The sequence below is a fragment of the Streptomyces sp. NPDC088745 genome, assembly GCF_044751045.1.
GTDB lineage: Bacteria > Actinomycetota > Actinomycetes > Streptomycetales > Streptomycetaceae > Streptomyces > Streptomyces cremeus.
On the sequence record NZ_JBIVLB010000011.1, the window covers coordinates 180205 to 294793 of the forward strand.

General features: G+C 72.8%; 91 protein-coding genes, 3 pseudogenes and 1 riboswitch (1 of these 95 cut by a window edge). Of the genes and pseudogenes, 64 read left to right on the forward strand and 30 right to left on the reverse strand.

Features of this window, described 5'->3' with window-relative positions:
* From lepB (ACIP93_RS26465) to ACIP93_RS26510, 10 genes are all read left to right on the forward strand, one after another.
* Positions 1 to 990, forward strand: partial view of a signal peptidase I gene (gene lepB, locus ACIP93_RS26465; RefSeq protein WP_401762245.1) — the 3' portion only. The gene continues 120 nt to the left of window position 1, outside the view; the window shows 990 of its 1110 coding nt (coding positions 121–1110); its start codon lies beyond the left edge, outside the window; the stop codon is at positions 988 to 990.
* Positions 983 to 1813 carry a signal peptidase I gene (gene lepB, locus ACIP93_RS26470; RefSeq protein WP_345228091.1) on the forward strand — a complete coding sequence of 277 codons (831 nt, stop codon included), beginning with the start codon at positions 983 to 985 and terminating at the stop codon, positions 1811 to 1813. The genes lepB (ACIP93_RS26465) and lepB (ACIP93_RS26470) overlap by 8 nt, the downstream gene beginning before the upstream one ends.
* A gap of 47 nt (positions 1814 to 1860) precedes the next feature.
* A complete protein-coding gene (gene lepB / locus ACIP93_RS26475; protein ID WP_401762248.1) occupies positions 1861 to 2589 on the forward strand; it encodes a signal peptidase I in 729 nt (242 codons plus the stop codon).
* Complete coding sequence (locus tag ACIP93_RS26480; protein WP_401762251.1) at positions 2586 to 3107, forward strand: NUDIX hydrolase; 522 nt, start codon at positions 2586 to 2588, stop codon at positions 3105 to 3107. Before lepB (ACIP93_RS26475) ends, ACIP93_RS26480 begins: the two co-directional genes overlap by 4 nt.
* Before the next feature lie 55 nt (positions 3108 to 3162).
* Positions 3163 to 3471: a DUF2469 domain-containing protein gene (locus ACIP93_RS26485; RefSeq protein WP_185034425.1), complete on the forward strand. Its 309-nt coding sequence runs from the start codon at positions 3163 to 3165 to the stop codon at positions 3469 to 3471.
* 114 nt (positions 3472 to 3585) lie between these two features.
* Entirely contained in the window at positions 3586 to 3972 is a 387-nt protein-coding gene (locus ACIP93_RS26490) for a YraN family protein (RefSeq protein WP_345228083.1), read from the forward strand.
* Positions 3972 to 5612, forward strand: coding sequence for a YifB family Mg chelatase-like AAA ATPase (locus tag ACIP93_RS26495; RefSeq protein WP_345228081.1), 1641 nt, complete (start codon positions 3972 to 3974; stop codon positions 5610 to 5612). Before ACIP93_RS26490 ends, ACIP93_RS26495 begins: the two co-directional genes overlap by 1 nt.
* Positions 5609 to 6784, forward strand: a complete 1176-nt coding sequence (gene dprA, locus ACIP93_RS26500; RefSeq protein ID WP_401762255.1) for a DNA-processing protein DprA — start codon at positions 5609 to 5611, stop codon at positions 6782 to 6784. The genes ACIP93_RS26495 and dprA overlap by 4 nt, the downstream gene beginning before the upstream one ends.
* A 256-nt stretch (positions 6785 to 7040) precedes the next feature.
* A complete protein-coding gene (gene whiG, locus ACIP93_RS26505; RefSeq protein ID WP_401762258.1) occupies positions 7041 to 7877 on the forward strand; it encodes an RNA polymerase sigma factor WhiG in 837 nt (278 codons plus the stop codon).
* Positions 7878 to 7987: 110 nt separating this feature from the next.
* Positions 7988 to 8548 (forward strand): helix-turn-helix domain-containing protein, encoded by a 561-nt coding sequence (locus ACIP93_RS26510; RefSeq protein ID WP_345229122.1) that lies wholly within the window; start codon positions 7988 to 7990, stop codon positions 8546 to 8548.
* Positions 8549 to 8721: 173 nt separating this feature from the next.
* On the opposite strand, the pseudogene ACIP93_RS26515 reads toward ACIP93_RS26510, so the two are convergent.
* A pseudogene (locus tag ACIP93_RS26515) lies at positions 8722 to 9237 on the reverse strand (peptidoglycan DD-metalloendopeptidase family protein); the annotation flags it as partial.
* Positions 9238 to 9559: 322 nt separating this feature from the next.
* Here ACIP93_RS26515 and rpsB point away from each other — a divergent pair.
* The 9 genes from rpsB to ACIP93_RS26560 all read left to right on the forward strand — a co-directional run bounded on the left by rpsB (position 9560) and on the right by ACIP93_RS26560 (position 19891).
* Positions 9560 to 10477 (forward strand): 30S ribosomal protein S2, encoded by a 918-nt coding sequence (gene rpsB, locus ACIP93_RS26520; RefSeq protein WP_401762260.1) that lies wholly within the window; start codon positions 9560 to 9562, stop codon positions 10475 to 10477.
* A gap of 182 nt (positions 10478 to 10659) precedes the next feature.
* A complete protein-coding gene (gene tsf, locus ACIP93_RS26525) occupies positions 10660 to 11496 on the forward strand; it encodes a translation elongation factor Ts (RefSeq protein WP_345228071.1) in 837 nt (278 codons plus the stop codon).
* A 183-nt stretch (positions 11497 to 11679) separates the two neighbouring features.
* Complete coding sequence (pyrH, locus tag ACIP93_RS26530; RefSeq protein WP_345228069.1) at positions 11680 to 12432, forward strand: UMP kinase; 753 nt, start codon at positions 11680 to 11682, stop codon at positions 12430 to 12432.
* 211 nt (positions 12433 to 12643) lie between these two features.
* On the forward strand, positions 12644 to 13201 hold the full coding sequence (gene frr / locus ACIP93_RS26535) for a ribosome recycling factor (protein WP_401762263.1): 558 nt from the start codon (positions 12644 to 12646) through the stop codon (positions 13199 to 13201).
* Entirely contained in the window at positions 13201 to 14454 is a 1254-nt protein-coding gene (locus ACIP93_RS26540) for a phosphatidate cytidylyltransferase (protein WP_401762266.1), read from the forward strand. The genes frr and ACIP93_RS26540 overlap by 1 nt, the downstream gene beginning before the upstream one ends.
* Positions 14455 to 14659: 205 nt before the next feature.
* Positions 14660 to 15766 (forward strand): 23S rRNA (adenine(2503)-C(2))-methyltransferase RlmN, encoded by a 1107-nt coding sequence (gene rlmN / locus ACIP93_RS26545; RefSeq protein WP_345228061.1) that lies wholly within the window; start codon positions 14660 to 14662, stop codon positions 15764 to 15766.
* 38 nt (positions 15767 to 15804) lie between these two features.
* Positions 15805 to 15929: riboswitch (TPP riboswitch) on the forward strand.
* Positions 15930 to 16007: 78 nt separating this feature from the next.
* Positions 16008 to 17102, forward strand: coding sequence for a thiamine ABC transporter substrate binding subunit (locus tag ACIP93_RS26550; protein WP_401762268.1), 1095 nt, complete (start codon positions 16008 to 16010; stop codon positions 17100 to 17102).
* A 110-nt stretch (positions 17103 to 17212) separates the two neighbouring features.
* Complete coding sequence (locus ACIP93_RS26555) at positions 17213 to 18832, forward strand: ABC transporter permease (protein ID WP_401762271.1); 1620 nt, start codon at positions 17213 to 17215, stop codon at positions 18830 to 18832.
* Between the two features lie 18 nt (positions 18833 to 18850).
* Positions 18851 to 19891 (forward strand): ABC transporter ATP-binding protein, encoded by a 1041-nt coding sequence (locus ACIP93_RS26560; RefSeq protein ID WP_401762274.1) that lies wholly within the window; start codon positions 18851 to 18853, stop codon positions 19889 to 19891.
* Positions 19892 to 19958: 67 nt separating this feature from the next.
* Here ACIP93_RS26560 and ACIP93_RS26565 read toward each other — a convergent pair whose 3' ends face one another.
* The 9 genes and pseudogenes from ACIP93_RS26565 to ACIP93_RS26605 all read right to left on the reverse strand — a co-directional run bounded on the left by ACIP93_RS26565 (position 19959) and on the right by ACIP93_RS26605 (position 30675).
* Positions 19959 to 20660, reverse strand: a complete 702-nt coding sequence (locus tag ACIP93_RS26565) for a response regulator (RefSeq protein WP_401762277.1) — start codon at positions 20658 to 20660, stop codon at positions 19959 to 19961.
* Entirely contained in the window at positions 20654 to 21847 is a 1194-nt protein-coding gene (locus ACIP93_RS26570; RefSeq protein ID WP_401762280.1) for a sensor histidine kinase, read from the reverse strand. The genes ACIP93_RS26565 and ACIP93_RS26570 overlap by 7 nt, the downstream gene beginning before the upstream one ends.
* A gap of 1300 nt (positions 21848 to 23147) precedes the next feature.
* Positions 23148 to 24074 (reverse strand): hypothetical protein, encoded by a 927-nt coding sequence (locus ACIP93_RS26575; protein ID WP_401762282.1) that lies wholly within the window; start codon positions 24072 to 24074, stop codon positions 23148 to 23150.
* A 135-nt stretch (positions 24075 to 24209) separates the two neighbouring features.
* A pseudogene (locus ACIP93_RS26580) lies at positions 24210 to 24578 on the reverse strand (VOC family protein); the annotation flags it as partial.
* A 54-nt stretch (positions 24579 to 24632) separates the two neighbouring features.
* Complete coding sequence (locus tag ACIP93_RS26585; RefSeq protein ID WP_401762285.1) at positions 24633 to 25757, reverse strand: LOG family protein; 1125 nt, start codon at positions 25755 to 25757, stop codon at positions 24633 to 24635.
* A gap of 1529 nt (positions 25758 to 27286) precedes the next feature.
* A pseudogene (locus ACIP93_RS26590) lies at positions 27287 to 27850 on the reverse strand (hypothetical protein); the annotation flags it as partial.
* The gene (locus tag ACIP93_RS26595) at positions 27832 to 28584 is read right to left on the reverse strand and encodes an ABC transporter ATP-binding protein (protein WP_401762288.1); all 753 of its coding nucleotides are present in this window, start codon (positions 28582 to 28584) and stop codon (positions 27832 to 27834) included. The gene ACIP93_RS26595 and the pseudogene ACIP93_RS26590, both read right to left, overlap by 19 nt.
* 211 nt (positions 28585 to 28795) lie before the next feature.
* Positions 28796 to 30199, reverse strand: a complete 1404-nt coding sequence (locus tag ACIP93_RS26600; RefSeq protein WP_345220094.1) for an aspartate aminotransferase family protein — start codon at positions 30197 to 30199, stop codon at positions 28796 to 28798.
* Positions 30184 to 30675: an Lrp/AsnC family transcriptional regulator gene (locus tag ACIP93_RS26605; protein WP_345220095.1), complete on the reverse strand. Its 492-nt coding sequence runs from the start codon at positions 30673 to 30675 to the stop codon at positions 30184 to 30186. The genes ACIP93_RS26600 and ACIP93_RS26605 overlap by 16 nt, the downstream gene beginning before the upstream one ends.
* On the opposite strand from ACIP93_RS26605, the gene ACIP93_RS26610 reads away from it, so the two are divergent.
* From ACIP93_RS26610 to ACIP93_RS26625, 4 genes are all read left to right on the forward strand, one after another.
* Positions 30599 to 30754 carry a hypothetical protein gene (locus tag ACIP93_RS26610; RefSeq protein ID WP_345220156.1) on the forward strand — a complete coding sequence of 52 codons (156 nt, stop codon included), beginning with the start codon at positions 30599 to 30601 and terminating at the stop codon, positions 30752 to 30754. The two genes, ACIP93_RS26605 and ACIP93_RS26610, sit on opposite strands and share 77 nt — an antisense overlap.
* Positions 30755 to 30853: 99 nt before the next feature.
* On the forward strand, positions 30854 to 32293 hold the full coding sequence (locus ACIP93_RS26615) for a gamma-aminobutyraldehyde dehydrogenase (protein ID WP_345220096.1): 1440 nt from the start codon (positions 30854 to 30856) through the stop codon (positions 32291 to 32293).
* A 100-nt stretch (positions 32294 to 32393) separates the two neighbouring features.
* A complete protein-coding gene (locus ACIP93_RS26620; protein WP_345220097.1) occupies positions 32394 to 33599 on the forward strand; it encodes a spermidine/putrescine ABC transporter substrate-binding protein in 1206 nt (401 codons plus the stop codon).
* Positions 33600 to 33752: 153 nt separating this feature from the next.
* A complete protein-coding gene (locus ACIP93_RS26625; RefSeq protein WP_401762293.1) occupies positions 33753 to 34286 on the forward strand; it encodes a hypothetical protein in 534 nt (177 codons plus the stop codon).
* A 52-nt stretch (positions 34287 to 34338) separates the two neighbouring features.
* Here ACIP93_RS26625 and ACIP93_RS26630 read toward each other — a convergent pair whose 3' ends face one another.
* The 3 genes from ACIP93_RS26630 to ACIP93_RS26640 all read right to left on the reverse strand — a co-directional run bounded on the left by ACIP93_RS26630 (position 34339) and on the right by ACIP93_RS26640 (position 36972).
* Positions 34339 to 35112: an SAM-dependent methyltransferase gene (locus ACIP93_RS26630; protein WP_401762296.1), complete on the reverse strand. Its 774-nt coding sequence runs from the start codon at positions 35110 to 35112 to the stop codon at positions 34339 to 34341.
* 55 nt (positions 35113 to 35167) lie between these two features.
* Positions 35168 to 35881, reverse strand: coding sequence for a glycerophosphodiester phosphodiesterase (locus tag ACIP93_RS26635; RefSeq protein ID WP_345220100.1), 714 nt, complete (start codon positions 35879 to 35881; stop codon positions 35168 to 35170).
* A 62-nt stretch (positions 35882 to 35943) separates the two neighbouring features.
* On the reverse strand, positions 35944 to 36972 hold the full coding sequence (locus tag ACIP93_RS26640; RefSeq protein WP_401762299.1) for an adenosine deaminase: 1029 nt from the start codon (positions 36970 to 36972) through the stop codon (positions 35944 to 35946).
* Between the two features lie 177 nt (positions 36973 to 37149).
* Between ACIP93_RS26640 and ACIP93_RS26645 the strand changes: the two genes are divergently transcribed.
* Entirely contained in the window at positions 37150 to 37809 is a 660-nt protein-coding gene (locus tag ACIP93_RS26645) for a DUF4190 domain-containing protein (RefSeq protein ID WP_401762302.1), read from the forward strand.
* Positions 37810 to 38183: 374 nt separating this feature from the next.
* On the opposite strand, the gene ACIP93_RS26650 is transcribed toward ACIP93_RS26645, so the two are convergent.
* A complete protein-coding gene (locus ACIP93_RS26650) occupies positions 38184 to 38729 on the reverse strand; it encodes an NADAR family protein (protein WP_401762304.1) in 546 nt (181 codons plus the stop codon).
* 206 nt (positions 38730 to 38935) lie between these two features.
* Between ACIP93_RS26650 and ACIP93_RS26655 the strand changes: the two genes are divergently transcribed.
* From ACIP93_RS26655 to ACIP93_RS26685, 7 genes are all read left to right on the forward strand, one after another.
* Complete coding sequence (locus ACIP93_RS26655; protein WP_401762307.1) at positions 38936 to 40450, forward strand: gamma-aminobutyraldehyde dehydrogenase; 1515 nt, start codon at positions 38936 to 38938, stop codon at positions 40448 to 40450.
* 139 nt (positions 40451 to 40589) lie between these two features.
* Positions 40590 to 41792, forward strand: a complete 1203-nt coding sequence (locus tag ACIP93_RS26660; RefSeq protein WP_401762310.1) for a PotD/PotF family extracellular solute-binding protein — start codon at positions 40590 to 40592, stop codon at positions 41790 to 41792.
* 108 nt (positions 41793 to 41900) lie between these two features.
* Positions 41901 to 43052, forward strand: coding sequence for an ABC transporter ATP-binding protein (locus ACIP93_RS26665; RefSeq protein WP_345220105.1), 1152 nt, complete (start codon positions 41901 to 41903; stop codon positions 43050 to 43052).
* Positions 43049 to 43969, forward strand: a complete 921-nt coding sequence (locus ACIP93_RS26670; RefSeq protein WP_345220106.1) for an ABC transporter permease — start codon at positions 43049 to 43051, stop codon at positions 43967 to 43969. The genes ACIP93_RS26665 and ACIP93_RS26670 overlap by 4 nt, the downstream gene beginning before the upstream one ends.
* Positions 43969 to 44775: an ABC transporter permease gene (locus tag ACIP93_RS26675; protein ID WP_345220107.1), complete on the forward strand. Its 807-nt coding sequence runs from the start codon at positions 43969 to 43971 to the stop codon at positions 44773 to 44775. Before ACIP93_RS26670 ends, ACIP93_RS26675 begins: the two co-directional genes overlap by 1 nt.
* Positions 44776 to 44808: 33 nt before the next feature.
* Positions 44809 to 46227, forward strand: coding sequence for an NAD(P)/FAD-dependent oxidoreductase (locus tag ACIP93_RS26680; RefSeq protein ID WP_401762313.1), 1419 nt, complete (start codon positions 44809 to 44811; stop codon positions 46225 to 46227).
* Positions 46228 to 46406: 179 nt separating this feature from the next.
* Positions 46407 to 46907 (forward strand): hypothetical protein, encoded by a 501-nt coding sequence (locus tag ACIP93_RS26685; RefSeq protein ID WP_401762316.1) that lies wholly within the window; start codon positions 46407 to 46409, stop codon positions 46905 to 46907.
* Here the strand turns inward: ACIP93_RS26685 and ACIP93_RS26690 are convergent.
* Entirely contained in the window at positions 46876 to 47451 is a 576-nt protein-coding gene (locus ACIP93_RS26690) for a phosphatase PAP2 family protein (RefSeq protein ID WP_401762319.1), read from the reverse strand. The two genes, ACIP93_RS26685 and ACIP93_RS26690, sit on opposite strands and share 32 nt — an antisense overlap.
* 328 nt (positions 47452 to 47779) lie before the next feature.
* The gene (gene gabT, locus ACIP93_RS26695; protein ID WP_345220111.1) at positions 47780 to 49123 is read right to left on the reverse strand and encodes a 4-aminobutyrate--2-oxoglutarate transaminase; all 1344 of its coding nucleotides are present in this window, start codon (positions 49121 to 49123) and stop codon (positions 47780 to 47782) included.
* A 229-nt stretch (positions 49124 to 49352) separates the two neighbouring features.
* On the opposite strand from gabT, the gene ACIP93_RS26700 reads away from it, so the two are divergent.
* The 12 genes from ACIP93_RS26700 (at position 49353) to ACIP93_RS26755 (ending at position 67040) form a co-directional block, all read left to right on the forward strand.
* Positions 49353 to 51743 carry an ATP/GTP-binding protein gene (locus tag ACIP93_RS26700; RefSeq protein ID WP_401762322.1) on the forward strand — a complete coding sequence of 797 codons (2391 nt, stop codon included), beginning with the start codon at positions 49353 to 49355 and terminating at the stop codon, positions 51741 to 51743.
* 108 nt (positions 51744 to 51851) lie between these two features.
* Positions 51852 to 53441: a PucR family transcriptional regulator gene (locus ACIP93_RS26705; RefSeq protein WP_401762325.1), complete on the forward strand. Its 1590-nt coding sequence runs from the start codon at positions 51852 to 51854 to the stop codon at positions 53439 to 53441.
* Between the two features lie 236 nt (positions 53442 to 53677).
* Positions 53678 to 55123: an aldehyde dehydrogenase family protein gene (locus tag ACIP93_RS26710; RefSeq protein ID WP_345220114.1), complete on the forward strand. Its 1446-nt coding sequence runs from the start codon at positions 53678 to 53680 to the stop codon at positions 55121 to 55123.
* Positions 55124 to 55366: 243 nt separating this feature from the next.
* The gene (locus ACIP93_RS26715) at positions 55367 to 56392 is read left to right on the forward strand and encodes a helix-turn-helix domain-containing protein (protein ID WP_345220115.1); all 1026 of its coding nucleotides are present in this window, start codon (positions 55367 to 55369) and stop codon (positions 56390 to 56392) included.
* Between the two features lie 571 nt (positions 56393 to 56963).
* Complete coding sequence (locus ACIP93_RS26720; RefSeq protein ID WP_401762328.1) at positions 56964 to 58910, forward strand: acyl-CoA dehydrogenase family protein; 1947 nt, start codon at positions 56964 to 56966, stop codon at positions 58908 to 58910.
* Positions 58911 to 58966: 56 nt separating this feature from the next.
* Positions 58967 to 59683, forward strand: a complete 717-nt coding sequence (locus tag ACIP93_RS26725) for a hypothetical protein (RefSeq protein WP_401762331.1) — start codon at positions 58967 to 58969, stop codon at positions 59681 to 59683.
* Positions 59684 to 59834: 151 nt separating this feature from the next.
* On the forward strand, positions 59835 to 61106 hold the full coding sequence (gene dxr, locus ACIP93_RS26730) for a 1-deoxy-D-xylulose-5-phosphate reductoisomerase (protein WP_401762333.1): 1272 nt from the start codon (positions 59835 to 59837) through the stop codon (positions 61104 to 61106).
* Complete coding sequence (locus ACIP93_RS26735; protein ID WP_345220119.1) at positions 61103 to 62404, forward strand: site-2 protease family protein; 1302 nt, start codon at positions 61103 to 61105, stop codon at positions 62402 to 62404. Before dxr ends, ACIP93_RS26735 begins: the two co-directional genes overlap by 4 nt.
* Positions 62405 to 62575: 171 nt before the next feature.
* A complete protein-coding gene (ispG, locus tag ACIP93_RS26740) occupies positions 62576 to 63730 on the forward strand; it encodes a flavodoxin-dependent (E)-4-hydroxy-3-methylbut-2-enyl-diphosphate synthase (protein ID WP_345220120.1) in 1155 nt (384 codons plus the stop codon).
* Positions 63731 to 63861: 131 nt separating this feature from the next.
* On the forward strand, positions 63862 to 64707 hold the full coding sequence (locus tag ACIP93_RS26745) for a GNAT family N-acetyltransferase (RefSeq protein ID WP_345220153.1): 846 nt from the start codon (positions 63862 to 63864) through the stop codon (positions 64705 to 64707).
* Positions 64708 to 64741: 34 nt separating this feature from the next.
* Positions 64742 to 65278 carry a GNAT family N-acetyltransferase gene (locus tag ACIP93_RS26750; RefSeq protein ID WP_345220121.1) on the forward strand — a complete coding sequence of 179 codons (537 nt, stop codon included), beginning with the start codon at positions 64742 to 64744 and terminating at the stop codon, positions 65276 to 65278.
* A 67-nt stretch (positions 65279 to 65345) separates the two neighbouring features.
* Positions 65346 to 67040: a proline--tRNA ligase gene (locus tag ACIP93_RS26755; RefSeq protein WP_401762337.1), complete on the forward strand. Its 1695-nt coding sequence runs from the start codon at positions 65346 to 65348 to the stop codon at positions 67038 to 67040.
* 145 nt (positions 67041 to 67185) lie between these two features.
* Here ACIP93_RS26755 and ACIP93_RS26760 read toward each other — a convergent pair whose 3' ends face one another.
* Genes ACIP93_RS26760 through ACIP93_RS26770 form a run of 3 tightly spaced genes read right to left on the reverse strand, consistent with a single transcriptional unit; the run spans position 67186 to position 69057 of the window.
* Complete coding sequence (locus ACIP93_RS26760; RefSeq protein ID WP_401762340.1) at positions 67186 to 68082, reverse strand: aminoglycoside phosphotransferase family protein; 897 nt, start codon at positions 68080 to 68082, stop codon at positions 67186 to 67188.
* A 31-nt stretch (positions 68083 to 68113) separates the two neighbouring features.
* Positions 68114 to 68542 carry a ferritin-like domain-containing protein gene (locus ACIP93_RS26765; RefSeq protein ID WP_345220154.1) on the reverse strand — a complete coding sequence of 143 codons (429 nt, stop codon included), beginning with the start codon at positions 68540 to 68542 and terminating at the stop codon, positions 68114 to 68116.
* Between the two features lie 11 nt (positions 68543 to 68553).
* Entirely contained in the window at positions 68554 to 69057 is a 504-nt protein-coding gene (locus tag ACIP93_RS26770) for a hypothetical protein (protein WP_345220124.1), read from the reverse strand.
* Positions 69058 to 69211: 154 nt separating this feature from the next.
* On the opposite strand from ACIP93_RS26770, the gene rimP reads away from it, so the two are divergent.
* From rimP to ACIP93_RS26815, 9 genes are all read left to right on the forward strand, one after another.
* Entirely contained in the window at positions 69212 to 69715 is a 504-nt protein-coding gene (rimP, locus tag ACIP93_RS26775; RefSeq protein ID WP_345220125.1) for a ribosome maturation factor RimP, read from the forward strand.
* A 2-nt stretch (positions 69716 to 69717) separates the two neighbouring features.
* Positions 69718 to 70770 carry a transcription termination factor NusA gene (gene nusA, locus ACIP93_RS26780; RefSeq protein ID WP_345220126.1) on the forward strand — a complete coding sequence of 351 codons (1053 nt, stop codon included), beginning with the start codon at positions 69718 to 69720 and terminating at the stop codon, positions 70768 to 70770.
* Between the two features lie 131 nt (positions 70771 to 70901).
* Positions 70902 to 71192 (forward strand): YlxR family protein, encoded by a 291-nt coding sequence (locus ACIP93_RS26785; protein ID WP_345220127.1) that lies wholly within the window; start codon positions 70902 to 70904, stop codon positions 71190 to 71192.
* Between the two features lie 155 nt (positions 71193 to 71347).
* On the forward strand, positions 71348 to 74485 hold the full coding sequence (gene infB, locus ACIP93_RS26790) for a translation initiation factor IF-2 (protein WP_380837812.1): 3138 nt from the start codon (positions 71348 to 71350) through the stop codon (positions 74483 to 74485).
* A gap of 158 nt (positions 74486 to 74643) precedes the next feature.
* Positions 74644 to 74937 carry a DUF503 domain-containing protein gene (locus ACIP93_RS26795; RefSeq protein ID WP_345220155.1) on the forward strand — a complete coding sequence of 98 codons (294 nt, stop codon included), beginning with the start codon at positions 74644 to 74646 and terminating at the stop codon, positions 74935 to 74937.
* 26 nt (positions 74938 to 74963) lie between these two features.
* The gene (rbfA, locus tag ACIP93_RS26800) at positions 74964 to 75413 is read left to right on the forward strand and encodes a 30S ribosome-binding factor RbfA (RefSeq protein ID WP_345220128.1); all 450 of its coding nucleotides are present in this window, start codon (positions 74964 to 74966) and stop codon (positions 75411 to 75413) included.
* Positions 75410 to 76312: a tRNA pseudouridine(55) synthase TruB gene (truB, locus tag ACIP93_RS26805; RefSeq protein WP_345220129.1), complete on the forward strand. Its 903-nt coding sequence runs from the start codon at positions 75410 to 75412 to the stop codon at positions 76310 to 76312. The genes rbfA and truB overlap by 4 nt, the downstream gene beginning before the upstream one ends.
* A gap of 230 nt (positions 76313 to 76542) precedes the next feature.
* Positions 76543 to 80187, forward strand: coding sequence for a serine protease (locus ACIP93_RS26810; RefSeq protein ID WP_401762349.1), 3645 nt, complete (start codon positions 76543 to 76545; stop codon positions 80185 to 80187).
* 188 nt (positions 80188 to 80375) lie between these two features.
* Positions 80376 to 81323: a bifunctional riboflavin kinase/FAD synthetase gene (locus ACIP93_RS26815; protein ID WP_345220131.1), complete on the forward strand. Its 948-nt coding sequence runs from the start codon at positions 80376 to 80378 to the stop codon at positions 81321 to 81323.
* A gap of 63 nt (positions 81324 to 81386) precedes the next feature.
* Here ACIP93_RS26815 and ACIP93_RS26820 read toward each other — a convergent pair whose 3' ends face one another.
* The gene (locus tag ACIP93_RS26820; protein WP_401762351.1) at positions 81387 to 83294 is read right to left on the reverse strand and encodes a flavin monoamine oxidase family protein; all 1908 of its coding nucleotides are present in this window, start codon (positions 83292 to 83294) and stop codon (positions 81387 to 81389) included.
* Between the two features lie 172 nt (positions 83295 to 83466).
* Between ACIP93_RS26820 and ACIP93_RS26825 the strand changes: the two genes are divergently transcribed.
* The 3 genes from ACIP93_RS26825 (at position 83467) to ACIP93_RS26835 (ending at position 87413) form a co-directional block, all read left to right on the forward strand.
* Positions 83467 to 83670: a CsbD family protein gene (locus ACIP93_RS26825; protein WP_345220133.1), complete on the forward strand. Its 204-nt coding sequence runs from the start codon at positions 83467 to 83469 to the stop codon at positions 83668 to 83670.
* Positions 83671 to 83811: 141 nt separating this feature from the next.
* Positions 83812 to 85911: a hypothetical protein gene (locus ACIP93_RS26830; protein ID WP_401762354.1), complete on the forward strand. Its 2100-nt coding sequence runs from the start codon at positions 83812 to 83814 to the stop codon at positions 85909 to 85911.
* The gene (locus tag ACIP93_RS26835) at positions 85905 to 87413 is read left to right on the forward strand and encodes an ABC transporter substrate-binding protein (RefSeq protein WP_401762356.1); all 1509 of its coding nucleotides are present in this window, start codon (positions 85905 to 85907) and stop codon (positions 87411 to 87413) included. Before ACIP93_RS26830 ends, ACIP93_RS26835 begins: the two co-directional genes overlap by 7 nt.
* Before the next feature lie 43 nt (positions 87414 to 87456).
* On the opposite strand, the gene ACIP93_RS26840 is transcribed toward ACIP93_RS26835, so the two are convergent.
* The 9 genes from ACIP93_RS26840 to eccE all read right to left on the reverse strand — a co-directional run bounded on the left by ACIP93_RS26840 (position 87457) and on the right by eccE (position 99630).
* On the reverse strand, positions 87457 to 88470 hold the full coding sequence (locus ACIP93_RS26840) for an oligopeptide/dipeptide ABC transporter ATP-binding protein (RefSeq protein ID WP_401762359.1): 1014 nt from the start codon (positions 88468 to 88470) through the stop codon (positions 87457 to 87459).
* Positions 88467 to 89456: an ABC transporter ATP-binding protein gene (locus tag ACIP93_RS26845; protein ID WP_401762362.1), complete on the reverse strand. Its 990-nt coding sequence runs from the start codon at positions 89454 to 89456 to the stop codon at positions 88467 to 88469. The genes ACIP93_RS26840 and ACIP93_RS26845 overlap by 4 nt, the downstream gene beginning before the upstream one ends.
* Positions 89453 to 90364, reverse strand: coding sequence for an ABC transporter permease (locus ACIP93_RS26850; protein ID WP_345220138.1), 912 nt, complete (start codon positions 90362 to 90364; stop codon positions 89453 to 89455). Before ACIP93_RS26850 ends, ACIP93_RS26845 begins: the two co-directional genes overlap by 4 nt.
* Complete coding sequence (locus tag ACIP93_RS26855) at positions 90361 to 91440, reverse strand: ABC transporter permease (protein WP_401762364.1); 1080 nt, start codon at positions 91438 to 91440, stop codon at positions 90361 to 90363. The genes ACIP93_RS26850 and ACIP93_RS26855 overlap by 4 nt, the downstream gene beginning before the upstream one ends.
* A 77-nt stretch (positions 91441 to 91517) precedes the next feature.
* Positions 91518 to 93419, reverse strand: a complete 1902-nt coding sequence (locus ACIP93_RS26860; RefSeq protein WP_401762367.1) for an ABC transporter substrate-binding protein — start codon at positions 93417 to 93419, stop codon at positions 91518 to 91520.
* Between the two features lie 240 nt (positions 93420 to 93659).
* The gene (locus tag ACIP93_RS26865) at positions 93660 to 96950 is read right to left on the reverse strand and encodes an SCO5717 family growth-regulating ATPase (RefSeq protein WP_401762369.1); all 3291 of its coding nucleotides are present in this window, start codon (positions 96948 to 96950) and stop codon (positions 93660 to 93662) included.
* A gap of 508 nt (positions 96951 to 97458) precedes the next feature.
* Positions 97459 to 97692 carry a DUF397 domain-containing protein gene (locus ACIP93_RS26870; RefSeq protein WP_345220142.1) on the reverse strand — a complete coding sequence of 78 codons (234 nt, stop codon included), beginning with the start codon at positions 97690 to 97692 and terminating at the stop codon, positions 97459 to 97461.
* A 31-nt stretch (positions 97693 to 97723) separates the two neighbouring features.
* Complete coding sequence (locus tag ACIP93_RS26875; RefSeq protein WP_401762372.1) at positions 97724 to 98485, reverse strand: hypothetical protein; 762 nt, start codon at positions 98483 to 98485, stop codon at positions 97724 to 97726.
* A complete protein-coding gene (gene eccE / locus ACIP93_RS26880) occupies positions 98482 to 99630 on the reverse strand; it encodes a type VII secretion protein EccE (protein ID WP_401762374.1) in 1149 nt (382 codons plus the stop codon). Before eccE ends, ACIP93_RS26875 begins: the two co-directional genes overlap by 4 nt.
* A gap of 153 nt (positions 99631 to 99783) precedes the next feature.
* Here eccE and eccB point away from each other — a divergent pair, with 153 nt between their 5' ends.
* The 6 genes from eccB to ACIP93_RS26910 all read left to right on the forward strand — a co-directional run bounded on the left by eccB (position 99784) and on the right by ACIP93_RS26910 (position 105167).
* Complete coding sequence (gene eccB / locus ACIP93_RS26885; protein ID WP_401762377.1) at positions 99784 to 101289, forward strand: type VII secretion protein EccB; 1506 nt, start codon at positions 99784 to 99786, stop codon at positions 101287 to 101289.
* Complete coding sequence (mycP, locus tag ACIP93_RS26890; RefSeq protein ID WP_401762380.1) at positions 101286 to 102521, forward strand: type VII secretion-associated serine protease mycosin; 1236 nt, start codon at positions 101286 to 101288, stop codon at positions 102519 to 102521. Before eccB ends, mycP begins: the two co-directional genes overlap by 4 nt.
* Positions 102522 to 102692: 171 nt before the next feature.
* Entirely contained in the window at positions 102693 to 103133 is a 441-nt protein-coding gene (locus tag ACIP93_RS26895; RefSeq protein WP_401762383.1) for a hypothetical protein, read from the forward strand.
* On the forward strand, positions 103130 to 104443 hold the full coding sequence (locus ACIP93_RS26900; RefSeq protein WP_401762386.1) for a hypothetical protein: 1314 nt from the start codon (positions 103130 to 103132) through the stop codon (positions 104441 to 104443). Before ACIP93_RS26895 ends, ACIP93_RS26900 begins: the two co-directional genes overlap by 4 nt.
* 16 nt (positions 104444 to 104459) lie before the next feature.
* Positions 104460 to 104822 (forward strand): WXG100 family type VII secretion target, encoded by a 363-nt coding sequence (locus ACIP93_RS26905; protein WP_345220149.1) that lies wholly within the window; start codon positions 104460 to 104462, stop codon positions 104820 to 104822.
* Positions 104823 to 104867: 45 nt separating this feature from the next.
* Entirely contained in the window at positions 104868 to 105167 is a 300-nt protein-coding gene (locus ACIP93_RS26910; protein ID WP_345220150.1) for a WXG100 family type VII secretion target, read from the forward strand.
* Between the two features lie 66 nt (positions 105168 to 105233).
* On the opposite strand, the gene eccCa is transcribed toward ACIP93_RS26910, so the two are convergent.
* Entirely contained in the window at positions 105234 to 109334 is a 4101-nt protein-coding gene (gene eccCa / locus ACIP93_RS26915) for a type VII secretion protein EccCa (protein ID WP_401762391.1), read from the reverse strand.
* Between the two features lie 505 nt (positions 109335 to 109839).
* Between eccCa and eccD the strand changes: the two genes are divergently transcribed.
* The 3 genes from eccD to ACIP93_RS26930 all read left to right on the forward strand — a co-directional run bounded on the left by eccD (position 109840) and on the right by ACIP93_RS26930 (position 114461).
* Positions 109840 to 111399, forward strand: coding sequence for a type VII secretion integral membrane protein EccD (gene eccD / locus ACIP93_RS26920; protein ID WP_401762394.1), 1560 nt, complete (start codon positions 109840 to 109842; stop codon positions 111397 to 111399).
* A 188-nt stretch (positions 111400 to 111587) separates the two neighbouring features.
* Positions 111588 to 111878, forward strand: a complete 291-nt coding sequence (gene rpsO, locus ACIP93_RS26925; protein ID WP_185034549.1) for a 30S ribosomal protein S15 — start codon at positions 111588 to 111590, stop codon at positions 111876 to 111878.
* 369 nt (positions 111879 to 112247) lie between these two features.
* On the forward strand, positions 112248 to 114461 hold the full coding sequence (locus ACIP93_RS26930) for a polyribonucleotide nucleotidyltransferase (protein WP_380837817.1): 2214 nt from the start codon (positions 112248 to 112250) through the stop codon (positions 114459 to 114461).
* The last annotated feature ends 128 nt before the right edge of the window (positions 114462 to 114589 follow it).

Sequence of the window (114589 nt, forward strand, 5' to 3'; positions counted from 1 at the left end):
CTGGCGCGGAAGGTGAAGCGGCGGCGGCGCAGGTCCGCGGTCAAGGAGATACCCGTCCTCGTCGTCGTGGCGCTGTTCATCGCGCTGGTGCTGAAGACGTTCCTGGTGCAGGCCTTCGTGATTCCGTCGGGCTCGATGGAGCAGACGATCCGGATCGGTGACCGGGTGCTGGTCGACAAACTGACCCCGTGGTTCGGGTCGCGTCCCGAGCGGGGCGAGGTCGTGGTCTTCAAGGATCCGGGCGGCTGGCTGGAACAGGAGAAGAAGCCGGCGCAGGAGGACCCGGTCGGCGTCAGACAGGTCAAGGAGGGGCTGACCTGGATAGGGCTGCTGCCGTCCGCGGACGAGCAGGACCTCATCAAGCGGGTGGTCGCGGTCGGCGGCGACACCGTGAAGTGCTGTGACAGCAATGGTCAGGTCACCGTCAACGGCGTGCCGCTCAGTGAACCCTATGTGTTTCCGAACGACCGGCCCTCGACGACCGCCTTCGAGGTCGAGGTGCCCCGGGGGCGGGTCTTCGTGCTCGGCGACCACCGGTCGAACTCGGCCGATTCGCGTTTCCACCTGAACGAGAAGTACCAGGGAACGGTCTCGGAGGAGGACGTTCTGGGCCGTGCCTTCGTGATCGGCTGGCCGGTCGGGCACTGGCGGAAGCTGGAGATCCCCGACACCTACTCCCGCGTGCCCGATCCGCGCGCCGGGACGGCGGCTGCGGGACGAGGGTCGAATAGGGTGGCGTCCCAGGATCGTCAGGTCCTACTCCCGAGCCCAGGGGAACTCCCGCTCGTTATGGGAGTGGTGGGCCTGCGCCTCATCGGGCGCGGGCGGTGGCACGGAGTGAGGAGTGGTTGTGGGGGATGTGGCGGTCGGTGCCAGGTCCGGACACGAGGGACCCGAGGAGCGGCCCGAGCCCGAGCGGCGTGCCGATGCGCCCCCGCCCGTGACCGGCCCTCCGGCGACGGAGCAGCGGAGCGGTGGAACGGTGAGTGACGCGCAGGACGGCCGGAACGACGGCGGCAGCAGCGAGAACGAGGGCGCGAAGAAGCAGCGTTCCTTCTGGAAGGAGCTGCCGCTCCTCATCGGCATCGCGCTGCTTCTGGCGCTGCTGATCAAGACCTTCCTGGTGCAGGCCTTCTCGATTCCCTCGGAGTCGATGCAGGAGACCCTCCAGAAGGGCGACCGGGTGCTGGTCGACAAACTGACCCCGTGGTTCGGCGCGGAGCCGGAGCGCGGCGAGGTCGTGGTCTTCCACGACCCGGGCGGCTGGCTCAACGACACCGCGGTGGTCGAGCCCAACGCCGTGCAGAAGGTGCTCAGCTTCATCGGACTGATGCCGTCCGCCGAGGACAAGGACCTGATCAAGCGGGTCGTCGCGGTCGGCGGCGACACCGTGGAGTGCAAGACCGGCGGTTCGGTCCACGTCAACGGCAAGGCGCTCGACGACAGGTCGTACATCTCGCCGCAGGGCACCCCGTGCGACGACCAGCCCTTCGGCCCGCTGAAGGTGCCGGAGGGCAAGATCTGGGTGATGGGCGACAACCGGAAGAACTCGCTCGACTCGCGCTACCACCGCAACCTCCCCACCAAGGGCTTCGTGGACACCGACGAGGTCGTCGGGCGGGCCGTCGTGGTGGCCTGGCCGATCAGCCGCTGGGCGACGCTGCCGGTGCCGGACACCTTCGAGACGTCGGGTCTGGCGAGCGCGACCACCGCGGCGGTCTCGGTGGCGCCCGGCGCGCTGGGCCTGGCGGGTGCCCTCCCGCTGGTGCTCTGGCGACGGAAGAGGCTGTCCGGGACTCGTACCGGCCGGTAGGGTGCCGTCCCGGATCGTTGGTCTCCGAAAGCAGGGGGAGCGCTGGGATGGGCGGAACAGGACGCAAGGAAGACGGCCGCGGCCGCCTCGGCAATGTGCTGTCGGGGCTGGCCGTGGCCGTCGGCTGTGTGCTCTTCCTCGGCGGGTTCGCCTGGGGGGCGCTGGTCTACAAGCCCTACACCGTGCCGTCGGACTCGATGACCCCGACGATCAACACCGGGGACCGGGTGCTCGCGCAGCGTCTGGCGGGCGAGGAGGTGCGGCGCGGGGACGTGGTGGTCTTCACCGACGAGGTGTGGGGCGCGATGCCGATGGTGAAGCGGGTGGTCGGCGTCGGCGGCGACAAGGTCGTCTGCTGCGACAAGCAGAACCGGCTCCAGCTCAACGGCAAGGCGCTCGACGAAACGTATCTGCCGGCCGCGTCCCGACAGGGGGACGCCGTCACCTCGTTCAGCGCGACGGTGCCCGAGGGGGAGCTGTTCCTCCTCGGCGACGAGCGGAGGACCTCGGTGGACTCCCGCGGCCACCTCGGGGACTCTACCCGGGGCACGGTCCCGCTGGCCAAGGTCGACGCCCGGGTGGACGCCGTCGCCTGGCCCGTCGGCGGCGTGGTGGAGCGGCCGCGCGCCTTCGCGGAGCTGCCGGGCGGGGTGTCCGCGCCGGGGCCGGTCAGGCTCCTGGTGGCGGCGGTCGTCGCCGGCGCGGTGCTGATCCTCGGCGGGGCGGCGTACGGACCGCTCGCCGCCGCGGCCCGACGACGGAAGGCGCGTACATGACGACCGGGGCGACGGGCACGGACAACGTGCTGGGCAGGCCGCTGCGGAAGGCCGCGCGGGTCGTCCTGCTCGACCCCGAGGACCGGGTGCTGCTGATGCACGGCTTCGAACCCGCGGAGCCGGACCGCAGGTGGTGGTTCACCCCGGGCGGCGGCCTGGAGGGCGAGGAGACCCCCGCCGAGGCGGCGCTGCGCGAGGTCGCGGAGGAGACGGGGATCACCGACGTGGAGCTGGGGCCCGTGCTGTGGCGGCGGGTCTGCTCCTTCGTGTTCGACGGGCGGCGCTGGGACCAGGAGGAATGGTTCTTCCTCGCCCGTACCCGGCAGACCCGGACGGTTCTGACCGGCCTCACCGAGCTGGAACGGCGCAGCACGGCGGGGCTGCGGTGGTGGTCCTCCGCCGCGCTGTCGGCGACGCGTGAGACGGTGTACCCGACCAGGCTCGCCGAGCTGCTGCGCACGCTGCTCGACGAGGGTCCTCCGAGTACGCCGATCGTCCTGGCCCCGGAAATCGCATAGGGGCGTACGGGGCTGGCGCACAATAGGGGGACGCACGGCTGAAGGGGAACATGCCATGAGCGCCGAGGACCTCGAGAAGTACGAGACCGAGATGGAGCTGAAGCTCTACCGGGAGTACCGCGATGTCGTCGGTCTGTTCAAATATGTGATCGAGACCGAACGGCGCTTCTACCTCACCAACGACTACGAGATGCAGGTGCACTCGGTCCAGGGCGAGGTGTTTTTCGAAGTATCCATGGCGGACGCCTGGGTCTGGGACATGTACCGGCCCGCCCGGTTCGTCAAGCAGGTGCGGGTGCTCACGTTCAAGGACGTGAACGTGGAGGAGCTCAACAAGAGCGATCTGGAGCTGCCGGGAGGCTGAATGCCCAGCGGTCCCTCGGACGGGTGACGGAGTTTTCCACATCCGTCCGGTTGTCCACCAAGATCCACAGGTTTGCGGTGCATGCGTCACATTCGGTTCCGGAGGTGGAACCGAATGAACGCACAGAACGCACACGCCCCGAAGACCGCGCGCGGAGCCCTCGGCCGGTACGGCGAGGACCTCGCCGCCCGCCGGCTCGCCGAAGCCGGTATGACCGTCCTGGAGCGCAACTGGCGCTGCCGGGCCGGTGAGATCGACATCGTGGCCCGCGACGGCGACGCGCTCGTCGTCTGCGAGGTCAAGACCCGGCGGGCCGGCGCCTTCCAGCAACCCGCGGAAGGCGTCACCGCCGAGAAGGCCCGACGCCTGCACACCCTCGCCGAGCTCTATCTGCACGAGTACGGCGCCGTCCCGCCCGGCGGGGCCCGGATCGACCTCGTGGGCGTCACCCTGCCCCGGCGCGGGGCCCCCGTCGTGGAACACGTGCGGGGGGTGGCCTGATGGGGTTCGCGCGTACGTGTTCGGTGGCGCTGGTCGGCGTCGAGGGCGTGGTCGTCGAGGTACAGGCCGACCTGGAGCCGGGGGTGGCGGCCTTCGCCCTGGTGGGGCTCCCCGACAAGAGCCTGGTGGAGAGCAAGGACCGGGTGCGGGCGGCCGTCGTCAACTCCGGGGTCCAGTGGCCGCAGAAGAAGCTGACGGTGGGGCTGAGCCCCGCCTCGGTGCCCAAGTCCGGCAGCGGCTTCGACCTGGCCGTGGCGGTGGCCGTGCTGAGCGCCGCCGAGCGGATCGACCCCCGGGAGATCGCCGACCTGGTGGTCATCGGCGAGCTGGGGCTCGACGGCCGGGTCAGACCGGTGCGGGGCATCCTCCCGGCGGTGCTCGCCGCGGCGGAGGCCGGCTACCGGCAGGTGGTGGTGCCCGAACAGTGCGCGGCGGAGGCCGCCCTGGTGCCGGGCGTCTCCGTCCTCGGCGTACGCAGCCTGCGCCAGCTCATCGCGGTCCTCGCCGGGGAGGAGGTGCCCGACGAGGAGCCCGCCGACGAGGGGCGGCCCGACGCCATGCTGGCCGGGCTGATGGTGCCCGGCGCGGGGGCGGGCACCGGACTGACCGCCGGCGGGGACGAGGTGGCCGACCTCGCGGACGTCGGGGGCCAGGAGACCGCCCGCTTCGCCCTGGAGATCGCCGCGGCCGGCGGGCACCACCTGCTGCTCCACGGGCCGCCGGGCGCGGGCAAGACCATGCTCGCGGAGCGGCTGCGCGGCCTGCTGCCCCCGCTCACCCGGCGGGAGTCCCTCGAAGTCACCGCCGTGCACTCGGTGGCGGGCATCCTGCCGCCCGGCGAGCCCCTGGTGACCCGGGCCCCGTACTGCGCGCCCCACCACTCGGCGACCATGCAGTCGCTGATCGGCGGCGGCAACGGACTGCCCCGCCCGGGGGCGGTCTCCCTCGCCCACCGGGGAATCCTCTTCATGGACGAGGCCCCGGAGTTCACGGCCAAGGCGCTCGATTCGCTGCGGCAGCCGCTGGAGTCCGGGCACGTGGTGGTGGCCCGCAGCGCCGGAGTGGTGCGCCTGCCCGCCCGTTTCCAGATGGTGCTGGCCGCGAATCCGTGCCCCTGCGGACGGTTCGGGCAGAAGGAAGCGGTGTGCGACTGCGGTTCGGCGGTGGTCCGGCGCTATCAGGGGCGGCTGTCCGGCCCGCTCATCGACCGGGTCGACCTGCGGGTCGGGGTCGCGGCCGTGACCCGGGCCGACCTGATGGACGCCGGCGGCCGCGGGGAGTCGACCGAGGCCGTCGCCGGGCGGGTGCGGGCCGCCAGGCAGCGGGCCGCGGCCCGCCTGGAGGGCACGCCCTGGACGAACAACAGCGAAGTGCCCGGGCACGAACTGCGCACCCGCTGGGCGTCGGCCCCCGAGGCGCTGGGCGCCGCCGAACGGGACATGGAGCGGGGCCTGCTCACCGCTCGCGGCTTCGACCGGGTGCTGCGCGTGGCCTGGACCGTCGCCGACCTGCACGGCCACGACCGGCCCGACCGCAACGACCTGGAACTCGCCCTCCAGATGCGCACCGGCGTCGACCGCGGAGCCGTCCGCCCCTCCCGCCCGGAACCGGCGGTCCTGGTGGGCGGGGGAGTGTCATGACACCGGACGACGGGCCGGCCGCGGCGGCGCGGGCGGCCCGGGCCGCCCTCACCGGGATCATCGAGCCGGGCGACGAGACGGGCGGCCGGTGGCTGCGCGAGCACGGGCCCGTCGAGGTGCTGCGACGCCTGACCGTTCCCGCGCCCGGACCCGGCGACACGCTCACCGGCGCCAGTGCGAAACGGCTCGACGGCTACCGCAGCCGGGCCGCCGCGGCCGATGCGGACCGGTACCGGGCGGCGGCGGCCTCCGTCGGCGCGCGGCTGATCTGCCCCGGCGAGGAGGAGTGGCCCGGACAGCTCGACGACCTCGGGGACGCCCGGCCGGTCGCCCTGTGGGTCAGGGGGCGGGCGAACCTGCGGTTGTGGGCCCTGCGCTCCGTCGCCGTGGTCGGGGCCCGCGCCTGCACCCCGTACGGGGCGCACATGGCGACCACCCTCGCCGCCGGCCTCGCCGAGCGCGGCTGGGTGGTGGTCTCCGGAGCCGCCTTCGGTATCGACGGCGCGGCGCACCGCGGGGCGCTGGGCACGGACGGGGCCACCGTGGCGGTGCTGGCCTGCGGGACCGACGTCGTCTACCCGCGCGGGCACGCCGAGTTGATCGGGCGCGTCGCCGGCCAGGGACTCGTCGTGAGCGAGTTGCCGCCCGGCAGCCATCCGACCCCCAGCCGTTTCGTGCTGCGCAACCGGGTCATCGCGGCCCTCACCCGCGGCACCGTCGTCGTGGAGGCCGAGTACCGCAGCGGTTCGCTCGCCACCGCCCGCTGCGCCCAGCGCCTGGGCCGCTTCACCATGGGCGTGCCGGGGCCCGCCACCAGCGGACTCTCGGCCGGAGTCCACGAACTGCTGCGCGGCGAGGGCGTACTGGTGACCGACGCCGACGAAGTCGCCGAACTCGTCGGCGAGATCGGCGACCTCGCCCCCGCCCGGCGCGGACCCGTCCTGCCCAAGGACCTCCTGGACCCCGTCACCGCCCGGGTGCTGGAGGCGCTGCCCGCCCGGCGCGCCGCCGACGCGCGCGACGTCGCCCGCGAAGCGGCGACCACCCGGGACGAGGCGCTCGCCCGGCTGTACGAACTGCACTCCCTGGGGTTCGTCGAACGCCGGGGCGACGGCTGGCAGTTGGCGTCAAGCGCGGTACGCGCCGCGTGTGACCGGCGAGGCGGTGCTTGACCAGGGGCTCCGGAGTGAAAAGGTAACGAGATGACCGTGGCACCAGGCGTCCGACCTCGTCGGGAGCAGCCGCGCGCGACGGCGGTTCCGGTGGCCGGACGCGGTCCGCGGCCGTCAACCGGACGATCCGGCTCCATGTCCTTCGCGCACCGCGACGCCTCTGTCACGCTACGCTCGCAAAGATTTCGCCCCGCTCAGGCACCACACACGGCACCAAGTCCCCCTCACGTCACACCAGAACGGCTCAAGGCAACGCATGCCCCAGCACACCTCCGGGTCTGACCGCGCGGCAGCGCCCCCGGCTGCCCGCGGTGCCGTACGGCCCCCGGCGCCCTCGTCCGTGGACGAGTTGTGGCGGTCGTACAAGACCACGGGCGACGAGCGGCTCCGGGAGCAGCTGATCCTGCACTACTCGCCGCTGGTGAAGTACGTCGCGGGCCGGGTCAGCGTGGGCCTGCCCGCCAACGTCGAGCAGGCCGACTTCGTGTCCTCCGGCGTCTTCGGGCTGATCGACGCCATCGAGAAGTTCGACATCGAGCGCTCCATCAAGTTCGAGACGTACGCCATCACCCGCATCCGCGGCGCGATGATCGACGAGCTGCGTGCCCTGGACTGGATCCCGCGCTCCGTGCGGCAGAAGGCCAAGGCCGTCGAGCGGGCCTACGCCACCCTGGAGGCCAAGCTCCGGCGCACCCCCTCCGAGGGCGAGGTCGCCGGCGAGATGGGCATCGCGGTCGAGGAACTGCACACGGTCTTCAGCCAGCTGTCGCTCGCCAACGTGGTCGCCCTCGAAGAGCTGCTGCACGCGGGCGGCGAGGGCGGCGACCGCCTCAGCCTGATGGAGACGCTGGAGGACACCAGCGCCGACAACCCCGTCGAGGTCGCCGAGGACCGCGAGCTGCGCAGACTCCTCGCCCGGTCCATCAACACCCTGCCCGACCGGGAGAAGACCGTGATCACCCTCTACTACTACGAGGGGCTTACCCTGGCCGAGATCGGCAATGTGCTCGGCGTCACGGAGAGCCGGGTCAGCCAGATCCACACCAAGTCGGTCCTGCAGCTCAGGGCCAAGCTCGCCGACGCCGGACGCTGACCGGGCGAACACCGCGCATCGCGCTGAATCGTCCCTGCCGGGTGTACCCCGTCGTCATCTCGACCCGGCATCCGTAGAGTGGAGGCGTGCCAAGGATTCGAGCGGCCTCCGTGGCCGAGCACCGGACGATGCAGCGCAGCGCCCTTCTGGACGCTGCCCGCTCCCTCCTGTCCGAAGGCGGTACGGAGGCTCTGACCTTCCCCGCCCTCGCCGAGCGCACGGGCCTGGCCCGCTCCTCGGTCTACGAGTACTTCCGCTCCCGGGGAGCGGTCGTCGAGGAGCTGTGCGCCGTCGACTTCCCCGTCTGGGCGGCCGAGGTCGAGGACGCCATGGCGGCGGCCGGCACCGCCGAGGGCAAGGTCGAGGCCTACGTGCGGCAGCAACTGACGCTGGTCGGCGACCGCCGTCACCGGGCCGTCGTCGCGATCTCCGCGAGCGAGCTGGACGCCGGCGCGCGGGAGAAGATCCGCGCCGCGCACGGCGGTCTCGTCACGATGATCGGCGACGCCCTGCGCGACCTGGGCCACGAGCAGCCCCGGCTGGCGGCCATGATGCTCCAGGGCGTCGTGGACGCCGCCGTCCGCCGCCTGGAGCTGGGCGGCGCCGCCGAGGACCCGGCCGTCATCACCGAGGCCGCCGTCTCGATGGCCCTGCGCGGCGTCCGGGGCTGACGCCCCAGCCACCACACCGGGCACACGAGCACCGCCCCGGGCGGCACCCCGTCCCGTCCCACCGCCAGCCGGGTCCGGCCCCGTAGCCCTGCGGGAAGCGCCCGGGGCCCTGCCCCTGCCGGAAGCGCCCGGCTCCGTACGCCTGCGGGAAGTGTCCGGGCCTGTGCGGCGGCGGGAAGGGGAACCCCGAAGACCGGCAGCAGCCGGGGCGGGCCGCGGTGCAGCAGGGCGGGCGGGAGCAGGGAGAGCGGGTCCAGGTAGTCCGGGCCCCGCAGCAGGCCCCAGTGCAGACAGCCGCCCACCGGGCAGTGGTGCGCACCGGCCTCCAGCACCGCCACCACCTTGCCCGCCGCCACCTCGTCGCCCTCCGCGACCAGCGCGCGCACCGGCTCGTACGTCGTGCGCAGGGGCGGGTCGCCGGTGCCGGGCAGCGTGACCGACAGCACTCCGCGCCCCGCCACCCGGCCCGCGAACGACACCTCCCCCGCGGCCGCCGCCCGCACCGGTGCGCCCGGCGGGGCCGCCAGGTCCACGCCGCGGTGCCCGGCCGCGTACCGCGAGGGGGGCGGCTCCCAGCCCCGTACGACATCGGGACGTACGCCCACCGGCCAGAAACGGTCCGGGTCCGGGGCGGCGTGCGCCGGTGCGGCCTGCCAGAGCCAGAGGAGGACGGCGAGGGTCAGCGTCATCAGTCGGTACATGCCGAGAACGCTCCCGCAACGGGCGATTTCGCGGGGATCATGGACCGTTCCTGTGGACAGCCGGGCGGTTGTGGACAACGCCGTCACCCGGCACGGTGCGGGTCCCGTACACTTCTTGTGGCGATCCGGGTCACCGGATCGACTTCGCACGTCCCGCCATCACCCTCGTCGCAGCGGTCAGTGGCAGCGCTGCTCGGTCCTCGGAGTCTCCGACCGCACGGTCCGGACCCTCATGGGCACAGCGCGTGGGACGTCAGGCGCGACCGCCGTCCGGCGGAAGCGGTAACCGAGTACCTCAAGGAGTACGGCCATGGCCGTCGTCACGATGCGGGAGCTGCTGGAAAGCGGCGTCCACTTCGGTCACCAGACCCGTCGTTGGAACCCGAAGATGAAGCGTTTCATCTTCACGGAGCGCAACGGCATCTACATCATCGACCTCCTGCAGTCGCTGTCGTACATCGACCGCGCCTACGAGTTCGTGAAGGAGACCGTCGCCCACGGCGGTTCCATCATGTTCGTCGGTACGAAGAAGCAGGCCCAGGAGGCCATCGCGGAGCAGGCGACCCGCGTGGGCATGCCCTACGTGAACCAGCGCTGGCTCGGCGGCATGCTGACCAACTTCTCCACCGTCTACAAGCGCCTCCAGCGCCTGAAGGAGCTGGAGCTCATCGACTTCGAGGACGTGGCCGCGTCGGGCCTCACCAAGAAGGAGCTCCTGGTCCTCTCGCGTGAGAAGGCCAAGCTGGAGAAGACCCTCGGCGGTATCCGCGAGATGTCGAAGGTTCCCTCCGCGGTGTGGATCGTCGACACCAAGAAGGAGCACATCGCCGTCGGCGAGGCGCGCAAGCTGCGCATCCCGGTCGTCGCGATCCTCGACACCAACTGCGACCCCGACGAGGTCGACTACAAGATCCCCGGCAACGACGACGCGATCCGCTCCGTCACGCTGCTCACCCGCGTGATCGCCGACGCCGTCGCCGAGGGCCTCATCGCCCGTTCCGGTGCCGCCACGGGCGACTCCAAGCCGGGCGAGAAGGCCGCCGGCGAGCCCCTCGCCGAGTGGGAGCGCGACCTGCTCGAGGGTGACAAGAAGGCCGACGAGGCTCCGGCCGCCGACGCCGCTGCCGCCGAGGCCGCTCCGGCCGCCGAGGCCGCTCCGGCCGCCGAGGCCGAGAAGCCGGCCGAGGCCGCTGCCGAGGCTCCGGCCGCGGACGCCGACAAGGCCTGAACCAGCCCGTAACGGCTGACTGACGGCGGGGGAGGGAGCGCACCGCGTGCGCTCCGCCCCCGCCGTCCACCCGTAGATCGCGTCGATCCGGGACGCCCGTGAACCGGGCAGCCCGTGGATCACGTCGATCTGGCGGATCACGACTCGTAGATCACGACTTCCGAGAAGAGATTCACAGACTCATGGCGAACTACACCGCCGCTGACGTCAAGAAGCTCCGCGAGCTCACCGGCGCCGGCATGATGGACTGCAAGAAGGCCCTCGACGAGGCCGACGGCAACGTCGACAAGGCTGTCGAAGCCCTGCGCATCAAGGGCCAGAAGGGCGTCGCCAAGCGCGAGGGCCGTTCGGCCGAGAACGGCGCCGTCGTCTCCCTGATCGCCGACGACAACACCTCCGGTGTCATCGTCGAGCTCAAGTGCGAGACGGACTTCGTTGCCAAGGGCGAGAAGTTCCAGGCCGTCGCCAACCAGCTCGCCGCGCACGTCGCCGCCACCAAGCCGGCCGACATCGCCGCGCTGCTCGCCTCCGAGATCGAGGCCGGCAAGACGGTCCAGGCGTTCGTCGACGAGGCCAACGCCAACCTCGGCGAGAAGATCGTCCTGGAGCGCTTCGCCCAGTACGAGGGCGCCTACGTCACCGCGTACATGCACCGCACCATGCCCGACCTGCCCCCGCAGATCGGTGTTCTGGTCGAGCTGGACAAGGCCGACGCCGAGCTGGCCCGTGGCATCGCCCAGCACATCGCCGCCTTCGCGCCGAAGTACCTCGACAAGGGCGACGTCCCGGCCGAGGTCGTCGAGGCCGAGCGCCGCGTCGCCGAGGAGACCACGCGCGCCGAGGGCAAGCCCGAGGCCGCCCTCCCGAAGATCGTCGAGGGTCGCGTGAACGGCTTCTTCAAGGAGGCCACCCTCCTGGGCCAGCCGTACGCGCTGGACAACAAGAAGTCCGTCCAGAAGGTCCTGGACGAGGCCGGCGTCACCCTGAAGCGCTTCGCGCGCATCAAGGTCGGCATCTGAGTCCGTACGTCCGACCCTGTCGACGTAACGCGAACATCGCCAGGCCCGACTAGGGTCTGAGGCAGCCGCCCGGAGTACGCGCCGGACGGCCGCGGATCTGACGAGGAGGCCATTGCCGCAGAGGGAACCGCAAGGATCCACCGGCAATGGCCTTCTTCGTATGTGCACGAGGAGAATTCCCCCATGAATCAGGCGAATCAGGACAGCGGCAAGAGGACCGGGCGCTTCATGCTGAAGCTCTCGGGCGAGGCGTTCGCCGGTGGCGGTGCTCTCGGTGTCGACCCCGACGTCGTCCACGCCATCGCGCGTGAGATCGCCGCGGTCGTACGCGACGGCGCGGAGATCGCGGTCGTCATCGGCGGCGGCAACTTCTTCCGCGGCGCCGAACTCCAGCAGCGCGGCATGGACCGGGCCCGCTCGGACTACATGGGCATGCTCGGCACCGTCATGAACTGCCTCGCGCTCCAGGACTTCCTGGAGAAGGAGGGCATCGACTCCCGCGTCCAGACCGCCATCACCATGGGTCAGGTCGCGGAGCCGTACATTCCGCTGCGCGCCGTGCGTCACCTGGAGAAGGGGCGCGTCGTGATCTTCGGCGCGGGCATGGGCATGCCGTACTTCTCCACCGACACCACCGCTGCCCAGCGCGCGCTGGAGATCGACGCGGAAGCCCTGCTGATGGGCAAGAACGGGGTCGACGGCGTCTACGACTCCGACCCCAAGAAGAACCCCGAAGCGGTCAAGTTCGACGCGCTGGAGTACAGCGAGGTGCTGGCCCGCGACCTCAAGGTCGCCGACGCCACCGCCATCACGCTGTGCCGCGACAACGACCTGCCGATCCTGGTCTTCGAGCTGCTGGCCGAGGGCAATATCGCCCGCGCGGTCAAGGGTGAGAAGATCGGCACGCTCGTCAACGCCCGGGGCACTCGGGGCTGACAGGTGGGTGGTCCGTCCCCCTGGCCCCGCCGGGGGATGGACAATGTCCTGCCGGTCGGACACCGTGCAGGAGACGACGCACGCAGCAGCAGATGTACGCAGCGGCAGGTGCGGGCGGTGACAGCAGCAGTGGTACGCAACAGGTGTACGCAGCAGGTGTACGCAGCAGTCCAAGTCATGCAGCGCAGTTCAAGACATGCAGGAGTACGTGGTGATTGAAGAAATTCTTCTTGAGGCCGAGGAGAAAATGGAGAAGGCCGTCGTGGTCGCCAAGGAGGACTTCGCCGCGATCCGCACCGGCCGTGCGCACCCGGCGATGTTCAACAAGATCGTGGCCGACTACTACGGCGCTCTGACCCCCATCAACCAGCTGGCGTCGTTCTCGGTCCCCGAGCCCCGCATGGCCGTGGTGACCCCCTTCGACGCGAGCGCCCTGCGCAACATCGAGCAGGCCATCCGCGACTCCGACCTCGGCGTCAACCCGAGCAACGACGGCCGCATCATCCGAGTGACGTTCCCCCAGCTGACGGAGGAGCGCCGCAAGGACTACATCAAGGTCGCGCGCAACAAGGCCGAGGACTCCCGGATCTCGATCCGCTCCGTGCGCCGCAAGGCCAAGGACACCCTCGACAAGCTGGTCAAGGACAAGGAAGCCGGCGAGGACGAGGTCCGCCGTGCCGAGAAGGAGCTCGACGACACCACCGCGAAGTACGTGGCGCAGGTGGACGAGCTGCTGAAGCACAAGGAAGCCGAGCTGCTCGAGGTCTGATGAACGACTCTTCCTGGGGAGCCCGGCCGAGGGCGGGCTATGCCGGTGAATGGACCGCCCCCGACCAGGGGCCCCTCCCGGCGGGTCCCGCGTACGATGCGTATGACGCCCAGCACACTCGGCCCATGCCCATCGTGCCCGAGACAGGCAGAGACGCCGACGACCGCGACGACCGGAACCGGGGGACCGCTCCTGCGAGGCGGAGCGGTCCCCCGTTCGGCGACGACATGCCGCAGGGCGGTTCTCCGTTCCGCGAAGAGATGCCGCAGGAGCTCATGTCCACCCCGCCCCCGGCGCCGCAGCAGCCTCAGGCGCAGCAGCCGCCCCCGCCCCCTCAGGCTGCTCAGCCTCTGGCGCCCGAGCCGCCTCCGGCTTCCCAGGCTCCGCACGTTCCTCAGGTCTCCCAGGCTCCACAGGTCCCTCAGGTTCCTCAGAAGAAGCGGGCGGGCCGTGATCTGCGGGCCGCCATAGGGGTGGGTCTCGGTCTCGGCGCCGTGATCTTCGCCTCCCTGTTCATCTGGCCGCCCGCCTTCATCGGTGTCATAGCGGTCGCCGTGGTCGTCGGGCTGTGGGAACTGACCTCCCGCCTCGAGGAGCGCAAGGGGATCAAGGCGCCGCTGGTGCCGCTCGCGGTCGGCGGTGCGGCGATGGTCGTCGCCGGTTACGTGCGCGGGCCCGAGGGCGCGTGGGTCGCGATGGCCCTCACCGCGCTGGCGGTGCTGGTCTGGCGGATGACCGAACCCCCCGAGGGGTACCTCAAGGACGTCACCGCGGGGGTCTTCGCCGCGTTCTACGTCCCGTTCCTGGCCACCTTCGTCGCGCTGATGCTCACCGCCGACGACGGGCCGCAGCGGGTGCTCACCTTCCTGCTGCTGACCGTGGTCAGCGACACCGGTGCGTACGCGGTGGGCTGGCGCTTCGGCAGGCACAAGCTGGCGCCGAGCATCAGCCCGGGCAAGACCCGGGAAGGGCTGCTCGGGGCGATCGCCTTCGCGATGGCGGCGGGCGTGCTGTGCATGACACTGCTGGTCGACGGCGGCACGTGGTGGCAGGGCATGCTGCTGGGCCTCGCGGTCGCGGCGAGTGCCACGCTGGGCGACCTGGGCGAGTCCATGATCAAGAGGGATCTCGGGATCAAGGACATGGGCACGCTGCTGCCCGGCCACGGCGGCATCATGGACCGGCTGGACTCGCTGCTGCCGACGGCTCCGGTGGTGTGGCTGATGCTGGTGATCTTCGTGGGGTCCGCGTGATCCCGGGTCCCGCGGTCGCCTGACCGGCGCTCGACCTGCTGCTGTACGGATGAGGGGCCCGCTGTCCACAGGACGGCGGGTCCCTCGTCTGCTTCTCACGGCTGAGCCGCCGTCGCTCTCACGGTGGTGGCCGGCCGCGGCGGTCCCGGGCGCGCAATGGCCGCTTTCGGTGGGTGCTCGCGATGTCTGCGACACTGGAGAGACCATGCCTGTACCCGGAGAACTCACTTTCGTCGCGCCCCGCGGAGCCAAGAAGCCCCCGCGGCACCTCGCCGACCTCACGCCCGCCGAGCGCAAGGAAGCGGTTGCCGAGATCGGCGAGAAGCCGTTCCGCGCCAAGCAGCTGTCCCAGCACTACTTCGCCCGGTACGCCCACGACCCGGCGGAGTGGACCGACATCCCCGCCGGTTCGCGCGACAAGCTGCGGGACGCGCTGCTGCCCGAACTGATGACCGTCGTACGGCACCTGTCGACCGACCAGGACACCACGCGCAAGACGCTGTGGAAGATGCACGACGGGACGCTGGTGGAGTCCGTGCTCATGCGGTACCCGGACCGGGTGACCATGTGCATCTCCTCACAGGCGGGCTGCGGCATGAACTGCCCGTTCTGCGCCACCGGGCAGGCCGGTCTCGACCGGAACCTGTCGACGGCGGAGATCGTGCACCAGATCGTCGACGGCATGCGCGCGCTGCGCGACGGCGAGGTCCCGGGCGGACCGGCGCGGCTGTCGAACATCGTCTTCATGGGGATGGGCGAGCCGCTGGCCAACTACAAGCGCGTCGTCGGCGCCATCCGCCGGCTGACCGACCCCGAGCCGGACGGGCTCGGGCTGTCGCAGCGTGGCATCACGGTCTCCACCGTGGGTCTGGTGCCCGCGATGCTGCGGTTCGCGGACGAGGGCTTCAAGTGCCGTCTCGCCGTGTCGCTGCACGCGCCGGACGACGAGCTGCGCGACACCCTGGTGCCGGTGAACACGCGCTGGAAGGTGCGGGAGGTGCTGGACGCCGCGTGGGAGTACGCGGAGAAGTCCGGCCGCCGCATCTCGATCGAGTACGCGCTGATCCGGGACATCAACGACCAGGCCTGGCGGGGCGACCTGCTGGGCCGGCTGCTGAAGAACAAGCGGGTGCACGTCAACCTCATCCCGCTGAACCCGACGCCGGGCTCCAAGTGGACCGCTTCGCGGCCCGAGGACGAGAAGGCCTTCGTCGAGGCCATCGCGTCGCACGGGGTGCCGGTGACCGTGCGGGACACCCGGGGCCAGGAGATCGACGGGGCCTGCGGGCAGCTGGCGGCGTCCGAGCGCTAGTTCGACGGAGCCCCTGTAGGCTGGGCTGCACATTTACATATTTCCGACAGGGGAGCGCCACAGCGCTGAGAGTGCGGCACCGTTCGTTGCGTACGGACAAGGCCGCAGACCCTCTGAACCTTGCCCAGGTCATTCTGGGTAGGAAGTTCGGTCGTTACTCAAGCTGTTGCGCCCTGCCCGCACCCCTTCTTCGGGGGCGGGCAGGGCCGCGTCTCTTCCTGGTCATGCCCAGGAGGATGTTTTGAGCACCATCAAGAGGTACGCCGCCACGGCACTGGCCGCAGCCGTCGGCGTCAGCGCGCTCGCCGCCTGCGGGGGCTCCGACAGTGACTCCGCCCGGAGCGGCGGGGCCGCCTCGAAGACCGTCACGCTGGTCAGTCACGACTCGTTCGACGTGTCGCCCGCCGTGCTGAAGGCGTTCACACAGCAGACCGGTTTCACGGTGAAGGTCCTCAAGAGCGGGGACGCCGGCGCCGCGCTCAACCAGGAGATCCTCACCAAGGGCTCGCCGCGCGGCGACGTCTTCTTCGGCGTCGACAACACCCTCCTCTCGCGCGCGCTCGACAACGGGCTGTTCCAGTCGTACGAGGCCAAGGGCCTGGAGCGAATACCGGCGGACCTCCAGCTGGACAGGGCCGAGCACCGGGTGACCCCCGTCGACACCGGCGACATCTGCGTCAACTACGACAAGAAGTACTTCGCCGACAAGAAGCTGGCACCGCCGAAGACCCTCGACGACCTGGTCAAGCCCGCGTACAAGGACCTGCTCGTCGTGGAGGACGCCGCGAACTCCTCGCCGGGCCTCGGCTTCCTCCTCGCCACCGCCGGTCAGTACGGCGACGACGGCTGGCAGGGCTACTGGCAGAAGCTCAAGGACAACGGCGTCAAGGTCGTCGACGGCTGGGAGCAGGCGTACAACGAGGAGTTCTCCGGGTCCGCCGGCGGCAAGAAGGCCAAGGCGGACCGGCCGCTGGTGGTCTCCTACGCCTCCAGCCCGCCGGTCGAGGTGCTCTACGCCGAGCCGCGTCCGGCCGAGGCCCCGACCGGTGTCGCCACCGGGACCTGCTTCCGGCAGATCGAGTTCGCCGGGCTGCTGGACGGCGCGAAGAACGAAGCGGGCGGCAAGGCGCTCCTCGACTTCCTCATCGGCAAGCAGTTCCAGGAGGACCTGCCGCTGAAGATGTTCGTGAACCCGGCGGTCAAGGGCACCGCACTGCCCGAGGTCTACACGAAGTTCGGTGAGACCGTCGACAAGCCGCTGACCGTCGAGCCCAAGAAGATCACCGACAACCGTGAGCAGTGGGTCAAGACGTGGTCCTCGCTGGTGAAGAAGTAGCCGAGACCCGGCCGGGCGGCCGTCGAGGGCCTGACAGGGGCTCCCGTGGCGGCGCCGGGCCGGCCGGGCGGCGGGGCGCGTGGCGCGGGAGCGCGGTGCGCTGCGGGCTGATGGCCGTGCCGCTCGCCTTCTTCGCGCTGTTCTTCGCCTACCCGGTCGTCGCGATCGTGGGGCGGGGGCTGAGGTCCGGCGGCAGCTGGCAGTTCGGGCGGATCGGAGAGGTGCTCGGCGACCCCGACATCGGTGGAGTGCTGTGGTTTACGACCTGGCAGGCGCTCGCCTCCACCGCGCTCACTCTGGTACTGGCCCTGCCGGCGGCCTATGTCTTCGCCCGGTTCGACTTCCCCGGCAAGCAGTTGCTGCGGGCCGTGGTCACCGTACCGTTCGTCCTGCCCACGGTCGTGGTGGGCACCGCCTTCCTGGCCGTGCTGGGACGGGGAGGGCTGCTGGCGGAGCTGTGGGGGGTGCGGCTGGACACCAGTGTGTGGGCGATCCTGCTGGCGCACGTCTTCTTCAACTACGCGGTGGTCGTACGGACCGTGGGCGGCCTGTGGTCGCAGCTCGATCCCCGTCAGGAAGAGGCGGCGCGCGTCCTGGGCGCGGGGCGCTTCGCCGCCTGGTGGCGGGTGACCCTGCCCGCGCTGGCGCCGGCGGTGGCGGCGGCCGCGCTGATGGTCTTCCTCTTCACCTTCACCTCCTTCGGAGTGGTGCAGATCCTGGGCGGGCCGTCCTTCTCCACCCTGGAGGTGGAGATCTACCGCCAGACAGCGCAGTTCCTCGACCTCCCGACGGCGGCCGTGCTCACCCTCGTCCAGTTCGCGGCGGTGGGGGCGATCCTCGCCGTCCACGCCTGGACCGTGCGGCGCAGGGAGAGCGCGCTGAGGCTCGTCGACCCGTCCCGTACGGCGCGACGGCCCCGCGGGGTGGGACAGTGGGCGCTGCTCGGCGGGGTGCTGGCCACCGTGCTCGTGCTGATCCTGCTGCCGCTCGCGGTGCTGGTCGAACGCTCCTTCGACGGCCCGGACGGATACGGCTTCCGCTACTACCGGGCACTGCAGTCGGCCGACGGGGGCGGTGGAACCTTCCTCGTCCCCCCGCTGGAAGCGGTCGGCAACTCCCTTCAGTACGCCGTCGTGGCGACGCTCATCGCCCTGGTGGTGGGGGGTCTGGCCGCTGCCGCGCTCACCCGGCGTGCGGGACGGCTCGTGCGGGGCTTCGACGCGCTGTTGATGCTGCCGCTGGGGGTGTCCGCGGTGACGGTCGGCTTCGGCTTCCTGATCACCCTCCACCAGCCGCCGCTGGACCTGCGGACCTCGTGGATCCTGGTGCCGTTGGCGCAGGCGCTGGTAGGAGTGCCGTTCGTCGTACGGACCATGCTTCCGGTGCTCCGCGCGGTGGACGGGCGGCTGCGTGAGGCCGCCGCCGTCCTCGGGGCGTCGCCGCTGCGGGCGTGGCGGGAGGTCGACCTGCCGATGGTGCGGCGGGCACTGCTCGTCGCGGCCGGGTTCGCCTTCGCCGTCTCGCTGGGAGAGTTCGGCGCGACCGTCTTCATCGCCCGGCCGGACAACCCGACGCTTCCGGTGGCCGTGGCCCGGCTGCTCGGGCGGGCCGGGGACCTCAACTACGGGCAGGCGATGGCCCTCAGCACGATCCTGATGGTCGTGTGCGCGGTGTCGCTGCTGGTGCTGGAACGCATCCGGCCCGACCGATCCACATCCGGGGAGTTCTGAATGACCGGGGAGTCCCGCATGACCGAGGCCGCTGCGCCCCTGCTGGATCTGGAGGCCGCGACGGTGCGCTTCGGTGCGCGGACGGCGCTCGACGCGGTCGATCTGCGGGTGGCCGCGCGCGAGATCGTGTGCGTGCTCGGGCCGAGCGGCAGCGGCAAGTCGACGCTGCTGCGCGCGGTGGCCGGGCTCCAGCCGCTGGACTCCGGACGGGTGCTCCTGGAGGGGGCCGACCGGACCGACACCCCTGTGCACCGGCGCGGGGTGGGCCTGATGTTCCAGGACCATCAGCTCTTTCCGCAGCGTGACGTCGGCGGCAACGTCGCGTTCGGACTGCGGATGCGCGGTGCACGGCGGGCCGAACAGACAGCCCGCGTCGAGGAACTCCTCGAACTCGTCGGCCTGCCCGGCGCCCAGGGCCGGTCCGTCGCCACCCTCTCCGGCGGGGAACAGCAACGCGTCGCTCTCGCCCGCGCGCTGGCGCCCCGGCCCGCGCTGCTGATGCTCGACGAACCGCTGGGGCAGCTTGACCGCAGCCTGCGCGAACGCCTCGTCGTGGAGCTGCGCCAGCTCTTCGGACAACTGGGCACCACGGTCCTCGCCGTGACCCACGACCAGGGCGAGGCCTTCGCTCTCGCCGACCGGGTCGTCGTGATGCGGGACGGCCGGATCGCGCAGTCCGGCACCCCGCTGGAGGTGTGGCAGCGGCCCGCCTCGGAGTTCGTCGCCCGTTTCCTCGGCTTCGACAACGTGGTCGAGGCGACGATCACCGGTGAGGCCGCCGACACGGTCTGGGGCAAGGTCCCCGTTGCTCCGGGGGCCCGGCAGGGCCCGGCGCGGCTGCTCGTACGCCCGGCCGGTGTGCGGCTGGTGCCGGCCGCTGAGGGGCTGCCCTGCACCGTGGTCTCCCGCACCTTCCGCGGCCACCACGTCGCGGTACGGCTCCGCCCGGCGGGGGGCCCGTTGCTGGAGGCCGAGTGCCCACTGCGCGAAGCGCCGGAGGTGGGCACGGAGGCCGGGGCGGTGTTCGCGGCGGACGAGGTCGTACTGCTGGAGGGATGAGGGGGCGCCTCCCGGCAGGGGCACCGGGCGGGGCCCCTGCGGGATGCGTGCGGTCCGCGGGGCCATGTCAGCCGCCTCCTCGGGCCGGCTGCGGGCTGTCCGTGCGGGCAGCGCCCGCCACGACCAGACCCAGCTCGTAGGCCAGGATCACCGCCTGCGCCCGGCCGGTCAGGCCCATCTTGGCGAAGAGCCGGTTGATGTGAGTCTTCACGGTGTGGTCGCTGATGCACAGCCGGGCGGCGATGTCGGCGTTGGAGAGGCCCTGCCCGATGAGGACCAGCACGTCCACCTCGCGGCCCGTCAGCCCCTCGACCTCGTGGACGCCGGCCTGCGGGCGGGCCCCTCGACGGCCGAACTCCGCGATCAGCCGCTTGGTGACCGACGGGGCCAGGAGCGCCTCTCCTGCCGCCACCACCCGTACGGCCTGGAGCAGTTCGGGGAAGGTGGCGTCCTTGAGGAGGAAACCGCTGGCTCCCGCTTCCAACGCGGCGTAGACGTACTCGTCGAGGCTGAAGGTGGTCAGCATCAGCGTTTTCGTGGCTCCCCTGGACGCGGAGACGATCTCCCGTGCGGCCTCGATGCCGTTCTTGTGCGGCATGCGGATGTCGAGCAGCGCCACATCCGGGCGGTACCGGGTGGCCAACTGCACCGCCTGGGCGCCGTCCTCCGCCTCTCCGACCACCTCGATGTCGTCCTGGGTATTGAGGAGGTTGCTGAACGCGGTCCGCAGGATCGCCTGGTCGTCGGCCACGATTGCTTTGATCACCACGGGAGTTCCGCCTCTACGAGAAAGCCGCCGGCCGGGCCCCGGCCTGCGGTGAGCGTTCCGCCGAGCAGCGCCGCCCGTTCGTGCATGCCGACCAGTCCGTGCCCGGTCCCGTTCGCCGGCCCGGAGACGGGGCCGGGGCCGTCGTCGCTGATCTGGATGGCCAGCGCGTCCGGTTGGTAGTGGAGTTGCACATGGGCGAGCGCGCCGGGCGCGTGCCTGCGTGCGTTGGTCAGAGCTTCCTGCACGATGCGGTAGGCCGAGAGCTCCAGGGAGGTCGGCATCGGCACCTCGTCGCCGCTGACCCGCAGTTCAGCACGCCCCCCCACGGCCCGGTGCTGCTCCAGGAGTTCACCGAGACGAGCGAGCGTGGGCTGCGGTGCGGTGGCCGCCGCGGCGTCCCGGTCCGTGCGCAGCACGCCCAGGAGACGACGCAGCTCGGCCAGCGACGAGCGGGCCGTTTCGGCGATCTGCTGGAAACCCTCGCGGGCCTGGGGCGAGAGGTCGGGGGTGGTGTAGAGCGAGCTTTCCGCCTGCACGGCGATCACCGAGACGGAGTGGGACACGAGGTCGTGCAACTCCCTGGCGATCGCGGCCCGTTCCGATTCTGCGGCCTGGCGGCGTTCCATCGCGAAGAGCCGGGCTTGGGAGGCGGCGCGGTCCGCCCGGGCCTCCGCACGTGCTCGGACGGCGTCGCCGGTGGCGAGTGCCGCGAAGGCGGCGAGACCCAGTACGAGCGTCTCGGCATAGAGTCCCGGACTCCACCAGTCGGCCGCTCGCAGGGAGAGGGCGGCCGACGGGTCGGCCTGTGCCCACTGAGCGATGTGGAGGAGATTTACCGCAAGGGCCGCCGACAGAACCGCGCCCATCGTCACCGCCGGGTGCAGGACGCGTCGACGCCCGAGGAAGTAGCAGCTCAAAAGGCCGGTGACGGTACCGGTGGCCGAAATGTCGGCCCCCAGCGCGAAGCTGAGCAGCACCGCGAGGACGCTCACTGCTGCGAGTTCCGGCCGTCGTCGCCGGCCCATGAACGCGGTCGTGGCCAGCAGCGTCGCCGCCGTCACCTGCACGGGCGCAGACGCCAGGGTCTGTTCGGCGAAAGCGAGAAGGGTCAACGCACCGCCGGTGAGCCAGGGTTGGGCGGGGCTTTCGGCCCAGAGGGTCGCCCGCCGTCGCACGGAAGATCGCATACGAGGATTCTTCGCCCCGGTCGGGGTGGCGCGCATCGGAGCACGGGTTGAATCCGAGGAGCCCTCTCATGCCACGGGTTGACGTGGAGATTGGCCCCGTGGTGTGACGCAGTGCGGGCGTCCCGTCCCGCACCGTGAACGCATGACCAGGACAACGGCGGTTCACGACTTCGTACGGCACGAGCGGGTGCAGGGCAGGAGCGGCGCGGACGCGCCCCGGGTTCGGCGCGAGACGGCCCTGTGGATGGTGTGCGCCGCGGGCTCGTTCCTCTTCGGGCTTGTCTCTGAACTGGGGCCGCATCGGGCCTGGGCGCTGACGGCCGCGTGCGGGTACGGGGCAGCGGCGTGGGCGGCGGCGCGTCCACGGGCCCTTGGACGGGTGCGGTTGCGGCCGGTGGGCGTCGCCGTGGTGGGGGCTGTGCTGTTACCCCTGGCCGCTCTCGTGCTGACCGGACAGGGGCAGTTGGAGGTACGGGTGGTGGAGCGGTCGGCCGAGCTGCTGGCCGCCACCGGGAGCCCGTATGTCACGGAGCCGGCAGTGCTGGCCGACTTCAACCCGTACCTGCCGGGCATGGCGGTCTTCGGCTTGCCGTACGCGCTGTTCGGGGACGGGCCGTGGGCGGACGCACGGTGGTGGTTCGGGGCGGGATTCCTGCTCGCGACGCTCCACGCGGCCCGGCGGGGGCGGGCGTGGTGGCTCGCCGCGTGCCCGCTGGTGGCGTTGCCGTTGGCGGTCGGCGGGATAGACCTTCCGGTCGTGGGGCTGATGTGCCTGGGCCTCGCATGGGCCGGGCGGGGAAGGGCGGGACTTGCCCGAATGGCGCTCGGGGTTGCGGCCGCTCTCAAGTGGACGGCGTGGCCGGCACTTCCGGTGGCGGTCGCGCTCACGGCCGTCGGCGGTGGGCGCCGGGCGGCGGCGCGGTGCGCGAGTGTCGCCGCGGCGGTCGCGGGGGCGCTGATCCTGCCGGTGGCGGTGGCCGATCCGGAAGCCTTCTACCGCAATGCGATCGCGTTCCCGCTGGGGCTGGCCGGGGTGCAGTCCCCGGCGGCCAGCCCGCTGCCCGGGTGGCTGCTCGCGACGTACGTGCCCGGCGGCCGGGGCATCGCGCTGGCTCTGCTGGGAGCCGGTGCCCTGCTGATCGGAGCTTCACTGGTGGTGCGGCCGCCGCGCACCGTGCGGGCGGCGGCCGTCCGGCTGGCGTACGGGCTGGCGCTCGCGATGACGCTGATGCCGGCCAGCCGGTTCGGTTACGCCGTCTACCCGTTGGTCCTGCTCGGCGTGTTCGGGCGGCCCGACCGGCTAGTGGGAAGCCTCCACCAAGTGCCGTGGCTCGTCCGGCTCCGTGCTCGACTCGCCCTCGTGCTTGCCGTACCAGGCGACCGCGACCGCACCGGCCACGGCCAGCATGAAACCGATGATCGCGACCCATCCGAACCCCGGGCGGGAGGCGTCGCCCAGCCAGACCACGCCGATCAGACCAGGCAGGACGGTCTCACCCACCACGAGGGCGGCGGTGGCACCGTTGACCGAGCCGATCTGGAGGGCCACCGTGTGCAGGTACATGCCGCCGATTCCAGCGACCAGGATGGCATACAGGGCCGGGTCGGCGAGGAAGGTCCCGAGGTCGAAGGGGTCCACGCCGTCGAGGATGCGCACGCCGACGCCCAGGGCGCCGAAGCCCAGGCCGGAGAGCAGGCCGGCGAGGATCGCGGCGCCCCCGCCCATCAGACGCACGGCCACCGTGCCCAGCACCATGAGCGCCACGGACACCACGAGCAGCCACCAGTGGGTCGCCCGGTCCGTGTGCCCGCCGCCCTCGTGGCCGGCCGCCGTCGCGAGCAGCACCAGGGATCCGCAGACGACGGCGATCGACGTCCATTCCTTGCGGCTCAGCCGGATGCCGAGCATCCGCACGCTCAGCACCGCCGTGATCACCAGGTTGGCACTGATCACGGTCTGGGAAAGGAACAGCGGCAGCATGCGCGCCGCCAGCGCACCGAGCCCGAAGCCGACGAAGTCGAGAATGGTCCCGACGATGAACTCCCAGGTCATCGCCGCCTTGGCGGTGGAAGACAGGCTGGGGCCGCCGTGCTGCGTGACACCGGCCGCAGCGGTGGCCGACGCGGCCTCCCGGCGGGCGGACTTCCGCGAGCCGACGGCTTGCAGGACGGAGCCTGTGCCGTAGCAGACCGAGGCCGCAATGGCGGTGATGAGGCCGATGAGCACCTGAAGCTCCGTTCACGGAAGTGCGAGTCGTACGTGTCGTCCGGGGAGGACGTCGGACGCCCTCCGACTACGAGACGTGAGTTTTCCCGTGAACGTTGCTTCTGGATCGGCCGTATGTGCCGGAGGCGGTCAGCCGGCCCGCTCGGCGGCGCTGCGCTCGACGCAGAATTCGTTGCCCTCGGGGTCGGCGAGCGTCGCCCAGCCGGTGCCGTCGGGCTTGCGGTGGTCGCCCACCAGGGTGGCTCCGAGCGCGAGGATGCGCTCGACCTCCTCGTCGCGGGTGCGGTCCTGGGGCTGGATGTCGAGGTGGACGCGGTTCTTGACCGTCTTGGGGTCGGGGACCTGGACGAACAGAACCCCGACGCCCGGCGTCTGGAGCAGGGCCTCGGGGTCACCGGGGAAGTCGTCGTCCGCGAGCGGGCATTCGAGCACCGCCGCCCAGAAGGAGCCCAGCTTGTGGGCGTCGGCGCAGTCGATGGTCACATGTCGCACGAGAGATGCCATGCGCGCCACTATGACCGCACGGTCATGCGACGGCCACCGGTTTTGTACGACGGATCAGGTCCGGAGAATCGCCGTGGACCGAAGGCGCTCCAGGGCGGCGGGGGCCTCGGCGACCGAGTCGACCAGGGCGATGCGGTGTTCCATCGGGCGCTCCTCGGCGAGGGCCTGGAGGAGGGGCCATGCCGGGAGCCGTTCCGTCCAGTGGGACCGGTCCACCAGGACCATGGGGGTGGGTTCGCCGCGCGACTCGTAGTAGTTCGGGGTCGCGTTGTCGAAGATCTCCTGGACCGTGCCGGCCGCGCCCGGCAGGAAGACCACACCGGCGGTGGAGCGGGCCAACAGGCCGTCCTCACGGGTGGCGTTGGCGAAGTACTTCGCGATGTGGGAGGCGAAGGCGTTCGGCGGCTCGTGCCCGTAGAACCAGGTGGGGATACCGACCGAATCGCCGCCCGCCGGCCAGCGGGACCGTACGGCGAAGGCGGCGGCGGCCCAGTCGGTGACGGACGGGGTGAACGACGGGGCCTTGCCGAGGATCAGGAGGGCCTCGTCCAGCATTCCGTCCGCGAGCGGGGCGGCGTAGGCACCGAGGTTGGCCGCTTCCATCGCTCCCGGCCCACCGCCGGTCGCCACCGTCAGTCCCGCGCGGGCGAGGCTGCGGCCGAGCCGGGCGGCCCCGGCGTAGGCGTCGGTGCCGCGGGCCATGGCGTGCCCGCCCATGACGCCCACCACGGGGGAGCCCAGGACGTGCTCGTCGAGGCTGTCGGAGATCGCGTCGTCGTGGACCGAGCGCAGCATGGAGGCGAATATGTCGCCGTCGGCCTTGGTCTGCTGGAACCAGGCGTAGGCCAGGGCGTCGGGTGTCGCCTCGTAGCCGCCGTCGGTGAGGCCCTCGAAGAGCGAGTCGGGGGTGTAGAGCAGCCCCCGGTAGGGGTTGAACGGGAGGTTCGGCACCGGTGGGAAGACGAGCGCACCGTCCGCGCGGACCTTGGCTTCCGCTTCCTCGCTCATCGGGCAGCCGAGGAAGACCGCATCGGTCGCATCGGTGGCCAGCAGAGCTTCCGTACGGTCCGTCAGGTCGACGGACTGGACGCGGTAGCCGGTGAGGGGGCCGCCGGCGACGACCTGGTCGAACGCGGCCAGGGTCTCGATCTCGTGGTGATGATCCGGTTGTGGGCGCACGGGGCCATCGTAGGCGGCGGGTGTCCGCGCACGGGAGGGGGCCCGGAGGGGGCTGCCCGGAACGGGAGTTCAGCCGGCGGGTTGCGTGCGAGGTCGGGGCCGGAGGTGGGCGCCGCGGCGGAATCCGCGGCGCCCACGGAGGGCGGGGGTCACGGGGTCAGGGGACCGGCCGCGAGAGTGGCGAGGACCCAGGTGAGCGGGACGAACAGGGTGATGAGGGCGATCAGGCAGGTGACGGCCGCCGCCCGCAAGGTCTGGGCGGCCGCACCCTGGCGGATCAGGGCCTGGGTGGTGGCGGCGCGGGCCTGCCTGGTCTCCAGAGCCACGAGGACGAGGGTCCCTGTCGTGCAGGCCACGACCAGGGCGGCGCCGAGCCCCGTGAGCGGTCCGAAGGAGGGGCCTGGGGCCCGGGAGTACAGGGCGGCGGCTGCGATGAGCCCGGATGCGGTCGCACAGACCACCCCGAGCGGACGGCCGATGCGCCGGGACTCTCCTTGGAGCATGCGCCCGGCCAGGAGGCGTACCGCGCCGGGACGTACGGCCTGGAGCAGGAAGCCGCACAGATGGACCAGCCCGGGGCCGGCCAGCACCAGACCCAGCGCGGTCAGCGACCAGCCGGCCAGGACGCCGGCCGGAGCGATGTCCGCGTGGCCCGGCAGCGGCAGCGTCCGGCCGGGTGCGCCGCCCCGGCTCGCATACGCCTCGACGGCGAGCCCGGCGGCGCTCAGCGCGACCCCCCACGGCAGACCGGTCGGCGGTGAGGTGACGGCGGAAGCGGCGGAGAGGGGGATGGACGACGAGGGCGGCGCGAGAGCCGCGGTGGCCACGCCACGGCCCCTGTCGGCGGTGTACGGAGCACGGGCCGGGTTGTGCGGAGCATTGCCCTTGAGCGGAGCGTTCCCCCCGGCCGGAGCGGGCCCGTCCGGCGAGGTGCCCTCGGCGAGTGGAGTGCCCCCGTGCGGAGCCGTCCTGCCCGTCGGGGTGCCCTCGGCCGGGGGAGCGTCGGTGTCGGGGGTTCCTCCGAATCGAGCAGCTCTGCCCGGTGGGGTGCCCTCGGCTGGGGGAGCGTCGGTGCCGGAGGTGCCCCCGAGTGGAGCCGTCCTGCCCGTCGGGGCGCCCTCGGCCGGGGGAGCGTCGGTGCCGGGGGTACCCCCGAGCCGAGCAGCCCTGCCCTGCGGAGTGCCCTCGGCGCGCGAGGAGTCGGTGAAGGGTGTGTCCCCCTCCAGTGGCATGTCGGTAGCGGGGATGCCCTCATCCGTGGTGGCGGGCGCCGCGCTCGGGGCGGCAGCGAACCCCGTGGGAGCGGACCGCGTGGGCATGGCCCCCGTGGGAGCGGACTCCATGGGAGCGGACTCCGTGGGCGCTGACCCTGTGGGTGCGGACTCCGCGAGCGCTGACTCCGTGGGCGCGGACCCCGTGGACGCCGACCCCGTGGAGGCGGATCGCGTGGGTCCGGGTCCCGTGGGAGCGAACAGCATGGGGGCGGACCGCGTGAGGGCGGGCCGGGGGCCCGCCGAGACGGGGGTGCCGGGCCGGGGTGCCGGGCCCAGGGGGCGGGGGCCGCCCGTGCGGTCCCGTGTTCCGGTGCGGGGACGCAGGGCCCAGGCGCTGGCCGCGGAGGCGGCGAGCGGCGACAGAGTGAGGAGGACGAGGACGGCGGCCAGGGGCAACGGCCGGTCCGCGGCGAGGAGTTCCGTGCCGGCGTCGTCGAAGGGCAGGCTGGTCAGGTCGCCCCGGAGGTGGAGGAAGACGAAGAGGGCGACCACGCTGCCGAGGGTGCAGGACAGAGCCGTCGAGGCGGCCGCGGTGGCCGCCAGCCGGGCCGGGCCCAGACCCACCGAGGACAGGCCGGGGCGGGGCCGGGTGCTCGGGTCCGTACGGGCCACCGCCACCGCGAACTGCACCGTCGCGGCCAGCGGGGCGAGGCACCACAGGAGGCGCAGCAGGGAGGAGGCCGACTGGCCGGGGTGGCTGAGGGCGTAGCCGAGGGTGCACAGGAGGAGGAAGCCGACGCCCGCCGAGGCCGCGGCGACGAACAGGCGGCGCAGCAGGACCAGCGGGTGGGTGCCCCGGGTCAGGCGGAGAGCGAGCACGCGGGCCGCCCTTCCGGTCCGACGGCGCCCGAGAGCGTCGCGGTGGCGGCGTGGCGGCCGTCCAGGAGCGGCACGGCGCGGTCCGCGAGGGCGGCGACCTCGGGGTCGTGTGTGGCCAGGACCACGGTGAGGGAGTGCGAGCGGGCCGCGGTCATGAGGGTGCGCAGCACCTGGGCGGCGTCCGCGCGGTGCAGGGGGGCGGTGGGTTCGTCGGCGAAGAGGACGGAGGGGGTGGTGGCCAGGGCGCGGGCGATGGCGACGCGCTGGCGCTCGGCCTGGAGGAGGGTGGCCGGGCGTCTGCGGGTGACGGCGCCGACGTCGAGGCGGTCCAGCCACTCCATGGCGGTGGCCTTGGCGGTGCGGTGGCTCTCGCCGCGCAGCAGGAGGGGGAGCGCCGTGTTCTCCCAGGCCGTCAGTTCGGGGACGAGGTCGGGGGAGGAGGAGATCCAGGCGAAGCGGTCCCGGCGCAGCCGTTCGCGGGCGAGGGTTCCCAGGGTGTGCACGGGAACGCTGTTGAACCAGACCTCGCCGTCGTCCGGGAGGAGGTGCCCGCAGAGGCAGTTGAGGAGCGTGGTCTTGCCGCTGCCGCGCGGGCCGGTGACGGCGAGGATCTCGCCCTCGCGGACGGCCAGCGACACGTCGACGAGGGCGGGGGACCCCTCGTGGGAGTGGTGCAGGGAGCGGGCCCAGAGGGCGTCGTTGTCCGGTGGGGCAGTGTCCGGCGGGACCACCATGGCGTACACCTCAAGTCAGGTCGGATCGATTTTTCCGTCCCCCTTCCGGGGGAACGAAACGCGGAGCCGATCGGTCACTGCGCACCGTAGGGACTTGTGGTGCGGAGGTGGGGGTGGCACGGCAGACGTACGGCCCGGACGCCCCGCGTTCTCACTGGAACGGGTGCATCCGGGCCGTACGGACAGACGGATCCTCGGTGGGGCCGGGGGCCTACAGCTTGGTCCACGCCTCGGTGAGGACCGCGCGCAGGATGCCCTCGATCTCGTCGAAGGTCTCCTGGGTGGAGATCAGCGGCGGGGCGAGCTGGACGACCGGGTCGCCGCGGTCGTCGGCCCGGCAGTACAGGCCGTTCTCGTACAGCGCCTTGGAGAGGAAGCCGTACAGGACGCGCTCGGTCTCCTCGTCGGTGAAGGACTCCTTGGTGTCCTTGTCCTTCACCAGCTCGATGCCGTAGAAGAAGCCGTTGCCGCGGACGTCGCCGACGATCGGCAGGTCCAGGAGCTTGCGGAGCGTCTGGTGGAACGCGTCCTCGTTGTCCAGGACGTGCTGGTTGAGGCCCTCGCGCTCGAAGATGTCGAGGTTGGCGAGGCCGACCGCCGCGGAGACCGGGTGGCCGCCGAAGGTGTAGCCGTGCAGGAAGGTGTTGTCGCCCTGGTAGAACGGCTCGGCGATCTTGTCCGAGACGATGCAGGCCCCGATCGGGGAGTAGCCCGAGGTCATGCCCTTGGCGCAGGTGATCATGTCGGGGACGTAGTCGAACTTGTCGCAGGCGAACATCGTGCCCAGGCGGCCGAAGGCGCAGATGACCTCGTCCGAGACCAGCAGCACGTCGTACTTGTCGCAGATCTCGCGGACCCGCTGGAAGTAGCCGGGCGGCGGCGGGAAGCAGCCGCCGGCGTTCTGCACCGGCTCCAGGAAGACGGCGGCGACGGTCTCCGGGCCCTCGAAGAGGATCTCCTGCTCGATCTGGTCGGCGGCCCAGCGGCCGAAGGCCTCCGGGTCGTCGCCGTGGATCGGGGCGCGGTAGATGTTGGTGTTCGGCACCTTGTGCGCGCCGGGGACCAGCGGCTCGAAGGGGGCCTTCAGGGCCGGCAGGCCGGTGATCGACAGGGCGCCCTGCGGGGTGCCGTGGTAGGCGACCGCACGCGAGATGACCTTGTACTTGGTGTGGTGGCCGCGCAGCTTCCAGTACTGCTTGGCCAGCTTCCACGCGGTCTCGACGGCCTCGCCGCCGCCGGTGGTGAAGAAGACCTTGTTCAGGTCGCCCGGCGCGTAGTGCGCGAGGCGCTCGGCGAGCTCGACGGCCTTCGGGTGGGCGTAGGACCACACGGGGAAGAAGGCCAGCTCCTGGGCCTGCTTGTACGCGGTCTCCGCGAGCTCGTGGCGGCCGTGACCGGCGTTGACCACGAACAGGCCGGAGAGGCCGTCGATGTAGCGCTTGCCCTTGTCGTCGAAGATGTACGTTCCCTCGCCGCGCACGATGGTCGGCACGGGGGCGTTCTCGTAGGACGACATGCGGGTGAAGTGCATCCACAGGTGGTCGTACGCGGTCTTCGAGAGGTCCTTGCCGGCGGCAGGGTTGCTTGTGGCACTCACGGCTATCGGGTTCCCCACATGTAGGTCTGCTTCTTGAGCTTGAGGTAGACGAAGCTCTCGGTGGAGCGCACTCCGGGGAGGGTCCGGATGCGTTTGTTGATCATCTCCAGGAGGTGGTCGTCGTCCTCGCAGACGATCTCCGCGAGGAGGTCGAAGGAGCCCGCCGTCACGACGACGTACTCGACCTCCGGCATCCCGGTGAGGGCGTCCGCGACCGGATCGAGGTCGCCCTCCACGTTGATGCCGACCATCGCCTGCCGGCGGAAGCCCACGGTGAGCGGGTCCGTGACGGCGACGATCTGCATGACGCCCTGGTCGAGCAGCTTCTGCACGCGCTGGCGCACGGCGGCCTCGGAGAGGCCGACCGCCTTGCCTATGGCGGCGTACGGACGGCGGCCGTCCTCCTGGAGCTGCTCGATGATCGCCAACGAGACGGCATCGATCGCCGGGGAGCTTCCGCTGCCGGGCCTGGGTTCTGCGCTACGACTGACCACGGCATCCACTCTGCACGAGGTCTCGGCCGTCTCGCAAGAGCAAACCGATGAAATTCGTTGTCAGTGGGTCAAGATTTGACTGAATCCGAAGTTCTTGGTGGGTGGGTATGTCGAAAGCGACACCCCACTGGCTAGGGTGGGTGTCTCATCCACCGGACATCTGAGAGGGAGAGTGGCCGTGACCACCGAGCTGCGCCGTCTGCGCAACTACATCGCAGGAGAGTTCCGCGACGCCGCCGACGGGCGGACCACGGACGTGATCAATCCGGTGACGGGCGAGGCGTACGCGACCGCGCCGCTCTCCGGCCAGGCGGACGTCGACGCCGCGATGGCCGCCGCCGCCGAGGCGTTCCCCGCCTGGCGCGACCTGACGCCCGCCGACCGGCAGAAGGCCCTGCTGAAGATCGCGGACGCCTTCGAGGAGCGCGCGGAGGAGCTGATCGCCGCCGAGTCGGAGAACTGCGGCAAGCCCCTCGGGATCACCCGCACCGAGGAGATCCCGCCGATGGTCGACCAGATCCGCTTCTTCGCGGGCGCGGCACGGATGCTGGAGGGCCGCAGCGCGGGCGAGTACATGGAGGGCCTGACCTCCATCGTCCGTCGTGAGCCGGTCGGCGTCTGCGCGCAGGTCGCACCGTGGAACTACCCGATGATGATGGCGGTGTGGAAGTTCGCCCCGGCGCTCGCCGCGGGCAACACCGTCGTGCTGAAGCCGTCGGACACCACCCCCGCCTCGACCGTCCTGATCGCCGAGATCATCGGCGGCATCGTGCCCAAGGGCGTCTTCAACGTCGTCTGCGGCGACCGCGACACCGGCCGCGCGATGGTCGAGCACAAGACCCCGGCGATGGCCTCCATCACCGGTTCCGTACGCGCCGGCATGCAGGTCGCCGAGTCCGCGTCCAAGGACCTCAAGCGGGTCCACCTGGAGCTGGGCGGCAAGGCCCCCGTCGTGGTCTTCGAGGACACCGACATCGCCAAGGCCGTCGAGGACATCTCGACTGCGGGCTTCTTCAACGCCGGCCAGGACTGTACGGCCGCCACCCGCGTCCTCGTCCAGGAGTCCATCCACGACGAGTTCGTGACCGCCCTCGCCAAGGCCGCGGCCGACACCAAGACCGGTCTGCCGGACGACGAGGACGTGCTCTACGGGCCGCTCAACAACGCCAACCAGCTCCAGCAGGTCTCCGGCTTCATCGAGCGCCTCCCCGCGCACGCCAAGGTCGAGGCCGGCGGTCAGCGGGTCGGCGACAAGGGCTACTTCTACGCCCCGACCGTCGTCTCCGGCCTCAAGCAGGACGACGAGATCATCCAGAACGAGGTGTTCGGACCGGTCATCACCGTCCAGTCCTTCACCGACGAGGCCCAGGCGCTGGAGTGGGCGAACGGCGTCGAGTACGCCCTCGCGTCCTCCGTGTGGACCAAGGACCACGCGCGCGCCATGCGGATGTCCAAGAACCTCGACTTCGGCTGTGTGTGGATCAACACCCACATCCCGCTCGTCGCCGAGATGCCGCACGGCGGCTTCAAGAAGTCCGGCTACGGCAAGGACCTCTCCGGATACGGCTTCGAGGACTACACCCGCATCAAGCACGTCATGACGTCCATCGAGGGCTGAGACGGACCGCGCGGCCCGAGACGGGCTGACGGATTGCGGGGCGGGCGGTAGGCACAGTGTCTATTGCCCGCCCCTCGTCCGTCGGGAAAGGGTGGGCAGCATGGGTGATCTTGGTCGCGTTTCGCGTCGTCTCTCGCGCCGTACGGTGCTCCGCGGTATCGGGTACGGAATCGGCACGTCGGGGGCGCTCGCCGCGCTCACCGGGTGCGGGGTTCCGGCCGCGTACGTGAAGCCGGGCGACCGTGCCGGTACGGACGCCTCCGACCGGGACAGGAACCTCCAGTTCGCCAACTGGCCCCTCTACATCGACACCGATGAGGAGGAGAAGTCGAAGCGGCCGACGCTGGAGGAGTTCACCCGGCGGACCGGGATCTCGGTGCGGTACACCGAGGAGATCAACGACAACGACGAGTTCTTCGGCAAGGTCAGCCCGGCGCTGATGAACCACCAGGAGACCGGCCGCGACCTCATCGTCATCAGCGACTGGATGGCGGCCCGTTTCGTACGGCTGGGCTGGGTCCAGGAGATGGACCGGGCCAAGCAGCCCAACGTGGCCAAGTACCTGGACCCGCAACTGCGCGACCCCGCCTTCGACAAGGGCCGCCGGCACGCCGTGCCGTGGCAGTCGGGGATCACCGGGATCGCGTACAACCGCAAGAAGCTCGGCCGCGAGATCAAGCACACCTCGGACCTGTGGCGGCCCGAACTCAAGGGCAGGGTCACGCTCTTCTCCGGACTGGACGAGAGCTTCTCACTGCTCATGCAGGGGCTCGGCACCGACGTCACCCAGTGGGTCGCGGACGACTTCCACCGGATGTGCGAGCAGGTCGAGAAACTGGTCAGGACCAAGCACATCCGCCGCTTCACCGGCAACGACTACGTCAAGGACCTGGCCGGCGGCGACGTGCTCGCCTGCCAGGCGTACTCGGGCGACGTGATCCAGCTCCAGGCCGACAACCCGGACATCGAGTTCGTGGTGCCGGAGGAGGGGGCGGAACTGTGGGCGGAGTCGCTGATGATCCCGAACCTGGCGAAGCACAAGCGGAACGCCGAGCGGCTGGTCGACTACTACTACGAGCCCGAGGTGGCCGCCGAGTTGGCCACCTGGGTGAACTACGTCTGCCCGGTGCCCGCCGCCCGCGACATCATCGCCTCCTCGAAGGACGAGGAGACGGCCGCCCTGGCCGAGGACCCGCTGATCTTCCCCGACGGGGAGGTCCGCAAACGGCTCGCCATCGCCCGGGACATCACGGCGGAGGAGCGGCTGGAGTTCGCGAAGAGGTGGAACTCGATCGTGGGGCTGTAGGGGCTGTACGGCACCGTCACCTGCTCGGCCTGCGCCGGGGGTCGAGGGCTGTGCCGGAAGGGGCGCGTAACGGCTCAGTCTGCCGTACGGGCTGTCCGCGGTGCGTGCGGGGGACCTGTGAAGCTCCGGTAAAGGGCCTCGTACGCTGCGGGCATGAACGAGCCAGCCGTCCTTCTGCGGCGCATCCGGGTGTGGTTGATCTTCTTCATCGTGTGCCTCGTGCTGAGCGGGCTCACCGCCTTCCCGCTCGTCACCGAGCTCAACTGGCTCGCCGACGTACTGAAGTCGTCACCGCTGTCCGACGCGATGCCCGGGTTCACGGAGTGGATCGAGCGGTGCCGGGAGGGGCTCGTCGCCACCGAGGCGAAGTACCCGTTCATCCTGTACGGGACGGACTGGCTGGCCTACGCCCACCTGGTGATCGCGGTGGCGTTCCACGGGCCCTACCGCGATCCGGTGCGGAACATCTGGGTGATCGAGTTCGGGATGATCGCCTGCGCCGGGATCATCCCGCTCGCCCTGGTCTGCGGGCCGATCCGGGGAATCCCCTTCGGCTGGTCGCTGATCGACATGGCCTTCGGGGTGTTCGGGGTGATCCCGCTGGCGGTCGTGCGCCGGAAGATCAAGCAGTTGGAGGCGCTGACGGCACCGGTTACGGTCCCGGGGCGGGCGCTCGCCCCGCGCTGAAGGCGGGAGCGGCGGCCGAAGCCGGCGCGGCGGCCGCTGCCCCGCCGGGTGCTCAGCCGCGCTTGACCGCCACCGCGCCGAACTGGGCCACCGAGGGGTCCGTACCGCGCCACCGGGCACAGGACACGATGCCGGGGTCAAGGATCTCCAACCCGTCGAGGAACGCGGCGAATTCGGCTCCCGTGCGGGTGCGGATCGGCGGGGTGGCGTTCTCGTTCCAGAAGGCCATCGCGGCCTCGTTGCCCTCGCCGCCCAGCTCCAGGGTGGGGTGGGTGAGCGCGAGGTGGCTGCCCGGCGGGAGGGCGTCGAGCAGGGTGCGTACGATCGACCGCGCCTCGGCCGTGTCCGCCACGAAGTTGAGGATGCCCAGCATCATCACGGCGACCGGGCGGTCCAGGTCCAGGGTCTCGGCGGCCGCTTCGAGGAGCTTCTCCGGGTCGCGGACGTCCGCGTCGACGTAGGCGGTGGCGCCTTCGGGCGTACTCGTCAGGAGGGCGCGGGCGTGGGCGAGGACCACCGGGTCGTTGTCCGCGTACACGATGCGGGAGGCGGGGGCGGCGCGCTGGGCGACCTCGTGGGTGTTGTCGGCGGTGGGCAGGCCCGTACCGATGTCGAGGAACTGGCGCAGGCCCGCGGTCCCGGCCAGGTGCTCGACCGCGCGGCCCAGGAAGCGGCGGTCGGCGCGGGCGACGTCGCGGATGGAGGGGTAGAGGAAGGTCACCTGGTCGCCCACGGTGGCGTCGACCGGGTAGTGGTCCTTGCCGCCCAGCCAGTAGTTCCAGACGCGGGCGCTGTGGGCGATGTCGGTGCGTATGTCGGCGGGCATGCGGCGCGTTCTCCTCCGGCGCGGGGGGTGGTGGGACGCCATCATGCCGGACGCGTCAACCGAGGTGCCCGGTGCGGTACTTGGTGATGGTGCGGGAGAGGAGGTCGAGGCGGTTGGTGATGATAGCGTCGGCGCCCGCGGCCAGCACGCGGCGCATGCTGCCCGCCGTGTCCGGGGTCCAGGCGGAGACCAGCAGGCCGCCTTGGTGGGCCCGGTCCACCAGCGCCCGGTCGATCAGCGGGAAGCGGTAGTTCAGCCAGCGGGGGGTGAGCGCGGCGATCACCTCGGGGCGGGGCGGGGCGCTGCTCGCCCAGGACAGGGCGAGCTCCGCGTGCGGGTCGGCGGCGCGGACCCGGAGCATGGCCGCCGGACCGCCGCAGTAGTACGTGCGCTCGCCCGCGCCCGCCTCGTGGACGACGCCCACCACCTTCCGTACGGCATCGGTGTACGCACCCGGCAGGTCGAGCAGCAGGCGCCGGGCGCCGACCGCGAGGATCGCCTCACGCAGGGTCGGCACCCCGTGACCGGTCAGCTCGTCGAGCTCGGCCTTCGTCAGGTCGACGAGCCAGCGGTCGTGGCCCCAGAGCCGCTCCAGCTTCTCGTCGTGGAGGAGGACGGGGACGCCGTCACGGGTCAGGCGCACGTCCACCTCCACCGCGTCCGCGCCCAGCTCCAGGGCGGAACGGATCGAGGCGAGGGTGTTCTCGCGGAAGCGGTACGGGTCGCCGCGGTGGCCCACGGAGAGGACGGTGTCGCGGTCGGTGCTCATGGGGCCATTGTTGGGGAAGGGGCGGCCGCGCGCTCGCTCAGCGGGCGGCCGCCCGTTCGCGGTCAGCGGCGGGCGAGCCAGTCGCTGGTGTACGCGTCGATCTCGGCACTGAGCCTCACCTTGCCGGACTCGTCCAGGAAGGACGCCCGCACCGCGTTCTTCGCCAGCTCCGCCACGCCCCGCTCGTCCAGGTCCAGCAGACGGGCGGCGACGACGTACTCGTTGTTCAGGTCCGAGCCGAACATCGGCGGGTCGTCGCTGTTGATCGTGACCAGGCAGCCCGCGGCGACCATCTCCTTGATCGGGTGCTCGTCGAGGGTGGCGACGGCGCGGGTCGCGATGTTGGACGTCGGGCAGACCTCCAGCGGGATCTGCCGCTCGGCCAGGTGCGCGAGCAGCTTCGGGTCCTGGGTGGCGCTGGTGCCGTGGCCGATGCGCTCGGCGCGCAGGTCGGTCAGGGCGTCCCAGATGGTCTCGGGGCCGGTGGTCTCGCCCGCGTGCGGGACGGAGTGCAGGCCGGCCTCGATCGCCCTGTCGAAGTACGGCTTGAACTGGGGGCGGGGCACGCCGATCTCCGGACCGCCGAGGCCGAAGGAGACCAGGCCCTCGGGGCGGTGCTCCAGGGCGAGCCGTACGGTCTCCTCCGCCGACTCCAGGCCCGCCTCGCCGGGGATGTCGAAGCACCAGCGCAGCACGACGCCGAGTTCGGACTCGGCGGCCTTGCGGGCGTCCTCGATGGCCTCCATGAAGGCCGCCTCGGGGATGCCGCGGCGGGTCGAGCTGAAGGGGGTCACCGTCAGTTCGGCGTACCGGATGTTCTGGCGGGCCATGTCGCGGGCCACCTCGTAGGTGAGGTGGCGCACGTCCTCGGGGGTGCGGATCACGTCGACGACGGCGAGGTAGACCTCGATGAAGTGCGCGAAGTCGGTGAAGGTGAAGAACTCGCGGAGCGCCTCGGGGTCGGCGGGGACCTTGGAGTCCGGGTGCCGGGCTGCCAGGTCGGCGACGATCCGGGGGGAGGCGGAACCGACGTGATGGACGTGCAGCTCTGCCTTGGGCAGGCCCGCGACGAAGGGGCGCAGGTCTGACATCGGTTCCTCCTGGTGCGGTGCGGTGCGGTGCGGTGCGGGTGCCCGGACCGGGCGCGTACCGGCAGGTACGGGCGGGTGGCGGGCGGATGCGGGGTGGTTCGGGATCATCGTAGGCGGGGCACTGGGCCATGTGAGGTACGCCGTAGCATGACCGGGAACCGCCGATGGGGGAGAGCCATGTCAGACAGCACGCCGCAGCCGAACGGGACGGGACCGTCGGGTGCGCCGGACCCATGGGCGCCGCCGGAGGAATCCGCGAACCGGGTGCCGCTGGAGAAGCCGGGGGCGGGCGGTGCGTACGCGAACCCCGTGCACGATCAGCCGACCGTGACGTCGATGCCGGGGGCCGGGGCGGACGGGATGCCGGGGGCGCCGACGGTCCCGGGCGTTCCCGGGGCTCCCAGTGCTCCCGGTGCTCCGGCGGCGTACGGGTATCCGCCGGCTCCGGGGGCGTCTCCGGGGGAGTACGGATACCCGCCTGCCTACCCGTCGGGGAGCGCGCCCGGCGGGGCGGGGCCGGGGTACCCCGGTTATCCCGGATACCCGGGGTACCCCGGGCCCGGCGGGTGGACGGGTGCCGCCCAGCCGCAGAACGGGTTCGGGATCGCGGCGATGGTGCTCGGGATCCTGTCCCTCTGCCTCTTCTGCGTGCACCTCGGTGTGGTCCTGGGCCCGCTCGCGCTGATCTTCGGGATCCTGGGGCGCAAGAAGGCGGCGCGGGGCGAGGCGACGAACCCGGGGATGGCGCTGGCGGGGATCATCACGGGGTCGATAGGGATCGCCGTCGCGGCGGCGTTCCTCGGGTTCGTCGTCTGGAGCATCGTCGCGCAGCGGTAGTGGTGGTGGGCCGGGGGCTCGCTGCGTTGAGCGGCCGGTACGGGGGTTTGGGCGGGGCGGTGCCGGGGTGGGCCGGGAGCGGGAGGGGCCGCCCCCTTGCCCGTCCGTTCCGCCCTCGGGGGCGGCCCCGCCGCCCAAGGGGGCTGGAGCGACGGGCGCGGGGACGGCTGCCCGGAGGGCATGCCGCCGGGGGCGCGGGGAACTGCGCGACCAGCCATGACGCGCCCGCACGGAACAACGGCTGAGCCGCCGCGCACCCGAGCACAACGGGACCCGCACCGCCCCGCACGGGACCCGGCCCACCCCGCACGGAACTCGCGCCGCCCCACCCGGAACCCGCGCCGCCCCGCACGGGACCCGGCCCGAGGCCGTTCTCAGCCGGCCAGTGCGCTGCGCACGTCCATCAGGGCGAAGCCCAGGAGGTTCTGGCCGGGCCAGGCGGCCGGGGTGTCGGCGCGGGGGTCGTCCGCGGCCAGCCCGATGCCCCAGACGCGGTCGAGGGGGCTGGCCTCCACCAGTACCCGCGAGCCCGTGCCGAGCAAGTACGCGCCCAGTTCCGAATGCCGGGTGAACTTGTGGAGGTTGCCCGCGACGACGATGTCGTAGCGCGCGGCGGCCCAGGCCGGTTCGGAGAAGCCGCGGACCAGTCGGCCCGCCTTCTTCGCCTCGGCGGGAGAAGCAGCCGAGAGCACCGCCCGCTCCGCCTCCGCGTCGCCGAAGAGCTCCGCCTTGCGGGCCATCATCCAGTGCTCGGCCGTGGCGTAGAGCGTCCCGTCCACCGTGAACGGCGACGGCCACCACTGGCTGAATATGCTCGGCCCCAGCGTCCCGTCCGGTCGCGGACGGTGACCCCAGAAGTGCAGGAACTTCACCCGCTCGCCCCCGCTGACCTGCGCCGCAAGCTCCTCGATCTTCCCCATGCATGCGAGTCTGGCATCCGCCACTGACACTCCGTACGGAATTTCCGCGCCAACTCGACACACGGTCGACCGAATCCGTCGCGTAACCAAAAGGCAACAACGGAATCACTTGTTGGTGGCGAACTGCTCTGTCAGGATCGGCAATCAAATCAAGCTGGAGCTACGCCGACCCCCGTATGACGGGGTGAACGGCGGAGGAGAGCGTCATGGGCAACCGCTTCCAGGTGCAGGACCGCTTCGCAGGCGGCGCACAGTACATCGGCGGGCAGTTGCGTCCCGGTACCTCGGGTCGTACTCACACGGTCGTGAACCCCGCCACGGGTGAGGGGGTCCTCACCTACGAACTGGCCGGAAGAGACGACGTGGACGCGGCGGTGGCAGCCGCCAAGGCGGCCTTCCCCGGCTGGTCGGGGGCCACCCCGGGCGAGCGTTCCGACGCCCTGCACAGGTTCGCCGCCGTGCTCGCCGAGCAGGCCGAGGACTTCGCATACGCCGAGTCGCTCCAGTGCGGCAAGCCGATCAAACTGTCGCGGGAGTTCGACGTACCGGGGACCGTCGACAACGTCGCGTTCTTCGCGGGCGCCGCCCGTCATCTGGAGGGCAGGTCCGCCGGTGAGTACGACGGCGACCACACCTCCTACGTCCGGCGCGAGGCGATCGGCGTCGTCGGGTCCATCGCGCCTTGGAACTACCCGCTCCAGATGGCCGCCTGGAAGATCCTCCCGGCCGTCGCCGCGGGCAACACCGTCGTGCTGAAGCCCGCCGAGCTGACCCCGTTCACCTCGATCATGTTCGCGCAGGCCGCCACGGAGGCCGGGCTGCCGGACGGTGTCATCAACATCGTCACCGGTGCGGGCAAGGACGCCGGCGAGCACCTCGTCGGTCACCCCGATGTCGCCATGACCTCCTTCACCGGCTCCACTCCCGTCGGCAAGCGCGTCGCGGAGATCGCCACCTCGACGGTCAAGCGGCTGCACCTGGAGCTGGGCGGCAAGGCCCCGTTCCTCGTGTTCGACGACGCCGACCTCGAAGCGGCGGTCAACGGCGCGGTCGCCGGCGCGCTCATCAACACCGGGCAGGACTGCACCGCCGCCACCCGGGCGTACGTACAGCGTCCGCTGTACGACGCGTTCGTGGCCGGTGTCGCGGAGCTCATGGAGTCCGTACGGCTCGGGGACCCGTTCGAGGAGAGCACCGACCTCGGCCCGCTCATCAGCTTCGCCCAGCGGGACAGGGTCGCCGCCGTCGTCGACCGGGCACGTTCGTACGCCCGCGTCGTGACCGGCGGCGAGGCCCCGCGGGGAGACCTCGAGGACGGCGCGTACTACCGCCCGACCCTGATCGCCGACGCCGCCCAGGACAGCGAGGTCGTCCAGGACGAGATCTTCGGCCCGGTGCTCGTGGTGCTGCCGTTCGACAGCGACGACGAGGGCGTCGCGCTGGCGAACGACACCCCGTACGGGCTGGCCGCGTCGGCCTGGACCCGGGACGTGTTCCGGGCGAACCGCGCCACCCGCGAGATCAAGGCGGGCTGTGTGTGGGTCAACGACCACATTCCGATCCTCAGCGAGATGCCGCACGGCGGATACAAGGCCAGCGGCTTCGGCAAGGACATGTCGGTGTACTCCTTCGAGGAGTACACGCAGGTCAAGCACGTCATGTTCGACAACACCGCGGTCGCCCGCAAGGACTGGCACCGCACGATCTTCGGGGACCGATAAAGAGTCCGCTCGACCAGCGGCAACCCACCCGAAAGGGCAATTGCGCATGGAGCAGTTCCAGCACGGGTCACCCTCCGCGGCAAGCGGCACCGGCGGCAGCGGCCGCGGCAGTCACCGCGGCGACGCGGTGGAGAGGGCCATGCGGCGCAGCATCACGAGCGGCCGCGGCGCACTCACCCGCCGTTCGCTGCTGCGCGCCGCGGGCGGCGGCGCCCTCGCCCTCGGCGGCATCGGGGCGCTCGGCGCCTGCGGCATTCCGGCCGCGGGCGGCAAGGACAGGACGGCCGGGGTCTCGGACGACTTCTCGGCCGGGGAGAAGCGGGTCGTCTTCTCCAACTGGACCGAGTACATGGACGTCGGCGAGGACGACAAGGGATATCCGTCCCTCGCGGCCTTCACGCAGCGCACCGGGATATCCGTCAAGTACACGGCGGACATCAACGACAACAACGAGTTCTTCGGCAAGATCCAGCAGCAACTGCACAACGGCCAGGACATCGGCCGCGACCTCATCTGCGTCACCGACTGGCTCGCCGCCCGGCTGATCCGGCTGGGCTGGGTGCAGAAGCTCGACCCCACGCACCTGCCGCACGCCTACGCCAATCTCGCCGCCCAGTTCCGCAACCCCTCCTGGGACCCGGGCCGCGCCCACTCGTACCCCTGGACCGGCATCGCCACGGTCATCGCGTACAACGAGAAGGCCACCGACGGGCGCAAGGTCGAGTCGATCTCGCAACTGCTCGACGATCCCCGGCTCAAGGGGAAGGTCGGCTTCCTGTCCGAGATGCGCGACACCATGGGGATGACGCTGCTGGACATGGGCAAGGACCCCGCGAAGTTCACGGACGACGACTACGACGCGGCCGTCGCCCGGCTCCAGAAGGGCGTCGACAGCAAGCAGATCCGCCGCTTCACCGGCAACGACTACACCTCCGACCTGGAGAAGGGCGACCTGGCGGCCTGTGTCGCCTGGGCCGGTGACGTCGTACAGCTCCAGGCGGACAACCCGTCGGTGAAGTTCGCGATCCCGCGGGCCGGCTACATCTCCTCCTCGGACAACCTGCTGGTCCCGGCGAAGGCCCGGCACAAGACCAACGCCGAGAAGCTGATCGACTACTACTACGAGCCCGGCCCCGCGGCCCGGCTCGCCGCGTACATCAACTACGTCTGCCCCGTCGAGGGCGTCCGCGAGGAACTCGCCAAGCTGGACGAGGCGCTGGCGGACTCCACGCTGATCCTCCCCGACAAGGAGATGGCGGCCAAGGCGCACTCCTTCCGCACGCTCAGCGAGGCGGAGGAGAAGACGTACGAGGAGAAGTTCGCCAAGCTCATCGGCGCGTAACCGCGTCGAAGAGGCCCGCGCCACCCGGTGCCCGCACGTGTCACCACGTGCGGGCGGCCCCCCCACGCCCCCCTGCCGCACCCCGACTCCCCCCTGGGACCGCAACCGATGACTCAGAAGACCGAAGGCGGCGACGTCCGCCTCGCCGGGATCAGCAAGACCTACGGCTCCTTCACCGCCGTGCACCCGCTCGACCTGACCGTCCCGCAGGGCTCCTTCTTCGCCCTGCTCGGCGCGTCCGGCTGCGGCAAGACGACGACGCTGCGCATGATCGCCGGCCTGGAGGACCCCTCCACCGGCACCGTCCGCCTCGGCGACCGGGACGTCACGCACCTGCCGCCGTACAAGCGCCCGGTGAACACCGTCTTCCAGAGCTACGCGCTCTTCCCGCACCTCGACATCAGCGAGAACGTCGCCTTCGGGCTGCGCCGGCGCGGCATCAAGTCCGTGAAGAAGCAGGTCGACGAGATGCTGGAGCTGGTCCAGCTCGGCCAGTTCGCCAAGCGCAAGCCGCACCAGCTCTCCGGCGGCCAGCAGCAGCGCGTCGCCGTCGCCCGCGCCCTGATCAACCACCCGCAGGTGCTGCTCCTCGACGAGCCGCTGGGTGCCCTGGACCTCAAGCTGCGCCGTCAGATGCAGCTGGAGCTCAAGCGCATCCAGACCGAGGTCGGCATCACCTTCGTGCACGTCACCCACGACCAGGAGGAGGCCATGACGATGGCCGACCAGGTCGCGGTGATGAACGGCGGCCGGGTCGAGCAGCTCGGCGCCCCCGCCGACCTGTACGAGAACCCGCGGACCACCTTCGTCGCCAACTTCCTCGGCACCTCCAACCTCATCGCGGCCCAGGTCGCCGCCGCGAGCGCCGACGTCATCACCGTGACCTGCGGCGATGCCAAGATCAAGATCCCGGCCGCGCGATGTCGGGCCCAGACCTCCACCGGCGACAAGCTGCTGGTGGGCGTGCGCCCGGAGAAGGTGTCGATCACCCACGCCGACGCCGCGGCCTCGATCCCCGCCGGGCGCAACCGCATCACCGGCCGGATCGCCGCCTCCAGCTTCATCGGCGTCTCCACCCAGTACATCGTGGACAGCCCCTCCTGCGCCGACTTCGACGTGTACGTCCAGAACGTCGAGCGCGACTCCCGCCTCGCCCCCGGCGCCGAGGTCGTCCTGCACTGGAACCCGGACCACACCTTCGGCCTCGACGGGGACCAGGCCATCGACGCGGGCGTGCAGTCGGTGGAGGACGCCTCGTGACCGTCACCGAAGCGCCCCCCGCCGCGACGGAGCCCCCCGTCCACAAGCCCTCGACGCGCAAGCGCCTCGTCCCGTACTGGCTGCTGCTCCCCGGCATCCTGTGGCTGCTGGTCTTCTTCGCGCTGCCGCTGGTCTACCAGGGCTCCACCTCCGTCCAGGAGGGCTCGCTGGAGGCCGGGTTCAAGGTCACCTGGCACTTCCGGACATATCTGGACGCGGCTGCCGAGTACTGGCCGCAGTTCGTCCGCTCGCTGCTCTACGCGGGCACCGCGACCGTCCTGTGCCTGCTGCTCGGGTACCCGCTCGCGTACCTCATCGCCTTCAAGGCGGGGCGCTGGCGCAACCTGGTCCTGGTGCTGGTCATCGCGCCGTTCTTCACCAGCTTCCTGATCCGCACGCTGGCCTGGAAGACGATCCTCGCCGACGGCGGTCCGGTCGTCGACGTGCTCAACACCCTGCACGTCCTGGACGTGACGAGCTGGCTGGGCTGGACCGAGGGAGGGCGCCTGCTGGCCACGCCGCTGGCGGTCGTCTGCGGTCTGACGTACAACTTCCTGCCCTTCATGATCCTGCCGCTCTACACCTCGCTGGAGCGCATCGACGGCCGCCTGCACGAGGCGGCGGGCGACCTGTACGCGACCCCGGCGACGACCTTCCGGAAGGTGACCTTCCCGCTGTCCATGCCGGGTGTCGTCTCCGGGACGCTGCTCACCTTCATCCCGGCGGCCGGCGACTACGTCAACGCCGAGCTGCTCGGCTCGACCGACACCAAGATGGTCGGCTCGGTCATCCAGTCGCAGTTCCTGCGGGTCCTGGACTATCCGACGGCCGCCGCGCTGTCCTTCATCCTCATGGCGATCGTGCTGGTCATGGTCACCGTCTACATGCGCAAGTCCGGGACGGAGGACCTCGTCTGATGCAGGCTCTCAAGTGGCTCCGCCGCAACCTCGTGGTCATCGCGGGTCTGCTGACCCTCGCGTACATGATCCTGCCGAACGTCGTCGTGATGGTGTTCTCGTTCAACAAGCCGAACGGGCGCTTCAACTACGCCTGGCAGCAGTTCTCCACGGACGCCTGGCAGGACCCCTGCGGCGTCGCCGACCTGTGCGGATCGCTCGCGCTGTCGCTCCAGCTCGGCTTCTGGGCGATGCTCGGCGCGACCGTCCTCGGCACGATGATCGCCTTCGCGCTGGTCCGCTACCGCTTCCGGGCGCGCGGCGCGATCAACTCGCTGATCTTCCTGCCGATGGCGATGCCCGAGGTCGTCATGGCCGCCTCGCTGCTGACCCTCTTCCTCAACATGGGCGCGCCGCTGGGCTTCTGGACCGTGCTCATCGCGCACGTCATGTTCTGCCTCAGCTTCGTCGTGACCGCCGTCAAGGCCCGCGTCATGTCGATGGACCCGAGGCTGGAGGAGGCCGCCCGCGACCTGTACGCGGGTCCCGTCCAGACCTTCCTGCGGGTCACCCTGCCGATCGCCGCCCCCGGCATCGCGGCGGGCGCGCTGCTGGCCTTCTCGCTGTCGTTCGACGACTTCATCATCACGAACTTCAACGCCGGCTCGACGGTCACCTTCCCGATGTTCGTCTGGGGCTCCGCGCAGCGCGGCACACCCGTACAAATTAACGTCATTGGTACAGCCATGTTCGTCATCGCTGTGCTGGTGGTCCTCGGCGGCCAGTTCCTCGCGAGCCGCCGGAAGAACAGCGCATCACCCAAGTAGTTCCTCTTCAGGAGCTTGAAGGAGTTGGAAACCATGGCCCCGGTCGCCATGCGTAGTGCCGCACGATCCCTTTCCGGCGCGAAGCCGCTGTCGTTCTGGCTGGACGACCCGGCCAGGCCCGCCCCCGAGCCGTCCCTCACCGGGGACGAGCGCTGCGACCTGCTGGTCGTCGGCGGCGGCTACAGCGGACTGTGGACCGCGCTGATCGCCAAGGAGCGCGACCCGCAGCGCGACGTCGTCCTCATCGAGGCGAACGAGGTGGGCTGGGCCGCCTCCGGGCGCAACGGCGGATTCTGCGCCGCCTCCCTCACCCACGGTCTCGGCAACGGCATCGCCCGCTGGCCCGAGGAGATCAAGAAGCTCGAAGAGCTCGGCGAGAAGAATCTCGACGCCATCGAGGAGGCCGTGCGGAAGTACCGCATCGACTGCGCCTTCGAGCGCACCGGCGAGATCGACGTCGCCACCGAGCCGCACCAGCTCCAGGAGCTCCACGAGATGTACGAGGAGGCCGACGGGCTCGGTCTCGCCGAGCACATGGAACTCCTCGACGCCGACGCGATGCGCGCCGAAGTCGACTCGCCGACCTTCCTCGGCGGCCTGTGGGACAAGCGCGGCGTGGCCATGCTCAACCCGGCGAAGCTGGCGTGGGGCCTCAAGCGGGCGTGCCTGGACCTGGGCGTCCGCGTCTACGAGAACACCAAGGCCACCCAGCTCGCCTCGGACGGCAACGGCACCGCCGTGCGCACCCCGTACGGCCGGATCTTCGCCCGCCGGGCGGCGCTGGGCACCAACGTCTTCCCCTCGCTGGTGAAGCGGCTGCGCCACTTCACGGTCCCGGTCTACGACTACGCCCTGATGACCGAGCCGCTCACCGAGGAGCAGCTCGCCGCCGTCGGCTGGCGGAACCGGGCGGGTCTCGGCGACAGCGCCAACCAGTTCCACTACTTCCGCATTTCCGAGGACAACCGCATCCTGTGGGGCGGCTACGACGCCGTCTACCACTTCGGCGGCAGGCTCAGCGGCGAACTGGACTCCCGCCCGGAGACCTTCCTCAAGCTCGCCGAGCACTTCTTCACCTGCTTCCCGCAGTTGGAGGGCCTGCGCTTCACGCACGCCTGGGGCGGCGCGATCGACACCTGCACCCGCTTCTCGGCGTTCTTCGGCACGGCGCACGCGGGCAAGGTCGCCTACGCGGCCGGGTACACCGGCCTCGGCGTCGGCGCGACCCGCTTCGGCGCGGAGGTCATGCTCGACCTGCTCGACGGGAGGAGGACCGAGCGCACCGAACTGGAGATGGTCCGCAGCAAGCCGTTGCCGTTCCCGCCGGAGCCGATCGCCTGGGCCGGCATCGAGATCACCAAGCGTTCGATGGCGCGCTCCGACGACAACGGCGGCAGGCGCAACCTGTGGCTGAAGGCCATGGACAAGGTGGGCCTGGGCTTCGACAGCTGAGCCGTGCGCCCGCGGGGTGTGCGCCCCCGGCCGGCCCGGGGGCCCACACCTGTTCCCAGCGGTGAGCCGGCTCACTGCCGACAACCGGTGAAACCCGCGTAATGATCCGGCTCCCGCCCCTTCTCTCCTGTGTACGCACTGATCCGTGCACTGTGAAGCGAGAAGGAGGCCCACCCGCGATGGTTGGCTCGGAAGCGAAGACCGCGGTGGACTGGCTGGTCTCGGTGGCCCCGGACCCCGACGCCTGCCGGTGGGAGTGGGAGCGCAACCCCCACGGGGTCGCCCTGCTGCCGGCCGGAAGGCGCTGGGACGTCCTGATCCTCCCCGGCGAACTCGGCCACCCCACCCTGGACGTCCTGACCCGGCTGGTCGACCGCCCGGGTCCGGTGCTCGCCGACTTCGGGGACGCCCGCACCGGGTTCTTCGTCCCCGCGGGCACGGCCGCCCGCTGGCTGGGCACCGGAGTGCGGGGCGCGGGCCGCGGCACCTGGATCGTCGTCCCGTACCCCGGCCGGGTCACCGCCGCCGGGGTGCGCTGGCTGGTCGTCCCGGACGGCCGGGGCACCCTGACGGACCCGGCGGTCCTGGAACTGGCCATGCACGAGGCGGCCGGCCGCATGGTGCGGGCCCCGCGCCCCCCGGCGGACCTCAGCCCCGAGGGCCCGGGGGACGGCGACTGAGCCACGCGAGCGGCCCGAGCAGCAGCACGGCCAGGCAGCCGCTGCCCACCACGTCCAGCGGCCAGTGGTGGCCGCGCAGCACCAGCCCGGTGCCGGTCGCCGCCGTCAGCCCCACCGCGACGGGCACCGGCCATCGGGCGTGCCCGCACGCCCGCAGCAGCAGCGCCGCCCCGCCGTACGCGACGGCCGCGGTCGCCGCGTGCCCCGAGGGGAAGTACCCGGACAGCGCCGCGTCCAGGGGCGCGGGCCGGTCGATCCACGCCTTCAGCGGTACGACGACGAGCGGCACCGCCGCCATCGCCGGGAGCGCCGCCGCCGGCGCGGCACGCAGCCGCCGCCACAGCGCGTACGCCACGGCCGCCGCCAGCACCGGGAGCGCGACCTGGACGTTGCCCAGGTCCGCGAGGAACTCGGTGAGCCACCGGGGCCCGGTCCCGGCCACCGCGCGGTCGACGCGCACGTCCGCGCGCCACAGCGGGCCACGGACCACGACCTGCCAGGTGACCAGCGCGAACAGCAGCGCGGCGGAAGCGAGCGTGCGCACGAACGCCGACTGCCCCGGAGCAGGGGGGGAAGCTCCGGGGCAGTCGACCGGACCGGAGGGGCGGCCGCCCCGGGGGGTGTGGGGCGTACCGTCGTCCGATCGGTGAGGAGATCCGGAGCCAGAGGCTCCGGGGGTGTGCGCGAAGGCACGACCAGGGAGGTGCTGGGGAAGCCCTGCCCCGGACTCGCCCGCAGTCCCCTGCGGGCGGGGTGTTTCTCTCATCTGCCAGGAACCGTACGACAGGAGAGGGGGGACCGACAGCGGGAACCCGATCCCGCCATCGGCCCCCCACACGTTCTTCACAGAGGCAGTGTGCCGCAGGGGCGGATCAGATGCCCGCGAAGGCGTTCTCGATGATGTCCAGGCCCTCGTTCAGCAGGTCCTCGCCGATCACCAGCGGCGGCAGGAAGCGCAGCACGTTGCCGTAGGTGCCGCAGGTCAGAACCAGCAGGCCCTCCTGGTGGCAGGCCTTGGCGAGGGCGGCGGCAGCGGCGGCGTCCGGGGTCTTCGCGCCGTCCCGGGTGCCGGACTCGACCAGCTCGACGGCGATCATCGCGCCGCGGCCGCGGATGTCGCCGATGACGTCGTGCTTCTCGGCCATCGCGGCGAGGCGGCCCTTCATGACCTCCTCGATGCGCTTGGCCTTTCCGTTGAGGTCCAGCTCCTTCATCGTCTCGATGGCGCCCAGCGCGGCGGCGCAGGCGACCGGGTTGCCGCCGTAGGTGCCGCCGAGGCCGCCCGCGTGCGGGGCGTCCATGATCTCGGCGCGGCCCGTCACGGCGGCCAGCGGCAGGCCGCCCGCGATGCCCTTGGCGGTGGTGATGAGGTCCGGGACGACGCCCTCGTCCTCACAGGCGAACCACTGGCCGGTGCGGCAGAAGCCGGACTGGATCTCGTCGGCGACGAAGACGATGCCGTTGTCCGTGGCGAACTGCGAGATCGCCGGGAGGAAGCCCTTGGCCGGCTCGATGAAGCCGCCCTCGCCGAGGACCGGCTCGATGATGATCGCGGCGACGTTCTCCGCGCCGATCTGCTTGTTGATCATGTCGATGGCCTGGGCGGAGGCCTCGGCGCCGGCGTTCTCGGCGCCCGTCGGCCAGCGGTAGCCGTAGGCGACCGGGACGCGGTAGATCTCCGGGGCGAACGGACCGAAGCCGTGCTTGTACGGCATGTTCTTGGCGGTCAGCGCCATCGTCAGGTTGGTGCGGCCGTGGTAGCCGTGGTCGAAGACGACGACGGCCTGGCGCCTGGTGTACGCGCGGGCGATCTTCACCGCGTTCTCGACGGCCTCGGCGCCCGAGTTGAACAGCGCGGACTTCTTCGCGTGGTCGCCCGGCGTCAGCTCGGCGAGCTGCTCGCAGACCTCGACGTAGCCCTCGTACGGCGTGACCATGAAACAGGTGTGGGTGAAGTCCTGGAGCTGCGCGGACGCGCGGCGCACCACGGCCTCGGCGGACGCGCCGACCGAGGTCACGGCGATGCCGGAGCCGAAGTCGATCAGACGGTTGCCATCGACGTCCTCGACGATGCCGCCGCCGGCCCGGGTCGTGAAGACGGGAAGCACGGAGCCCACCCCACCGGCGACCGTGGCCGTGCGGCGGGCCTGGAGCTCCTGCGACTTCGGGCCGGGAATCGCGGTGACGAGGCGGCGCTCCTGCGGGACTGCGCTCATGAGGGGCTCCTGGTGGGGGTGGGGTGAATCGGACGCTTTCGGTTACTCCGCAGGCTAGGGGCGGTGCGGGGCGGAGGGCATGTTCCGTCTCGGAGAAGTACGGGGAGTGTGTTGTCCGGTACGGACATAGCGGGACCGGGGGTGCGGAAGCCCGGACGCGGGGGAACGGGCCACTAGATTGGGCCGTTGACGCACAGGCGAGCTGGTTCGTGGGGACGAGGGGCAGCACATGAACACCGGTGACAGGCACGACGCGCGCCATGCCCACGGGGGACGCGACGTCCGGTCGAGTGCGGGGGTGCCGCGACCCGCCGGTCCGCGGTCCGCCGGTCCGCGACCCGCCGATCCGCCGCCGGCGCCGGGTGGCGCGGTGCCGCCGTCGTCCCCCACGGAGGACTGGCTGGCGCAGGAGCGGCCGGAGGCGGGGCCGGGGATCTGGCGGTACGGGCACCGGGTGCGGTCGGAGCTGCCGGAGGAGGAGGTCAGCGACCGGTCCCTGCTGACGGGCGTGCTCATCTCGTTGCTCTCCGGGCTGCTGCTGTGGTCGCTGTGGCGCAACGGCCTCATTCCCTACCGGCTCGTGCCGCTGAAGCTGTTCACTCCGAACGACTGGTGGAACGTCGGTGTGAACGGCGAGCCCAGGACAGTCGAGGGGTACAAGCTCCTTGCGGTCTACAACGGCGTCGTCTGCGCGGCGATCGCGTACTGGTTCGCCCGTCTGGGGAACTGGGCGGAGGCCCTGCAGCGGTTCGTCGTCCTCCAGCCCCAGCCTCGGCGGGCCCTGGTGGCGGCGGGACTCGCCGCACTGGTCCAGTTCCTCGTCGCGGCCGGGCTGCTGCCCGCCGAGGACGCGTTGGCCGCCCTGCAGCCGAAGTCATGGCACGAGCAGGGCGACAGCGAGGCATTCGTCGTCGCCCTGGACCGGACCGTGGACGTCCTCGTGATCGTGGCCTTTCTGCTGCCGTTCGTCCGGTGGGGCGGCTGGCTGCCCCACCTGCCCCTCCTGTCGCGCAGGAAGGAGCCCGCCCCCGCCGCCCCGCCCCCGCCCGCCGAGACCCCCGCCCGCTGGCCCGAGCTGCGGGCGGCCGGGCTCGGGGAGGTCGCCGACCTGCTCACCGCCGAGATGCGGCAGGGGCGGATGAACGACCTCGACGTCGTACGGGTGCGGGCCGCCTGGGACGCCGCGGCCGACGACCCCGCCCGCCGCGAGCACTTCGCCGCCGCCGTCCTGCGCGACGGCGCCGCCGCCTTCGTCCACCCCTCCGGCGCCCGCGACCTCCCGCGCCGCACGGCCCGCCACGACCTCCTGGCCGGGCAGGTGCGGATCGGCCGGTACGCCGACGGCGAGCCCAATCCGTACCGGACGTGGGGAGCGGGCGTCGCCCTGGAGCCCGCCGTGCTCGGCACCTCGCTGCTGGCCGTCGGGCCGCCCGGCGCGGGCAAGACCCGCAGGCTCACCGCCCCCGTGGTGGAGTCCCTCGCCCTCCAGGCGCTCGCCGGGAAGTGCGCCGTCCTCGCCGTCTGCGCCGCCGGGACCCCGCTGGCCGACGACGAGGCGTACGACGTCGTGGTGCGCGTCGGCGACCCCGCCTCGGTGCACGACCTCGACCTCTACGGCGGCACCACCGACCCCGAGGCCGCCTCCGCCGTGCTCGCCGAGGCACTCGTCGGCGACCTCGACACCGTCGACACCGGGCGGGCGGCGACCGCGCTGGCCCAGCTCATCGGGCCGTACCACGCGGTGCGGGGCCGCTTCCCGGCCGTGCCCGAGCTGTACGAGCTGCTGCGGGCCGACCCCGCCGCGCTCCAGCGGCTCGCGGCCGACCTCGACGCGGCGGGGCAGAGCGGCATGCTGCGCGACCTGTCCTCGCGGGTACGCCAGATGGGCACCGCCGCCGATCCGTGCCCGGCGCTGGCCGACCGGCTGGCGCTGCTGGACCGGCCCGCGTTCGCGGACTTCTTCACCACCGACCCGGCGGCCAGGCCCTTCTCGCTGCGGGCGCTCCAGCGCCACCCGATGCGGGTGCGGGTGGAACTGCCCGAGCAGCGGTACGCGGAGGCCTCACGGCTGCTGGCGCGGCTGGTCCTGGCGCAGTTCCTGACCGCGGTGACCGCGCGCGCAGACCGTTCGCTCTTCGCCTGCCTGGTGCTGGACGACGCGACGGCCACCCTCACGCCCGACACCGTGCGCGGGATCGGGCGGCTGCGGTCGGCGAACGCGGGGGTGGTGCTCAGTCTGCGTACCGTCGACGACGTGCCCGAGGCGCTGCACGTCCCGCTGCTGGGGGCGGTCGGCTGCCACATGGCGTTCTCCGGGATCACCACCTGGGACGGGCGCCGCTTCACCGAGGCGTGGGGGACCGAGTGGGTGGAGACCACCGAGGTCGCCCAGCACACCGTGTTCGCCAACCAGCCCTTCACCCGGGCCGTGCACGCCCTGCGCAAGCTGGTCACCGGGAAGGCCGTGGTGACCAAGGCGGTCACCGTGAAGAAGGTCGAACGCGAGCGCTGGTCCGCGTCGGAGCTGGCCCGCGGGGTACCGGCGGGGCACGCGGTGCTGTCGCTGACGACGGTGGCCGGGGAGCACGCCCCGCCGTTGCTGGTGGACCTGGGGGACTGACGGCCGGTCCGCCGAAGGGGCGACGCGCGCCTTACGTACGCCCTGGCAGAATTGGCAGTGCCGTTCATACGGGACGGCACATTTCCCGTGAGAAGGTCCCGCCCTCCGATGCCGCCCACGCTCGCCTCCCTCGTCCACCACTCCGCGCTCAAACTCGTCGTGCGCGCCGGGGAGGACCGGCTGGAGACCCCGGTGCGCTGGGCGCACGTCAGCGAACTCGCCGATCCCGTCCCGTACATGGAGGGCGGCGAGCTCCTGCTGATCACCGCCATGAAGCTCGACGCCGAGAACCCCGAGGCGATGCGCCAGTACGTGCGCAGGCTCGTCGGCGCGGGCGTCGTCGGGCTCGGCTTCGCGGTCGGCGTGTCGTACGACGACATTCCGCGGGCCCTGCTGGCGGCGGCCGAGGAGGAGGGGCTCCCGCTGCTGGAGGTGCCGCGGCGCACCCCCTTCCTCGCCATCTCCAAGGCGGTCTCGGCGGCCATCGCGGCCGACCAGTACCGTGCGGTCACGGCCGGCTTCGAGGCCCAGCGGGAGCTGACCCGGGCGGCGCTGACCGGGCCCGGCGAGCTGGTGGCCCGGCTCGCCGCGCACGTCTCCGGCTGGGCCGCCGTGTACGACGCGTCCGGGGCCCTCGTCGCCGCCGCACCGGAGTGGGCGGCCAGGCGGGCCGCCCGGCTCGTCCCGGACGTCGAGCGGCTGCGGGACCGGCCGGCGCCGGCCAGCACGGTGGTCGCCGGGGCGGGCGACGGCGGCCCCGGCGAGGACCGGGTCGAACTCCAGACGCTGGGCGCCGGACGGCGGGCGCGCGGCACGCTCGCCGTCGGGACGGGCGCGCCGCTCGGCACGGCCGAGCGGTACGCGGTGCACTCGGCGATCGCCCTGCTGACGCTGACGACGGAACGGACCCGGGCGCTCCAGGCCGCCGAGACGCGGCTGGGAGCGGCGGTGCTGCGGATGCTGCTGGCGGGCGAGCCGGATCACGCGCGGGCCGTGGCGGGCGATCTGTACGGCGGCCTGCTCGACGCCCCGTTCCGCCTGCTGATCGCGGAGGCGGCGGCCGAGGGGACGGACGCGGGCGAGTCCCTCCAGGTCCTCGTCGACGCGCTGGAGGGAGCGGCGGCGCGGGCGGGCGAGGTCGTCCTCGTGGTGCCCGACGGGGAGCGCGTCGTGGTCCTGGCGGCCGACGGCGGCGAGGCGGTCGCGGCGTGTGCGGCGCACATGGCGGCGCGGCGCGGGGAGGCGGCCCGCCCGATGGAGCCCGCGGAGCAGGACGACGTGGTGGTCGGCCTGTCGGCCCCCGCCGGGCCGATCGCGGCGGCGACGGCCTTCAAGCAGGCCGAGCAGGCGCTGTCGGTGGCCCGGCGGCGGGGGCGTTCCCTCGTCGAGCACGAGGAGCTGGCGACGGGTTCGGTCCTGCCCCTGCTCGCGGACGACGCGGTACGGGCCTTCGCCGACGGGATGCTGCGGGCGCTGCGCGAGCACGACGCCACGGGCCGGGGCGATCTGGTCGCCTCGCTGCGGGCGTGGCTCTCCCGGCACGGGCAGTGGGACGCGGCGGCGGCCCAGCTCGGGGTGCACCGGCACACGCTGCGGTACCGGATGCGGCGGGTCGAGGAGATCCTCGGCCGCTCCCTGGACGACCCGGACGTCCGGATGGAGCTGTGGCTCGCCCTGAAGGCGACGTCGGGTTCGTAGGGCTCGGGAGGCGCGGCGTGGGCCGCTGTTCGTGCCGGGGCCGCGCCCCGCGCCCCCGCACGGAGCCGTCGGCCCGCCCCCGGGCGCCGTCCCGGCCCACCCGGCCCACACCATTCCGGCACCCGTCCCCTCCCCAACACTCCACCCCGGACAAACGACGCCATCCGCCCCCGCCCCTACGGTGGACCCGTAATCCACCCACTGACCCCACCTCCTCGGAAGGGCCGGACCTCGCTATGACTTCCACCCACGCCTTCTGGCTCGCCGGCCGCCAGGCTACCGGCGACGACACCTTCGACGTCACCTCCCCCTGGGACGGCCGCACCGTCGGCACCGTCAGCGTTCCGACCGACGCCCAGGTCGAGGAAGCCGTCGCCGCCGCCCACGCCGTGCGCGACAGCTTCTCCGCCACCCCCGCCCACGTCCGCGCCGCCGCCCTCACCCACGTCGCCGACCGCCTCGCCGAGCGCACCGAGGAGATCGGCCAACTGATCTCCGCCGAGAACGGCAAGCCCATCAAGTGGGCCCGCGGCGAGGTCGGCCGCGCGGTGTCCGTGTTCCGGTTCGCCGCCGAGGAGGCCCGCCGCTTCAACGGCGGCGAGGCCCAGCGCCTCGACACCGACGCCGGCGGCGTGGGACGGCTCGCCCTCACCCGGCGCTTCAACCGCGGCGTGGTCCTCGGCATCGCCCCGTTCAACTTCCCGCTGAACCTGTGCGCCCACAAGGTCGCCCCGGCCATCGCCGTCGGCGCGCCGATCATCCTCAAGCCCGCCCCGGCCACCCCGCTGTCCGCCCTGATCCTGGGCGAGCTGCTCGCCGAGACCGACCTGCCCGAGGGCTCCTGGTCGGTCCTGCCGGTCGCGAACGAGAAGATGCCCGCCCTGGTCCAGGACGAGCGGCTGCCCGTCGTGTCCTTCACGGGCTCCGAGAAGGTCGGCTACGCGATCCTCGACTCCGTCCCGCGCAAGCACTGCACCCTGGAGCTGGGCGGCAACGGCGCGGCCGTCGTCCTCGGCGACTTCTCCTCCGACGAGGACCTGGACTGGGCCGCGACCCGCATCGCGACCTTCTCCAACTACCAGGGCGGCCAGTCCTGCATCTCCGTGCAGCGCGTCATCGCGGACGCCTCCGTGTACGACCGGCTCGTCCCGAAGATCGTCGCCGCCGTCGAGGCCCAGGTCACCGGTGACCCCTCCGACGCCGCCACCGACGTCGGCCCGCTGGTCAGCGAGGACGCCGCCAAGCGCGTCGAGTCCTGGGTCGACGAGGCCGTCAAGGCCGGCGCCGAGCTGCTGACCGGCGGCACGCGCGACGGCGCCGCCTACGCGCCGACCGTCCTGGCCGCCCTCCCGGCCGACACGACCCTCTCCTGCGAGGAGGTCTTCGGCCCGGTCCTGTCGGTGCAGAAGGTCGACGGCGAGGCCGAGGCCTTCGCCGCGGTCAACTCCTCCAAGTACGGCCTCCAGGCGGGCCTGTTCACGCACGACATCCAGGCGGCCTTCCGCGGCCACCGCGCCCTGGAGGTCGGCGGCGTGATCGTCGGCGACGTGCCCTCCTACCGCGCCGACCAGATGCCGTACGGCGGCGTCAAGCAGTCCGGCGTCGGCCGCGAGGGCGTCCGGTACGCGATGGACGACTACACCTACGAGCGGGTCCTGGTCCTGACGGGCATCGACCTGTAAGGAACCCGCGGCACCACGCGAGGGAGGCCGGTGGGCAGGACGTCGACCCCGGCGCCCGGCCCGCCGGCCTCCCTCGCCGCGTGCGCGGACACGGGAAGCGGCGGCCACCGGCAACCGGCCCCGGGCTCCCGCCCCGAACATGACACGTCCGTGCCATTCCGGACGCCCCCCGTCCCCGGAACAATGCCGGCCACGGACACGCGCCGGCCCGGCCGGTCCGGGGACCGAGCGGAGGGGGCCGGGGTGTTCCACGTCGTCGACACGATGTCGCTCGCGCGCGAGGACCGGTTCGAGTGGTGGTGCCAGGAGGTCGCCCGCTCGGCCGCCCCCACCCGGATCAGCAGCGAGCACGCCGCCGACTTCGCGGGGCACGTCGGCATGCTCTCCGCCGGCCCCCTGCGGGCGACCCTGATGGCCTTCCCCACGCTGCACTCGGAGCGCACGGCGCGCCTGGTCAGGGAGTCCGACCCGGAGACGTACGAACTGGCGCTGGTCCTGAACGGAACGATGAGCGTCGCGCAGGAGCGCCGCGAGGTCCGCATGTCGGACGGCGACTTCGTCATGTGGAGCTCCTCGCTGCCCTACACCGGACTCGTCTCCGGGCAGGGGGACGGCGCCCGAGTCGCGCGGGCCGTGGTGCTGCACCTGCCCCGGACGTCCCTGCCCTTCCCCGACCACCGGGCCGCCGCGCTCCTCGCCACCGGCCTCACCGCCCGCTCCGGCGTCGGCGCCGTCCTCGACCGGCACCTGCGCGCCGTCCTCGACGAAGCCCCCCGGCTGGAGGAGGCGGCCGCCGCCGCGGTCGGCGAGACCACGCTGCACCTGGTGCGCGCCCTCCTGGCGACGCGCCTGGACCGGCAGGACCTCCTGGAACCGGAGACCCGCAGCGCGGCACTCCTGGCCCGACTGGAGGCGTTCGTCGAGCAGAACCTCGCCGACCCCGGGCTCACCCCGCAGGCCGTCGCCGCGCACCACCACATCTCCGTGCGCCAGGTGCACCAGCTCTTCCGCGCCCGCGCCGAGACCGTGTCCGCGTTCATCCGCCGCCGGCGCCTCGAACGCTGCCGCGCGGACCTCGCCGACCGGCGGCTTGACCACCTGCCGGTGCACGCCGTCGCCGCCCGCAACGGGCTCGCCGACCCCGCGGGCTTCAACCGCCTCTTCAAGCGGGAGTACGGAATGCCGCCCGCCGCGTACCGCAGGAGCCTGCCCCGCCCGCCCCGCGCGCAGCGACAAGAAAGCGTGCGCCGAAGCGCAATGACGGGGTGACGGCCGCGCGGGAGGATCGGGCACGGGGCGGAGCAGACGCGCCGGGCACCGCGGTCCGGGCGGTCCGGGACACCGGAGCGCGTGGGGGCCGGACCTTGCGGGCCCGAGCGCGACCCCCTCGGAGAACGGCACCGGAAGGCCGCACCCCGGCCTTCCGGTGCCGAGCGGTCCCCCCGGCCGCCGCACGCACCGCCGGCGGCTCCCGTACGTCCCGCGGCGCAGTGCGCGCCGTGCGCCCGGCACGGCGGGAGACCGGCCGCGGACCCGCGGCCCTCCCGTTCCTGACGACACCCACCGGGGTCCGCCCGCCCCCGGCCGCGCACCCGCCGGGGAGCACGCGCCCGCGCCGGGTCCGCCGCCGTGCGCGCCACCCCGGCCGGGGCACGGAACACCTTCCGGCCGCGCCGAAGGAAACCGGGGGCGGCCGGACGCCCTCCCGCGAGGGCTGGTGGCACGGAGCGCGATGCGGTAGATACGAGTGGGTAGCACCGGTCGGTAGCCGTACGCGGCAACGCGCGGCGGTACGGCGCCCCCCGGGTCCCTGACCCCGACGCGCGGCGAGGTGAGCCTCATGTCCGCACCACACGCACCCCGGCCCCCCAAGGTCACCGAACGCGAGGCCCGGCAGGTCGCCGAGGCCGCCCGCGAGCAGGACTGGCGCAAACCCAGCTTCGCCAAGGAGCTCTTCCTCGGCCGCTTCCGCCTGGACCTCATCCACCCGCACCCGATGCCCCCGGCCGAGGACGCCGCCCGCGGCGAGGCGTTCCTCGCGAAGCTGCGCGCCTTCTGCGAGAACGGGATCGACGGCGCCCGCATCGAGCGCGAGGCCCGCATCCCCGACGAGACGATTCACGGGCTGAAGGAACTCGGCGCGCTCGGCATGAAGATCGACCGGAAGTACGGGGGCCTGGGGCTCACCCAGGTGTACTACAACAAGGCGCTCGCGCTGGCCGGCTCCGCCAGCCCCGCCGTCGGCGCACTCCTCTCCGCCCACCAGTCCATCGGCGTACCGCAGCCGCTGAAGCTGTTCGGCACCCAGGAGCAGAAGGACGCGTTCCTGCCGCGCCTGGCCCGTACCGACATCTCCGCCTTCCTCCTCACCGAACCCGACGTCGGCTCCGACCCCGCCCGGCTCGCCACCACCGCCGTCCCGGACGGCGACGACGCGTACGTCCTGGACGGCGTGAAGCTGTGGACGACCAACGGCGTCGTCGCCGACCTGCTCGTCGTCATGGCGCGGGTGCCCAGGACCGAGACCGGCCGGGGCGGCATCACCGCCTTCGTCGTCGAGGCCGACTCGCCCGGCGTCACCGTCGAGCACCGCAACGCCTTCATGGGGCTGCGCGGGCTGGAGAACGGGGTGACCCGCTTCCATCAGGTGCGGGTGCCCGCGGCGAACCGGATCGGGCCCGAGGGGGCGGGTCTGAAGATCGCCCTCACCACCCTCAACACCGGGCGGCTGTCCCTGCCCGCGATGTGCGTCGGCGCCGGCAAGTGGTGCCTGAAGATCGCCCGCGAGTGGTCGGCGGTGCGCGAGCAGTGGGGCAAGCCGGTCGCCCGCCACGAGGCCGTCGGCGGCAAGATCTCCTTCATCGCCGCCACCACCTTCGCCCTCGAAGCCGTCCTGGACCTGTCCTCGCAGATGGCCGACGAGGACCGCAACGACATCCGGATCGAGGCGGCCCTGGCGAAGCTGTACGGGTCCGAGATGGCGTGGCTGATGGCCGACGAACTCGTCCAGATCCGCGGCGGGCGCGGCTTCGAGACCGCCGACTCCCTCGCCGCCCGCGGCGAACGCGCCGTCCCCGCCGAGCAGATCCTGCGCGACCTGCGGATCAACCGCATCTTCGAGGGTTCGACGGAGATCATGCACCTGCTGATCGCCCGCGAGGCCGTCGACGCCCACCTGAAGGTCGCGGGCGACCTCATCGACCCCGACAAGACCCTCTCCGACAAGGCGAAGGCGGGCGCGCAGGCCACCGGCTTCTACGCGCGCTGGCTGCCCAGGCTCGTCACCGGGCCCGGCCAGCTCCCGCGCAGCTTCGGCGACTTCCACCCGGCCGGTCACCCCGACCTCTCCGGCCACCTCCGTTACGTCGAGCGCACCTCCCGCAAGCTCGCCCGCTCCACCTTCTACGCCATGTCCCGCTGGCAGGGGCGGCTGGAGACCAAGCAGGGCTTCCTCGGGCGGATCGTCGACATCGGCGCCGAGCTGTTCGCCATGAGCGCCGCCTGCGTGCGCGCCGAACTCCTGCGCACCACCGAGGACCACGGCCGCGAGGCCTACCAGCTCGCCGACGTCTTCTGCCGCCAGTCCCGCATCCGCACCGAGGAACTCCTGGGCCGCCTCTGGACCAACACCGACGACCTCGACCGCACGGTCGTCGAAGGCGTCCTCACCGGCACCTACGGCTGGCTGGAGGAGGGCATCGTCGACCCCAGCGGCGAAGGCCCCTGGATCGCCGACGCCACCCCCGGACCCGCGAAGGGGGACAACGTCCACCGCCCCGTCCGCTGACCGCCGGACAAGCGGAACGGGTGACACCGCCGCTTCCCGTGCCCCACGATGTCCCCATGAACCAGGGGTACGGGAAGCACGCTTCGACACGGACGATCCTGGCGGTGCTCACCTGCGCCGCCGCCCTCACGGCCTGCGCGGGCCCCGCCGCCCCCGCCGGCGCCGGGCCCTCCGCCGCCCCGCGGCCCCTGAGCCAGCCCGCGCTCGCCGCCCGCGCCCTGAGCCCCGGCACGCAGGCAGGTCCCTACCGTACGGGCGAATACACCGTCTCGGGCGGCCCGTTGAGCGACGCCTACGGCGCGCGGCCGTCCGCCTGCGGGCCGCTGGTCTCGCTGCGGGCCGTCCGCGGCGGCCCCGTCACCCAGGTGCACCGCAGGCTGACCGACCCGGAGAACCTCCGGGGCGCCGACGTCGCCGTGCAACTGCGGTCGTACGACAAGGGACGGGCCGCCGCGGTGCTGGACGACCTGCGCGCCGCCGGGAAGAAGTGCGCCGGCGGGTTCACCGAGCTGCGGGGGGACCGCTCGGGCACGTACACCTCCGTCACGGCGGCCGCCGCCCCCGCCGGGACCGGCGACGAGGCCCTGGCGTACCGGCTGGGCCTGCGCGACGGAAGGAACGGGAGCGCGTCGTACGAGTACCTGACCGTGGTCCGGTACGGGGCGACCCTGGTCTCCTTCCGGGCCGAGAGCCTCGACGACAAGGACCCCGGCGGCGTGCCGAAGGAGATCGTGGACGCCCAGACGGAGAACCTCACCGGCCCCGGGGGGTGAGTTCCGGGTCCGCCGGCCGACGAGGGGCTGCGCTCCGGTGACCCGCGCCGGACACGGCGGACGCCCGGCGCCGCGACCGCCGGGCCGCACTCCGCGGACCGATCGGGGGCGCGCTGTCCACCGCCCCCCGCGCGCGGGCCACAATGGGGGGATGACCGACAGTCCAGCCCCCCTCGCCGACCCGCACCTCCGCCACGGAGCCGTGACCGAAGGGCCGCGCGACGTCGTGGTCCTCGGCTCCACCGGGTCGATCGGCACGCAGGCGATCGACCTCGTGCTGCGCCACCCCGACCGCTTCCGGATCACCGCGCTCTCCGCGGCCGGATCGCAGGTCGACCTGCTCGCCGACCAGGCGCGGCAGCTCCAGGTACGCACCGTGGCGGTCGCCCGCGAGGAGGCCGTCCCCGCCCTGCGCGAGGCGCTGCGCACCCGGTACGGGACGGACCCGCTGCCCGAGATCCTCGCCGGACCCGACGCCGCCACCCAGCTCGCGGCCTCCGACTGCCACACCGTCCTCAACGGCATCACCGGCTCCATCGGTCTCGCGCCCACCCTCGCCGCGCTGGAGGCGGGCCGCACCCTGGCCCTCGCCAACAAGGAATCCCTCATCGTCGGCGGCCCCCTGGTCAAGGCCCTCGCCGCGCCCGGCCAGATCGTCCCGGTCGACTCCGAGCACGCCGCGCTCTTCCAGGCGCTCGCCGGCGGCGAGCGCTCCGACGTGCGCAAGCTCGTCGTCACCGCGTCCGGCGGCCCCTTCCGCGGCCGTACGCGGGCGGAGCTGGCCGGTGTCACCCGCGAGGACGCGCTCGCCCACCCCACCTGGGCGATGGGCCCGGTCATCACCGTCAACTCCGCGACCCTGGTCAACAAGGGCCTGGAGGTCATCGAGGCGCACCTCCTCTACGACATCCCCTTCGACCGCATCGAGGTCGTCGTCCACCCCCAGTCGTACGTGCACTCCATGGTGGAGTTCACCGACGGCTCCACCCTCGCCCAGGCCACCCCGCCCGACATGCGCGGCCCCATCGCGATCGGCATCGGCTGGCCCGAACGGGTGCCGGACGCCGCCCCCGCCTTCGACTGGTCCAAGGCCTCCACCTGGGAGTTCTTCCCCCTGGACACCGAGGCCTTCCCCGCGGTGGGACTCGCCCGTCACGTCGGAACGCTGGGGGGCACGGCCCCGGCGGTGTTCAATGCCGCCAACGAGGAATGCGTGGACGCGTTCCTCGCCGGACGGCTGCCGTTCACAGGAATCGTGGATACGGTCGCAGAGGTGGTCGCGGAACACGGCACCCCGGCGTCGGGAACCTCCCTGACGGTCGCGGACGTCCTGGAAGCGGAATCCTGGGCCCGGACCCGCGCCCGTGAACTGGCCCGGCAGAAGGCACCACACCAGAAGGCAACGGCGGAGGCTCGCGCATGACCGGAATCCTGATGAACGTCCTCGGGATAGTCATCTTCTTCGTCGGGCTGCTCGTCTCGATCGCCCTGCACGAACTCGGCCACCTCTCCTTCGCCAAGCTCTTCCGCATTCGCGTCCCCCAGTACATGGTCGGCTTCGGCCCCACCGTCTGGTCGCGGCACAGGGGCGAGACCGAGTACGGCATCAAGGCCATCCCGCTCGGCGGCTACATCCGGATGATCGGCATGTTCCCGCCCGGCCCCGACGGCCGGATCGAGGCCCGGTCCACCTCGCCGTGGCGCGGCATGATCGAGGACGCCCGCTCGGCCGCGTACGAGGAACTGAAGCCCGGCGACGAGACGCGGCTGTTCTACACCCGCACACCGTGGAAGCGGTTCGTGGTGATGTTCGCGGGCCCCTTCATGAACCTCGTCATCGCCTTCGTGCTGTTCCTCGGCGTGTTCATGGTCATCGGCCAGAACAAGCAGACCACCACCGTCGCCAACGTCGTCCCCTGCGTGCTCGCGCAGAGCGTCGAACGCGACTGCCGGGCCTCCGACCCGCCGTCGCCCGCCAAGGCCGCCGGACTCCAGAAGGACGACAGGATCGTCGCCTACCAGGGGCAGCCGATCAGCGACTGGGCGGCGCTCTCCGACCGCATCCGCGCCTCGCGCGGCGAGGTCAGCATCACCGTCGAGCGCGCCGGGCAGCAGAAGGTCCTCACCACCACGGTGAAGACCAACAAGGTCCTGAAGAAGGACGCCGACGGCAACCCCGTCAAGGACGAGTACGTCGAGGCCGGATACCTCGGCTTCGGGCCCGGCGCGGCCGTCACCCCGCTCACCTTCGGCGAGTCCATCGACCAGATGGGCGCCATGTTCCAGTCCGGCGTGGACTCCCTGATCGCCCTGCCCTCCAAGGTCCCCGACCTGTGGAACGCCACGTTCAACGGCGAGAAGCGCAAGGCCGACTCCCCGATGGGCGTCGTCGGAGCGGCCCGCGTCGGCGGCGAGATCATGGGCCTGGGCCTGCCCACCAACACCACCATCGGCTTCATGCTGACCCTGGTCGCGGGCTTCAACCTGTCCCTGTTCCTCTTCAACATGCTGCCGCTGCTCCCGCTCGACGGCGGCCACATGGTCGGCGCCCTGTGGGAGTCCCTGCGCCGCAACCTGGCGAAGGTCTTCCGGCGGCCCGACCCCGGCCCCTTCGACGTGGCACGGCTCATGCCGGTCGCCTACGTCGTCGCGGGCCTCTTCATCTGCTTCACCGTGCTGGTCCTGATCGCCGACGTGGTCAACCCCGTCCGCATCTCCTGACCCGCACAGCACCGCCAGTCACCGGCGCCCCCGCGGGGGTGCCGGTTTCTGCGCTCCATTGAGTGGATTTGTCGACGTGGTGTATTCCGGCCTTTCCCGGTGACGTACGCTCGAAGGCCGGAGCCCGCCGATTGCCCGGGACCTAGATCCACACTTGGGGTTGCACAGCAGATGACTGCAATTTCTCTCGGAATGCCCGCCGTTCCGACGAAGCTCGCCGACCGGAGGATCAGCCGCAAGATCCAGGTCGGCAGCGTGGCGGTCGGCGGAGACGCACCCGTTTCGGTGCAGTCCATGACCACCACCCGTACGTCCGACATCGGCGCGACGCTCCAGCAGATCGCCGAACTCACCGCGTCCGGCTGCCAGATCGTCCGCGTCGCCTGCCCGACCCAGGACGACGCCGACGCGCTCGCCACGATCGCGAAGAAGTCGCAGATCCCGGTGATCGCCGACATCCACTTCCAGCCGAAGTACGTCTTCGCCGCGATCGACGCGGGCTGCGCGGCCGTCCGCGTCAACCCGGGCAACATCAAGCAGTTCGACGACAAGGTGAAGGAGATCGCGCACGCCGCGCGCGACGCCGGAACGCCGATCCGCATCGGCGTCAACGCCGGCTCCCTGGACGCCCGCCTCCTGAAGAAGTACGGCAAGGCCACCCCGGAGGCCCTCGTCGAGTCCGCCCTCTGGGAGGCCTCCCTCTTCGAGGAGCACGGCTTCGGCGACATCAAGATCTCGGTCAAGCACAACGACCCCGTCGTGATGGTCAACGCCTACCGCCAGCTCGCCGCCCAGTGCGACTACCCCCTGCACCTCGGCGTCACCGAGGCGGGCCCCGCCTTCCAGGGCACCATCAAGTCGGCCGTCGCCTTCGGCGCCCTGCTCTCCGAGGGCATCGGCGACACCATCCGGGTCTCCCTCTCCGCCCCGCCGGTCGAGGAGATCAAGGTCGGCATCCAGATCCTGGAGTCCCTCAACCTCAAGCCCCGCCGCCTGGAGATCGTCTCCTGCCCCTCCTGCGGCCGCGCCCAGGTCGACGTCTACAAGCTCGCCGAGGAGGTCACCGCCGGCCTCGAAGGCATGGAGGTCCCGCTGCGCGTCGCCGTCATGGGCTGCGTCGTCAACGGCCCCGGCGAGGCCCGCGAGGCCGACCTCGGCGTCGCCTCCGGCAACGGCAAGGGCCAGATCTTCGTCAAGGGCGAGGTCATCAAGACCGTCCCGGAGTCCAAGATCGTGGAAACCCTCATCGAGGAAGCCATGAAGATCGCCGAGCAGATGGAGGCCGACGGCATCCCCTCCGGCGAGCCCTCCGTCTCCGTCAGCTGACGCCCCCCGCCCTCGAAAAGCCCCGGCCCCGCCACCCCCGCGGGCCGGGGCTTTTCGCTCCGGGTGGGTGCTTTCGAACGTCCCGGGTACAGTGCGGAGATCAGCGATCCGTACGGTGAGGCCCCCACGTGTTGACGACGACCACCTGCCGCGTCCTCGCACCCGGCGACCTGGGCGAGGCGCTCGCCCTGCTGGAGAGCGAGCCCGTCAACAACGCCTTCGTGACCTCCCGGGTCCAGGTCGCCGGCCTCGACCCCTGGCGGCTCGGCGGCGAGATGTGGGGCTTCTACGAGGGCGGCCGGCTGCGCAGCCTCTGCTACTCCGGCGCCAACCTCGTCCCGATCTGTGCCACCCGGGAAGCCGTCCGCGCCTTCGCCGAACGGGCCCGCAGGGCCGGCCGCCGCTGCTCCTCCATCGTCGGGCCCGCCGAGCCCGCCGGCCTCCTCTGGCGGCTCCTGGAACCCCACTGGGGCCCCGCCCGCGAGGTCCGCGCCCACCAGCCGCTGATGGTCGCCGAACAGCTCCCGCCCGGCATCGAGCCCGACCCCCTGGTCCGCCGCGTCCGCAAGGACGAGATGGAGACGATCATGCCCGCCTGCGTGGCCATGTTCACCGAGGAGGTCGGCGTCTCCCCGATGGCGGGCGACGGCGGCCTCCTCTACCAGGCCCGGGTCGCCGAACTGGTCGGCGCCGGCCGCTCCTTCGCCCGCCTCGACGACGACGGCAAGGTCGTCTTCAAGGCCGAGATCGGCGCCGCGACCCCGGCCGCCTGCCAGATCCAGGGCGTCTGGGTCGCCCCCGAGCACCGCGGCAAGGGCCTGTCCGTCACCGGCATGGCCGCCGTCCTGCGCTACGCCCTCGCGGACGTGGCCCCGGTCGTGTCCCTGTACGTCAACGACTTCAACACCCCCGCCCGCGCCTCGTACCGCCGCGTCGGCTTCCGCGAGGTCGGCGCCTTCACGAGCGTTCTCTTCTGACGCCCCCGCGACGCGCGGCGGCTAGGGTTCGGCCATGACGGACGAAGCAGCCATCGGCCCCCTGGACCTCGCGGAGCACGTGGACGAGGCGCTCGCCGTGCAGGCGCTCGCCTTCGGTCTCAGCGCCGACGAGGTCGGCGTACGACGTCACATCGTGGTGCGGCACATGACCTGCCCGGGCGCGCGCGCCCTCGGCGCGACCACCCCCGACGGCCGCCTGGTCGGCTTCGTGTACGGAATGCCCAACGACCGCACGCACTGGTGGTCCACGATCGTCGAGCCCCATCTGCGCCGGCACGGACGCGACGGCTGGCTCGACGACTCCTTCGTCATCACCGAGCTGCACGTCCACCCGGACCACCAGGCCCGGGGCATCGGCCGGGCCCTGATCACCGCCCTCACGGACGCGGCGGCCGAGCCCCGGTCCATCCTGTCCGCGATCGACGTCGAGAGCCCGGCCAGGGGCCTGTACCGGTCGCTGGGGTACGTGGACCTGGCCGAACAGGTGCTCTTCCCGAGCGCCCCCCGGGCGTACGCCGTCATGGGAGCCCCGCTGCCGCTGCGCCGCTAACCGATTTCCGCCCGCCCCCACCGCCCGGCTAACCTCCTGGCATCACCCTTCCGAGCAGGAGTTCACCATGGCCCAGGTCCAGCGCATGTCCCGTTTGATGGTCAAGACATTGCGCGACGACCCGGCGGACGCCGAGACCCTCAGCCACAAGCTGCTGGTCCGCGCCGGTTACGTACGTCGCAACGCCGCGGGCATCTGGACCTGGCTGCCGCTGGGCAAGAAGGTCCTGGACAACATCTCGCGGGTGGTGCGCGAGGAGATGGACGCCATCGGCGCCCAGGAGGTCCTCCTCCCGGCCCTGCTTCCCAAGGAGCCCTACGAGGCGTCCGGCCGCTGGGAGGAGTACGGCGACCTGCTGTTCCGCCTGAAGGACCGCAAGGGCGGCGACTACCTCCTGGGCCCCACCCACGAAGAGGTCTTCACCCAGACGGTCAAGGACCAGTGCACGTCCTACAAGGACCTGCCGGTGATGCTCTACCAGATCCAGACGAAGTACCGCGACGAGGCCCGCCCCCGTTCCGGCGTGCTGCGCGGCCGCGAGTTCCAGATGAAGGACTCGTACTCCTTCGACACCACCGACGAGGGCCTCGCCGAGTCGTACCGGCTGCACCGCGAGGCGTACATCAAGATCTTCAACCGCCTCGGCCTGGACCACCGCATCGTGTCCGCCGTCTCCGGCGCCATGGGCGGCTCCGCCTCCGAGGAGTTCCTCGCCCCGGCCGCCGCCGGCGAGGACACCTTCGCCGACTGCCCGAACTGCGACTACGCCGCGAACACCGAGGCCGTCACCTTCGCGCTCAAGGCCGTGGAGGAGACCCATCCGGCCGCCGAGGACATCGACACCCCCGACACCCCGACCATCGAGACCCTGGCCGCCCAGCTCGGCGTCGAGGCCTCCGCCACCCTGAAGAACCTCCTGGTCAAGGTCGACGGCGAGATCGTCGCGGTGGGCGTCCCGGGCGACCGCGAGGTGGACCTCGGCAAGCTGGGCGAGCACCTCGCGCCCGCCGTGGTCGAACTGGTCACCGCCGAGGACTTCGAGGGCCGCGACGACCTGGTCCGCGGCTACGTCGGCCCGCAGGGCCTCGCCAAGGTCCGCTACATCGCCGACCCCCGCGTCGCCCCCGGCACCGCCTGGATCACCGGCGCCAACAAGGCCGACACCCACGCCAGGAACGTCGTCGCGGGCCGCGACTTCGAGGTGGACGACTACCTCGACGTGGTCGTCGTCGAAGAGGGCGACCCGTGCCCCAACTGCGGCTCCGGCCTCAAGCTGGACCGCGCCATCGAGATCGGCCACATCTTCCAGCTCGGCCGCAAGTACGCCGACACCTTCGGCCTGGACGTGCTCGGCCAGCAGGGCAAGCCCGTCCGCGTCACCATGGGCTCGTACGGCATCGGCGTCTCGCGCGCGGTGGCCGCCCTCGCCGAGCAGTCGGCGGACGACAAGGGCCTGTGCTGGACGCCCGAGATCGCCCCGGCCGACGTGCACGTCGTCGCGGCGGGCAAGGCGCTCCAGACCGAGCTGGCCGTCGAGGTCGCCGAGAAGCTGGGCGCGGCCGGTCTGCGCGTCCTGGTCGACGAGCGCCCCGGCGTCTCGCCCGGCGTGAAGTTCACCGACTCCGAGCTGATCGGCTGCCCGAAGATCCTGGTCGCGGGCCGCCGCGCCGCCGACGGCGTCCTGGAGCTGAAGGACCGCCGCACGGGCGAGCGCGAGGAGCTGACGGTCGACGAGGCCGTCGCCCGCCTGACCGCCGAGTAGTCCGTTCGGCACGTTCCGTCCGTACGCCGGAAGGGCCCGCACCCGCCACGGGTGCGGGCCCTTCCGCCTGCCCTCCGGGCGCCAGCGGTGCGGTCCGGGCCGACGCCCCGCCGCGTCCGGACACCGTCACGTGTCACCTCGCGGCCTACAGCCAGCTCGCGAACTCCAGCAGCATCTCGCCGTCCTGCCGCCGTCCGGCCGCCAGCGCCCGGGTGCCCGACTCCACCGCCCGGAACAGCGTCCAGCCGTGCAGCCGCTCCCGGTCCACGTCCAGGGAGTCGGCGAGCCGGTTGACGCGGCGGCGGGTCGCCGGAGGCCCGGCCGCCGTCGCGATCTGGTCGTCGATCCGGTCCCGCACCAGACGGGCGAGATCGTAGGCGCGCTCGCCCACCAGCGGATCGGGGCCGACCGCCAGCCACGGCGCGCGGTCGCCGCCCAGCACCTTGCCCTGCCGGAAGTTGCCGTGCAGCAGCAGGAGCTCGGGGGAGGAGGCCACCAGCTCCGCACGGGCCGCCAGGGCCGCGTCCACCAGCGGCATCAGCTCGGCCGGGGCCTCGCGCATCGGCGCGGACTGCCGTTCGGTGCGCCGGGCCACCGTCTCGAAGGGGTGCCCCTCGGCGGGCTCCACCCACAGCTTCCGCACCGTCCCCGCCGCCTCCAGCAGCGCCTTCGGCTCCGGCAGCGACCGCAGCGACACCTCGCAGTGCAGCCGCTCCAGCAGCAGCGCCCCCGGCTCCGCCAGGTCGTCCGCGAGGCGGACCGCGCCCCAGCCGTTCCAGTGCGCGAGCGCCGCCCGCTCCCGGTCCGGGCGGGCTTCCGCGGGCACGAGCTTCAGCGCGGCCTGCGTGCCGTCCGGGCGGCGCACCAGCACCACCACACTGCTGCGGCCGCCCGGCGCCATGATCCGCTCACAGGCCAACTCCCTCCGCTCCAGGGCTTCCTGAGTCAGCGACGGAAGCCCTCCGAGCCAGTCGGCGGCCACCGTTTCCCCGTACGCCTCGCCCAGCGCCTTCACCAGGCGCTGTGACGGTTCGAAAGCCATAGGTGGGGTGTTCTCCTTCGATTCGCAGGGCTCACACGCCTTCGCGTGCCGAAGTGGTCAGTTCGGCGAGCCCTGGAAAGGCTACGCTGCTGCCCCGCCAGCGCACGGCCCGCACCGCCGCCTCGCGCAGCGCCCCGGCCGCCTCCCGGCGCAGCGGGCCCTCGGCGGCCCGCACCAGATCCGAGTACACCCCCGCCACCCGCTCCTCCAGCACGGCCCCCAGCTTCGCCGCCGACGCCGCGTCCGGCACCGGGAAGGGCAGCGCGTACGCGGCCTCCGCGACGACGGGCTTCCCGCCCAGGTCGTGCACCGTGCGGGCGAGCGCGTCGCGCCGTGAACGGTGGGCGTCGTACGCCTCCCGGGCCTCGGTGCGGCGCTCCGCGCCGATCCGGCCGCCCACCACCCCGTACCCGTACACGGCGGCGTGTTCGGCGGCCAGCGCGGCCTGCACCGCGTCCATCGCGTGCCGCGTCACGTCGTCGCACCCCCGTCGGTCAGCAGGTACACGTGTACGGCGCCCGCCGCCGCCACCGAGGCCAGCAGCCGGGCCAGCTCCGGGGTGGCCCGCACCACGGCGGCGAACTGCGCGTCGCAGGCCCGCTGCTCGGCGGCCGCGAGCTCGCGCACGGCGGCCCGCGGGTCGGCGGCGACGGTGACGGGAGCGCTCCCGGCGGCGGCCCGGACACCGGTCCCGCGCAGCACCTCCGTCTGCCGGGCGACCTCCGCGCGCAGCGGCGCGAGGCGGTCCGCCTGGCCCGGGTGCTTCACCAGCAGGGCGTCGTAGTGGGCCAGCAGGTCCGCGCTGGTGCGCACCGCCGTCTCGCGGATGCGCAGCGCCGCCCTCCGCGCGGCCGACGAGGTCTCCGTACCGGAAGCGCCGGACGGGGTCCCTTCGTTCGAACAGCCGGCCAGCAGGCCCGCCGCGGCGGCCCCGCTCAGGGCCAGCGCACGTCTGCGAGTGGTGGGCGTGCGCACGTCTTCCGTCTCCCTCGGTCCCCGGGTGATCACCGCAGGCGAGCGTACCCGCGCGATGTCCGGGACGGACGGCAACACCCCTCGGGACCGGATACCCTTTGACCTGACACACGACGAAACAGACAACAGCACACGCGGCCGAGGAGTCACCCGGATGAGCACCACCCAGAGCGACAGGCTGCGCGAACTGCTGGAACCGCTGGTCGCCGCCCAGGGCCTGGACCTCGAGGAGATCGAGGTGGCCAAGGCGGGCAGGCGCCGCATGCTGCGGATCGTCGTGGACTCGGAGGAGGGCGTCGAGCTCGACGCCTGCGCCGAGGTCAGCCGCGCGATCTCCGACAAGCTCGACGAGAGCGACGCGATGGGCGACGAGGAGTACGTCCTCGAAGTCAGCTCCCCGGGCGCGGACCGCCCGCTCACCGAGCACCGCCACTACGTACGGGCCACCGGCCGCCTCGCCAGGCTCCAGCTGAACGACGGCGCCGAGCTGACCGCCCGCATCCTCGTCGTCGACGAGGACGGACTCGACCTGGAAGTGCCGGGCGTGAAGGGGCGCAGGCCCACCGCCCGCCGCGTGGAGTTCGCGGACGTCGCGAAGGCCCGCGTCGAGGTCGAGTTCAACCGCAAGGACAAGAACGAGAAGGAAGAGGAGGCGTAGCCGTGGACATCGACGTGAAGCTTCTGAAGGGCTTGGCGAAGGAGAAGGAGATCTCCTTCGACCAGCTGGCGGAGGCGATCGAGCAGGCCCTCCTCATCGCCTACCACCGCACGGACGGCAGTTTCCGCCGCGCCCGCGCCCACCTGGACCGCGAGAGCGGCCATGTGACGGTGTGGGCGAAGGAGGACCCGGCCGACCTGGAGGAGGGGCAGGAGCCCAAGGAGTTCGACGACACTCCCGACGACTTCGGCCGGATCGCCGCCAGCACCGCCAAGCAGGTCATCCTGCAGCGGCTGCGCGACGCCGAGGACGACCAGACCTTCGGCGAGTTCGCGGGCCTGGAGGGCGAGGTCGTCGCGGGCGTCGTCCAGCAGGGCATGGACGCCAAGAACGTCCTGGTGGACATCGGCAAGCTGGAGGCCATCCTCCCCGTCCAGGAGCAGGTCCCGGGCGAGGAGTACACGCACGGCCTGCGCCTTCGTACGTTCGTCGTACGGGTGGCCAAGGGCGTCCGCGGCCCCTCCGTGACCCTCTCGCGCACCCACCCCAACCTGGTGCGGAAGCTCTTCGCGCTGGAGGTCCCGGAGATCGCGGACGGTTCCGTGGTCATCGAGGCCATCGCCCGCGAGGCCGGCCACCGCACCAAGATCGCGGTCCGCTCGACGCGCTCCGGCATCAACCCCAAGGGCGCCTGCATCGGCCCGATGGGCAGCCGTGTGCGCAATGTCATGGCGGAGCTGCACGGCGAGAAGATCGACATCGTCGACTGGTCCGACGACCCGGCCGAGATGGTCGCCAACGCGCTGTCCCCGGCCCGCGTCTCCAAGGTCGAGGTCGTCGACATGTCGACCCGTTCCGCCCGGGTGACCGTGCCGGACTACCAGCTCTCCCTGGCGATCGGCAAGGAGGGTCAGAACGCCCGCCTGGCCGCCCGCCTGACGGGCTGGCGCATCGACATCCGCCCCGACACCGAGGAGCTCGGCGAGGGCGAGGAGCCGGGCGAGTACCGGCGTGACAACGGTGACGGCCGGGACCGCAGGGACGACCGGGGCTGAGCTTCCCCCACGTCCTGATGTGAGCCCGGGTGAGACCCGGGTCACATCGGTTTCAGGCCCGATCTTGTACGAGCGCGCTTTCGATTCTTGCCCCAGAGGGGTGAGGTCGGTGCGGGGAGGTAGACTTAGTCGTGTCTGGCCAAACGCATACCGGCGCATGCCCTGAGCGAACCTGTGTGGGTTGCCGGGAGCGAGCGGCCAAGAGCGATTTGCTGCGCATCGTGATGATCGAGGGTGAGTGTGTCCCCGATCCTCGCGGTACGCTGCCCGGCCGGGGTGCCTACGTGCACCCCGCCGCTGCCTGTTACGACCTGGCGGTCCGCCGCCGGGCGTTCCCCCGGGCCTTTCGGGGCCAGGGGCCGCTCGACACCGCGTCGCTGGAGAAATACGTGGCGCGGTGCGTCGAGCAGGCGACATCGTAAGACGCAACAAACGAACGGCACGGGTCCCCGTGCGGTCAGGTACCTCGCGAGTTGGAAGTAGGTCGAGATTGCGATGAGCACTCGATGAGTACGCGATGAGTACGCCCATGAAGTAGCGACGGTCCGGCGTTCAACCCGGACCTAAAAGGAGCGAAGTGGCTAAGGTCCGGGTATACGAACTCGCCAAGGAGTTCGGTGTTGAGAGCAAGGTCGTCATGGCCAAGCTCCAAGAACTTGGTGAATTCGTCCGTTCGGCGTCCTCGACGATCGAGGCGCCGGTTGTACGCAAGTTGACTGACGCACTGCAGGGCCCCGGCGGCAACGCCGGCAAGTCCGCAGCGAAGCCCGGCGCGCCCCGCAAGGCGACGCCTGCCAGGCCCGCGGCGCCGTCCGCGGCCGCCCCCGCCGGCCCGGGAGCCCCGACGGCTCCCCGTCCCGGCGCCCCCAAGCCCGGCGCACCGGCCCCCAAGCCGGCCGCCGCCGAGGCCCCCAAGCCCGCGGCCTCCGCGAGCCCGGCCGCTGCCGGCCCGCGCCCGGGTCCCAAGCCCGCACCGGCCAAGCCGGCCCCGGTCACCCCGGTGCCGCAGGCCGAGTTCTCCGCGCCTGCCCCCGCGCAGCCGCAGGCCCCGCAGCAGCAGGCCCCGCGTCCCGCGGGCGCCACCCCCGGTCCCCGTCCCGCCCCCGCGCGTCCGGCCCCCGCGGCCGGCCAGCGTGACGGCGGTCAGGGCGGCCGTGGCGGCGAGCGCGGCGGCGACCGCCCCGCACGCCCCGCCGGTCAGGGCGCCCCGCGCCCCGGTGCCCGTCCCTCGGGCCCCCGTCCCGGCAACAACCCCTTCACCTCGGGCGGTTCCACCGGCATGGCGCGCCCCCAGGCGCCCCGTCCCGGCGGCAACGCCCCGCGTCCGGCCGGCGGCCCCGGTGCGCCCGGTGGCGCCCCGCGTCCGCAGGGCGGTCCCGGCGGCGCTCCGCGTCCCCAGGGCGGCCAGGGCGGCGCGGGCCGTCCGACCCCCGGTGGCATGCCCCGCCCGCAGGGCGGCGCGCCGCGTCCGGGCGGCGCCCCTTCGGGCAACCGTCCGAACCCGGGCATGATGCCGCAGCGTCCGGCTGCCGGTCCCCGTCCTGGTGGCGGTCCCGGTGGCGGCGGTCGCGGTCCCGGTGGCGGCGCGGGCCGTCCGGGTGGCGGCGGCGGTCGCCCCGGTGGCGGCGGCGGCTTCGCCGGTCGTCCGGGTGGCGGCGGCGGCGGCTTCGCCGGTCGTCCGGCCGGTCCCGGTGGTGGCGGCGGCGGCTTCGCCGGCCGTCCCGGTGGCGGCGGCGGTGGCCGTCCCGGCTTCGGCGGTCGTCCCGGCGGCCCGGGTGCCCGTGGCGGCACGCAGGGTGCGTTCGGCCGTCCGGGCGGTCCCGCCCGTCGCGGTCGCAAGTCGAAGCGTCAGAGGCGCCAGGAGTACGAGGCCATGCAGGCCCCGTCCGTGGGCGGCGTGATGCTGCCCCGCGGCAACGGACAGACCGTCCGCCTGTCGCGCGGTGCCTCGCTCACCGACTTCGCCGAGAAGATCAACGCCAACCCGGCGTCGCTCGTCGGCGTGATGATGAACCTCGGCGAGATGGTCACCGCCACGCAGTCCGTCTCCGACGAGACGCTGAGGCTGCTCGCGGACGAGATGAACTTCGTCCTCGAGATCGTCAGCCCGGAGGAGGAGGACCGCGAGCTCCTCGAGTCCTTCGACATCGAGTTCGGCGAGGACGAGGGCGGCGAGGACATGCTCGTCTCCCGTCCGCCGGTCGTGACCGTCATGGGTCACGTCGACCACGGAAAGACCCGACTGCTCGACGCCATCCGCAAGACGAACGTCGTCGCGGGCGAGGCCGGCGGCATCACGCAGCACATCGGTGCGTACCAGGTCGCCACCGAGGTCAACGGCGAAGAGCGCGCCATCACCTTCATCGACACCCCCGGTCACGAGGCGTTCACCGCCATGCGTGCCCGTGGTGCGAAGTCCACCGACATCGCGATCCTCGTGGTCGCGGCCAACGACGGTGTCATGCCGCAGACGGTCGAGGCGCTCAACCACGCCAAGGCCGCCGGTGTCCCGATCGTCGTCGCGGTCAACAAGATCGACGTCGAGGGCGCGGACCCGACCAAGGTGCGCGGCCAGCTCACCGAGTTCGGTCTGGTGGCGGAGGAGTACGGCGGCGACACGATGTTCGTCGACATCTCGGCCCGTCAGAGCCTCAACATCGAGGCCCTGCTGGAAGCGGTCATCCTGACCGCGGACGCTTCGCTCGACCTCCGGGCGAACGCCGAGATGGACGCGCAGGGCATCGCCATCGAGGCCCACCTCGACAAGGGCCGCGGCGCCGTCGCCACCGTCCTCGTCCAGCGCGGAACGCTGCGCGTCGGCGACACGATGGTCGCGGGCGACGCCTACGGCCGCGTGCGCGCCATGCTCGACGACAACGGCAACAACGTGCAGGAAGCGGGTCCCTCGACCCCCGTCCTGGTGCTGGGTCTCACCAACGTCCCCGGCGCCGGCGACAACTTCCTCGTCGTCGAGGAGGACCGCACGGCCCGGCAGATCGCCGAGAAGCGTGCCGCCCGTGAGCGGAACGCGGCGTTCGCCCGCCGTGGCGTCCGGTTCTCCCTGGAGAACCTGGACGAGGCCCTCAAGGCCGGTCTCGTGCAGGACCTCAACATCATCATCAAGGGTGACGCGTCCGGTTCGGTCGAGGCCCTCGAAGCCTCGCTGCTGGCGCTCGACGTCTCCGACGAGGTCGACATCCGCGTCCTGCACCGCGGTGTGGGTGCGGTCACCGAGTCCGACATCGACCTGGCGACGGGTTCCGACGCCATCGTCATCGGATTCAACGTCCGTGCGGCCGGCCGTGCTCAGCAGATGGCCGAGCGCGAGGGCGTCGACGTCCGCTACTACTCGGTGATCTACCAGGCCATCGAGGAGATCGAAGCAGCGCTCAAGGGCATGCTCAAGCCGGAGTACGAGGAGGTCGAGCTCGGTACCGCGGAGATCCGCGAGATCTTCCGCTCGTCCAAGCTCGGCAACATCGCGGGTGTCCTCATCCGCTCCGGCGAGGTCAAGCGCAACACCAAGGCGCGCCTCATCCGCGACGGCAAGGTCGTGGCCGAGGACCTCAACATCCAGGGCCTGCGCCGCTTCAAGGACGACGTCACCGAGATCCGCGAAGGCTTCGAGGGCGGTATCAACCTCGGGAACTTCAACGACATCAAGATCGACGACGTCATCGCGACGTACGAGATGCGGGAGAAGCCGCGCGGCTGAGGCCCCGCAGCAAGCACCGCAAGCAGTGAGGAGTCGGGGCCGCTCGGCGGAGATTATTTCCGTCGAGCGGCCCCGGCCGTTGCGTGTACGGTTCTGGTGTCCCTGCCAAGCAGTGGCAGCGGCACATGAACCCGAACCGGCGGGACATCCGGACACACATGTATGTGGGGACGCTGTCCTTCGACCTCCTGCTCGGCGACGTGCGGTCGCTGAAGGAGAAACGCTCCGTCGTCCGGCCGATCGTCGCCGAGCTGCACCGCAGGTTCGCGGTCAGCGTGGCGGAGGTGGGGGATCAGGACCTCCACCGCCGGGCCGAGATCGGGGTCGCGGCGGTGTCCGGCGACACGGGGCACCTCACAGACGTACTGGACCGGTGCGAGCGCCTGGTCGCCGCCCGGCCCGAAGTGGAGTTGCTGTCGGTACGACGGCGGCTGCACAGTGACGAAGACTGAGCAAGAACACACAAGGAGAAGGACCAGTGGCCGACAACGCTCGGGCGAAGAAGCTGGCGGACCTCATTCAGCAGGTCGTCGCCGAGAAGCTCCTGCGCGGGGTCAAGGACCCGCGTCTGGGGACGCACGTGACGATCACGGACACCCGCGTCACCGGTGACCTGCGGGAGGCCACGGTCTTCTACACGGTGTACGGCGACGACGAGGACCGGGCCAACGCCGCGGCGGGGCTGCAGAGCGCCAAGGGCGTCCTGCGCTCCGCGGTCGGGCAGGCGGCGGGCACCAAGTTCACGCCGACCCTGACCTTCGTGGCGGACGCCCTGCCGGAGAACGCCAAGACCATCGAGGACCTCCTCGACAAGGCGCGGGCCACCGACGCCAAGGTGCGCGAGACCTCCTCCGGCGCGCAGTACGCCGGCGAGGCCGACCCGTACAAGAAGCCCGGTGACGACGACGAGGACGACGCCACCGCATGAGCAACGCAGTAACGAAGACTCCGGACGGTCTTGTCATTGTCGACAAGCCGTCCGGTTTCACTTCGCACGACGTCGTCGCCAAGATGCGCGGGATCGCCAGGACCCGCCGCGTCGGCCACGCCGGCACGCTCGACCCGATGGCGACGGGGGTCCTGGTCCTCGGCGTCGAGAAGGCGACCAAGCTCCTCGGCCACCTCGCGCTGACCGAGAAGGAGTACCTGGGCACCATCCGGCTCGGCCAGGACACCCTCACCGACGACGCCGAGGGCGACGTCATCACCTCCACCGACGCCTCCGCCGTCACCCGCGAGGGCATCGACGCGGGCGTCGCCGCGCTGTCCGGCGACATCATGCAGGTGCCGTCCAAGGTCAGCGCCATCAAGATCGACGGCAAGCGCTCGTACAAGCGGGCCCGCGAGGGCGAGGACTTCGAGATCCCGGCCCGTCCGGTGACCGTCTCCTCCTTCCAGGTGTACGACGTGCGCCCGGCGGTCGCGGAGGACGGCACCCCGGTCGTCGACCTGGTCGTCTCCGTCGTCTGCTCCTCGGGCACGTACATCCGCGCCCTCGCGCGCGACCTCGGCGCCGGGCTCGGCGTCGGCGGACACCTCACGGCGCTGCGGCGCACCCGGGTGGGCCCGTACGGACTGGACGCGGCCCGCACCCTGGAGGCGCACCAGGAGTCGCTGGCCGTCATGCCGATCGCGGACGCGGCGGCGGCCGCCTTCCCGCGCTGGGAGGTGGACGAGAAGCGCGCCGGACTGATCATGAACGGCGTACGGATCGACATGCCCGCGCACGAGCGCAACCCGGTGGCCGTGTACGGCCCCGACGGGCGGTTCCTCGCGCTGGTCGAGGACCAGAAGGGCAAGGCCAAGAGCCTGGCCGTGTTCGGCTGAGAGCCGCGCGCGGCACGACATCGTGGAGCGGGCGGACGACGCGCCGTCCGCTCCACGGTCCCCTCCCGCTTCCCCCTCTGTCCTGGGGTCTGTCCGTTTCGGACGGCCGATTCACCCCGATGGGCGGGCGCTCGGAGTGAATGCGGGGAGTGAGCGGGGGCGCTTTCGGCAGACGTCCTTCTGCCGCTGATCATCCTCTGTCTACGGTCGTGGGCAGGGGGTGTTCCTTTATGGCGGCGGACGTGACGCGGCCGGACCCGGTTCCGGCCACGGTGCTGGTACGGATCTGCGACCTGGCCGGACGGCCGCGCGGCACCGGCTTCGTCGCCGACGACCTGGGCACGGTCGTCACCAGCCACGAGGCCGTCGACGGCCTCACCCGGCTGGTGCTGCACGCCCCCGGCGACCGCACCTGTCTGGCCGAGCACGACGCCATCACCTCCCTCCCGGAGCACGGGCTCGCCCTCGTGCGCACCTCGGGGCTCGACGTGCGCCCGCTGCCGGTGACCGGGCGGCGGAAGGTCGCCGCCGGGACGTACGTACGGCTGGCGGCCGGGGGCTGGCGTCAGGCGCGGGTGCTGGGGGCGGCCCCGGTGACGTACACGGCGACCGACCGCTTCCACCTGCTGGACTCCGCGATGGAACTGGCGATGGGCACCGCGGGCAGCGACGCGCTGCGGCTGGGCGGGACGGCGGCGGGCGGGCCGGTGCTGGACGCGGAGACCGGCGCGGTCCTCGCGGTCCTCTGCACGTCACTGCTTCCCCAGGCGCTCCGCTCCGTACGGCCGGCGGACGCCGCGCAGGCCCACCGGGCCGCCGGGTTCGCCGTGCCGCTCGGCGGCGGGGGCGCGGGGCCGCTGGACGAGCTGCTGCGGCGGAACGCGGCGACCGTGCCCGCGTACGGCGAGGACCTCAACCTGGCGGGGGCCTTGCAGCTCACCGGCACCTCGGTCGGTCCGGCGGGCGGGCCTGCCGACTGGCACGACCCGGTGGAACGGGCCTGCCCGCGCCGGGAGTTCGAGTCCTTCACGAGCGGGGAGGCGTACGTCCTGGGGCTCGTCGGCACCCCGGGCACCGGCCGCACCACCGAACTGCGCGCCCTCGCCGCCCGCCGCGCCCGCGGTCCCGAACCCGCCCCCACCGTCTGGCTGCGCGGGGCCGATCTGCGCGCCGGGGACGCTTCGGTCGCGGAGGCGGTCGGCCGGGTGCTGGCCCGGGCGGGCCGGATCGTCGCGGCGTCGGGGACCCCCGGCGACATGTCCGTCGCCACGCCCGAGCGCGTGGCCCGGCTGGCGGCCGACGCGGGCCGCCCCCTGCTCGTCCTCCTCGACGGCCCGGAGGAGATGCCGCCGGTCCTCGCCCACCGGCTCCCGGAATGGACCTCCGGCACGGCGCACTGGCTGCGGGAGAACCGGGCACGGCTGGTGGTGGGGTGCCGCCCGGAGCACTGGGAGCAGGCGCGGGAGCTGTATCCGGGGGCCGCCGCCGTTCCCCTCGGCGACTTCTCCCCGCAGGAGGCGGTGCACGCCCGCGAACGGTACGGGATCGGGGCCGGGGCCCTGCGCGGGGCCGACGCCCGTCATCCGCTCACCCTGCGGCTGCTGGCGGAGGTGCGGGCGGCGGTCCCGCAGGGCGACGCGCCCGGGTGCCCGACCAGGGAGGAGGTGTTCGAGGCGCACCTGGCGCTGATGTGCTTGCGGGTGGCGGTACGGGTGGCCGCCGCCCGGCGCCCGGCCGTGCGGGGCGCGGCGGTGCGCCGGCTGGCGGCGGAGGTCTCCGGCCGGGTCCACGAGGCGGCCCGCCGCTGCCTGGGGCCGGGCCAGGGCGAGCTGGACCGGGTCTCCTTCGAGGAGATCTTCCCGTGGCGCACGGGCTGGGCCTCCGCGATCCTCACGGAGGGCGTCCTGGTCCCCGCCGGCGCGGGCTACCGCTTCGCCCACGAGGAGGTGGCGGACTGGGTGCAGGGCGCGCACCTGGACCTGGGGGAGGCGGTGGAGGGGCTGGTGTGGAACGCGGCCCCTCCGGCGGCCCCTCCGGCAGATGAGGACGCGCGGGCGCGGCCCGTGCCGGGGGCCGGGGCGCAGCCCCGGCACGAACCGCAGCCGGACGGCCGGCCGCGCGCCGGGCGCTTCGGGTCAGGGGCGGGGAGGGGCGCCCACGGAGCCCCGGGGGCTCACGCCGCCCCCGTCGGGCCGTCCCCGCCGGACGCGGGGGACCCCGCCGAGGCCCCCCGGGTCCTCCCCGTTCCCCGGCACCGGATCGGGCCCGTCGTCGAAGCCGTGCTCCTGCTGGAGCGGCACCTGGGGCCCGAGCACCTCACGCGGCAGCTCCGGGAGTTGATCCACGCCCTGGACGTCCTCGACAGCGAGGACGCCCACTGGTGGGCCTCCCGGCTGCTGGGCGAGACCCTCCTGCGCGTCCCCGACCTGGCCCCCTACCGGCCCGTCCTCAGGGAGCTGGCCGAGACGCTCACCGCCCGCTCCCTCCGGGCGGGCGGCCCGCACGGGCTCGGCGGCTTCGCCCGGTTCGGCCCCTGGTTCTGGGAGCGGCTCGGCGTCGACCAGGCCGAACGGGTCGACCTGCTGCGTGTCCTGGTCCCGGCGGACGGGCCGCCGGAGAGCCCGAGCGCGCCCCGCCACCTCGACGCCGTCGCCCGCGTCCTGGTCGCCGACGTCCGCCGCGTACAGGTCCTGCTCTGCGCCTGGTTCGACGACGACCGCCGTCTGCCCGGCGGCGCCCGGCTCACCGTCGCCGAGGTCGCCCAGGCCCTCCTGCACACCCATCGGGGGCTCGCCCTGGACGACCTCGTGGAGACGCTCGTCCAGGCCGGGCATCCGCGCGCCGACGAACTGCTGCACGTCCTCGCCGCCGACGAACCCGCCGCCCTGTGCCGGGCCGTCGACCGGTGGGCGCACGACGAGCGCGCCGAGCGCAGGGTCGCCGCGGCCTCGTACGCGGGGGTGGTCGCCGGGCACGCCACGAGCGGCGCCGACCGGGAGCTGCTCCGGTTCGCCGCGCTGGCCCTGCTCGCCCGGGGCGGCGACCTCGGCCTGCACGGCGCCGCGCTCGCGCTCCTCGTGCGCGATCCGCTGTCGCGGTCGCGGTTCCTGCCGCGCGCGGTGGCCGCTTTCGTGCTGGGGGAGCCGAAGGTTCCGGCGAGGGCTCTGGTCAGCGCGCTGGACACACACCCCGAGCCGGTGCTCGCCGCGCTCCGGACCGCCCTGCACGGGGCCGGGCCCCGGGCCGGGGAGGTGCTGGAGGCGCTCGCCGACGTGCACGCGCCCGCGCCGGCCCGCCGCGCCGCGGCCCTGGTCGCGGAGTACGTGGCGCACCGGCCGGAGGGGGCCGGGCACGCCGCCGCGTACGTCGACGCGCGCCTGGAGAGCGGGCCCGACGTGCGGGCCGAGCTGTTTCCGCTGGTCAGCGGGATGCTGCGGAGCGGTCCCTGTGCGGTGCGCAGCGCGCTGGCCCCGGTGCTCGCGGCGCCCGGGACACCGGTGTCGGGACCGCTGCGGGCCGAACTCCTCGACGTGCTCCTGGAGTACGAGGAGCACCTGCGCGACGACCCGGCGCACGCCGGGGACTGCGCGGTGCTCGACGCCGTGCTGCGGGCGGCGGCGCTCGGGGCGGACGCGCGGGGGGCGGCGCGGACGCGGGAGCTGGTGCGGCGGACGGCCGGGCTGCTGGTCCGCACGCCGCAGGGGGCGTCCTGCTTCGACCGGCGGCTGGTGGCGCTGGCCCGCGATGTGCCGGGGTTCGCCCGGCTGGTGGCGGGGTGGCTGGAGGGGGCGCCGGGGGAGTGGGCGGCGATGGTGGGGCCGAGTTCGCGGCGGATGGTGGGACTGCTGGCGGAGTCGAGCCTGTCCGGAGTCTGACCCCGGAGGGCCCCGCGGCCCGGCCCGCGTCCGGGCGCGGCCGTCCGCGCGGGCGCCGGGACACCGATGCGGGGGGCCGAGGCCCGGCATGGCAGTCTTAGACCTGCGTAAGAGCATGTTCAGGGGGTCGCCCGGATCCCCGGGCAGTCACCATCACGTACCAGAGACGTACACGAGGAGCGGTCACAGTGCAGCGCTGGCGCGGCTTGGAGGACATTCCCCAGGACTGGGGACGCAGCGTCGTCACCATCGGCTCCTACGACGGCGTGCACCGCGGGCACCAGTTGATCATCGGGCGGGCCGTCGAGCGCGCCCGCGAGCTGGGCGTGCGGTCGGTCGTCGTGACCTTCGACCCGCACCCGAGCGAGGTCGTCCGGCCGGGCAGCCACCCGCCGCTGCTGGCCCCGCACCACCGGCGCGCCGAGCTGATGGCGGAGCTGGGCGTCGACGCGCTGCTGATCCTCCCTTTCACGACCGAGTTCTCGAAGCTCAGCCCGGCCGACTTCGTGGTGAAGGTGCTGGTCGACAAGCTGCACGCGCGACGCGTCGTCGAGGGGCCGAACTTCCGGTTCGGGCACCGGGCCGCCGGGAACGTGGAGTTCCTGGCCGAGCTGGGGCCGACGTACGACTACGAGGTCGAGGTCGTGGACCTGTTCGTGAGCGGCACGGCGGGCGGCGGCGAGCCGTTCTCCTCCACGCTGGCGCGGCGGCTGGTGGCCGAGGGGGACGTGGCGGGCGCCGCCGAGATCCTGGGCCGCCCGCACGCGGTGGAGGGCGTCGTCGTGCGCGGCGAGCAGCGCGGGCGCGAGCTGGGCTACCCGACCGCCAACGTCGAGACGCTGCCGCACACCGCCGTCCCCGCCGACGGCGTGTACGCGGGCTGGCTGACCGCCGACGGCGAGCGGATGCCCGCGGCGATCTCGGTCGGGACGAACCCGCAGTTCGAGGGCAAGAAGCGGACGGTGGAGGCGTACGCCATCGACCGGGTCGGGCTGGACCTGTACGGGATGCACGTGGCCGTCGAGTTCCTGGCGTACGTGCGCGGCATGGCGAAGTTCGAGTCGCTCGACGGGCTGCTGGAGGCCATCGCGGACGACGTGAAGCAGGCGCGGTCGCTGACGGCGGACGCCGAGTAGGCAGCGGTACGGCGCGAAGGGGCCGCCCGGAATCCTCTCGGAATCCGGGCGGCCCCGTGCGTCTCACCCCGTGTGCACCTCCAGCGCCACCCGTACCGCCGACTCCAGCGCCCCCTCGATCCACGCGGGCTTGACGGACGTGTGGCAGCCCGCGAAGTGCAGGCGGCCCGCGGCGGTGGGGATGTCGGGGAGGAGCTCGGTGTGCTGGCCGGGCAGGAGCACGGACGCCTCGCCGTACGCGTACGGGTCGCGCATCCAGGACTGCGTTCTGCCGACGCCCGTGTAGAACACCTCGATCCGCTGCCCGTACACGTCCTGCACGCCGCCCAGCGCCCGCGGGTAGCGCTCCGCGTCGTCGAAGCAGTCCCACTTCAGCGCGTCGTCGGCCCAGCTGTAGGAGGCGAGCAGCACACCGCCCGGGCTGCCCGGGACCGGGTGGGAGGGCGCGTACATGAAGCGGTTGGGGTTGTCCGTGGCGGAGCCGCCGCCGATGACCTGTGCCGCCTCCGGCTGCTCGGGCTGCGCGGCCCGGTGCGCCGCGTAGTGCACGCGCTGGCTCGGCGAGATGTGCCCCTCCGGCACCGAGGGGTGGGCGCCCAGCAGGGAGCCGTCGGCGGGCGCCCTGCCGCGCCGGTACTCCTCGTACAGCCCCGGGCGCACCGCGTCCAGCTCGCGCTTCCAGTCGGCCTCGGAGAACTCCCACCACCGGAGGGAGAATTCGAGCAGGACCTTGGTCGCCGAGTCGTAGTGCAGCTCGGTGATCGCGCGCCGCTTGCGGTACGGGAGGGCGGGCGTGAAGGTCACGTGGCGCAGACCGCTGAAGGGGACGGTGAGGACGACCTCGTCGCCGTGGAAGGTCTCCTGCTCGACGGCGGCCCCGTCGCGGCCCTCGGAGACGGTGTGCACGCTCACCCCGCGCTCGCCGTGCTCGACGCGCACCGCCCGGCGGTCGAGCCGCACCGAGTCCCGCACCCGCGCGTAGAGGGCGTCTGCGAAGGTGCCCGAGCCGCCCGGCAGTTCGTAGAACGCGGTGTCCGGGCTGATCAGCGCCGCCGACAGGAAGCTGTGGACGAAGGCGAGGCCCAGGCGAGAGGTGACGTTCTCGACCGTGCCGACCAGGTCGATCGTGGCGGCGTCGAGCCGGGCCTCCTCGGTCAGGAAGCGGTGCATCGAGTGGTGCCCGTACCGCTCCAGCACGGTCGCCCAGCCCTCGACCAGCGCCTCGCCCTGCTTGCCCTCGATGAGCGCGTGCACGGGTCTGAAGGAGTCGCGCAGGATCTGGGACGCCGGTACGGACTCGAAGCGGGCCGGGACGCCGAAGGAGCGGTTGAGGGGGCGCGGGTCCTCGCGGTAGTCGGCGCGGCGCACGCGCATCCCGTTGGCGCAGATCCAGGTGCGCAGGGCCGGCCTGCCCAGGGGGTCCACGTCGACGAGGTGGAACCGGCGGCGCTCCAGGCCCAGGGCTTCCAGGAGGGCGGTGACCAGCGGGTGGCTGCCCGGGATGCGCATCGCGCCGGCCTCGGCGTACTGCTTGGGGTCCGCGAACGGCTGCTCGGCCCCCTCGTGGCCGCCGGTGCGGAAGGTCTTCACCCGGCCGCCGACCCGGTTGCCGTTGGCCTCGATCACGGTGACCCGGTGCCCGGCCCGCTTCAGCAGGAGGGCCGCGGTCATGCCGGCCGGGCCCGCGCCGACGACCAGCACCTTCTTCGGCGCGCGGCGGCTGCGGGGCAGGCCCTCGCCGGACAGGATGCGGGTGTAGCGGGGCACCAGGGGCTGGTTGTCGCCGTCCAGCACGAGGACGGCGCGGGCCACGGCCCGGCAGACGTCACGGGGGACGGGAGCGGCGGCGGGGAGGGGGCCGGCGGGGGCGGCGGGGAGGGCGCCGGAGGGAGTGGGCAGGGCGAGGCCGGCGGCGAGGGCGGCGGTGCCGGTGGCGGCGATGACCGTACGCCGCGAAGGTGGTGTGTTCACGCCTCACACGATCCGGGGCGGGGCGGTGGAGGGGGCCGGGAACACCCGAACGGGTGCGGCCGTTCACCCGTATCGCCCAACGGGGTGCTCCGGCTCGACATGCGGGCCGCGGCGACCTGCGGCAACGTGGGGGGCGTTCCGACATCCCCGTACCCCTGGGAAAGGCGAGACCGTGACCGACGCCGAAAGCACTGTTGACAAGCTCAAGGGCAAGGCCAAGGAAGTGGGCGGCCAGGCCACCGGCAACGACCGGCTGGAGAGCGAGGGCCAGACCGACCAGCTCAAGGCGAAGGCCGAGGAACTGGGGAACAAGGCCAAGGGCAAGGTCCAGGGCATCAAGGACTCCCTCACCGGCAAGAAGGACGACGACGCCTGAGGCAGGACGCGCGGAGAGGGCCCCGGTGTGCGCACCGGGGCCCTCTGCCGTGTCCGACGGGGAAACGATCTTCTTCAACACCCTTGTGCTGTAGGTGATTTGGGGATTCCTTTGTGTCCCAGGCCGATCATCGGGGGTGTCATGGCCCTGCCGTCCCGACGCGACCGGGCGGTGCTCGCCTGGCTCACGGAGCACTCCGTCCGCGAGCCGGGCGCACTGCTCGGGCCGCCTCCTCCGCTGCTGCTGCTCGGGGGGCGGGGGAGCGGCAAGTCCGTCCTGCTCGACGAACTCGCCCAGCAGGTGCGGTACGCGCCCTTCGCGCACCTGGACCTCACCGGGCTCGACGCCGAGAACCAGACGGTGGCGGGCCTGCTGGCCCGCGCCGCCTTCCAGCTCCACGAGGCCAAGCCGCAGGTGCCCCGGCTTCCGCTGGGGGCGTTCGCCACCCTCGCGCTGGCGCTCGCCGCCGACCTGGACCCCACCCAGCGGGAACGCGCCGTCCAGCAACTGCGCCAGGCCCTGGACGCCGGACGCGCCCCGTGGCGCTACCGGCCCGTGCTCGACGCCCTGGTGGAGACGCTGGGCGCGGCGACCGGGATGCCCGGCTACGTGATGGGCGTGGTGCCGCTGGCCCGCGGCATGGAGAAGGCCGTGGCGCTGCACCGCACCGACCGGCTCATCCGCAAGGCCGCGAAGGCCTCCGACGAGGAGCGCTCCGAACGGTCCGCCGACTTCCTCGTCCGGCTCAACAACCGCTTCCGGCACGGCTCCGCACGCCACCGGGAACAGGTCGAGGAACTGCTGGTCGGCGCACTGCTCGGCGATCTGCGGCAGGCGTACGGCGACCAGAACCGCACGCTGCGCTGCGTCCTGCTGCTCGACGACGCGGACAGCGAGGGCGGCGCGGCGGACGCCTTCCTGACCCGGCTGGCGGCCGTCAGGAGCGCGTCCGACCGGCCCGATCCGCTGCTCGTGGTGGCCACCGCCCGCAGCAGGATCGGCGTGCTGACCCGGCTGGAACGCGGCGAGCCCGCGCCGGGCCGCTATCTCGCCGGCTGGGCGGGCGAGGACGAGGAGGAGGAGGCCGGCCCCGGCCGCCTCGCTCCGCTGCACCTGCGCAGACACGGCTTCGGCGAACTGCTCGCCGCCCAACTGCGCCCCCTCGCCCGGGACGAGGTGCTGGACCTGTGCCGGCCCGTACTGGCGCGGCTGTCGCCCGCCGCCACCCGGGGCGTTCCCCGGCCGGGCCACTGGATGGGCCGGCTGCTGCACGAACTGCTCCGGGGGCATCCGCAGGCGACCTCCGCGGTCCTGGAGAGACTGGAGGAGTTCGACGACGACGAGCCCCTGGAGACCCGGCTGCGGCGCCTGTTCGCCCCCGGGGAGCAGAGGTTCGTCGGCCCGGCGCTCGCCGGACTGGTGGCCGACGCCGGGAACGTGCGGTGGCTGCTGCCGCGCACGGCGGCCGCGTTCACCCCGGGGCGGGCCGTCGCCGCCCCGAAGCTGTGGCTGGGCACCGCCGGGGAGCAACTGCGCAACCGGATCGGCACGCTGGGGATCGACGACCTGTTCTGCGAGCCCCGCGACGTCGACGGCGAGACCGAGACGGTGCTGCCCGATGTCGTACGCCTCCTCCAACTGCGGCTGCTCGCCCGCCACCCGGCCACCGACGACGACGATCCGGCCGGCTGGAACGGCGCCCACCGGGCGCTGCGCGACGCGGCGCAGGAGCGCGCCGCCGGTTCCGGGGTGGAGGCCGGGGTGCGGGACCGGGCGGCCCTGGAGGTCGCCTACCACCGGCTGGCCATGGACGACGTCGCCGGGGCGGCCGCGTACCTGCACGAGCAGTTCCGGCGGGTGGCGGCCGGAACCCTCGCCGTCGAGAAGTGGTGCCGGCTGCTGTCCTGGGTCCAGCGGGCCCCGCGCCGCTGGGTGCCCGGCACCGTGGAACGCACCGCCCAGGAGGAGTACGAGCTCCTCGACGACCGCGTGACACCGGGCGTCCCCGATCCGCAGCGGCCGATCGCCCGGCTGCTCGTCGCGGGGCGGCTGACCCTGCACCCGGAGAGCGATCCGTACGCCCACCTGTGGTCGGACCCGCTCGGTGACCCGAGGGCAGAACTGCACGACACGATCCACACGCAGCTCATGGCACTGCTCGGCCAGGGACTCACCGCCCACCCGATGGGCGTCCTGCAGCGGCGGGCCATGCTCTACCGTCCGGAGAGCCGACCATGGTGAACCCGCTGCCCAACCGCCCGCCCCCGCCGCCGCTCCGGAAGCGCCTCCTGCTCTGGGGACTCGGCCTGCTCCTGCTGCTCGCCACGGCGTGGTGGCTGTTCCTCAGCACGTTGCCGGGCAGCTTCTACGAGCACTTCGACAAGTGCGCGGAGGGGGTGGCGGAGGCCGACGGCGAGTGCGTGGGCGTCACCGACGGCGCGTACGTCTTCGACGCGTACCTGGAGGACATCACCCGCCTCATCCACGCCGAGAACCGCAACGTCGAGAAGTCGGGCAAGCCCTGGGTGTCCGTCGCCTACCTGCAGCCCATGACCCTGGCGGCAGGGGACAAGGGACGCGGGTCGGTCCGCCAGGAGCTGGAGGGCGCCCATCTGGCCCAGCACGCCCTGAACCGGCACGCCGAGGGCGGGCGCGGCGAGGAGCCGCAGATCAAGCTGCTGCTGGCCAATCCCGGGACCGGGGCCGAGCACTGGGAACCGCTCACCCGGGACCTGATCGCGATGAAGGGCGACGACGAGCACCGGCTGGTCGGCGTCGCGGGCTTCGGCCAGTCCCTGGAGACCACGAAGAAGGCCATCGACAGACTGCGGGACGCCGGGCTGCCGCTCATCGGCTCCACCATCACCGCGGACGACTTCACCAGCGAAGCCGAACCCGGCTTCTTCCGCGTGGTCCCGCCGAACAAGGACCAGGCGTCGGCGATCGCGAAGCACCTCCGCCGCGAGCAGGACAAGGAATCCGGCCGTCGGGTGGCGGTGATCCGCGACCGCAACCCGGACGACCTCTACGCGACGTCCCTGCACGAGGGCTTCACCCGTGCCGCCGGCGCCCAGGGGCTGCGGCTGCGCGAGCTGGGGCTCGCGTACGACTCGTCCGAGCCCGGCACCCGGGGCGCCTTCTCCGCCATCGCGGACAAGGTCTGCCAGGACCGGACCCAGGCCCTGTACTTCGCGGGCCGGGGGCGGCAACTGCGCGAGTTCGTCGAGGCGATGGCGGCGGCGGGGCGCCGCTGCGCGGTGACGGTCTACACCGGCGACGACGCGGACAGCCTGGACGACGCGGACTGGTCGGCGGAGGACCGCGAGCGGTTCGCCGAGCGGTGGCGCGAGAGCCGTACGACGGTGCGCTTCACGGCGCTCGCCCATCCCGGCCTGTGGGCCGAGGGGTACCCGGGCGGCAAGGACGACCCCTTCCCCGACTTCCAGAAGCGCTACCACAAGCTGACCGGACGCGGCGCCGACCAGTTGTCCAACGGGCAGGGCATCACCGGCCATGACGCCCTCTTCACCATGGGCGTCGCGATCAGGACCGCCGGCCGCGACAGGGTGGAAGCGGGGGCGGTGCGGCAGATGATGCTCCAGATCAGCGGCACCAACGCGGTTCCCGGGGTCTCCGGCCCGATCCGGTTCCTGCCGCGCGGCGACCCGCAGGACAAGCCGCTGCCGCTGGTGGAGATGCGGCCGTCGGGGGAGTACACGTTCCTGGAGGTGGTGCGCCCGTGACCCAGGGCCGGTGACGCGGTGACGCGTCCCTGCGCGGAACCCCCTACCGGTCCTCCCGGCAGGCCGCCGCCCAGTGGCACGCCACCTGCGGGGCCTCCGCGTCGGCGGGCAGGACCGCGAGCTCCTGCGTGCGGCACCGGTCCGCGACGCCCGCCGCATCCGCCTGCCCGGAGGCGAGGACCTGGCAGCGCGCGTGGAAGCGGCAGCCGGACGGGATGCGGGACGGGTCCGGGGGCTCCCCGCCCAGCACGACGGGCTCGCCGCCGGCCTCCGGCAGGACGGACAGCAGGGCCTGCGTATAAGGGTGCTGAGGACGCGTCAGCACGTCCTCCACGGGCCCCGTCTCCACGATCCGGCCGAGGTACATGACCGCCACCCGGTCCGCGATGTTCCAGGCCAGGCCGAGGTCGTGCGTCACCACCAGGGCGGACAGGCCCAGCTCGTCGCGCAGCCCGAGGAGCAGGGCCAGGATCTCGCCCCGCACGGACGCGTCCAGGGACGCCACCGGCTCGTCCGCCACGATGAGCTCGGGTCCCAGGACCAGGGCCCCGGCGATGACGACGCGCTGGCGCTGCCCGCCGGACAGCTCGTGCGGGTAGCGCAGGAAGAACCGCTCGGGCGGACGCAGACCGGCCCGGGAGAGCGCCTCGGCCACCGCCGCGCGCTCGTCGCCCGGGTGACGGTGGATGCGCAGCCCCTCGGCGACCGCGTCGTACACCGTGTGCCGGGGGTTGAGCGACCCGCTCGGGTCCTGGAGGACGAGCTGCACGCGCTTGCGGTACGCCTTGAGGCCGCGCGCCCGGTGGTCCAGCGCCCGGCCGCCGAAGCGGACCTCCCCGCCGGTGGGCCGCACCAGCCCGAGCAGGGCCCGCGCCAGGGTGGTCTTGCCGCACCCCGACTCGCCGACGAGGGCGACGATCTCGCCGGGGGCCAGCTCCAGGTCCACCCCGTCGACCGCCCGCGCGGCAGGCGCCCCCCGCCGGCCGGGGAAGGTGACGTGCAGGCCCCGCGAGGCGAGCAGGGGGGCTCCGGGGGCGGGGGTTTCTGCGGTGGTCATGGGGCGGGGACTCCCTGGGGGGTCGCGGAGGAGACGTGGACGCACGCCGCGTGGTGGCCGGGCGCGGCCTCGCGCAGGGGCTGGTCCTGCTGCGCGCAGGAGGCGAGAGCCACCGGGCAGCGCGGGTGGAAGGTGCAGCCGGAGGGGAGCCGCGACGGGTCCGGCGGGTCGCCCGGCAGGCCGCGCGGGGCGCGGCGGGACGCCGGGTCGCCGATGCGGGGGAAGGCCGCCGACAGGGCCTGGGCGTACGGGTGCCGGGCCGCGGTGTGGACCGTGGCGGCGGGACCCTCCTCGACCACCCGGCCCGCGTACATCACCGCGAGCCGGTCGCAGGTGTCGGCGAGGACCGCCAGGTCGTGGCTGATCATGAGGAGCGAGATGTCCTGGTCGGCCACCAGGCGCTCGATCAGGCGCAGGATCTGGGCCTGGATCATCACGTCCAGTGCGGTCGTCGGCTCGTCGGCGACGATCAGGTGCGGGTCGCAGGCCAGCGACATCGCGATCATCACGCGCTGGCGCTGGCCGCCGGACAGTTCGTGGGGGTAGGCGTCGGCGCGGGCGGCGGGCAGGCCCACCTGCTCCAGCAGGGCCGCCGCGCGCCTGCGGGCGGCGGCCGGGGTGGCCCGGCCGTGCACCAGGAGGGGTTCGGCGATCTGGTCGCCGATGCGGTGCACGGCGTTCAGGGAGTGCATCGCCCCCTGGAAGACGATCGAGGCGCCCGCCCAGCGGACGGCCCGCAGCCGCCCCCACTTCATGGTCAGGACGTCCTCGCCGTCCAGGAGGATCTCGCCGGTCAGGTGCGCGGAGGCGGGCAGCAGACGCAGCAGGGCCAGGGCGAGGGTCGACTTGCCGCAGCCGGACTCGCCCGCCACCCCCAGCTTCCGGCCCGCGGCGAGGGTGAGGTCGACGCCCCGGACGGCGTGCACGTCCGGGCCGTACCGGACGTGCAGATTCCGGAGTTCCAGGACGGGTGCGGTGCTGTTCAACGGCTCGTCCCCAGCTTCGGGTTGAGTACGGACTCCACCGCGCGCCCGCACAGCGTGAAGGCGAGCGCGACCACCGCGATGGCCAGCCCCGGCGGGGCCAGGTACCACCAGTGGCCCGACGACACCGCGCCCGTCTCCCGCGCCTCCTGGAGCATGCCGCCCCACGAGACGACGTTGGGGTCGCCGAGGCCCAGGAAGGCGAGCGTGGCCTCGGTGAGGATCGCGGCGGAGATGAGCAGGGTGGTCTGGGCGAGGACCAGCGGCATGACGTTGGGCAGGACGTGCCGGGCCATGATGTGGGCGTGGCCGCCGCCCAGCGCCTGGGCGCGTTCGATGTACGGCCGCGACTCGACGGCGAGCGTCTGGGCCCGTACGAGCCGGGCGGTGGTCGGCCAGGACGTCACGCCGATCGCCAGCACCACCGTCCAGACGCTCTGCGAGAGGACCGTCGCCAGCACGATCGCCAGCACCAGGGCGGGCATCACCAGGAACCAGTCCGTGACCCGCATGACGACGGTCGAGAACCAGCCGCCGAAGTGCCCGGCCAGGATTCCCACCAGCGTCCCGATCGCCACCGACAGCACCGCCGCCATCAGCCCCACCGCCAGCGAGATCCGCGCCCCGTGCAGCAGCAGCCCGAGCAGCGGGCGGCCGTACTGGTCGGTGCCGAGCGGGAAGCGGGAGCTGGGGGACTCCAGCGGCCTTCCGGGCGCCCCGGTGACGTCCTGCACGTCGCCGCCCACGAGCAGCGGCGCGGCCAGCGCCGTGGCGGCGATCAGCACCAGCGCGGCCAGCCCGTACAGACCCGCCCGGTGCGAGCGATACTGCCGCCAGAAGCGGGCCGCGGACGTCCGGCGGCGCTGCCAGGCGAGGGAGCCCGGCGGTGCGGGCGCGGATTCGGTCGTCATCGGCCCACCCGGGGATCGAGCAGCGGATAGAGGAGGTCCGCGAGGAGGTTCATCAGGATCATCGCCCCCGCGAACACCACGAACAGCCCCTGGATCAGCGGCAGATCGGGCACCGGGATCGCCTGGTAGAACAGCCCGCCGAGCCCCGGCCAGGAGAACACCGACTCCACCAGGATGGAGCCCGCCGCCACGTGCCCCAGGTTGATGAACACCATGGTGACGGTCGGCAGCAGGGCGTTCGGCACGGCGTGCCTGCGGCGCACCAGCGCGTCCCGCAGCCCCTTCGCGCGCGCCGTCGTCAGGTAGTCGCTGCCCATCTCGTCGAGCAGCGAGGAACGCATCACCAGCAGCGTCTGCGCGTACCCGACCGCGACGAGGGTGAGCACCGGCAGCACCATGTGGTGCGCCACGTCCAGCACGTGCGCGAAGCCCGTCGCGGAACCCGATTCCATGCCCCCGGTCGGGAACAGGCCCGGAATCGGCCCGATCCCCACCGAGAACACGATGATCAGCAGCAGCCCGAGCCAGAACGACGGCACCGACCACAGCGTCAGCGCGACCCCGGTGTTCAGCCTGTCGCCGAGCTGCCCGTGCCGCCACGCCGACCGGGTGCCCAGCCACAGTCCCAGCGCCGAGTAGAGCACCACGGCGACCCCCGTCAGCAGCAGCGTCGCCGGGAACCTCTCCGCGATCAGCTCGCCCACGGGCGCGTGGAACTGGTACGAGATCCCGAGATCGCCGGTGAGCGCCTTGCCGCAGTAGTCGGTGAACTGCTGCCACACCGGCGCGTCGAGACCGAACTGCCTGCGCAGCAGGGCCAGTTGTTCCGGCGACACCGCCCGGTTGCGCGTCATGGCCTTCACCGGGTCGCCCGGGATGATCCGGAAGAGGAAGAAGCTGGTGACGAGCACGGCGAGGATCGAGACGGCCGCGCCGCCCAGCTTCCCCGCCACGTACAGCAGATACGCCGTCCTCGGCCCGGCGGCGGCGCGCGCCAGGACGCCCCGGGAGGGGCCGGACCTCACCGGGCCGCCGTCGGGCTCCCGCACCACGGCGGGGGAGCTCGCCGCGGTCATGCGGCGCGGCTCGCGGATGTGCGGGTGTTCATGGGGGTGCTCCCGGTTCTGTCGGGGAAGGGGGTCCGGGGCGAGCCCTACTCGCGGTCCTCCGCCGTGGTGCCGCGGCGACGGACGACGACGAAGACGATCGCGAAGACCATCAGCACCGCGGCCCCGACGACGATCCACACGGCGGGCGACGGCCCGGAGCCCCGGCCGGACGCGTCACCGGACGCCGCCGCCGGTTCCGCCGACCACCAGCTCCAGTAGCCGTCCTGGCCCCAGATGTTGCCGCCCGCCGCCGGCATCGTCGTGATCGACGCGATCTGGTCCGTGCGGTACGCCTCCACCGCGTTCGGGTACACCAGCACGTTCATGTACCCGGTGTCGTAGAGCCGCGACTGCATCCGCTTCACGAGGTCGGCGCGCCTGGCCTTGTCGTACTCGACGGTCTGCCGGCCGTAGAGGTCGTCGAACTGCTTGTCGCAGATGAAGTTGTCGGTCTGGCCGGACGCGTCGGGCGTGGCGGGCAGCGCCGCGCAGGTGTGGATCGACAGGACGTAGTCGGGGTCGGGGTTGACCGAGTACCCGTCGAAGGCGAGGTCGTACTCGCCGGCCAGCCAGCGGTCCGAGACGCTGTCCAGGCACTCGACCTTCAGCCCGATGCCGAGTTCGCCCCACCACTCGGTGAGGTACTTGCCGACCGCCTTGTCGTTCGGGTCGGTGGCGTGGCACAGGATGCGGAAGTCGAGCGGCCTGCCGTCCTTGCCGACGCGCTTGCCGTCCGCGTTCTTCCTGTACCCGGCGTCGTCGAGCGTCCTGGCGGCGGCGGCCGGGTCGTAGTCGATCCGCTGTCCGGCGGGCGGCTTCCAGTGGTAGTCGGCGAAGCGCGGCGGGAGGTAGCCCTGGCCCTCCACCGCGTGCCCCCGGAAGACCTTGTCGACGATCGCCCTGCGGTCGACGGCCTGGAACAGGGCCCTGCGCACGGCCGGGTCGAGCAGCGCCGGGTGCCCGTCGCCGAACTTCCTGCCCGTCCTGTCCCGCGCGCCCGGGTTGGTCGCCAGCGCGAAGAAGCGGCGGCCCGGCGCGTCGTTGACCTTGATGTCCGGCTCGGACTTCAGGGACGCGGCCTGCGCGGGAGTCAGGCCCTGCACGAAGCCGACCTCGCCCCGGCGCAGCGCGGCGACGGCCGCGTCACCGTCCTTGTAGTACTTCATCGTCAGCTCGTCGAACTTCGGCGCGCCCCGCCAGAAGCTCTTGTTGGCCTTCAGCTTCACGTACTGGTCGGGCTTGTAGCCGGTGATGACGTACGGCCCGTTCCCGACGACGGGAAACGCCTTGTCGTTGTTGAACTTCGAGAGGTCGCCGACCTTCTCCCACACGTGCTTGGGCACGATCGGCACGTCCAGCGCCGTCATCGTGGCCTGCGGCTTCTTCAGCTCCACGACCAGGGTCCGCGGGTCGGGGGCGGTGACCTTCTTGAAGTTGGCGGTGAAACTGCCGTTCGCGGAGGCGGCGCCCTCGTCCGTCATCATCTTGTTGAAGGTCCAGGCGGCGTCCTCGGCGGTCGCCCGCCTGCCGTCCGTCCACGTCGAGTCGTCGCGGACGGTGTACGTCCACGTCAGCTTGTCCGGCGAGGACTTCCAGGCGGTGGCCAGGGCCGGGATCGTACGGGCGTCCTTGGCGTCGTAATTCGTCAGGTACTCGTACACGAGCCGGTGAATCGTCGTACTGACGAGCCGGGTGGCCAGGAACGGGCTGAGCGAGTCCACGCTCTGCGCGACGGCGATGGTGAGGGACCGCTCGGGGGCTGCGGCCCGGACCTTGGCCGGTGCTTCCGGTGGGGCCGCCGCCGGGGGCAGCGGGGTCGCGGCCGTGGCCAGCAGGGCGAAGACGGCGGCTCCGGCCGCCGCGAGACGGCGGGCGGCCCGGGGACGGGCGGGGTGCGGTGGCGGGGTGTGGGGGGTGCTGCCGGTCGTGGTGCCCTGAGTGTCCATGGCGGGAGCCCTCGCGTCGTCACTGATCCTGTGTGGGCGATTCTCGGGTGGGCGGAGTGGTGTGGCGCAGGTCTACCAGCGCCGTTCCGGACGTGTCAACGGCGTGTCAACTGCCGCGTGGGCTGCGGGAATAGCCCGTTCGGGGTCTTCGGGCGGGCGGCCGTGGAACGCCGGAGGGCCCGCCGCGCGGTCGTCGTGCGACCGTACGGCGGGCCCTCATTGGTCTATACCCTTGACGCCCTACTGCTGAGGGGCCGAAGGCGGCTGCTGGGGCCACCCGGCGGGCGGTACGGAACCGTCCGAGGCGAAGTCGGGCCGCGGCTGCTCACCGGGCGCGGGCACCTGACCGGGAAGCGGCTGGGCGGCGGGGTACGCAGGCTGTCCCGGGGCCGGGTACCCCGGGGTCGCCGACTGCCCCGGGGCCGGGTGGGCCGGTTGGTTCGGTGCCGCGAACTGCTGCTGCCCCTGCGCGAACTGACCCTGCGGCACGGGAGCCTGCGCGCCCGGTGCCGGAGGCTGCTGCCAGCCACCGGGGGACTGGGGCTGCTGCCACGGCTGCGCGGGCTGCGGCTGCTGGCCCGGGAGGGGCTGGGGCTGGGGCTGGGCAGGTTGGCCGGGCTGGTGGCCGGGCTGCCCCGCCTGCTCGCCGGGGTAGGGCTGCTGGGCGGGGAGGGGCTGCTGCCACTGCTGGCCCGGCTGCGGCTGCCCCGGGTGGGCGGGCTGCCCCGGCTGGGCGGGCTGTCCCGACTGCGGCTGGGCGGCGTACGGCTGCTGGTAGGGGCCGGGCGCCTGCCCCGGGACCTGCCCGGGCACCTGCACGCCCGGCATCGGCGGGGCCAGGTGCGGCGGCGGGTTGCCGTCCGCCGTCCACAGCCCCTGCGCCTGCTGTGCCCGTACGAAGTCCTCCGCGACCAGCGACGACAGGTGGAAGTACGCGTCGCGCGTCTTCGGCCGCATCATGTCGAGGTCGACCTCCGCGCCCGCCGCGAGGTGCTCGTCGAACGGCACCACGACCACGCCCCGGCAGCGCTGCTCGAAGTGCTGCACGATGTCGTCCACCTTGACCATCTTCCCGGTCTCGCGCACCCCCGAGATGACGGTCAGCGAACGCTGCACCAGCTCCGCGTACCCGTGCGCCGACAGCCAGTCCAGCGTGGTCGACGCGCTGCTGGCGCCGTCCACCGAAGGCGTCGAGATGATGATCAACTGGTCGGCCAGGTCGAGGACTCCGCGCATCGCGCTGTAGAGCAGACCCGTGCCCGAGTCCGTCAGGATGATCGGGTACTGCTTGCCGAGCACGTCGATCGCGCGCCGGTAGTCCTCGTCGTTGAAGGCCGTGGAGACGGCCGGGTCGACGTCGTTGGCGATGATCTCCAGGCCGGAGGGGGCCTGCGAGGTGAACCGCCGGATGTCCATGTAGCTGTTGAGGTACGGGATCGCCTGGACGAGGTCGCGGATCGTCGCCCCGGTCTCGCGCCGCACGCGGCGGCCGAGCGTGCCGGCGTCCGGGTTGGCGTCGATGGCGAGGATCTTGTCCTGGCGCTCGGTGGCGAGGGTCGCGCCCAGGGCGGTCGTCGTGGTGGTCTTGCCGACGCCGCCCTTGAGGGAGATCACCGCGATGCGGTAGCAGGAGAGCACCGGGGTGCGGATCAGCTCCAGCCTGCGCAGCCGCTCGGCCTCCTCCTTCTTGCCGCCGAACTTGAAGCGGGACCCGACGGAGGGGTTGCGGCTGCTCTTGGGCTTCTGCTTGTTGTTGCGCAGTAGCCGCTCGGAGGACAGCTCGACGGCGGCGGTGTACCCGAGGGGCGCCCCGGGGTTCGCGGCCTGACGCGGATCGGGCGCGACGGGCCAGGCCGCACCGGTACGGGGGTCGACCGGGGCCTGCGGGGCTGCGGGCTGTGCCGGTGCCTGCGCCTGTGCCTGGGGCGCTTCCGGCTGGGGGAAGCCGTAGCCGCCCTGGGCGGGGGCGCCGGGCTGCGGGAAGCCGTAACCGCCGGGCACCTCATGGGCGGCGGGAGCGGCACCCGGCACGGCGAAGGGAGGCTGCGGCGCACTCGGGGCCGCGGGCGGCTGCACGGGCTCGGGCGTACCGGGCTGGGCAGGCGGCTGCACGGGCTCGGGCGTACCGGGAGTGCCGGCTGCCGCCGAAGCGGGCGCGGCGCCGGGCTGCGGGAACCCGTACCCGCCCTGCGGTGCCGACGGAGCGGGAGCCGGCGCGGCGGCCTGGGGAGGCTGCGTGCCGAACACCGGTTCGGCGTGCCCGCTCTGCGGCGGAAGCGCGGCGGACGGCTGCTGCGCCCCCGGACCCGGAAGCTCCGGGGCGGGCGGCTGCGGGGCGGGCGATTGCGGTGCGAAGGGTTCCGCCGTGGGCGGCTGCGGGGCGGGCGATTGCAGTGCGAAGGGTTCCGCCGCAGGCGGCTGCGGGACGGGGTGGCCGCCCTGCTGCGCAGCCGGGTCGGCGGCCTCGGGCTGCGGGAACCCGTACCCTCCCGGCTGCTGCGGAATGGCGGCGTCCTCCGGGAAGCCGGACGACACCTGCGCCCGCTGGCCCGACGACTCGCTCGACGGCGCGGGCGTCGGCCAGGCGGACGGCGCGGGGGCCGGGGCCTGCGCGGGGGCGGGCCACTGCGGGGCGGCGGTGGGCGCCGCGGGCCGGAAGGACGGCGGAAGCGGCGGCAGGCCGCTGCTCTGCGCGGGAGCGGGCGGGGTCCAGGGCTGGAGGGCGGGTTCCCCCGAGGGCGGGGTGTCCTGCGGCTCGTCCGCGGGGAGGGCGGGCCGGTCCTCCGGAACGGCGTCGGTGATGCCGTCCTCGGGCTCGTCCGCGCCGTCGTCCGTCCGGGCGTCGGCACCGGCGTCCGTACCGCCGTCCGCGCTGTTGCCCGTACCGCCGTCCGTACCGCCGCCCGTGCCCGCGTCCGCGACCAGGCCGGCGGGCGCGTCGGCCACGGCGTCGTCCTCGGCCTCGTACTCCTTGTCGCGCCCGGCGGTGTCCGTACCGGCGGCGTCGTCGGAGGGGAAGCCGTGCGGGACGGAATCACGGGGCTCGACGGAGTCGGTGCCGGACTCGGCCGGGGCCTCGTTCAGGATCGCGTCGTCGCCGCCAACGCCCTTGCCAGTCAAGGAAGTTGCCGCATCGTGCCCGGCGTCCACATCCGCGCCGCGGCTCCCGTCGGCACCGTCACCTGCGGCCTCCCCGCCGTCCTCCGCGGACGTGTCCTCGGCGGCGTCACGCTCGGCCAGTTCCCGCTTGAGCGCGGCGGGGGAGAAGCGCATGGTCGCGTTGCTCTCCAGGTCCCCGCCCCCGAAGGGCTCGGCCACCGCACCCGCCGCCGGCTCCTCCCCGGAACCGGAACGCGCACCCGACGCGTCCGACGCGTCCGCGTTCTGCGTGTACCAGGCGGGCGGGGTGTAGTCGATGGTGAACTCGCCCGTCCGGTCGGCCCGCTCGGCCTCCGCGTCGGGCGACTCCTCGACGGGCGGGCTGACGGGCACGTTCCAGCCCTCGCGGATCTCGTCCCGCTCGCTGTTCACATTGCCTCCTGCTGTGGTCGAGCACCCTGGTGCCGTGTGTGCTGGGTGGGGTGACCGCTTCCGTCGTCCGATCCGCTCGGCGCTTCCCCGTGTCCTGCCGTCGTACGGGGGCGCGGCCGGTCCGCGGCCCACTCCGCGCCTGCGGAACGGGAGCGCCTGCCGGGCCCGTGCGTCAGCCTAGTCGTCGCCCCTGCCCGTACGGCAGGCCCGCTCACCCGACGAACCGCGCCCCCGCCGCCACTTGACGCCCACGCGTGACCCGGCGGCACCACTCCGTGACCACCAAATCGGCCGCAACTCGACATCTCCGCACGGAAGGTGACCCGGCCCGTCTCCCCCGACCCGCTTCCCAACAATCAGATGTCGGCACGTGCGGCAGGACGCGGGACCCATGGCCCACCGCGCACGCACAACCCGCCCGCCCATCCATCCACCCGCCCGCAACCGGAAGAGGGCGGCCCCGGAAGCCCCTCCGGCGGCCGCCCCGGCCCTCCACGGCTCCCGACGGCTACGTGAGGTCGAACTCCCCGTCCCGCGCGCCCAGGACGAACGCCGTCCACTCCGCCTCGGTGTACCGCAGCACCGTCCCGGGGTCCGTCGACGAGCGCATCGCGACCGCGCCGCCGGGCAGGTACGCGATCTCCACCCGCTCCTCGGCGTCCTCGGTGCCGGGCGCGCCGAGCCACTCCACATCCGAGATGTCGAGGGCGTAGAGCTCGTCCTTCTCCTGCTGAGTTCCCATTCCGCTGTCCCCTTCGTCACGTCCACTCGGCTCAACCGTCGCCCTCGCGGGCGCCGTTGCCTAGGCCATGGTGCCCGATGGACGGGAGGGGGATCGCGCCATTGTCCGCAGGGGCCCGGTCCCCGGCGGGATCCATCCGGCGCGGCGGCCCGAGCAGGGCCGACTCCGAGGGGTCCGGTGCGGTGGTGACCCAGTGGCGCTCGGGGCCGTCGGCGCACCACAGGGTGACCCCGTCGGCCAGACCCGGCAGGGTGCCGCGCTCCGTGGGGGAGAGGGCCAGGAGGCGCCCCAGGTGTTCCGCCTCCTGCGGGGAGACCCGCTGCACGCCCACCAGCGCCGCGTTCCGCACCAGCCCGGGAGCCACCGGGCTCAGATAGGGCAGCAGCGTCAGTACCGACTGCCAGGGCGCGGGCGCCACCCGCCCCCGCGGCGGCCGCATCCCGCAGTCCCGTACGACCAGCACCGGACACCCCTCGTCCGCGCCCGCCGCCGGCACCCGCCCCACCCCGCACACCTCCGCGCCGGCCGCCTCCGCGACCCCCGCCCACAGCCCCGCCCGGCCCGTCTCGACCACGACCCGCACCCCGCCCCGCGCGGCCCGCAGCGCCAGGACCTGCGCCGTCCACACACCGCCGATCAGCACCACGTCGTACGGAACGGACCGGTGCGACCCGAGCAGCAGCAACCGCCCCCGCGCGTCGGCCCCGACGGGAACACCGTCGCCCCCGACCGGCAGCCCACGGCCGAAGGAGGCGCGATTCCGGCTGCCGCGCGCCCCGAACAAGCTCCTCACCACGCACCCCCGAGCGGCAGCGTGGCCCGCAGTCCGGGAAGCTGTTCCCAGTCCATCCGTACGAGATCCAGTCGCGCGGCCCGGAACCCGCGCGCCAACTCCTCCCGTACACGGTCGAGTTCGGACTCCTCCGCGCAGGTGACCCGCACGTGCCCCTCGGCGCCCGCCCTCCTCACGCCCACCCCGCCCACCACTCCCCGAGCCCTCCGGTGCCGCAGCGTCAGGCTCACCGTGGCCGCCACCGCCGCCTCCCCGGGCAGCGCCGCGGCGAGCGCCACGGCATCCCGCGGATCACCCCCGAACGCGTACACGGTGTGCGCCCGCCCCTCGCCGCACCAGGCCCGTACGGACTCCTCGCCGCCCACCGCGAGCCCCGGTCCGCCGCACCGCGCCGCGCCCAGCGCCGAGTCCAGTCCCGGCTGGTCCAGCACCGTGGCCCGCAGCCCGTGCACCTCCGTCAGCCGGCTCGCCACCTGGTCGGCGGCCCGCACCAGACACCGCTGCGCCCCGCCGGGCCCGCCGCCGCGCGCGGCCACCGCCTCCGGGCACAGTTCCGGCTCCAGCCGCAGCGCCACCCACGTCGCCCGCACCACGGGCGCGCCCCCGCCCGCGCGCGTGCCCCCGGCCGTCCCCGCGCCCCGGACCGCAGCCGTGCCCGCCGCCGCGCCCCGCACCTGCTGCACCACCTGCGCCGACGCCAGGACGACGTCGTCCACCTCCAGCGCCCCGGCGAGCAGGTCCCACGGCAGTTCCGCCGCGCCGTCCGCCGGGCGCAGTCCCGCGTCGGAGACCTCGACCCGTACCACCGCCGTCAGGAACGTCCCGTCGCCCACCATCCCGACCTCCCGGGCCCCCGCCGGTCCGCGCCGCCTCTCGTACGCGTACCGGTCGAGCCCCGCACAAGCGGAATCCCCGCGCCGCCGCCGGGCCCGGAACGCGGCCGCCACCGCCAGCCACCCGAACACGCTCCGCCCGCCCCGGCGCAGCACGACCAGCGACACTCCCGCCGCCCCGGCCGCCACCCCCGGCACGGTCCAGGCCGGGCCGCCCGCCGCACCTGCCGCGGCCACCGCGACGGCGCCTTCGCAGAGCACCAACTCCCGTACTCCGAAAGACCTGTTGAGCCCGCGCACCCTCGTCCCCATCGCCGTACCGCCTCCTGCGGCCGTAACCCCCGCTTCCGCACGGGAGTTGACGGAGCGTTCACCCTATCCGAGCTGTGAGTGACCGAATTCACGGTTCGGGGCGGCGGGGGAGGGGTCCGAAAGCGGCGACCGGGGGAGAGTGGCGGCGGTCCGATGGCATCACGACGGGACGAACTCAACGCGTACGTCTTCGCGAAGCGGAGGCTGGTCGCACAGTTCCTGCGCCCCACTTCGACCGGCTCGGACGAGGGCGCCCCCCGCCCACTGCGAGCCGTTCTGCCGGGGGTGCTGGCGGGGGCGGTGGGACTGGCGGGGTTCGGGGTGTGGGGGCTGCTGAGCCCGGCGGCGCCACCGGGCTGGCAGGCCCCGTATGCGAACGTCATCGTCGCGAACCCGTCCACCACCCGTTACGTGGTGCTGCGGACCAATGGGAAGGCGCAGCTCCACCCCGTCCTGAACATGGCGTCCGCCCGGCTCCTCGTGGACACGCAGGGCAGGAGGGGCCAACTCGTCATCAGGGTCGCCGATCGGCTCATCGACGAGGAGGAGAAGCTGCCGCGCGGCCCCGCCGTCGGCATTCCGTACGCACCGGACCGCCTGCCCTCCCGGAGGGAGGCGACCACCCCCAAGCGCTGGGCGGCCTGCGACCGTCCCGTGCCCCGGGGCGAGGACGTCCGGACGGCGGTCTTCGTCTTCTCGGCACGGGACGAGGGCAAGCTGAAGCGGCCCCGACTGCTGCACGGAGGCCAGTTGTTGTACGTACGGAGCACGGCCGAGGGGGGCGGGCACCACGTGGTGGACGCCACGGGCACGGCCTACCCCATCGACCACACGGACGGCCTGCTGCTGAGGCTCGTCGTGGGCAGCGGGAGGGCGCCGCAGCCGGTTTCGCGCGAATGGCTCGACACGCTCCACGCGGGTAGCCGGATCACGATGCCCCCGGTGCCCGGAGCCACCCGACCCTCCCGCGTCCGCCAACTGCCGCCGCAGGCACGGCGGATCGGCACGGTCCTGCAAGCCCGCGAGGGCGGGAAGCGCCAGCGGTACGTCGTCCTCGCCGACCGGATCGCACCCGTCACCGATTTCGTCGCCGCGCTCCTGCTCGGCAGCGACGCGCTCAGGGCGATCCCGCAGACCGAGCCCATCGCGGCCAGGATCCCCTCCACGGGCGCCTGGTTCCGCCCGTACGGAAAGGGACGGTGGCCCGACTTGGCCCCCGCCGCCCGCCCCGCCTCCGCCACCGTCTGCTCCGTCCTGCACTCCGTCGACAGGGCCACCGGCCGGACCACCCTCGGCGTCTGGTCGGGCCCCGGCTTCCCCCGCCCCCTCCCCGGCCCCACCACCCCCTCCTACGTCACCCCCGGCTCCGGCCAGCTCTACCGCCAGTTCACCGGCGACCGGACCGACGTGGGCCCCGTCTTCCTCGCCACCGACGCGGGCTTCCGGCACAGCATCCAGACCAGGGGCGGCGCCGAACCCGGCGACACGGGCCACCGCGACGGCCCCGACCCCGCGGCGAAGGGCGCGGCGAAGGCCGCGGTGGACCTCCTCGGCTACTCCGACGCCTCCTACATCCCGGTCCCCAGGGCCTGGTCCTCCCTCCTGCCGACCGGCCCCCGCCTGTCGACCGGCGCGGCGGTGCAGGTGCAGGGCCCGTGAGCCGCACCCGGAACACGTACCGGGGCACGGCGCTCCGCTGTGCCGCGACGTTCGCGCTCGCGGTGCTCTGCCTGCCGTCGGCGCAGGCGCGCGGCCAGTCGGAGGCCACGGCCGGCCAGGAACCGTGCACCGTCGGCTCCGCGCCGTACGGCGGCCGCCCCTGGTCCCTGCGACGCCTCCCGCTGAACGAGATCTGGGAGAAGTCGACCACGCGGGGCAGAGGCATCCGTGTCGCCGTCATCGACACCGGCGTGGACGCGCGGCACCCCCAGCTCCGCGACGCGGTCGACCCGTCCCGCGGCCGCACCCTCCCGCTCCGGGGCGTTCCCCGCGGCCCCGTCACCAACGGCACCCACGACGAGGTCGGCCACGGCACCGAGGTCGCCGGGATCATCGCCGCCCGCCCCCGCCCCGGCACGGGCTTCGTCGGCCTGGCCCCGGAAGCCACGATCATCCCGATCGACCAGAACGACGCCCGGGGCGGGGGCACCCCGGCAACCCTGGCGCAGGCCATCGAGCACGCCATGGACCAGAACGCCGACATCATCAACATCTCCCAGGACACGGCCGACACCACGGACCCGCCCGGCCTGGAACGAGCCGTGCGGGCCGCCCTCCGCGACGACATCGTCGTCATCGCCTCCGCCGGCAACAGCGGCTCCGACGGCACGGCGAAACGCACCTACCCCGCCTCCTACGACGGCGTCCTCGCCGTCGCCGCCGCCGACCGCGACAACGAACGCGCCCACTTCTCCCAGACCGGCGACTTCGTCGGCATCGCCGCCCCCGGCACGGACATCGTCTCCACCTTCCCCGGCGGCGGCCACTGCACCGACAGCGGTACGAGCTTCTCCGCCCCGTACGTCGCCGGACTCGCCGCCCTCCTCAGGGGCAAGCACAGGGGCTGGACCGCCGCACAGGTCGTCACCCGGATCCAGCAGACCGCCGAACGCCCGTCCCCGGGCCCCGACGCCCTCCTCGGCTGGGGCGTCGCCGACCCCCTGCGCGCCCTGACCGACGACGCCCGCCCCGCCGCCGGGCGTGCGCCCCGCGCGCGGACGCCCGACCCGCTGCACGCCCCCAGCGGCGAAACACCGCAGGAACGGACCGTACGCCTGGCGGTGTACGTCGTGACCGCCGGCGCGGTGGCGCTGGCGACCCTGACGGGCACCGCCGTGGCGGTACGGGACGCGAGGCGTCGCAGGAGGACGCCGCAGGACCCGGGAACCTGACGCCACCCGCCGAACGGCAGTCGCAATACGCCCCGCGCCCCTGCCCGCAGGCACCGGCTCGCCACCCCGATCACCGCTCCTGACCAGCCACTTGGCCGCATCCGCCACTCCGGTCCGATGGCACGCTCAACCGATCGGCACCACCCCGACCTCCGGGACGAAAGGAGCCCCGTGCGCGACGGAGACCGCACTCCCGCACCGGCCGCCCCCACCGCACCGGCCGCCCCCACCGCACCGGGGGGCGGCCTCGGCGGCGACCTCGCCCGGGGCGCGGACGCGCTGCGCCGCTTCCGCACCCACGTGCACACGCTGCTCGCCACGTTCGAGGACGGCCCGGCGGGCCCGGGAAGGCCGGCGGCCCACCGCCTCACCCGCGCCGACCTGGGCGCACCCGGCACCCCCTTCCCGGAGGCCGACGACCTGCACGCGCAGTACCGCCGTGCGCACCTGGGCCTGGTGAAGCTCTCCCGCTCCCTCACCGAACAGATCGAGTACCTGTCGATCGCGGTCCATGGCGCGGAGATCGGCTTCGACAACCTGGAGGAGGACCAGCGCCGGCGCTTCTGGTCGATCCGGTCCCGTACGGAACACGAAGGGCGGGCCGACGCATGACGAGCGGCTTCGAGGACCAGCCCCTGAACACGATGATCGACCTGGTCGACGCAGCGAACCCGCGCGCGGTGGCAGGCGCGGCCCTCGCGCTGACCGAGGTGCGCGCGGCCTTCGCGGACATGGCGGTCGAACTGCGCCGCCGCCTGGACGGAGTGGCGTGGAAGGGCGAGGCGGAACGGGAGTTCCGCCGCTTCGGCGCCCGTCTGGCCGACCACGCGGACGACCTGGGCAGGTACGCGGGCATCGTCGCCGGCCAACTGGAGGAGGCCGCCGGGGGCCTGACGTCGGTACGGAACTCCATGCCGCCGCGGAGCACGGCCCCGGACGGGGGCCTGCCCGGCGGACCGGCGGAACCGCACCGGCAGGAGGCGGTGAACCAGCTCAACCGGCTGGCCTCCTTCTACGCGGTGGCGGGCGCGAACCTGGCCTCGGCGGAACCGCCCGCCTTCGTCCCCGACCTGCGGGCAGACGTCCCGCGACCGGCCTCGCCCGGAACCGCCGCCGCGCCTTCTGCGCCGACGGGCGCGGGCGGTGCGGGCGGCATGGGCGGTCCGGGTAGTGCGGGCAGTATGGGCGGTCCGGGTAGCGCGGGCGGCGCGGGTGGTTCGGGCAGCGGTCCCGCCGCATCGGCCGACCTCTCCGGAACGGTCCCGTCGGCCCCCCGCACCGCCCCGCACGGGTCCGCCCCGGCCTGGGGCGAGGACGCCACCCGGGACGACCTGACCTCCGCGGGCCCACCGCACCCGGCAGCCCCCGCACCGCTCGCCCCGGCCACGCCCACCGAGCCCGCGCCGCCGACGGCCATGGAGCTCAACAGCGTGTCCCCGGGCGCGCAGCCGGCCTCGCCGCCGGCCGCGTCCGCCCAGCCACCGGGCCCCGCCCCGGCCCCGGCACAGCCGCTCCCCGGGGCGATCTCCGGAGGGGTCGCCGTCCCCCTGCTGACCCGCGCGGTGCCTTCCGGGTACGGAACGCCCTCGTCCCTGCCCCCCACCGGCGCCCCCGGCTTCGCCGCGACCCCGGCCGGGGGCAGCGGGCCCGCCCCGGCCGCCCCGCTCCCGCGCGCCCTCCCCGGCATCCCGGGAATCACGGGCGGCATCCCCGCGCGAACGGCGACGCCCACCCCTCGCCCCGCCTTCACCCAGGGCGGCGCGGGCCTGGTGCGCTCCCGGTCGGCCGTCGCCCCCCGCACCGGCCGCCGCACGACGCCGCCGCCCCGGGCCACCGAGGACACCTCGACCTGGACCGCGGGCCGGCCCCCGGCCACCCCCGCGGTCATCACCGCCCCGGCGGACCCCCACCCCCCGCACTGAGGAGGAGACCCCACCCATGGCAGTCCAGAAGGTCAACGGAGTCGCGCTGGCGCAACTCCAGACGGAGCTCAACCAGAACTTCCAGAGCGTGAAGGGCCAACTCCACGCGCTGCACGCCACGATCGACGCCCTGGAAGGGCAGTGGAAGGGAATCGGGGCGGGCGCCTTCAACACCAAACAGGCGCAGATCAACCAGAACATGGTCCGCATCGGCAAGCTCCTCCTGAAATTCCAGGAGGCGATCGAAGCGGCCCGCACGATCTCGGGAAACACGGAGGACGACGTCCTCGCCGCGATGCGCGGAATCGACGTGGCCCCCGGCTACCAGGGAGGCGGCACCACACCCCCCGCACCCCCTTCCTCGTTCTCCCGCTACTGACCCACCGGCCCCCACCCACCCGATCCAACCTTGAGGAGCACCGCCATGCCCGCCAACGACGGCACCATGCTGGTCACGTACGCGGCTCTGGACGACGCGGCCCGCGCGATCCAGACCCAGGCGAACCGCCTGGACCAGAGCCTCGAGGCCATCAGGACGAAGATCTCCGCCGTCTCCGAACTCTGGGCCGGCGACGCCCGCGAGGCCTACAACACGGCCCAGGCCCAATGGGACCGCGAGGCGAAGGCCATCCACACCTCCCTCCTCCAGATCTCCCGCGCCGTCCAGAACGCCGCGCCCGCCTACCGCGAGGGCGACCGCAAAGCCGCCCAGGGCTTCCTGTAGGCGGAACCACACACGAGCGCCCCCCGTCCCGGCACCGGGGCCGGGGCGCTCCGCCGTGCCCCGGCCTCAGCCGCCCGCTCCCACGCGTCCCCCCTGCTCCACCCATCCCGTCTGCACCAACGCCGCCCCCCTCCGCCGGGACACCGCCACCCCGCGCCCCACGGGCAGCGGTCTCGGCCGTACCCCGGCGAACACCTCCCCCTCATTCGGATCGCCGGACAGCACCACCCCCTGCGCCCCCAGCTCCACCATCCGCTGCACGAACGGCTCATAGGCCGCCCTGCTCGCCCCCGCCGTGTTCCGCGCCAGCACGAACCGCACGCCGACGTCCCGCGCGAACGGCAGCAGCTCCACCAGCGGCGCCAGCGGATTGCCGCTCGACGTGGCCACCAGGTCGTAGTCGTCCACCACCACGAACACCGTCGGCCCCTCCCACCAGCTCCGTTCCTTCAACTCCCGCGCCGTCACGTCCGCCGACGGGGCCCGCCGCCGCATCAGTTCGGCCAGCGCCTCCACGTGGTGGTCCATGGAGTGCGACATCGGCACGTACTCCGCCAGATGCGACGGGGGAGCGGCGCCGAGCAGTCCCCGCCGGTCGTCGATCACGAAGAACTTGCAGTCCTCGCCCGCGTACCGCTCGCTCAACTGCCCGATCAGCAACCGCAGCAGATTCGTCCTGCCCGACTCGCCCTCCCCGAACACCAGGAAGAACGGGTCCCGTTCGAAGTCCGCGAACACCGGTTCCAGCCGGTCCTCGTCCACGCCGAACGCCACCCCGTCCCCGGGCCGCTCCCCGCCGCCCGGCAGTTCCCGCGCGGGCAGTTCCCTCGGCAGCAGACGTACGCGAGGAGCCCGCGGAACGTCCGCCCACCGCTCCCGGACCTCCCGTACGAGCGCGGCGGTGGCCGCCGCCAGCCCCTCCGCCGACTCCACCCCGTCGCAGCGCGGCACCGCCCCCATGAAGTGCAGCTTCTCGGGGGTCAGACCGCGCCCCGGCACCCCGGCCGGCACCTGGGCGGCGGCCTTCCGGTCCAGCTCGGAGTCCATGACGTCACCGAGCCGCAGCTCCAGCCGGTTCATCAGCAGGTCCTTGAGCTGGCCGCGTACCTCCATCGACCGCGAGGCGGTCAGCACCACGTGCACCCCGTACCCGAGCCCCCGCGCCGCGATGTCGACGACCACCGGCTCCAGGGCCTCGTACTCGGTACGGAAGTTCCCCCAGCCGTCCACCACCAGGAACACGTCCCCCCACGGCTGCGCGGCCGCGGCCCCCTCGCCGCGCGCCCGCATCGTCCGGCAGGTCGCCACGGAGTCGATGCCGGCGGCCCGGAAGAGCTCTTCGCGGTCCGCCAGCACCCCGTGCACCTCGGCGACAGTCCGCCGCACCCGCTCGGGGTCGAGCCGCGAGGCGACACCCCCGACGTGCGGCAGCCCGGCGACGGCCGACAGCCCGCCCCCGCCGAAGTCCAGCCCGTAGAACTGCACGTCCCGCGGCGAGTGCGTCCACGCGAACGCGGCCACGAGCGTGCGCAGCAAGGTCGACTTCCCGGACCGCGGCCCGCCGACGATCTGCATGTGGCCACCGGCCCCGGAGAAGTCCCGCACCAGCACGTCCCGCCGCTGCTCGTACGGCTTGTCGACGTACCCCAGCGGTACGGTCAGGGCGCCCGCGGCCCCGAACGCGTCGAGCGCCGGCGGAGAGTCCAACGGCGGCAGCCACACCTGGTGCGCCCCGGGCCCCCGCCCCTCCAGCCTGCGCACCACCACGTCCAGCACGGACTCCCCGAGCGCCTCCTCCGTACCTCCCCCGGGCGACCGCGCCGGCGGGGGAACCGTGCCGACGCACCCGTCGGCGCCGTCCGGCGTGTCCCCACGCGTACCGTGCGCCTCCGGCGCCCCGCTCCCACCCCGCGCCGAGCGCGCCTCCGGTGCCGCGTCCCCGTCCCGCACGTCACCCGCCCCCGGGTCCACCCACCCCGCTGTGAACCGCACCGGCCCCCGCCACTGCCGAGCCCCGGCCCCCGGCCCCGTCCCGGCGTCCCCCGCGTCCGCCCCGCTCCGGTACGGCCCGGAGACGTACGCGGCCTTGAACCGCACCAGCTCGTCCGTCCCGTGCTTGAGGTACCCCGACCCCGGCACGTTCGGCAGCCGGTACGCGTCCGGCACCCCCAGCGCCGCCCGCGACTCCGCAGCCGAGAAGGTGCGCAGCCCCACCCGGTACGACAGGTACGTCTCGAGGCCGCGCAGCCGCCCCTCCTCCAGCCGCTGCGACGCCAGCAGCAGATGAACCCCCAGCGACCGGCCGATCCGCCCGATCTGCACGAACATCTCGATGAAGTCCGGCATCGCCGTCAGCAGCTCGCTGAACTCGTCGATCACCAGCACCAGCGACGGGATCGGCGCCAACGGCGCCCGGCCCGCCCGCACCCCCGCCGCCCGCGCCCGCTCGTAGTCGTGCACGTTCGCGTAGTTGCCCGCGTCCCGCAGCAGCTCCTGCCGCCGGTTCAGCTCGCCCCGGATCGAGTCCCCCATCCGGTCCACCAGCGACAGGTCGTCAGCCAGATTGGTGATCACCGCCGCCACGTGCGGCAACCGCGCCATCCCCGCGAACGTCGCCCCGCCCTTGAAGTCCGCCAGCACGAAGTTCAAGGTCTCCGACGAGTGCGTGACCGCCAGCCCCAGCACCAGCGTCCGCAGCAGCTCCGACTTGCCCGACCCGGTCGCCCCGACACAGAGCCCGTGCGGACCCATCCCCTCCTGCGCCGCCTCCTTCAGATCCAGGAGTACGGGAGCACCGTCCTCCCCGACCCCGATCGGCACCCGCAACCGGTCCGCCCGGGGCCGCGCCCGCCAGGTCCGCGCGACCTCGACCTCCCCGGCGTCCCCCAGCTCCAGCAGATCGGTGAACTCCAGCTCCGCCAGCAGCGGTTCACCCTCGTCGACCCCCACCGGGGCCCGCAGCGGCGCGAGCTGCCGGGCCAGCGCCTCCGCCGCCGCGACCTCGAGGGCGTCCGGCACGCCCTCGTACACGACCGCGCCCTCCGCCCGCCCCGACTCCAGCCGCAACGCTCCTTCCCGTACGACCACGGACAGCGCACCCCGCGCGTCCTCGTCGCCCAGCTCCCCGGGCACGACCTCGACCACGGTCACCCCCTGGAGCCCGTCCGCCGAGGCCAGCGCACACCCCGGCACAACCGTCACGCCGTCGAGTACGACCACCACGTGCGGCCGCTCCACCAACGGCTCCCCGTCCGCCCGGAAGCGGGGCCGCCCCTCCAGCACCCCGCCGAGCAGTTCCTCCAGCTCCCGCACCCCGCCGGCCACCAGCCTCCGGCAGCCGGCGCCGTCCTCCGCGACCGACACGTCGCGCGCCTGCGCGTGCGGCAGCCACTTCACCCATTCCCACTCCGCCGCGGCCCGCTCGCCCGCCGCGACCGCGACCACCAGGTCGGCGGGGGAGTGCAACGCGCCCAACTGCCCGACCACGGCCCGCACCTCGTCCCGTGCGCGCTCCTCGTCCCCACTCACCGTCACGTGGTAGAAGGCCCGCAACGACACGGCCATCGGCAGATCGTCCACCGTGCTGTGCACCGCCAGAAACCGCTTCAGCGCCCCCGCCGTCAGCGGCTCCAGCTCATCGACGGGCGCGGTCTCCGGAGCCTCCAGGGGAGCGGCGAGCGCCTGACTCCCCAGCCCCACCCGCACCTGCACGAAATCGGGGTCGCCCACCCGCCGCTCCCACACCCGGCTGCCCTCGGCCACGAGCGCCCAGAGCTGCTCCGGAGCCGGATGCACGAACAACTGCACGTCCCGCTGGGTCCGGGCGATCTTCCGCACGGCCCGCCGCGCCTGCGCGAGGTGCCTGAGGTAGTCACGCCGCAGATCCGCCAACTGCCCCTGATTGCCCCGCCGGTGACGCACCATCATGGCGATCGCCATGGTGACGGTGGAGGCGATCATGAGCCCGCCCATCACCATCATGATCGTCTGCTTGCCGAGGAACAGAAAGACCACCGACCCGCCCATCCCGAGCAGCGGCAGGAGCTGCATCAGCACCCCCTCCTGCTGCCCGCGCGGCAACTCGGGCGGCGGCTGCACCCGCACCTGCTCGGCCGGGGAAACGGGCGGCAACACCCGAGGCGGACGCTTCACTACAACCTGACCCACGATCCCCGATCCCCTCACCGAACAGCCGTATGCCCCCCAACCCCCCTCAACCGCCCGCGAACCCTACTGCCCCGCCCCCACCCCTCGGGCGATGCGCTCATTCCTTCTTCCCCGTCCCCTTGTGCGTCGCAGGCACCCTGCCGCCCCCGCTTCCTTGGGTTTTCGCAGCCGCCCTGCCACCCCCGTTTCCTTGGGTTTTCGCAGCCGCCCCAAGGGGACGAGGGGGCACCCCTTGCTTGAGCGAAGCCGAGAGCTTGGGGGAGGGCGGGCAAGGGGGCGGCCCTTTCCGCTCCCGGCCCACCCGGGTGCCGCTCCTGCCCAAGCGCCTGCACCGGCCACACGTCCACCAAGGCCCCGGACTCGCCCCGTCCCCCCGCAAGCTCCCGGCGCCCCCGCACCCTCCCCGCCCCCACCCCCGTTGGACCAACGCCCCCTCACACCCCCACCCGAAACATCCCCACCCGAAACACCCCACCCGAACATCCCCCGAAAGGAGACCCTCCCGTTGCCCACCACCCCGACCCAAACCCCCACCCCCACCCAAACCCCGGCCCAAACCCCGACCCCCACCTCACCCCCACCCCACCCCCCGACCCCCCTCCGCCGCCTCACCCTCACCACCCCCACCGCCCGCATCGACCTCGCCCTCCCCGCCGACCTCCCCCTCGCCGAGCTCCTCCCCGAGATCCTCCGTCTCTCCGCCCCGCGCCCCACCCCCTACGCCCCCGTCGGCCACCACCTGGTCCGCCGCGACGGCACCCCGCTGGACAGCTCCCGCACCCTCGCCGCCCAACGCGTCCTCGACGGCGAGATCCTGGCCCTGCGCCCCTACGCGGAGTCCCTCGCCCCGCCCGTCTTCGACGACGTGTGCGACGAGGTCGCCGCCGCCGTCGCCCGCGACCGCACCCTCTGGAGCGACCAACTCACCCGCCAAGCAGGTCTGTTCGCCGCGTCCGCCCTCCTCACCCTGCTCGCCTTCACCCTCTGGAGGGCGGCCCCCGCCCACGGCCTCCCCGCCGCCCTCGCCGCGGTCACCGCCGTCCTCCTCCTCGCCCTCGCCGCCGTACGCACTCGGGTGTACGAGGACCAGGGCGCCGCCCTCGCCCTCGGCCTGCCCGCGCTCGCGCACACGGCCGTCGCCGCCACCGCTCTCCTGCCGCCCACCCCCGGCCAGGGCCCCGGCCGCCTCCACCTCCTGCTGGCCTGCACCGCCGTACTGCTCGCCTCCGTCCTGCTGGCCCTGGCCACCCCCACGGCGGAACCCCGCACCCCGGAGGGGACCTGCCCCGCCCCGCACTCCCTCGCCGCCGCCCCCTTCCTCGCCACCGCGACCGCCGCCGCCACCGGCCTGCTGCTCACCTTCACCGGCGCCCTCGCCGGCCTCGCCCCCGCCCGCACCGCCGCCCTCGGCGTCCCGCTCCTGGTGGGCGCCCTCGCCTGCCTCCCCGGTCTCGCCGCCCGCTTCGCCCACCTCCCCGTGGGCTTCGCCCCACCCCGTACAGCCGTCACCCCCGACGCCCCCGCCCCGACAGCCGACGCGAACACGCATCCCACCCACCCCGGCGGCGGCCCGGACCCCGTCCCCCTCGTCCACCGCACCCACCGCGCCCACGCCCTCCTCACCGCCCTCGTCGGCGGCTGCGCCCTCACCGCCACCGCCTGCGCCGCCGTCCTCGGCTTCTCCGGCGGCCTCAGCGCCCAGCTCCTCGCCCTGGCCCTCGGCATCGCGTTCCTGACGCGCGCCCACCTCTTCCGCCACACCGCCCAGGCCGCCTGCACCCTCGGCGCGGGCCTCGCCGCCCTGCTCCTGCTCGGACTCGGCCTCGCCCTGCACCCGCCGCACGCCGGCGCCCCCGACCTGCGCACGATCGTCATCGCGGCAGGCACCGCCGCCACCGCCGCGGCCCTGACCGCGATCGCGCTGATCGTCCCCAAGAAGGGGGTCACCCCGTTCTGGGGCCGCTTCCTGGAGCTCGCCGAGGGCTGCGTCCTGCTCACCCTCGTCCCGCTGTGCCTGGCCGTCTTCGATGCCTACCGCACCCTGCGCGGCCTGGGCCCGAGGTAGCCCTGGCGAGGCCCGCACAAACCGCCTGGTACTCTGACCTACGGCCGTTTGTGTACGCGCCCGTCGGAGTCTCCCCGGAGCTCTGGGGGCTGCGCCCAGCGGATCCCCGCCTCCCGAGTAACGGAAGCTCCCCTGAGACCAAGACCAGGGGCACTCGGTGGCAGTCACTTCACTCACGAGGAGTACGCATGGCTCTCGACGCCGCTGTAAAGAAGCAGATCATGTCCGAGTTCGGCCAGAAGGAGGGCGACACGGGCTCTCCCGAGGTCCAGGTCGCCATGCTTTCCCGTCGCATCTCGGACCTGACCGAGCACCTCAAGACGCACAAGCACGACCACCACTCCCGCCGGGGTCTGCTGATCCTGGTCGGCCAGCGTCGTCGCCTGCTCCAGTACCTCGCCAAGAAGGACATCCAGCGCTTCCGTGCGCTGGTCGACCGCCTCGGCATCCGCCGCGGTGCGGCCGGCGGCGCCAAGTAAGACGCCACGAAGGGAGCGGTTCCCGCCTACTGGGGCCGCTCCCTTCGCCGTACGTACGGAGCTCACGGAGCTCGTACGTGCACGACGTACCGGTCGCCATTTAGTCTGGTACGCGGAACACCCGCAGTACCGCTGCGAGCGCAGCACCGCTGCCCAGCAGCACCGCACGACGAACGAGAACGAAGAAGCAGCACAACGAAGCAGCGAGAAGCGGCGCAGCCCAGCCCGCCGGTCCTCGGTAGTGGCCCCCGGAGAAACATGACCCCGGGTGCTTCGATCGAAGACCGGCCCGCACCACGGAGCGCGCCCTTCTCCGCCACCGTCCCTCACCACACGGGTGCAGGAGACGAAGACGAGGAGAAAACGCTAGTGGAGAACGAGACCCACTACGCCGAGGCCGTCATCGACAACGGCACTTTCGGCACCCGCACCATCCGCTTCGAGACGGGCCGTCTGGCCAAGCAGGCCGCCGGCTCCGCCGTCGCCTACCTGGACGACGACACCATGGTGATGTCGGCCACGACCGCCTCCAAGCGCCCCAAGGACCAGCTCGACTTCTTCCCCCTCACGGTGGACGTCGAAGAGCGCATGTACGCCGCCGGCAAGATCCCCGGCAGCTTCTTCCGCCGCGAGGGCCGGCCCTCCGAGGACGCGATCCTCACCTGCCGCCTGATCGACCGGCCGCTGCGCCCCTCCTTCAAGAAGGGCCTGCGCAACGAGATCCAGATCGTCGAGACGATCATGGCGCTCAACCCCGACCACCTGTACGACGTGGTGGCCATCAACGCCGCGTCCTGCTCCACGATCCTGGCGGGCCTGCCCTTCTCCGGCCCGATCGGCGCCACCCGCGTCGCCCTGATCAAGGGCCAGTGGGTCGCGTTCCCGACGCACACCGAGCTCGAGGACGCCGTCTTCGACATGGTCGTCGCCGGTCGCGTCCTGGAGGACGGCGACGTCGCGATCATGATGGTCGAGGCCGAGGCCACCGAGAAGACCATCCAGCTCGTCAAGGACGGCGCCGAGGCCCCGACCGAAGAGGTCGTCGCCGCCGGTCTGGAAGCCGCCAAGCCGTTCATCAAGAACCTCTGCAAGGCCCAGTCGGACCTCGCCGCCAAGGCCGCCAAGCCCACCGGCGAGTTCCCGGTCTTCCTCGACTACCAGGACGACGTCCTGGAGGCCCTCACCAAGGCCGTCAAGTCCGAGCTCGCCCAGGCGCTCACCATCGCCGGCAAGCAGGAGCGCGAGGCCGAGCTGGACCGCGTCAAGGACATCGCAGCCGAGAAGCTGCTCCCGGCCTTCGAAGGCCGCGAGAAGGAGATCTCGGGTGCGTACCGCGCGCTGACCAAGAAGCTGGTCCGCGAGCGCATCATCAAGGACAAGGTCCGCATCGACGGCCGCGGGATCACGGACATCCGTACCCTCGCCGCCGAGGTCGAGGCCATCCCGCGCGTGCACGGCTCCGCCCTGTTCGAGCGTGGCGAGACCCAGATCCTGGGCGTCACCACCCTCAACATGCTGCGCATGGAGCAGATGCTGGACACCCTCTCCCCGGTGACCCGCAAGCGCTACATGCACAACTACAACTTCCCGCCGTACTCCGTCGGCGAGACGGGCCGCGTCGGCTCCCCCAAGCGCCGCGAGATCGGCCACGGCGCGCTCGCCGAGCGCGCGATCGTGCCGGTCCTGCCGACGCGCGAGGAGTTCCCCTACGCGATCCGCCAGGTCTCCGAGGCGCTGGGCTCCAACGGCTCCACCTCGATGGGCTCGGTCTGCGCCTCCACCATGTCGCTGCTGAACGCCGGTGTGCCGCTCAAGGCCCCCGTCGCCGGCATCGCCATGGGCCTCATCTCCGAGGAGATCGACGGCAAGACGCACTACGTCGCGCTGACCGACATCCTCGGCGCCGAGGACGCGTTCGGCGACATGGACTTCAAGGTCGCCGGTACGAAGACCTTCGTCACCGCCCTCCAGCTCGACACCAAGCTCGACGGCATCCCCGCCTCGGTCCTGGCCGCCGCGCTGAAGCAGGCCCGTGACGCGCGTCTGCACATCCTCGACGTGATGAACGAGGCCATCGACGTTCCGGACGAGATGTCCCCGAACGCGCCGCGCATCATCACCGTCAAGATCCCGGTGGACAAGATCGGTGAGGTCATCGGCCCCAAGGGCAAGATGATCAACCAGATCCAGGAGGACACCGGCGCCGACATCACGATCGAGGACGACGGCACCATCTACATCGGTGCCGCCGACGGCCCGGCCGCCGAGGCCGCCCGCGCCACGATCAACGGCATCGCCAACCCGACCATGCCGGAGGTCGGCGAGCGCTACCTGGGCACGGTCGTCAAGACGACCACCTTCGGCGCGTTCGTGTCGCTCATGCCGGGCAAGGACGGTCTGCTGCACATCTCGCAGATCCGCAAGCTCGCCGGCGGCAAGCGCGTGGAGAACGTCGAGGACGTGCTCGCGGTCGGCGCCAAGGTGCAGGTCGAGATCGCCGAGATCGACTCCCGCGGCAAGCTCTCCCTCATCCCCGTCATCGAGGGCGAAGAGGGCGACGACGACCAGAAGGACGACGCCTAAAAGTGACGTCGAGCAGTTCCGCGGCGACGGGCCCCCCCCCCCCCGCGGGGGGGGGCCGCGCCCCGCCCCCCCACCCCCCCCCCGGGGGCGCCCGCCACCGGCCCCCCCCCCGGCCCCCCCCCCCCCGC

Bases quoted from the DNA above. Each gene is read 5' to 3' on its own strand.
- eccE (WP_401762374.1), bottom strand. From the start codon at position 99,630: ATGGGGACGAGGGTGCGCGGGCTCAACAGGTCTTTCGGAGTACGGGAG.
- gabT (WP_345220111.1), bottom strand. From the start codon at position 49,123: ATGAGCGCAGTCCCGCAGGAGCGCCGCCTCGTCACCGCGATTCCCGGC.
- ACIP93_RS26490 (WP_345228083.1), top strand. From the start codon at position 3,586: ATGAACGCACAGAACGCACACGCCCCGAAGACCGCGCGCGGAGCCCTC.
- ACIP93_RS26665 (WP_345220105.1), top strand. From the start codon at position 41,901: ATGACTCAGAAGACCGAAGGCGGCGACGTCCGCCTCGCCGGGATCAGC.
- ACIP93_RS26760 (WP_401762340.1), bottom strand. From the start codon at position 68,082: ATGGCTTTCGAACCGTCACAGCGCCTGGTGAAGGCGCTGGGCGAGGCG.
- ACIP93_RS26765 (WP_345220154.1), bottom strand. From the start codon at position 68,542: ATGGACGCGGTGCAGGCCGCGCTGGCCGCCGAACACGCCGCCGTGTAC.
- rlmN (WP_345228061.1), top strand. From the start codon at position 14,660: ATGCCTGTACCCGGAGAACTCACTTTCGTCGCGCCCCGCGGAGCCAAG.
- ACIP93_RS26700 (WP_401762322.1), top strand. From the start codon at position 49,353: ATGAACACCGGTGACAGGCACGACGCGCGCCATGCCCACGGGGGACGC.
- rpsB (WP_401762260.1), top strand. From the start codon at position 9,560: ATGGCCGTCGTCACGATGCGGGAGCTGCTGGAAAGCGGCGTCCACTTC.
- ACIP93_RS26860 (WP_401762367.1), bottom strand. From the start codon at position 93,419: ATGGACACTCAGGGCACCACGACCGGCAGCACCCCCCACACCCCGCCA.
- ACIP93_RS26870 (WP_345220142.1), bottom strand. From the start codon at position 97,692: ATGGGAACTCAGCAGGAGAAGGACGAGCTCTACGCCCTCGACATCTCG.
- ACIP93_RS26560 (WP_401762274.1), top strand. From the start codon at position 18,851: ATGACCGAGGCCGCTGCGCCCCTGCTGGATCTGGAGGCCGCGACGGTG.
- ACIP93_RS26720 (WP_401762328.1), top strand. From the start codon at position 56,964: ATGTCCGCACCACACGCACCCCGGCCCCCCAAGGTCACCGAACGCGAG.
- ACIP93_RS26645 (WP_401762302.1), top strand. From the start codon at position 37,150: ATGTCAGACAGCACGCCGCAGCCGAACGGGACGGGACCGTCGGGTGCG.
- ACIP93_RS26620 (WP_345220097.1), top strand. From the start codon at position 32,394: ATGGGTGATCTTGGTCGCGTTTCGCGTCGTCTCTCGCGCCGTACGGTG.
- ACIP93_RS26840 (WP_401762359.1), bottom strand. From the start codon at position 88,470: ATGACCACCGCAGAAACCCCCGCCCCCGGAGCCCCCCTGCTCGCCTCG.
- ACIP93_RS26570 (WP_401762280.1), bottom strand. From the start codon at position 21,847: ATGCGATCTTCCGTGCGACGGCGGGCGACCCTCTGGGCCGAAAGCCCC.
- ACIP93_RS26630 (WP_401762296.1), bottom strand. From the start codon at position 35,112: ATGCCCGCCGACATACGCACCGACATCGCCCACAGCGCCCGCGTCTGG.
- dprA (WP_401762255.1), top strand. From the start codon at position 5,609: ATGACACCGGACGACGGGCCGGCCGCGGCGGCGCGGGCGGCCCGGGCC.
- ACIP93_RS26850 (WP_345220138.1), bottom strand. From the start codon at position 90,364: ATGACGACCGAATCCGCGCCCGCACCGCCGGGCTCCCTCGCCTGGCAG.
- ACIP93_RS26750 (WP_345220121.1), top strand. From the start codon at position 64,742: ATGACGGACGAAGCAGCCATCGGCCCCCTGGACCTCGCGGAGCACGTG.
- ACIP93_RS26685 (WP_401762316.1), top strand. From the start codon at position 46,407: ATGGTTGGCTCGGAAGCGAAGACCGCGGTGGACTGGCTGGTCTCGGTG.
- ACIP93_RS26495 (WP_345228081.1), top strand. From the start codon at position 3,972: ATGGGGTTCGCGCGTACGTGTTCGGTGGCGCTGGTCGGCGTCGAGGGC.
- ACIP93_RS26660 (WP_401762310.1), top strand. From the start codon at position 40,590: ATGCGGCGCAGCATCACGAGCGGCCGCGGCGCACTCACCCGCCGTTCG.
- ACIP93_RS26855 (WP_401762364.1), bottom strand. From the start codon at position 91,440: ATGACCGCGGCGAGCTCCCCCGCCGTGGTGCGGGAGCCCGACGGCGGC.
- ACIP93_RS26725 (WP_401762331.1), top strand. From the start codon at position 58,967: ATGAACCAGGGGTACGGGAAGCACGCTTCGACACGGACGATCCTGGCG.
- truB (WP_345220129.1), top strand. From the start codon at position 75,410: ATGAGCAACGCAGTAACGAAGACTCCGGACGGTCTTGTCATTGTCGAC.
- eccB (WP_401762377.1), top strand. From the start codon at position 99,784: ATGGCATCACGACGGGACGAACTCAACGCGTACGTCTTCGCGAAGCGG.
- lepB (WP_401762248.1), top strand. From the start codon at position 1,861: ATGGGCGGAACAGGACGCAAGGAAGACGGCCGCGGCCGCCTCGGCAAT.
- ACIP93_RS26905 (WP_345220149.1), top strand. From the start codon at position 104,460: ATGGCAGTCCAGAAGGTCAACGGAGTCGCGCTGGCGCAACTCCAGACG.
- ACIP93_RS26830 (WP_401762354.1), top strand. From the start codon at position 83,812: ATGGCCCTGCCGTCCCGACGCGACCGGGCGGTGCTCGCCTGGCTCACG.
- pyrH (WP_345228069.1), top strand. From the start codon at position 11,680: ATGAATCAGGCGAATCAGGACAGCGGCAAGAGGACCGGGCGCTTCATG.
- whiG (WP_401762258.1), top strand. From the start codon at position 7,041: ATGCCCCAGCACACCTCCGGGTCTGACCGCGCGGCAGCGCCCCCGGCT.
- ACIP93_RS26705 (WP_401762325.1), top strand. From the start codon at position 51,852: ATGCCGCCCACGCTCGCCTCCCTCGTCCACCACTCCGCGCTCAAACTC.
- ACIP93_RS26640 (WP_401762299.1), bottom strand. From the start codon at position 36,972: ATGTCAGACCTGCGCCCCTTCGTCGCGGGCCTGCCCAAGGCAGAGCTG.
- ACIP93_RS26610 (WP_345220156.1), top strand. From the start codon at position 30,599: ATGATCGCCAACGAGACGGCATCGATCGCCGGGGAGCTTCCGCTGCCG.
- ACIP93_RS26675 (WP_345220107.1), top strand. From the start codon at position 43,969: ATGCAGGCTCTCAAGTGGCTCCGCCGCAACCTCGTGGTCATCGCGGGT.
- ACIP93_RS26480 (WP_401762251.1), top strand. From the start codon at position 2,586: ATGACGACCGGGGCGACGGGCACGGACAACGTGCTGGGCAGGCCGCTG.
- tsf (WP_345228071.1), top strand. From the start codon at position 10,660: ATGGCGAACTACACCGCCGCTGACGTCAAGAAGCTCCGCGAGCTCACC.
- ACIP93_RS26910 (WP_345220150.1), top strand. From the start codon at position 104,868: ATGCCCGCCAACGACGGCACCATGCTGGTCACGTACGCGGCTCTGGAC.
- ACIP93_RS26755 (WP_401762337.1), top strand. From the start codon at position 65,346: ATGGCCCAGGTCCAGCGCATGTCCCGTTTGATGGTCAAGACATTGCGC.
- ACIP93_RS26900 (WP_401762386.1), top strand. From the start codon at position 103,130: ATGACGAGCGGCTTCGAGGACCAGCCCCTGAACACGATGATCGACCTG.
- ACIP93_RS26680 (WP_401762313.1), top strand. From the start codon at position 44,809: ATGGCCCCGGTCGCCATGCGTAGTGCCGCACGATCCCTTTCCGGCGCG.
- ispG (WP_345220120.1), top strand. From the start codon at position 62,576: ATGACTGCAATTTCTCTCGGAATGCCCGCCGTTCCGACGAAGCTCGCC.
- ACIP93_RS26735 (WP_345220119.1), top strand. From the start codon at position 61,103: ATGACCGGAATCCTGATGAACGTCCTCGGGATAGTCATCTTCTTCGTC.
- ACIP93_RS26655 (WP_401762307.1), top strand. From the start codon at position 38,936: ATGGGCAACCGCTTCCAGGTGCAGGACCGCTTCGCAGGCGGCGCACAG.
- ACIP93_RS26625 (WP_401762293.1), top strand. From the start codon at position 33,753: ATGAACGAGCCAGCCGTCCTTCTGCGGCGCATCCGGGTGTGGTTGATC.
- ACIP93_RS26810 (WP_401762349.1), top strand. From the start codon at position 76,543: ATGGCGGCGGACGTGACGCGGCCGGACCCGGTTCCGGCCACGGTGCTG.
- dxr (WP_401762333.1), top strand. From the start codon at position 59,835: ATGACCGACAGTCCAGCCCCCCTCGCCGACCCGCACCTCCGCCACGGA.
- ACIP93_RS26555 (WP_401762271.1), top strand. From the start codon at position 17,213: ATGGCCGTGCCGCTCGCCTTCTTCGCGCTGTTCTTCGCCTACCCGGTC.
- ACIP93_RS26595 (WP_401762288.1), bottom strand. From the start codon at position 28,584: ATGGTGGTCCCGCCGGACACTGCCCCACCGGACAACGACGCCCTCTGG.
- ACIP93_RS26485 (WP_185034425.1), top strand. From the start codon at position 3,163: ATGAGCGCCGAGGACCTCGAGAAGTACGAGACCGAGATGGAGCTGAAG.
- ACIP93_RS26635 (WP_345220100.1), bottom strand. From the start codon at position 35,881: ATGAGCACCGACCGCGACACCGTCCTCTCCGTGGGCCACCGCGGCGAC.
- rimP (WP_345220125.1), top strand. From the start codon at position 69,212: ATGAGCACCACCCAGAGCGACAGGCTGCGCGAACTGCTGGAACCGCTG.
- ACIP93_RS26650 (WP_401762304.1), bottom strand. From the start codon at position 38,729: ATGGGGAAGATCGAGGAGCTTGCGGCGCAGGTCAGCGGGGGCGAGCGG.
- ACIP93_RS26540 (WP_401762266.1), top strand. From the start codon at position 13,201: ATGAACGACTCTTCCTGGGGAGCCCGGCCGAGGGCGGGCTATGCCGGT.
- ACIP93_RS26710 (WP_345220114.1), top strand. From the start codon at position 53,678: ATGACTTCCACCCACGCCTTCTGGCTCGCCGGCCGCCAGGCTACCGGC.
- rpsO (WP_185034549.1), top strand. From the start codon at position 111,588: ATGGCTCTCGACGCCGCTGTAAAGAAGCAGATCATGTCCGAGTTCGGC.
- ACIP93_RS26795 (WP_345220155.1), top strand. From the start codon at position 74,644: ATGTATGTGGGGACGCTGTCCTTCGACCTCCTGCTCGGCGACGTGCGG.
- ACIP93_RS26835 (WP_401762356.1), top strand. From the start codon at position 85,905: ATGGTGAACCCGCTGCCCAACCGCCCGCCCCCGCCGCCGCTCCGGAAG.